The organism is Flavobacterium jejuense (assembly GCF_006491595.2).
Lineage (GTDB): Bacteria > Bacteroidota > Bacteroidia > Flavobacteriales > Flavobacteriaceae > Flavobacterium > Flavobacterium jejuense.
The window spans coordinates 115,344-230,686 of sequence record NZ_VEVQ02000006.1 but is presented as its reverse complement, the minus strand read 5'-3'; the positions used below and the strand labels follow the sequence as shown (position 1 = coordinate 230,686).

Below are 115,343 nucleotides of genomic sequence, written 5' to 3'. Positions count from 1 at the left end.
TTGATACATCATTCCTGCTACATCAGAGATAATCAAACCAGGTAACTTCTTTAAGCCCTCCATTACAGAACCCGAATTCAAATGCGCTTGTGATTCAAAATCAAAAATAGTTCTATCTGGTTTTTGTTCAATAGCTTTTTTTTGTTTGGTTAGCACTACCTCTTTCAATTCAACCTCTTTTTCTTTTGCTTTTGAATCCTTTTCTTGTCCAAAAACATTAGATAATACTATATTAAAAAAGAAGACTACCAAAACAGTTTTATTTCTCATTATGAATTTAGCTTTAATTAATTAGACTAATAACAACAGTAATAGTTACAAATAAAAACGATAAATGTTTATATTTGAAAAACAATTAAAACATAATGGAAAAAAGCATAGCATTCATCTTATTAGCAATTTTCGTAATTCCGTCTACTATTTTTAGTCAGGAAACAAAAAAAGAGTTTTCAATAGGAGAAACAGTTACAATCACATCAAAAATTCTTTCTCAAGATCGCATTTTAAACATTTATTTACCAGAAGGTTATAAAAAAAACGATTCTATTCCTTATCCTGTAATATATTTATTAGATGGCTCAAGCAATGAAGATTTTTTACACGTAACGGGTTTAGTACAATTTTTCAATCTTCAATTAGGTATGCCAAAAACTATAATTGTAGGAATTGCAAATAAAGACAGAAAACACGACTTTACATATCCAACTGAAATTCCAGACTTAAAAAAAGACTTTCCTACAACTGGTGGTTCAGAAAAATTTATTAATTTCATTGCTGAAGAACTTCAACCATTTATAACAAAGAATTATAAAGTCTCAGATAAAAAATACATACTAGGACAATCTTTAGGAGGTTTATTAGCTGCTGAGATTTTATTTAAAAAACCAGAACTCTTTACACATTACTTTATCATTAGTCCAAGTTTATGGTGGGATGATGAATCTTTACTACACAATGCCTCTAACTATTTATCAAAAATAAAAAAGCCTATTTATGTCTATGTTGCAGTAGGTGAAGAACACAAAGTAATGATAAAAGATGCTAAGACTTTAGCTTCAGAATTAAAAAAATATCCAAATACGATAAAAACAAATTTTCATTTTTTTTCAAAAGAAAATCATGCAACTATTTTACACAACAGTTTGTATCAAGCTTTTTTACTAGAATTCCCATATAAAGAACCAAAATAAACAGTTATGAATAAAAGTTTAATTTTCATTATTTTCTGTAATTTTTCAATACTTGTTGCGCAAAAAGAGAATATAGAACCTGCCTTTGATTTTTTAGCACAATATTCAAATTGTAGAGACTTAGCCATCTCAAAAAATCAAGATGAAGTATATTTTACACTTCAGAGTTCCAACGAAGAAGTCTCAAGAATTTTATACACAAAAAAAGTAAAAAACAAATGGACCAAACCACAATTAGCTATTTTTTCAAGTAATCATAGAGACATTGAACCTTTTTTAAGTCATGATGATCTCCGATTATATTTTGCATCCAACAGACCATTGAGTGATACGGTTACAAAAAGTAAAGATTATGACATTTGGTATGTAGAACGAAAAACTATAACTGAAAATTGGTCTAAACCCATTAATTTAGGTATGCCGATAAACACCGATAAAGATGAGTTTTATCCTTCGGTTGCTCTAAATGGCAATATTTATTATACTTCAGAGAACGAAAATTCTTTTGGTAAAGATGATATTTTTGTAAGTCATTGGAAAAACGATAAATATACTAAGCCAGAAAATTTAGGAACAGCTATTAACAGTAATGGCTATGAGTTTAATGCATTTATTGCTCCAGATGAAAGCTTTTTAATGTTCACAGCTTACAACAGAAAAGATGGTTTAGGAAGCGGTGACCTTTACATTAGTTATAAAAGCAAAGATGGAAATTGGGAAATAGCCAAAAATTTAGGAAATCAAATAAACTCTACAGCAATGGATTATTGTCCTTTTTATGATACTAATACTGGCATATTATATTTCACAAGTAGGAGGAATTTGGTTACTAATAAACCTTTTAAAACCACTGACGAATTTGAAAAAGAAATTAATCAATATAAAAATGGTTTTAGTAGAATTTATAAAACTAATTTAAAATTATAATGAATTTACAGCCCAATCTTGCAAATAAGTTAGTCAGGTTAAAACCATTGGAAAAAGATGATTTTGAAAACTTATTCATAGTAGCATCTGATCCATTAATTTGGGAACAACATCCTAATAATGACAGATATAAAAGAGACGTTTTCGAATCTTTTTTTGAAAAAGCAATGGATACTAAAGGTGCTTTTCTTATTATTGATAAGTGTACTGACAAAACAATTGGTTCTTCTCGTTTTTATGATTTAGACAGTACAAAAAGTACGATTGTAATAGGTTTTACGTTTATAGCAAGATCTTATTGGGGAACAAACTACAATCGTTCAATAAAAAAATTAATGTTAGATTATGCCTTTCAGTATGTAAATAAGGTTCATTTTCATGTCGCCAAAAATAACTTTCGCTCTCAAAAAGCTATGTCAAAACTAGGAGGAACTGTAATTGATTATTCAACATCAAATTTAGGTATTGAAGGAAATCCTATTTACGAAATTAAAAAGAGTGATTGGTCTCTTTAAAAAGGTTATACATATTAAAAAAGGTTTAATCTAATAAATAGACATTAAGACTTTACGTTATAAAAAAAATCACAACATTAATTCTTTTATTTTAGGAATTAGTACTGTTTCTTTACAAGAAAATGATCCTGAATTTACTGAAGATAATTTTAGCTTAGAAGGTGCATTGACACTTTTTAAAAAAGCTAATAATCTTGAAGAATTTGAAAAATCAATTAATGAAGAAAATAATGATTTCATAAAAATCGCTAGTTATTTATAATTTAATTAGCTATTTTTTTTTGTTTGCCAAATTTTTATCGACCTTTGGTTGTCCTTGAAATTATTTTCTTATGAATTTATCTATTGAAACTCCTGCTCTTTTATTTTCTGCAACTTCTTTAATTCTTTTGGCATATACGAATCGCTTTTTAACCATCGCACAAATTATTAGGAGTTTAAAAAAGACTTACGATGAAGAAGAAAACAAACTTATATTACTTGAAATTAAGAATTTAAATTTAAGATTAACACTTATAAGATACATGCAATTATTTGGAGTAATGTGCTTATTTTTATCAGTCTTTGCTATGTTACTTTTATTTATAGGACATCAACTAACAGGAATTTACCTTTTTGGATTATCTTTATTGTGTCTACTTATTTCCTTAGGTCTTTCTTTTTGGGAAATTAGTATTTCTGTAAAAGCTTTGCGATTGCATTTAAGTGATTTAAACGATAAATAATTTAAAAAACTCTCTCCAAAACTTCTTTCAGTCTATCAATTTCAAAAGGTTTCCATAAAAAACCACTAAAATGATTAGTTTCATAGTTTTTTGAAGTCACCATGGTATCTGCAGTTAATGCTATAACTGGTGTTTTTGTATTTAAATTAGTAGTAGTTTTTATAATTTTAGTTACCTCTAATCCATTCATATTTGGCATATGAATATCCATTAAAATAAAATCATAAAAGTTTTCTTTAACCTTTTCTAAAGCAAGCATTCCATTTTCAACATGTTCCGATTCTATTTCCCATTTTGAGAGTAATTTACTAAGTAACACTGCATTTATAACAGTATCTTCTACTATTAGTACTTTCTTACCTTTTAAATTAATATTTTTTACAACTATTTTTTTTTCGATTAAATCATTTTCGACCAATTGCTTTTTAGGAACTTTTAATTTAAAATAGAAAGTCGTTCCCTTACCAACTACGCTTCTAACTTTAATTTTACTATTATATAGTTCTATTATTTTTTTAACAATGGCAAGACCTAAACCAGTTCCACCTTGTTTACGTGTCAAAATAGGCTTTACTTGTGAAAAACTTTCAAAAATTTCATCTAAGTTTTCTTTTAAAATACCTTCACCAGAATCAATTACTTCAAATAAAATAGTATCCTTTTTTGAAGTAGATTTAACCTCATTAATTTTTAATTCTACATTACCCTTTTCAGTAAATTTGATAGCGTTACTAATTAAGTTATTCAAAACTTGAGTTAATTTAGTTTCATCTAAGTTATATGAATTTTTATCTGGAATTGAACAACTTAACTTTAAAACCAAACCTTTCTCCATAGCTTGTTTATCATATACACTAACAATATTTTTTACCAACCTAGCTAATTGTACTTGAGTAATTTCTAATTTTGATTTATTTGAATCAAGCTTTGTAAAATCTAATACATCATTAACAATATTAATAAGGTTTGATGAAGCAAATTTCAGACTACTTAGTAACTCTCTACCTTCATTACTTATTTCATCATTTAGTAATTCGACAATTGAAGTTATTGCATTTAAAGGTGTTCTAATTTCATGGCTCATTATAGATAAGAAGTCTTGTCTCATTTTTATTGCTTTGGCTTCATCTTGATTTTTCTTTTCAAGTAATAATTGTTTCTCTTTATGAAGTTTTGTCTCATTTTTTAAAACTTCCATTTTAGAAATCAATTCATAGTTTTCAATTACTTTTAAAGTTTGAGAATTTATTACACTCTCCTTTTCCTTCTGATATCGTTCAAAATAATCTAAGGCTAATGCAGGTTCATTCTTAGCCTTATAAATGATATAGATTAACTTTTTTAGTTTAATTGTTGACATTGCTAATTTAAGAGATGTCGCTATTTCAAGACCAATAAATGCCGTCTTTAAAGCTAAATCTAAATTGTTTTTAGCGTAATACAGTTCGCCCAACTTTGTATAAGTCATAGCACGACCTGTATTCTCTCCCATTTCATCATGAATTTTTAAAGCTTTAAAATAAAAATCTTCTGCTTTTTCATATTCTTTCAAACAAAAGTAAACTTTTCCTTTACCATACAAGGCATAAGCCATCCCTCTTATATCATTAGTAAATTCTTTCTGTTCAATTGATCGATTGATGAAAGCCATAGCAAATTTCAGCTTGCCATTTTTTGCGAGAATGCCCGATAAGTTATTGTAAACATTAGACTCTAAATTAAAATCATTTATTTTCCTTGCATTTTTAATAGCGCAATTATATGATTTTAAAGCATTACTTTGATCTCCAATATAGCCATATATAGTACCTAATGACTTTTCTGTTCTAGATTGATTGTAATAATCACCTTCTTTTTGATATATTTTTAAGGCATCTATAAAAGATATCAGCCCCAAATGATACAAATTCGTTTTATAGTAAACTCCAGCTAAACTATATTTAGCATCAGCTATTCCTTTTTCATCTTTTAGTATTGTAAAAATAGCTAAAGCTTCCTTAGAATAAGTTTCAGATTTATCCATTTCACCAATAACCATGTAATATAACCCCAACTGGCTATAACTTTTAGCCAATAAAGGTTTGCTACCTATTTGAGAACTTAAATCTAACGCAGTATGAGCTAGAGTAATACTCTTTGGCAGATTATTGATTCTAATTTGATTAGCTTCATCAAGTAATAAAAGTATACCTTTTTCACTTTTATTTACTTTCAATCGATTTAACATTTAAGCAACATTAGGTCAATAAATGTATGAAAAAAATAATATAAAAAAACATTTTTTACATTATCCATAATAAAACAGGTTTTTCAACTTGTTTTAACTGATTATCAATCTTTTTCATAAATTCATTAGAAACCGCAGGACAGCCCCAACTTAATGGACTATACTTGGGATAAATCTCTTCATTTTTAACAGCATCCCATGAATGCAAAACCACTACTCTTTTAACAGCTGTACTATTAGTCTCTTCCAAACCATGTATCCAATATTTAACATTTATTCCCCACGAACTATAATCTCTTTTACCTATTTTGTACTTTCCTTTCATTGAACAATGACTATCACTTCTTACGTCAAACTTTACTTTTTGCCATTTTTCAGGATTTTCTTCAAATTGATCACAACTACCATGTGTTACTAAATTTTTATCAATAATTGAATTCGTTTTAAAATCATATATAAAAAATCGATTCTTACCAGAATGCTCATTCAAATCAATCAGGTAATAGAAATCCTTATTAAAATTATTTTGTTTAATATAAGCTTTAGCTTCATTATGAAAAGTAGAATAATCTTTAAAACTCTCCTCTTTAATAACAGAAACTGATTTGTTTTCAGAAATTTTATTATTATTACAACATAATAAACCAATAAAACTTATAAATAGAATTTTTTTCATAGTACATATTAATATAGCATCTTGTAATATTAAATTTTATTTTAAACCTTTTGTGTTAATTTTTATCTAAAATTTATAAAAGTTGGTAATTATGAATGCAAATACACTTTGGTCTTTACGATTAGGATTTTCAAATAAACAAAGTAATGTTATTGAAAAACTAGGGATTACTGGTTTTCTAGAACAATCTTTCCAATCAAAAGTAACCACAACAACACCTGCTTTTCTAAAGGATAGTCCAAAAACACTAGCAGAATTAAAAGCTATTCGTCAAGAAATAAAAAAAGCAGATTCACTCCAACAAAAAAAACTTATAAAAAAACAAGTTAATGAGGCTAATGAATTAAGAAAATGGTGGTTAGAAAAAATGCAAAATGAAGAATTACCACTTCGTGAAAAAATGACTTGTTTTTGGCACAATCACTTCGTTTCAACGATTCAAAAAGTAAAAGTTAATTATTGGGTTTATCAACACAATATGATTTTGAGAGAAAATGCTTTTGGCAATTTCAGAGAACTCACAAAGAAAATCATTCAATCCAACGCTATGGTTCGCTATCTTGATAATGTAGATAATCGAAAAGGAAAATTAAATGAGAATCTTAGTAGAGAATTACTAGAACTTTTTACACTTGGAATTGGTCATTATACTGAAGAAGATGTAAAAAATGGAGCTAAAGCTCTAGCGGGTTTAAATTTAGGAAATGAAAAAGCCACTTATAGAAAATCAATAGAAGACAATGACACCATTACATATTTAGGAGAAACTGGACAATTTAAAGTAGAAGGAATAATTGATATCATTTTTAAGCAAAAAAATACAACCTATTTTTTAACTGAGAAACTCTTGAAATGGTTCATTTATGACAATCCTACTAATGAATTAATAACCTATTATGGAAATTACTTTAAATCAGTAGATTATGAAATTCAACCATTATTAACTAAAATTTTTACTGAAGAATTTGAAAAAAACACAGCTGGCAGCAAAATTAAAGACCCTTTAGTCTATGCATTACAACTCATTGACGAACTTCAAATTAAGGAGACAAATTCTATGGTTGTTATTCAATTTTTAAAACAACAAGGCATGGAATTATTCAACCAACCTAATGTAAAAGGCTGGTTAGGAGGCAACAATTGGATGACTTCTCAAATTTATTTACAACGCAACAATGCAACTGATTTTTTTGTTAACGGCCAAAATTTAATCGCTAGAAGAATGAAAGAAATGGATGAAGAGGATATGAAGCAAAGAAAAGTTCAAAAAGGAAAAATTGATTTCGATTCCAATGGTACCAATAAAACCATTATAAAAGAACTAACAGATCGATTACTGTTTACCCTTAATGAAACTACTCAAAAAGACATGGAAAGCATACTCAAATATGATTTTAATCCAAAGAGTGAAAGTGCAGCTGCAGCTGTTTTACGTTTGTTCACCTATATTACAAAGTTACCAGAGTTTCAAATTATCTAATTTTAAAATTATGAATCGCAGAAAATTTTTCAAACTAACAGGAACTTATACAGGTGGATCATTAATTATACCTAGTTTTCTTCATGCTTTTTCCTCGCAAAACTCATTTTCTTTACATGAAAAAAGTGTAATTTTCATTCAATTAAATGGTGGAAATGATGGTTTAAATACTTTTATTCCATTTGACAATCCATTGTATTATGACTTACGTCCAAATATTAGCATTTCTAAAGAAGAAATTGTTGGTAAAACCAAAGGAATGGGTTTTCATCCTGCTTTAAAAGGATTTGCTACTATACAAGAAGCTGGACATTTGACTGTAGTACAAAATGTAGGTTATCCTGAACCCAATCGCTCTCATTTTAGGAGTCAAGAAATTTGGCAAACAGCCTCAGGAGCAAACGAATATAATAATGAAGGTTGGTTAGGAAAATATTTAGATGCACATTACTTAGAACATCATCCTACTGGAGGAATTAATTTAGATGTTATCGATAATTTAGCTTTAAAAGGATTAGAACCCAATAGCATTACTGTTAAAGATCCAAATCGTTTTAAAAAAAGAAATACCTCAGATGATAACATGCAATTATCAGACAATCCACAATTGGACTTTGTTAGAAAAATTGCAAATTCAGTCATGGAAGGTTCTAATGAAATACAAAAAGCTTTGGCTAAAGTTACAACAGAAATTAACTATCCAAAAACAGGATTAGGTAGAAATTTAGAATGGATTGGTAAACTAATTAAAGGCAATTTAAATTCAAAAGTATATTACACTTCTTTAGGAAGCTTTGACACACATGACAACCAATTAGGCATACATAACAACAAATTATCAGAGTTGAATGATGCCATATATACTTTATATTCCGATTTAAAACAAGCACAATTATTACCTTATGTAACGATTGTTGTTTTTTCAGAATTTGGCCGAAGAGTAAAAGATAATGGAAAAGGAACCGATCATGGAACGGCTGCTCCTATGTTTATAATTGGTGGAAATAATAAAGGGAATATAATTGGCAACAATCCAAATTTAATGGATTTAGATAAAGGTGATTTAAAATATGAAATTGACTTTAGAAGTGTTTATGCTACTATTTTAGAAAAACAATTAGACTTTAATCCTACAAAAATTGGCATCAAAAATCAATCTCTAAAAGGATTATTCTAAAAAAACACACAGATAGTAATTCTTTGCTTATATTTGCGCCCCTTAAAAATGGAGTATATGTCGAAGAATGAATTAATAAAAGGTGTGTTTTTAGTTGGCTTAGGCGCAACAAGTTATGGAATGCTAGCTACAATAGTAAAACTAGCTTATCAAGATACTGAAAAATTTACTACAGCGGAAGTTATTACTGCACAATTTGTGTATGGAATACTAGGGATGCTTTTGATTAATCTATATCAAAAAACGGCTACTAAAACTCCAATTGTTAAGGCAACTTCTAAAAATATAATTAATTTAATGTTAGCTGGAACTTCATTAGGAGCTACTAGTATATTTTATTATTTATGTGTAAAATATATTGATGTATCTATTGCTATAGTTTTACTAATGCAAACCGTTTGGATGGGAGTTATTATTGAATGGATTTTGGACAAAAAAGCGCCTTCTAAACAAAAGGTGATAGCTGTTTTAGTTGTTTTATTAGGCACTATTTTAGCCACTAATTTATTATTTAGTAAAGTCGGTTTTAACTGGACAGGTTTTATGTGGGGAATGCTAGCAGCAACTTCTTTTACCACTACTATGTATACAGCAAACAAAGTAGGATTAGGATTGTCATCAGCACAAAGAAGTTTGTATATGCTTTTAGGAGGTGCCATAATAGTTATATTTTTCGGAATTTACACTCAAACCGATACCTTCAATTTAACTATTTTTGGAAAATATGGAATTTTATTAGCTCTTTTTGGCACCATAATTCCTCCTATTTTAATGAATAGTGGTTTTCCAAAAACAGGCCTTGGATTAGGTAGTATTGTTTCTTCATTAGAATTACCAGTATCTGTTTCAATGGCCTATTTTTTATTGCATGAAAAAGTCGTTTTTTCTCAATGGATAGGAATTATTTTAATCATCGGAGCGATTGTTATTATGAACATCAATTTAAAGAAAAAATAGTTCATTTCTATTATTTTTGTTACTTTCTAATGAAATACATTTCCTATGAATTTACCTTGGCATCAATATGTGATGGGAATAGTCTATGTTTTAGCTGGTCTGAATCATTTTAGACAACCTAGATTGTATCTTAAAATTATTCCTCCTATTTTTAAAAATCCAAAATTGTTAAATCAATTAAGTGGTTTAGCAGAAATAGTTTTAGGAATAACAATATGCATTGTGTACACAAGTTCTTTTGCAGCATGGGGAATTATTCTATTACTAATTGCTATTTTTCCAGCTAACTATTATATGTATAAAAACGATAGTGTTGCGTTAGGCTTGCCTAAATGGCTTAGATTACTTCGATTACCATTGCAATTATTCTTAATTTATTGGGCCTATCTATATACATAAAAAAGACTTTTTATTTTTAGAGAATACATAATTTAACTATTTTTAAAGTATGTTAGACTTATTTCCAAATGAAAAAATAATTTTAGATTTGCCTGATGCCTTATTTGAGTATTATCCTAACTTTTTATCAGAAGAGAAGGCCAATCTCCTATTAAAAAAACTACTGACTGATACTCCTTGGAAACAAGACGACATTACAGTATATGGCAAAACACATTTACAACCAAGATTAACAGCTTTGTATGGAAATGAAGGAAAACCCTACTCCTATTCCAATATTATAATGCATCCTCATCCTTGGAATTCAACTTTAATGTTTATAAAAAATGAAATTGAAGATATAACCCAATTAAACTTCACTACAGTACTATTGAATTTATATCGAAACGAAAATGACAGTAATGGTTGGCACTCAGATAACGAAAAAGAATTAGGAAGAAACCCTGTTATAGCATCATTAAGTTTAGGTCAAAATCGGTTATTTCAATTGAAACATATTGAAAAAAAAGAAGCCAAACAAAATATAATTCTCAATAACGGAAGCCTATTAGTAATGAAAGAAGGTAGCCAAATTCATTATAAACACCAACTCCCAAAATCAACTTCTCCCAAAAAGAGCAGAATAAATTTAACGTTTAGAACGATTATCTAAATATTATTAAAAAAAATGAAATAAAGCAGCTTCAATATTAAGAAATTTTTAAAAATGCAATAATTTACGTTTTTTATCGTTTTTTTTAGTAATATTGAACTATATAATACTAACAATAAATTTATAGATTAATTTTTCATCTAATGAAAAAAAGAAAGATTTCAGAATTAGACAACGAAACAATAACAAAAGTTGTGGTTATGGCTCAAGAGGAAAAAAAACCTTTTGAAGTATTGAAGGAAAAGTTTGGTTTACCTGAACATGAGATTATAGATGTAATGAAATCGAAACTATCTGATGACAATTTCGAAATTTGGAAGAAAAAAGCCATGGCTAGTAAACCCAAACCCAAACCTTTAAAATTTGATCCACTTCAAGATGATGATTTAGATAGTAAATATTACTTTAAAAATAAATTTGATTAAAACCGAAGCTCTTCTCCTTAGAAGAGTTTTTTTTATAATAAGATGTAACAAAATCATCTAAAAAACGTCAAATCATTATATCAATAAAGATTTAAATGAAAAAAATAATTTTAACACTTGCTGTCGCAAGTTTTGTTTGGAGCTGTAAAACAACTCCATCTACTACAAAAAAAGACGAAGTTAATGTAGCAATTGATTTAGTAAACGTTAAAGATGACAAAGTTATGGTGACTATTGACGCACCAACTTTTACAACTGAAACTACTACTTTTTTCATACCAAAAACAGTTCCTGGAACTTATTCTGAAGATGATTATGGTAGATTCATTGAAGATTTTAAAGCACTTGATGCCTCTGGTAATGGTTTAAGAGTTACTAAAGTAGATGTTAATTCCTATAAAATTGAAGAAGCAAAGAAATTAGCAAAAGTAACTTACTTAGTAAACGACTCTTTCGATACAGAAGGTGGTGGTGGATTTGGAAAAAGTGATGATATCTTTTCTCCTGCTGGAACAAATATTAAAGCTGGTGAAAATTTTATGTTAAACACACATGGTTTTGTAGGCTATTTCGAAGGAAAAACTGAAACTCCTTATATCTTAACTATTACGCATCCTGAAAACTTATTAGGAGTTTCTGCTATGGTAGACTTAGATAAATCAAATAGTACTGACATTTTTCAGAGTTCAAAATATGCTACTTTAGTAGAAATGCCTTTAATGTATTCTAAACCAGACATCACTACTTTCATGGTAGATGATATGGAAATTATCATTAGTGTTTATTCACCTACAGGAAAATATACTGCAAAAGACATTACTCCAAACATGGAGGCTATGATGAAAGCCCAAAAGAAATTCTTAGGAGCTTTCAACGCTACAAAAAAATATGCTATTTTACTTTATCTATCTAATTTAGACGAAAAAGATGCCAAAGGCTTTGGTGCATTAGAACACCCTACTTCTACTACTGTGGTAATGCCAGAAAGAATGGAATTAGAGCAATTAAAAGAGCAATTAAAAGATATTGTTTCTCATGAATTTTTTCATATTGTAACACCATTAACAGTACATTCAAACGAAATTCAATACTTTGATTTTAATAACCCACAAATGTCGGAGCATTTATGGATGTATGAAGGAGTAACTGAATATTTTGCAAATTTATTCCAAGTAAATCAAGGTTTAATTGATGAAACAGAATTCTATGAAAGAATGTCTGACAAAATTCAACAATCTAAGCGTCTAAATGATAAAATGAGTTTTACTAAAATGAGTAAAAACGTTTTAAAAGAACCTTACAAAGATCAATATATTAATGTGTACCAAAAAGGAGCTTTAATTGCAATGTGTGTTGACATTTTAATTAGAGAAAACAGTAATGGTCAAAAGGGAATTCTAAACTTAATGCAGGATTTATCAAAAGAATTTGGTACAAAAAAAGCATTTAAGGATGAAGAATTATTTGCAACAATTACCAAATTTACTTATCCAGCAGTTGGAGAATTCTTAAACAAATATGTTGCTGGTGAAACTCCAATTCCTTATGACGAATATTTCGCTAAAATGGGAGTTACTCCAGCAGAAATTGAAGTAGAAGGAAATCCTTTTTTAAAAGGTGGTCAAATTCCTTACATAACAATCGATCAATCTACAAAAGAAATCATGATTATTCCTAGTATAGAATTAAACGAATTCATGACTACTTTAGATTTAAAAGGTGGTGATAAAATTCTAGCAGTAAATGGTACCAATTATAATTTAGATAACATTTATGATTTAGTTATAGGAAGTATGGGTTGGAAAGATGGTGATGCCATTACCATGAAAATTAAAAGAGATGGTAAAGAGCAAGAGATAAAAGGAACTGTAAAAATGCCAAAAGAAAAGCGCGAAGGCTATCAATCTACAGATAATAGCAAGAAAGCAGTTAGAGAAGCTTGGTTAAAAGGCTAATCCTTTCTTATAATAAAACAGTAATCCTCAAAGTAGTTCTTATTTTGAGGATTTTTTTTATTATTTTGCGTACAAATTAAATAAAATGCACAATCCTCCTTTTTTTACAGATGATACTATTGTTTTTGGCTTATTAATGTTTACCATAGGGACTGTCTTTTTTACCTCTTCAAAAGAAGATGGTTTTTGGAAAAATTTTTATAAAATAGTTCCCGCTCTTTTAATGTGCTATTTACTTCCTGCAATACTAAGCTCATTCAATATTATAGCTCCAGAATGGACAGAAGTTACTACATCTGGTGAAAAAATCGAAAAAAGTTCACAAGTTTATTTTATAGCTAGTCGTTATTTATTACCAGCTGCATTGGTTTTAATGACATTAAGTATCGACATGAAAGCCTTACTTAATTTAGGTTTTAAAGCCATATTTGTCTTTTTAGCAGGAACTTTTGGAATTGTTATTGGTGGACCAATTGCTATTTTAATAGTATCTATCTTCTCCCCTGAAACAGTTGGTGGAAATGATTTTGATGCCGTTTGGAGAGGTTTGTCTACTATAGCAGGAAGTTGGATTGGTGGAGGAGCTAACCAAGCTGCTATGCTTGAAATATTCAAATTCAATCAAGCTAAATATGGAGCAATGGTTTTGGTGGATATTGTGGTAGCTAACATAGGAATGGCATTTCTATTATTTGGTATTGGCAAAAAAGAAACCATCAACAAATGGCTAAAAGCAGATAATTCTTCCATTCAAGAGTTACAAGATAAAGTATCTAATTATCAGGAAAGTGTTAAACGAAATCCTTCATTAACTGACTATATGGTTATTTTAGCTATTGCATTTACTGCTGTTGGATTATCCCATTGGGGTTCACAAGTGCTTTCTAACTTTTGCAAAACAACTTTTGAATCCGTTAATGATCCTAAAAGTTTTGCCTCTACCTTTGGAGGAACCTTTTTCTGGATGATTTCTATTGCAACCTTCTTAGGAATTGCTTTATCTTACACGAAACTAAAAACATATGAAGGAGCTGGAGCAAGTAAAATAGGAAGTGTATTTATTTACATTCTTGTTGCCTCTATTGGAATGAAAATGAACCTAAATTCAATATTTGAAAACCCAGGTTTAATTCTAGTAGGAATTATTTGGATGATAATTCATTTTATTATCATCTTTGCTGTAGCAAAACTAATAAAAGCACCCTATTTTTTTATTGCTGTTGGTAGCCAAGCTAATGTAGGTGGAGCAGCTTCTGCTCCTGTAGTAGCTTCTGCATTTCATCCCTCACTAGCGAGTGTAGGAGTTTTACTGGCTATTTTTGGTTACATAGCAGGAACTTATGGTGCTATTATCTGTACATTCTTAATGGAAAAAGTTGCCCCAAATTAATAAAAACAAATTAATATAATTAAAAAAAATGAAGAAGCTATTACTTTTTGGAGTTGGATTATTTACACTAATTGCTTGTAACGAAACAGAAACTCCTGAAGGAATTTTACACTTAACCGGAAATGTAAAAGGATTAAGTCAAGGAAAATTATACATAAAAAAAATTGAAGATACTACCTTAATAGTTTTAGACAGTATTATAATAAAAGGAGATTCACATTTCGAAACTACATTTCCTCTTAAAAAACCAGAAGTTCTATATTTATTTTTAGACAGAGGACAAACTAATTCAATGGATAATAATCTAAGTTTTTTTGCTGAACCAGGAGAAATGAATATTGAAACTAATTTAAAAGAGTTTTATGCTGCAGCAAAAATTACAGGTTCGAAAAATCAAGATTTATTAGCCGAATACAATAGTTTTAAATCGAAATTTAATGATGAAAATTTAAGTTTAATTGAGAAAAGAATTAAAAACACGAGTAACTTCAATCAACAAACAGCAGATAGTATTGAAGAAGCTTATAATAGATTATTAAAAAGAAAATACCGTTATGCTGCAAATTTTGCTACTACTCATGGAGAATATGAAGTAGCCCCTTACGTCGCATTAACCGAAATTTCAGATATTAATTTGATATATTTAGACACCATAGCCAAACATATGAGCAGACATGTAGAAGCTTCTAAATATGGTAGATTATTGAGAAAGCACATTTATGATAGAAAAAAAGCTGAATTTAATTCCAATGATAAATAAAGGGTTTAAAAACTATAAGAAATCATGAAGCAACACATTCAAACTTTAGCGGTTCATGCAGGTGAAAAAAAAGGAAAAAATACGGATATCATCCAACCCATTCACCTGTCCACTACGTTTGAACGAAATGAAGACGGTGTCACTGGAGAATATATCTACACTCGCGCAGAAAATCCAAATAGAATTGCTGTCGAAAAAAAAATGGCTGCTATTGAAGGAGCTAAATCTGCCATTGCTTTTGCTTCAGGAATGGCAGCCATAAATGCTTTATTTGATACGTTATTAACGCCTAATTCTCATATTATCATTCCTGATGATTGTTATCACGGTACAAGACAATTATTGGATACTTTTTTCAAACGTTGGAATGTAACATCAGAAATGGTAGACATGACTGTTATTTCTAATGTTGAGAAAGCCATTACCTCCAATACAAAATTAATTTGGATAGAAACACCATCAAACCCTCAGTTAAAAATAACCGACATTGAAGCTGTCGTTTCATTAGCAAAAAAGAATGCAATTCTAACAGTTTGTGATAACACTTTTGCCACGCCTATTTTACAAAAAACACTAGAAATGGGCGTTGATTACGTTATGTATTCTTCTACAAAATTTTTTAGTGGTCACTCTGATATTTTAGGAGGTGTGGTTTTAACCAATAAAGAAGACGAAACGAGCCAAAGCATTAGAACGTATCAAAAAATGGCTGGTGCCGTTCCAGCACCATTTGATTGTTGGCTTTTAAATAGAAGTTTAGCTACTTTCCCACTTCGATTCAAAGCACAATGTGATAATGCTAGAAAAATAGCTACTTATTTAACTACACATCCAAAAATAGAAAACGTTTTTTACCCAGGATTAGTAACTCATGAAAATCATGAAACAGCTAAAAAACAGATGAAAAATGGTTTCGGAAGTATTATTTCTATTTTAGTAAAAGGCAATCAAGAAACCGCTTTACAATTCACTTCTAAACTTCAAATTTTTAAACACGCCACTAGTTTAGGTGGTGTGGAAAGTTTAGTGGAACACAGACGAAGTGTGGAAGGAACCAATCCAATAAGTCCAGAAAATTTAATTCGTTTATCTATAGGTATAGAGCATATTAACGATTTAATTGCTGATCTAGAACAAGCTCTAGTATAAATAAACAGTTTTAATACATATTCATATAAGAAAACAAGTAGTAAAATTATTTTTAGAATTAAAAAAAGGATTCTAAAACGATGCTATTTATTCTAAAGAATTAATTTAAGTTGATTATTGTAAAAATGAAATTATTCCCTACAAAACATATAAAATTCAATTTAATTGATAGCAAAGAAACAACTCTTAATAGGCTAATGAGAAGAACTGAATTCTCAGAAAATCTAACCTCAAGCTATACTGAAAAATCATTTCGAGGTAAAGTAAATGGAAATAAATTTAAAATTATCTCTTCTGAAATTGGAAAAGGTGCTTTTTGTGTTCTAGATGGTCAAATTACAGAACATAAAGGAGAAGTAAACATTAAAATCCATATCGTTTTTCGAATATTATTAAGTATCTTTTTTGTTTTTCCAGTAATTGGATTCATTATACAATTTATCATAAAAAAGGAGAATTTTTTCATAATACTTTTATTAGCAACTCTTCAACTACTAATGATTCGTTATTTTTTTATTGAATTAGCTTTCCGCTTTTTATCTAAAAGAAGTCTAAATCGATTAAGAGATGTTTTAGATATAGAGTTTGAAAAATAAAATTAAATATAGCTCATGATATTATAAAATATTATTTTAAATTAAATATTATTTATTTTATGACAAGAATTAAAAACTGGCTACTGTTACATAAAACTACAATAATGTATGGTATTTGTCTCGCTATACTATTATTCCTTCTTAAATGGTTAGAACTTCGCTATATTATATTTGATCATTCCCTTGAAATTTATATCGGTTCAATTGCTCTTATTTTTACTATTTTGGGAATTTGGCTTGCTCTAAAACTGTCCAAACCAAAAACAAAAACAATCATCGTAGAAAAAGAAGTATACCTTCAAAAAAAGGATCCTTTTATTCCAAATGAATCTATGATTTCCCAACTTGAAATAAGTCCACGAGAATTAGAAATATTACATTTAATAGCTTTAGGGAAAAGCAACCAAGAAATTGCGAATACTATTTTCGTTTCTTTAAGTACTGTAAAAACACACAATCAAAATATCTTTGAAAAATTAGAGGTAAAAAGACGCACACAAGCCATTGAAAAAGCAAAACGCCTCCAATTGATTCCTTAAAAAATCCTACTTTAGTATAAAATTGTGTCAAAAATTTAAAAATGGCCGAAAGTATGAGTGAAAAAAGGATAACAATTGTCACTTTTGTACCTAATAAACTGAATAAAAATGAAAAAAAAGACTATCATCTACGGATTCATAGCTGGCCTAATTGTTTCAATTGTCATGCTATTTACTACAAGCAATAGTATTGATTTTGAAAACGGCATGTTTGTTGGATATGCCTCTATGCTTATCGCTTTTTCTTTGGTTTTTGTGGGCATTCGAAACTACAGAGATAAATACAACAATGGTGTTATTAGTTTTGGTAAAGCTTTTAAAATTGGAAGTATAATCGTTTTAATTGCATCCACACTATATGTTGTTTCTTGGTTGATTAATTACTTTTATTTCGTTCCAGACTTTCTAGAAAAATATTCAAACCATATAATTTCAACTTTAGAAGAAAGTGGTGCAAGCTCAGTTGAAATTGAAAATAAAACTAAAGAAATGGCAGAATTTTCAAAAATGTATCAAAATCCTTTTATTAATGCAATGATAACCTATACAGAAATTTTACCTGTTGGATTACTCGTTACATTGATTAGTGCCTTCATTTTAAAAAGAAAAACTATAGCAAACTAAATAATAAAAATAATGGAAAAAGTAACTGGAATTGGTGGTATCTTTTTTAAATGTAAAGAGCCAAAAAAAGTAAGTGAATGGTATAAGAATCATTTGGGTTTAAACACTACACCTTATGGAGCTACTTTTGAATGGACGGATGCATCCGATCCTACTAAAAAAGGATCTACACAATGGAGTCCGTTTGAAGCATCGACTAAATACTTTGAACCTTCGACTAAAGATTTTATGATAAATTACCGAGTAGCCAATATTGAAGCATTGGTAACTGAACTCAAAAAAGAAGGTGTTACAATTTTAGATGAAATTACAAGCTACGATTACGGAAAATTCGTTCACATTCTAGATATTGAAGGCAATAAAATTGAGTTGTGGGAACCTACTGAATAATTTTTTTCATTTTACTTCACAATGTCTAAAATCCTATTAATCAATATTAATAGGATTTTTAGATTAAGACAATCTGAATTAACAATACAATTTTTTTTTTAAATTAGTTTGACATTCTTTTTGTTGCAATCTTTACCTGTACTCTTCTTAACTTCTAAAAAAAGAAATTAATTCTAAGTTGAAAATGATAAAATTAAAAACAACTTTTCAAAACTTTCGTTTAACTTAATTTTAACTGTGTTTTGCAAAATTATATTGTGCAATATATTTATATTTGTATCATCAAAATATCAAATAAAGATGAACGATCTTTTAAAATTAGAAACACAAATTTGTTTCCCTGTTTATGCTCTTTCCAGAGAAATCACAAATTTATACAGACCATTATTGGATAAATTAGACATTACTTACCCTCAATACTTGGTTTTATTAATTTTATGGGAAGAAGAAGAACAAACAGTTAATCAATTAGGGAAAAAACTACAATTAGATAATGGAACACTTACACCATTATTAAAAAGATTAGAAATAAAAGGAATAGTAAATAGAACAAGAAGTACAGTAGATGAACGCATCGTACTAATCTCTTTAACCAATTTAGGTAAGTCCCTAAAAGAAAAAGCAAATTGTATTCCTGAACAATTAATGAAAGCGCTAGGTGTTGAAAAAGAGGATCTAATACAATTAAAAAAAATAGTCAACACAATCTTAAATAAAAATAAATAATTTTTTACAATTTTAAATAATGAAAATAATGTATACAGCAGAAGCAACTGCAACAGGAGGTAGAAACGGTCACGTAAAAAGCAATAATGGAATATTAGATTTACAAGTAAGAATGCCAAAAGCATTAGGAGGAACAAATGATAATTTTACCAATCCCGAAATGCTATTTGCTGCAGGATATTCAGCTTGTTTTGACAGTGCTTTAAATTTGGTTATCAAACAAGAAAAAATCAAAACGGGAGGAACTAGTGTAAATACAAAAATAAGTATAGGACAAATTGAAAATGGTGGATTTGGTTTAGCAGCTGAATTAGCAGTCAATATTACTGAAGTAAGTTTAGATCAAGCTAAAGAGCTAGTAGAAAAAGCACATCAAGTTTGTCCTTATTCTAATGCGACTCGTGGAAATATAGAAGTAAAATTAACCGTTACCAATAATTAAAATAAAATATGGCTTTATTAGAAGACTTGAAATGGCGTTATGCTACAAAAAAATACGATCCTACAAAAAAAGTAAATCAAGAAGATGTAGATAAGATTGTTGAAGCTGCTCGATTAGCTCCAACCTCTTCTGGTTTACAACAATTTAGAGTTTTGGTAGTAAGTAATCAAGAGATTAAAGAAAAATTAAGCTCAAAAGTACTTAATCCTGAAGTAATGTTAGATTGCTCACACGTTTTAGTATTTGCTGCTTGGGACAAATATACCACGGAAAGAATTGATGCAATCTACAATCGTACAACAGATGAAAGAGATTTGCCTCGCGGTAGATTTGATAGTTATACTGATAAAATTAAAGGAATTTATTTAAATCAGACTGCAGAAGAAAACTTCATACACACAGCACGTCAATCGTACATCGGATTTGCAATGGCTATTGCACAAGCGGCTGAACTAAAAGTAGATGCTACACCAGCAGAAGGTTTTGATAATACATTGGTAGATGCAACATTAGACCTTGCTAAAAAAGGCTTAAAAAGTGTAACCTTATTATATCTAGGCTACAGAGATACAGAAGGAGATTGGTTAGCTAACATGAAAAAAGTTCGTAATACAACCGATGAATTTGTAATTGAATACAAATAAGAAAATCAGAATAAGGGCTTTAGCAATCAGTTAAAAACTTTTTGGTAACTAAATACCTTTTCAAAACCCTATTATTTTGAGATAATAGGGTTTTGTTATAATTTAAAAATTATGAAGACCCTTCAAAAAATTTCAACAAACTGATATCAATACTTTAAAATAAAATCCCGAAGACTTGTAAGTTGATATATTGAAAACATATTTTTAAGATTAATAAAAAACACTATCCTATTTCCTCAAAATAAGGGATTCTTTCACATCTACTTATTACTAGATTCAATAACCTAATCCTTCTCCAAAATCATTCCTTCGATAATTTCCTGCATTCATTCTTTTTTTTCCTTAGCTCATTGTTTTCACATTGGTTGCGGCTCTTTCTCTCAGTAGTTTTGGGGTATCAAAATAAATGTATAACCAAAATTATAAAACAATGAAAAGAGAATTAGTATTTTTAAGAACATTTGCCATCGCAACAGCAATAGGAACCGTAGTATTAGTTAACAGTGCTTTCAAAAAAAATGACAACCAAAGATTCAGCGAAATCGATGTGGAACGTATCAATATCATAGAAAATGATGGAACGGTAAAAATGATCATTACCAATGTAGATAAATTCCCAAATGGAACTACTAAAATTAACGGTCGTAACACAAATGAAACTAGAAAAAAACGTTCTGGCATGCTGTTCTTCAACGAAGATGGCATTGAATGTGGTGGATTTATCTACGATGGTGAAAAGAAAGAAAACGGACATAGTTCTGGCTTGTCATTAACTTACGATCAATACAATGGAGATCAAGTCATGCAACTGCTAACCCAAGATTACCAAGAAGGAGACAAAAGACATGTAAGTTCTAGTCTGGTTTTCAATGACAGACCTTCAAAGGAAACTCAAGAACGAAATGCAGAAATATCCAAAGAACTAGCTGCCCTTCGCAAAGAAGACCCTAAATTAATGCAACAAAAATATAAAGAATATGAAGAACAAGGTCTTATAGGTGGTGCACCACGTGTTATGCTTGGAAAAACAAGAAGTCAAAATAACGGACTCTTCTTATTTGACGACAAAGGCATGCCAAAAGCCATGTTTTATGTTGACAAAAACAATACTGCAAAATTAGATTTCTACGACGATAAAGGTGAAGTTATCGCTTCTTTCCCAAATATCAAATAAAAGAATTTTATTTTTTAATAGCGCTATTTCACTTATAGCGCTATTTTTGTAATCCTAGAAAAACAATACAATGTCGCTTATTCTTAAACAAGTTAGAACACACAAATATTTCTTGTTATTCATTTTTTTGTTTGGATATGCGCAATCCATACAGATTCGTTTTCTAATAAGACGAAAAATCAGTTGGTATTTATTCACACCAGAAGCAGCAGTTTCAACATTCATTAGTAGTTGCTTGTTCTTTTCCATTCTCCTATTTTTAATGAAAAAATGGCAAAAAGCACCTACTTTTGATATAAAAGAGGCCTTCAAAATAGTTAGCACTTCTTTAGTTTTATATATTGTAATCCTAAAAGCTTTCGGCTTAAGCATTTCCATTCTCTTTGGCAATTTGGAACGAAATTTCAATTCAGAAACATTGACTCATTCGTTAGTTGGTAATTTTATGGATGCTTTAATTTATGGCAGTTTCTTTTTAGCGTATTACTATTTTCAAAAAAACAAGAACTATCAAAATCAGATTACTATATACAATAATGCGCTCTCAGAAAATAAGATAAACCAACTTAAAGCACAACTCAATCCTCATTTTCTATTTAATAATCTCAATGTTTTAGATCAACTTATAGAAGAAGACAAAAATGTAGCCTCAGATTTTTTAAATGAATTCGCAGAAATGTACCGGTATGTATTAGAAGTAAGCGATAAAAAATTGGTTACACTTAAAGAGGAACTTTCTTTTGCTAAAAATTATTTCTCTTTAATGGAACACAAATACGGAAACGCTTTTCAATTAGAAATCGAACAAAAAAACGACATTCCTGTTTGGATTGCTCCACTCACCTTACAATTACTAATCGAAAACGCGATTAAACATAATTTAGGAACTGAAAACAATCCGGTTACAATAAAAATAAAAATTGAAGACAACATAGTAGTTTCTAATACGCTTATTAAAAAACAAAATTTAAAACTCATTTCAGGTAAAGGCTTACAGAATCTAAAAGAACAATATTATTTATTATCCAATCAGAAAATAGATATCAAACAACAGGAAGCGCTATTTATAGTCACTTTACCCTTAATTTCTTTTCAAAAAAAATGATAAAAGTACTTATAATTGAAGATGAGATTCCAGCAAGAAAAAAATTAAAACGATTCTTAGAACAGCTTAACGAGTCCATTACTATTGTATGCGAAATAGGAACTATTGAAGAAGCTATTTCATTTTTAGGATCTAAACCTATAGTAGATTTAATTCTATCAGATATCGAACTACAAGACGGTAATGCTTTTGAAATTTACACTAAAGTAAAAGTCACTTGTCCTATTATTTTTACTACGGCATACAATCAATTTCTAATGGATGCTTTCGAAAGTAATGGCATTGAATATTTACTAAAACCGTTTTCATTTGAACGATTTAAAAAAGCTTGGAACAAATTTATAGTATTACGCAAGTCAAATGGTTCAGAAAATGATTTAGTAACCAAATTGAATCAAATTATAAATCAACCTTCCGAAGTAAAGACTACAAAAAAACGATTTACCATAAATACCAGCAAAGAAATGTACTTCTTAGAAACAGAAGCTATTTTATTTTTCACTACTGAAGAAGGAGTTGTATTTGCTATAGACAAGCACTCTAAAAAACATTTACTTACACAAACCACCTTAAAAGAAATTGAAGAAGTACTTGATAGTTCAAAATTCTTTAGAATTAACAGAAGTGATTTGGTGAATAAAAATCACATCGTTAAAATTGAAAAATATTCCAAAAACAGTTTAGCAGTAAAACTTTCTGGATATGAAAAACATCTTGTAACGAGTCAAAGTAATACAAAAGCTTTTAGAGACTGGATTGAAGAATAAATTACAATTTAATTACCCAACAAAATGAATGAATTAGCTTTTTAATAGTCTTAGTTACTATTTATGAAATGAAAATAATATTCCTCTTAATCACTCTTTTATCAAACAATATCTTTTGTCTGAAAAAAAGTTTCCAATTTGTTACGTATATCATTTAATAAGAAACTATTCAACGAAAAAGAGTTTTTGAAAAAAGAAGAAACGAAATAGATATGGAACTCATTAGTATCATAAAAAAAGTAGAACGTCAAAAATGATTATAACTAATATAAATAAATTCCAAAAAAACATTAAAACAAGATTATGATGAAAAAGACAAACTATTTGTAAGCAATCTAGCCTATTTTCTAATAACAGACCTGTAAATTAAACTAAAAAACAGAGTGATTTTAAGTGTTACTTCCCAAGTAATATTAGTAAATATTAAAAATTGAAATAACAAGCTATTTTTTATTTGATGAAAAAGCAACAACTAAAGATAGGTTTCATTTAGGCAATAATACTAAACTGTACTTCTATAAGAATAAAGGTGAATTTATAGTTTATTTCCAAAAAAATAAGAGATTTTTTCTTAAATTTGATTCTATTCTTAAAAAGAAAGAGTTAAAAATAAATTTTATTACTATTTTAATTTTAAACATCATGTTTATAAAGTTATTATCGTTTATAATGAAATGACTTTCAACATAAAGAAATATTTAATAATCTAAAGATGACTAAAATGAAAAATAAATTTATATTTCTGTTTTTTATTTCTTATTTATCCTTTTCACAAACTGGAATAAACACCACTGACCCTAGAACTACACTAGACATCAATGGAGCAATCACACATAGAGAAGTAAACTTCACCGTGGCTTCTAATGCGGCTAATATTAATATAGAAACTTCACTCGCCAATATTACTGGTACGGCTACGGCTACAGTTACAGTAACAGCATATACACCTACTATTAATGGTCACATGTTAATCATTTCTAATAACACCACAGGCGGTTTTGGAGCTACATTTTCGGGAACAATCATTCCCAACGCCCAAGCTATAACTTTTGTTTACACCAATGGTGCATGGAAAACTACGATGGGGTCTTCGACAATATCAACATCCAATTTGTACAACAGTGATGGAACTCTGACAAGCAATCGGACAGTAACCTTAGGATCTAACACTCTTACTTTCACAGGTACAGGAAGAACTGAATTTCAAAATTGGTTCGGATATGCCAAAGATCAACGAAAGGGGATTGCGGCAATTTATAATGAAGGTGCAGGTGATGTGTATGGCATGGAGCAGGTTTCAAGTTCCCAAAGTGGTACATCACCAGCATTGCGCTTGTTTACATCAAATGCAGCATCAGCACATCTAGCTTTTGGTAAATATACGAATGCAACCGCTTATACCGAATATGCAAGGTTTACTAATACAGGTGATTTTGGCATTGGTATTACTGCACCAACCTCTACTTTTCATGTAAATGGCAGTATAGCTAATAGCATCACCGTTATTTCAGCTGACCTAACATTAAACCAAACCCATAAAACGGTAATCATTCCACTTGCATCTGCATTTACTGTTACCTTGCCTGCTGCTACAGGAATATCAGGCAGGGTTTATACAATTGTCAATAATACAGCTGGTTCAAAATCTCTAACAGTAAATTATATTGATTTAACAGGAAGTACAGTAAACACAATCAATGCAGCAAGCAGTATAGAAGTACAGAGTGATGGTACTAATTGGTATCAAATACAATAATGGACAAAGATAATTAAAATGAAAACTACATTTCTATTACTGATTTTAATACCCTATTTATCCTTTACTCAAATTGGAATAAATACCACCGATCCTAGAACTATGTTAGATGTCAATGGAGCCGTTACATATAGAGAAGTAAGCTTTACTGTGTCTTCTAATACAGCCAATATTAATATAGAGACCTCTCTTGCCAATATTACGGGTACTGCAACTGGCACTGTTGCCATAACGGCTTATGTTCCGACTATCAATGGTCATATATTAACCATTTCCAATAATACCACAGGTGGTTTTGACACAACATTTTCAGGCACAACTATTCTCAAAGGTCAAACTGTAGCTTTTGTTTATACTAATGGAGCATGGAAAACAACATTAGGATCATCAGTAACCGCAACCGATATTTACAACAGTAATGGTAACCTAACAGGTAATCGTACGGTAACTATGGGAGCCAATAATCTTACTTTTTCGGGAGGAAGGACTGACTTTCAGGCACCAGTTGGGTTAGGATTTGCCAAAGATACACGTATGGGAATAGCTACAATATATAATACTTCTAATGGTGATGCGTATGGTATGGAGAAAGTTTCAGCTGCCCAGACGGGTACAACTGATGCGTTGCGTCTGCTTACATCGAATTTTACAGGATCTCCTCCACATCTCGCCTTTGGTAAATATACAAATGCAACTGCTTTTACTACCTTTGCTAGGTTTATCAACTCTGGTGATTTTGGCATAGCAATTACACCTACCTCTACCTTTCATGTAAATGGAAGTATAGCCAATAGCATTACCGTTATTTCCGCTGACCTAACATTAAACCAAAATCATAAAACTGTGATCATTCCACTTGGCTCTGCATTTACCGTTACGCTTCCTGCTGCATCTGGAATATCAGGCAGAATTTATACAATCATCAATAATTCTGTTGCTTCAAAATCTGTGACAGTAAATTATATAAATCTAGCAGGTAGTTCCATAAATACAATTAATGCTGGAAGTAGTATTGAAGTTCAAAGTGATGGTATCAATTGGTATCAGATACGATAAATTAACTCTCTTGATGATTATTTACCAATCTCATCAAATTAGATTGAAATTAAAAATGTCAATTATAGCCCCAATAGGAACGGCATCCTTTTCTTTTTTCTTAAAAAAAAAGGAAAGATATAGTGGATAGTGGGTGTGATTTTCTACCGAAGAACTATTTATGTGCTCCTAAAAAAGAAAATATAACTTATGACTTATAGGAATAAAAAAAGGAAAGCTTTCACTTTCCTTTTTTGAGCCGATGGAGGGACTCGAACCCACGACCTGCTGATTACAAATCAGCTGCTCTAGCCAGCTGAGCTACACCGGCAACTCTAAAAGATAACTTTTTGTCTTATTTCATACAATGTGTTACCTTTATTGCGGTGCAAATATAATTTTGATTTTTCTATTTGCAAAAGAATTTCCGCTTTTTTTTACTATTTTTTTTAATTTAATTTGTTGATTTTTTCAACTATTTGATTTGCAGTAGCTTCGTATTCTTTACGAATTTGTTTAAAATGAACTTTTTTGTTTTCAACGTCTTTTTGATTCATTTTTGTAACTAAAGCATCATAATTATCATAGATTTCATCAATAATTGCATCCGTAGTTTCTGTTGGTTTTCCACCATTAGTCATTTCCCACACATAAACAATATTTACTAAATCTCCTAAAACATAGTTGATTTCTTTTTTCAAGTTTTTAACGCTTGCCATTTTTTATTTATTTAAAATTTGATGCAAAATTAAACAATATATTCTAATGATTATGAATTAAATAGAAATTTCTAATAGAGTTGCGCTTCCTTTTATTTCAATTCCGTCTATACTAGCGGGTAATAAAATAGTATTTCCAGTTTTTATTATGAAATTTTGTCCTTCATAAACAAACTCAAATTGACCTTCCGTACACATTAAAACCGTAAAAGCTTCTTGTCTCTTGGTCCATGAATAATTTCCTTGTAAAGGAATTACATTTGTTTTAAAATAAGGACAATCTACAACTTCATTCGATTTATTTTCCAAAGTAGGATATTCAATTTTTGAATTGGTTTTAGAATAGTTAATAGCGTCAAGTGCTAATTCCGTATGTAATTCTCTACCTTTTCCATTTGCATCCACTCTATCCCAATCATAAATTCGATAAGTGATATCACTCGTTTGCTGGATTTCTGCTATAACAACTCCTGCTCCAATGGCATGAATGGTACCTGTTTCTAAGAAAAAAACATCTCCTTTTTTTACAGGCATTTCATTCAAAAGAGATACTATTGATTTATTTTCTAAATGATTTAGATATTCTTCTTTATTAGAGTCTTTTTTAAAACCTACAACTAAACGAGAATTCTCATCGGCTTGCATAACATACCACATTTCTGTTTTACCAAAAGAATTGTGTCTTTTCTTAGCTAATTCATCATTAGGATGCAATTGAATAGACAAATCCTCTTTGGCATCTATAAACTTGAAAAGTAAAGGAAATTGCTTCCCAAAACGTTCCACAACAGAAGTCCCTAAAAATTCATTTGGTGCAAGAGCAATAATTTCATTAATATTTTTACCTTTTAATGTACCATTATTTACTACACTAACATCATTTGGCACTGTAGAAATTTCCCAACTTTCACCTGTAATTTCAGAAGAAATGGTTTTATTTAAATAGGTTTTTAATTTAGTTCCTCCCCAAATACGTTCTTTGAGTATAGGGTCGAATAATAGTGGATATAATTTCATTTTTAATCTATTTACAATACAAATATGCGGAAATTATAAAAGCCATCCAGCTTATTTCGTTGTATCGCTCTTTTTGTATGTTAGTTTGATAAAATAATATAGATGAATTGAAAACGATTCAAAATAAAGAATAATCTATAATTTAATTATTACAGTCTTTACTTAAGTTTAGAAAACATCCAAAGAAAAAGTAAAATTGTTATAACAATGTATCCTGAATAAAACTTTACTGGTGTTTTAGTTTCTTCGTCAATTTTAAAAAGTTTATTTTTAGCTGTACTAGATAATTCATAAGATTTAAGATTCGCTTTCTTACATTTTGCGCAACTAACAGAAGTTCTTTTTTCCAATGGAAAGACAAAAATCCTTATTGCTAATATTTTTATGTAGACATCAACTAATAGATCTGCATTTTCATTACATACTTTACACTTTTCATCTTTAATAACTCCATGAGAAATCTTTCTCTCTACTGTTCCAATCATAAATTAACAATTATAATAAAATCTAATAAAGGCTATTTTTTTTAATCACTTATTAAGAGAAACTTAAAGTTCTTTAATTTTTGCTTTAGCAACACTAATATGATTTTTAGCAGACATACTATTAAAAACTAATTGAACAACACCTTTACTATCTATAACATAAGTAACCCTTCCAGGAATAAGACCTAGCAAGTTAGTTGGCACATCAAAAAGCTTTCGCAAAGACTTATCCTTATCTGACAATAAGATAAAAGGAAGGTTATATTTTTGAGCAAATTTTACATGTGATTTTTCAGAGTCACCACTGACTCCTATTACTTCTGCACCTAAATCTTTAAAGTCTTGATATTCATCTCTAAAACTACAAGCTTGTGCAGTACAACCTGGTGTATCATCTTTTGGGTAAAAATAAATTACTGTTGGTTTTCCCAAATATTCACTCCATTTAAAAAAAACTCCATGTTGATCTTTAGCTGTAAAATCTGGAACCTTGTCTCCTACTTTTAATCCCATTTTAATTTCCTTTATAAGTTACAAAATTACGAGGTGTTTCATATAAAATCACTTCCATTTCCATATTTGGATCGATAAAAGGTCGTAATTTATTCCAAATAATCACTGCAATATTTTCCGCTGTTGGATTCAAATTAGCAAAATCAGGAACATCTAAATTTAAATTTTTATGATCGAAAGCATCCTCAATATGTTCTTTAATCAAGTCTGACAAGATTTTCACATCAATAACAAAACCAGTTTCTTGATTTATAGCTCCTGTAACACTAACTATTAATTCATAATTATGCCCATGGTAATTAGGATTATTACATTTACCAAAAACCTTGTTATTCATTTCATTTGACCAATCTTCCCTGTACAATCTATGAGCTGCATTAAAATGAGCTTTTCTAGAAACCGTTACTTTCATTTGATTTTAAAATTTATATCTTTGATATTGGATTTATATTTTATGGCTTTCTAAATAGTGATAGAATTCATCAAATATAATTTTAAACCAAACAGTGTAAAGATCAGGGCTTGCAATCATATCATCTTTAATATCTTCTATTTTCATCCATTTCCAATCTTCAACCTCATCTTTGTTAATAGTTGGTTCATCGTTAAACCTACCTATCATTACATGATCTAGTTCATGCTCCGTTAAACCATTATCAAAAGGTGCTTTATAAATAAAATGAAAAAGTTCTTTTAAATCTGTCACAAAACCCATCTCCTCCATCAAGCGTCTTTTGCCTGCTAAAATATTGGATTCTCCTGGTCTTTGATGACTACAACAAGTGTTTGTCCATAATAAAGGAGAATGGTATTTATGAGTAGCCCTTTGTTGTAACATAACCTCATTTTTATCATTTAAAATAAAAACTGAAAAGGCTCTGTGTAATAAGGCTTGCTCATGAGCAGCCATTTTCTCCATTAAACCAATAGCTTCATCATTTGTATCTACTAAAATTACTTTTTCTTCTCTCATACTATTTATTAATGTCTCAAAAATACAAAAAAAGTTTGGGTTATAGTTGCCTTTTCAAGTTTGTGAGAACATTAACAATTGTATAGATAAAATATATTACAAACTATCGTCTCACATATTAGATCAAACAAATTATTGATTATCAATTTTTTAAATAATTAACACAAGCTCAAATTATTATTGTATCTTTGTACTTTAGAAATTTATAAAATTCTTATATTATTTACGCTTTAAATACTTTTAAGTAGTACTACAGACACATAATAATTTGCTTTTTTAAATTTCTATAGTAATCACTTAAAATTATAATTAGTTAATGGCTAGACCTCAAGAAACATTTAACAAAAAAGAGCAAGAAAAACTTCGCGCTAAAAAAAGAAAAGAAAAACAAGAAAAAAAAGAAGCTAGAAAAGCAAACCCGAAATTATCTGGAGAAGACCTTTATGTTTATGTAGATGAAAATGGACATTTGACAAGTACTCCTCCTGATCCTTCTAAGAAAATCATAGTTGATGTTGAAACTATCGAAATTGGGATTCCAAAAAGAGAAGACACAGAAGAAGTTGATACAGAGAGAAAAGGTATTGTAGATTTTTACGATACTTCAAAAGGTTTTGGTTTTATAAAAGAATTAGATTCTGACAATAAATTTTTCTTCCACGTTAAAGGTTTGATAGATGAAGTAAAAGAAGGTAACAAAGTTACTTATGAACTGGAAAAAGGAATGAAAGGAATGAATGCAGTAAGAGTTAAGAAGATATAACTTAAACTCATATACTTATATAAAAATGCCATTAAAACAAATTGTTTTAATGGCATTTTTATTACATAGTAACTATAAAGCAAAATTATTTTCCTAAATAATTTAAAAAATCATGATTTATAGTGATTTCTCACTTTGGTATTATACTGTTATTTGCACTAGAATTTTTATTGATGGAAACATCAAAAAGAATTTAATGATAAACAAACATAATAGTAACAATTAAAAATTAAAAAAATGATTTACGGAATTACATTAATTATTTTAGGATTATTGGCGGCACCATCTCTTTTACTTTCAAGAAAACCAGATGCCAAAGAGCTTTTAGACAAAATAACACCTTATCAAGGTTGGATAGGTTTAGCTTTTTGTTTTTGGGGAATATGGGGAATAATTCAAGCGATTTTAAACATAGGCTTATTAACTACTTTCCCAATTTGGTGGATTACTTGGTTGGCTTCGTCTGCAGTTGAAGCTGTTCTAGGATTCATCCTTGGATATGGAATGATAAATAAACTTGTTTTATCTAAAAACGAAGAAGCCAAACAAAAAGGAGAAAAATTATTAGCAAAACTTGCTCCAATTCAAGGAAAATTAGGTTTAGCAGGCATAGTTGTAGGAATATGGGTAATTGCTGCTAGCATCTTATTTTATGCTTAATAAAATATATTTATACTTTTTATAAACAAACAAAAAAATCATAGTAATTACTATGATTTTTTTGTTTACACCTAATAATTATTTCTAATTAATACTTTCTTTAATTTTTAAAGCACATTTTTCACCATCGATTGCTGCAGATATGATTCCCCCAGCATAACCAGCACCTTCTCCACAAGGATACAGTCCTTTTATTTGAAGATGTTCTAAAGTCATTGGATCGCGAGGAATTCTAACCGGTGATGACGTTCTACTTTCAGGTGCGTGCAAAATGGCTTCATTGGTAAAATACCCTCTCATTGATTTACCAAATTGAGTAAAACCTTCTCGCATCGTATTCGTTAAAAAAGCAGGAAAAACTTCTCCTAATTCTACTGAAGTGGTTCCTGGAACATAAGATGTTTTAGGTACTTCTGAAGAGACTCTCTTTTGGGTAAAATCGACCATTTTTTGAGCTGGCACTTTTTGGGTTGAACCTGCTAATTGCCATGCTTTTTGTTCAATTGCTTTTTGAAACTCCATTCCAGCTAAAGCTCCAAATTTGGCAAAAGGTTGAAAATCTTCCAATTTTAGTTCCACGACAATTCCAGAATTAGCTGTAGCTTGATCTCTTTTTGATGGAGACCAACCATTAGTAACCACTTCTCCCGGACTCGTAGCGCAAGGAGCAATAACACCTCCTGGACACATACAAAAAGAATACATTCCTCTTCCTGATACTTGTTTTACTATTGAATAAGGTGCTGGTGGCAAAAATTCTCCTCTAAAATCACAAGAATATTGAATTTTATCAATTAGTTCTTGAGGATGTTCAGCACGAACACCTAAAGCAAAGGGTTTCGCTTCAATAAGAATTTCTTTTCTATCTAATAATTCAAAAATATCTCTTGCCGAATGTCCTGTAGCTAAAATTAGTTTTTTCGCATTAATTACAGTTCCATCTTGTAAAGTTACACCTCCAATTTCGCTATTCTTTACTAAAATATCAGTTACTTTAGCTCCAAATAAGACTTGACCTCCACAAGCAATAATTTTTTCACGAATATCTTGTATAATTTGTGGTAATTTATTGGTTCCAATATGAGGATGAGCCTCTATTAAAATTTCATCTGAAGCGCCGAAACCCACTAAAAGTTGTAAAATTCGATCTACATCACCTCTTTTTTTAGAACGAGTGTATAATTTTCCATCAGAATAGGTTCCTGCTCCACCTTCTCCAAAACAATAATTAGAGTCTTCATTTACAATATGATCCACATTGATAGCTTTTAAATCGCGACGACGACCTCTTACATCTTTTCCACGTTCTAAAACTACTGGTTTTAAACCTAATTCAATTAATTGTAAAGCTGCAAATAAACCTGCAGGACCTGCACCAACAACTAAAACTTCTTGATTATTAGTTACATTTGGATAATCTGGTAATTCAATTTTAGTTCCAACGTAATGTTCGTCAACTAAAAAAACAGTAGCCTTTATATTAACTTTAATGTTTTTTTGTCTAGCATCAATAGAGCGTTTCACCACCACTACTTTTTGAATCTCTTTTGGAGATATTTGAGCTAATTTAGCAACATGATTAGCTAACAAAATTTCGTTAGCTGCTACTTCTGGTGAAACTTGAAATTGAAATTCGCGAGGCATTCTAAATATATATTTTCTGCAAAAGTAAACAAATGAATTTAGTTTCTCACTTCAAAAGCTCTCAAAGCAAAAGAAGCCAACCAATGTTCTCCTTCATAATTCCCATCCACTACAGCAGGTAGTGAAAATTGCAAATGAGTATCCGCTATTTTCTTTAAATGAGAAAATTTCTTTGGATACTGATTACTCAAAGCATATAAATTCCAAGCTCTGCTAAAATTCAATCCGTCCAAATGTACTAAATGACCGTCTGTTCTATCAGAAACTTTTGAGGTTTCCCACTCAAAATTCTTTTTAAATAGATTGGGTGCAAATTTTTCTAACCAAGTTAAGAACTCTTTTTCAGACAAGACACGTTGCATTAATCCTATTTCTTCCATACAAGGAGATAAAAAATCGGTCCCACTCGGTTCCCAAGTAAAAGGACAACTTTCATCCTTATGATACATACGTAAAGCGTTTTCTTTAATAACAGATTGAAATTCTATATTATTAGAATAAACTGCATAATCCCAAGCATTGGTTAAACCAAAAGCTGTATTGGAATGTGTTCCCACTCGGATGGGATATAATAATTTGGGTAAAAATTCTGTATAACGTTGAATTAACAAATTAGTCAAAGGCTTTAGATTAGCTGCTAACGGTTTTACAAACGATTCTTTACTTTTTTCTAGTTCTAATTGTAGCTTTAACAACCAATTCCACCCATAAGTTCTCTCATAAGATTTTTCATGAGGTTTGCTTAAATAAGCAATTTCTTTTTCGATATTTTCTCTTGACAAATTGACATGAAGTTTACCTATAATTTCTTCTTTGTTTTCCAAATCAGTAAAATTATTCAATAAATAAACTAGACTCCAATGACCATGAACAGAAGAATGCCAGTCGAAACAACCATAAAAAGCAGGATGCAATTCTTTTGGAGACAATAATTCTGTATCATCTTTTAACAATTGATTTAATTTATTAGGATATTCTTGTTGGAGACATTTTATAGGCAAAGTAGCTAAATGATTGGCTTGTTCCAACGTTAATTCTTGTGAAAAAGATACTTGAACAATTAGAAACAATAGTATTACTTTTGTTTTCATTTATAAGGATATTAAATTATTTCAATTATTAATAATTAAAAGTTGAAATAACAAAAATAAGAATTAGAAACCTGAATTTCGACACTTTACCTACTGAAATAGAAAGAAATAAAAAAGAAAGTCCTTATAAATAATAAAATACCTCTTCAATAATTCTTATATTATAATTTTCCTACTATGCTATTTCTCTAGTTAACCAACCACTTTTACCTGCAGTTACAATAGCATAAGGTGTTATCCAGAATAAGCCAAATGTATACAAAATACTATAAGTATAAGCCCAAACTGATTCTGAAAAGCTATACCTTTTTGCATAAAACAAAACTGGAAAACTGGAAATTATTAAAATACTTAATAATGTGGAACTTAAAAACAACAAAGGATGTGTAATTACAAAGAATACCATAAAAAACAACATAGGATATGTCATGACTATATTTAAAAATTGGTTAAAAAACAACAACCTAGCACCAACTTTCGAATCTTTTCTAAAATTTGTAAAAACATACTTAGCCATCATAATATTCTCACGTACATTACTTCTTCCCCAACGAATAAACATCTTATACAAACTTTTGTAAGATTCAGGAACATTAGTAAGTACATGTGCATTTCTTTGAAATAACACTTCACGACCTTGCTTTAATATCATATTTGTCATAGCCCTATCTTCTCCAATATCTGAAGGTTTATTCATGAATGTTTGATTAATCCATTCTGGTAAACAAGCCAAAACAGCATCTCTACGATAAGCTGCTAAAGCTCCTGGTGTACAAAGCACAGAACCCAAAACACTCTCCGCAGAACGAACAAATTCAAAACTCATTACAAAACTTACATTAAGCATTTTTGGTAGCATTGCTTTTTTATTATTTAAAACCCTTACATTACCGGCAACAGCACCACAATTTTCATTAGTAACAAAAGGAGTAACTAAATTTCTTAAAGTATCTTTCTTAACAATTGAATCACTATCAATTGTTACAAAAATTGAACCTATTCCTAAATTAAACCCATGATAAAGGGCATGCCGTTTTCCTTTATTAATAGGTTGTTGAAAAATGGTTAAACGTTCTCCCAAATCTAATTTCGCTTTATTTATCCAAAACCAAGTATCATCTTTACTCCCATCATCTATAGCTACTATTTGTAATTTATTTTTTGGATAATCGCTTTCAGCTATACTATTTAAAGTTTCCCATACTAATTGTCCCTCATTATAAGCAGGAACAATTATTGTACATGTTGGCAATTTCTCATCTGAAACAGAGCGTATAGACTTATATTTAAGATATAAATATACTTTAAACAAAAAGAAACTAGTTTTATAAGCAAAAAGTGACACTGAAAGAATCAAAAATGACACACCCCATACAGAATTCAGTTTTTCTAAATTATATTGTTCGAAACTTGGTTGCAATTCATAAAATAAAAAAGCCGCACTGATCAGCATTAAAAATGTAGTTAATAACACACCTTCATTTAATAAATTAGTGTTAGTATTAAAAAGAGGACTTCTTAAAATCAGTTTCCTTGTGGAATCTCTAAAGTATAAAATTTTTTCAGAAATAAAATTATGTAGTGTTTTATTATGAACGGAGAAAATAAAACTATTCAACTTAGTTTCATTACTCTTTTTTCTATAAAAAAAATTAGATTCTATAGGGTTTAAATTTGCGTTTTTCATTGTTTTCCATTTTTAATTTGACTTTTAGTCAAGTGTAAACTCTTTGCACTTTAAGATTGATATGCTTAACAAACCTAAAACAGAGCAAATCATTATGAATGGTAATAGGCAATTCACATGCCTTATTTATAAAACGCTGTAAAACAAAACACTGTAAAAAATGCTGTTTTAAAAACCGTAAAATATTTATACATTACTTAAAGTATTACACATTTTAAGTATACAAATGGGAACAATTTACAAACTCAAATTTGTTTTCAATTATCTAAAATTATAGCATATTAAAAAATACATTATTGAAAACATTATATTAAAAATTGACTTTGTACCTTTGTATAATTGAATAAGAAAAAAATGCGTAACATAAAATTAATTTGGGATTTTAGAGGTCAGGCTGCAGCCAAAACAGCAGAACATCATGAAATACATTTAAAAGAATACATTCAAATAGAAAAACTACTTTTAAACATAACAGGTTATACTGTTATAAATGACATGTATGCCATTGCCTTTATGGTTGTAGAAGAAAAAGACATGATTACTGTAAGAGATGCCTTAAAACCACATCGAGGTGAAATTTATGTTTCTTGAGAAAAAATTTGTTTTAGAAATTCTTTTGAAGTTATTCCTTCTTGTTTTTTAAATAATTTCACAAAATAATTAGCACTAGAGAAACCCAATTCATCTGCTATTTCAGTCAAACTCAAATTACGTTCTACTAACAAACGCTTACTTTCAAGAATTACCCTTTGCGTAATTAACTCGGTAACCGTTTTATTCAAAATAGTTTTAGTTATTCTGTTTAAATGCTTCAACGTAATAGCCATTTTATCTGCATAAAAAGAAGGTGCTTTCTCTATTTTATAATAGTTTTCTAGAAGTAAATCAAATTGCTTTAATTTATAATTATAAACAGGTTTTTCTTGATTTTTTTCAGAAGAATAAATCCTTGAAATATCAATCAAAATAATATCTAAAAGACTCAATAATTTATCTTTTTTATAGTTTCTTTTAGCACTACTCTCTTCTATCATCATCATAAAATAAGGAGTTACCATTTCCATATCTTTTTCAGATAAAAAAATTTCAGGATTATTTTCAAAGGATTGGAAAAAAGGATATTGTTCTATTTTTTTACTTTCAAAATGAAGGTTAAAAATCTCTTTTGAGCAAAATACTATAAAACCTTCAATATCGGAAGAAAGTTGCCAAGAATGAATTTGTCCTGGTTGCATTAAAAACATACTTCCTTTAGTAATTTCAAAAGTATCAAAATCTATTGTATGCATCCCTGTACCATTTGTAAAAAGTACCAAAAGATAAAAGTTATGTCGGTGTAACTTTTCAATAAAATGATGCTTTTTTAAATGCTCTTTGAAAGAATTGACATACAAATTATTATAAAATATATTCTCTTCAAAATTCTCTATTTCATAAACAGGATATGGCTTCATATACAAAATGTCTTTTTTGTGCACTCATTAGCGAATATACAAAACTTTCCAAAATGAATAATAGTTTAATTTTGCTGAAATTTAATAGAATGAAAAACACCATCCTTAATCTTTTTAGTAACAAATGTCCTAACTGTTCAAAAGGAAAAGTCTTTAAAAATGGATTACTTAATTTCGGATTTGGTTTTCCTAAAATGAATGAAAAGTGTCCTAATTGCAATTTCAAATTTGAAAAAGAACCAGGTTTCTTTTTTGGAGCCATGTTTGTGAATTATGCTGTAGGTTGTGCGGAAGCTCTAATCACTTATTTTATTGCAGCTCCTTTTTTTGATAAAAGTTTTGACTTAAGAATGTTTCCTATTATAGGAGCTACAATTTTAGTTCTTTCTATATTTAATATCAAATTATCACGATTGATTTGGATTTATATCTTTAAAAATTATTCAAAGTAAAAAAAGCCTCAATATTGTAATATTGAGGCTTTAATATTTTATTAATTTCTTTTAATTTGCTACTTCACTTATAAATTTAATACGCATTAATCTTAATTCTTCTGTATCATAATCTCCATCAAATTCCTTTAAAGCATCTTTTATATTATCCGATTCAGATTCCATAAAATAATCATGAATTTCTTCTTGCTGGTCTTCATCAAGAATATCATCTACCCAGTACTTTATATTTAATTTTGTCCCAGAGTAAACAATTTGTTCCATTTCCTTTAACAAACCATCCATATCTAGACCTTTAGCTTTTGCAATATCATCTAATGCTAACTTTCTATCCACATTTTGAATAATATACAATTTTAATCCAGAATTTGCTCCTGTAGACTTTACTACCAAATCATCTGGACGAATAATATCATTATCATCAACATATCTTGCGATTAAATCAACAAAATCTTTACCATATTTTTTAGCCTTACCTTCACCAACTCCATGAATATTACCTAATTCTTCAACTGAAATAGGATATTTTAAAGCCATATCTTCTAGGGAAGGATCTTGAAAAACGACGAAAGGAGGAACACTTAATTTTTTAGCTACTTTCTTACGTAAATCTTTAAGCATACTCATTAATGCTTCATCTGCTGTTCCAGATGATTTTGCAGCTGCAACAATATTTTCATCTTCTGCTTCACTATATTCATGATCTTCAGACATCATAAAACTATGTGGTTTTCTAATAAAATCTTCTCCTTTTTGGGTTAATTTTACAACACCATAGGTTTCAATATCTTTTTGAATCATTCCTGCTACTAGAACTTGTCTTATTAAAGCCATCCAATATCTATCATCAAACTGATTTCCTTTTCCAAACAGAGGTTGAACATCAATTTTATGTGCTTTAATCACCGCATTAAGTTTACCTGTTAAGGCAAAAATTATTTCCTTAGATTTGAATTGTTCTTTAGTATCTTTTATAACCTTTAAAAGTAATTCAACTTGTTCTTGGGCTTCTACTTTATTCTTTGGATTTCTTACATTATCATCCATATCGGCTCCTTCACCTATTTCAGAATCAAATTCTTCTCCAAAATAATGCAACAAATATTTTCTTCTAGACATAGAAGTTTCAGCATAAGCAACTACTTCTTGTAATAAAGCATAACCAATTTCTTGTTCAGCCAATGGCTTTCCTGCCATAAATTTTTCAAGTTTCTCAATATCTTTATAAGAATAGTAAGCCAAACAATGACCTTCTCCTCCATCTCTACCTGCCCTACCTGTTTCTTGATAATAACTCTCCAATGATTTTGGAATATCATGATGAATAACAAATCGAACATCAGGTTTGTCAATTCCCATACCAAATGCAATAGTTGCCACCACAACATCTACATCTTCCATTAAAAACATGTCTTGATGTTTGGCTCTTGTTTTAGCATCTAAACCAGCATGATAAGGAACTGCACTAACTCCATTAACTTGTAGTAATTGTGCAATTTCTTCTACTTTTTTTCTGCTCAAACAATAAATAACACCCGATTTCCCTTTATTCTGTTTTATAAATCGAATAATATCACCTTCAATGTTTTTCGTTTTTGGACGCACTTCATAATATAGATTGGGTCTATTAAAAGAAGCTTTAAAAGCATTAGCTTTAGGCATATCTAAATTTTTCAGAATATCCTCTTGTACTTTTGGAGTTGCTGTAGCGGTTAAACCAATAATAGGAATATCACCTAATTGCTTTATAATTGATCTTAAATTTCTATATTCAGGCCTAAAGTCATGACCCCATTCTGAAATACAATGCGCCTCATCTATGGCTACAAAGGACAACTTAACGCCCTTTAAAAATTGAATGTATTCATCTTTGGTTAATGATTCTGGAGCTACATATAACAATTTTGTCAAACCAGAAGTAATATCACTTTTTACAGTATTTATTTCCGTTTTTGTTAATGAAGAGTTTAATACATGGGCAATTCCCGATTCTGAACTTATACCACGAATGGCATCAACTTGATTCTTCATTAAGGCTATAAGTGGAGATACAACAATAGCTGTACCCTCTAAAACTAGCGCAGGAAGTTGATAGCATAGTGATTTTCCTCCACCCGTAGGCATAATTACAAAAGTATTATTTCCGTAAATAATACTATTAACAACTTGTTCTTGAAGTCCTTTGAATTGGTTAAACCCGAAATATTTTTTTAATTCTTTGTGTAAATCAATTTCGTTTGGTTTCATTCTCTATTAATATGATTTTACCTAAATTTGCAAACATAAAGATACAATTTTCTTTAAAAAAACAAAACATTAATCTATTTAATACTTTGGACACAACAACAACCATTTTAAATTCAGTAAAAAACACTATTTTAACTGAAAGTAAGAGCATTGCTAATTTAATTGAACATATTACTGAAGACTTTGCAAAAGCGACAGAAGCAATTTTAAATTCTAAAGGAAGATTAGTTATTACAGGTATAGGAAAAAGCGCTATTATTGCTCAAAAAATTGTAGCTACTTTAAATTCAACAGGAACACCTTCTGTTTTTCTTCATGCAGCTGAAGCAGTTCATGGAGATTTAGGTATGGTTTTACCTGAAGATGTTATTATTTGCATTTCTAAAAGTGGTAATAGTCCTGAAATAAAAGTTTTAGTCCCTTTATTAAAGCGTTTTGGAAATACTTTAATTGGAATGACAGCAGATATAAATTCGTTTTTAGGAAAAGAATCACATTATATTTTACATGCTTATGTAGAAAGCGAAGCTTGTCCAAATAATTTAGCGCCAACAAATAGTACAACAGCTCAATTAGTATTAGGAGATGCATTAGCTGTAGCTCTAATGGAATTACGCAATTTTAAAAGTGAAGATTTCGCCCTTTACCATCCAGGTGGTGCTTTAGGCAAAAAATTATTACTTCGTGTAAAAGACATGTTAGACACCACACACACACCACAAGTAGCTCCAGATGCTAGCATTAAAAAAGTTATCATGGAAATATCTGAAAAAAGATTAGGTGTAACAGCTGTTATCGATAATGAAAGCATCATAGGAATAATTACTGATGGCGATATTAGAAGAATGTTAAATACAAATGATACTTTTACACATTTACAAGCAAAAGATATTATGACTAAAAACCCAAAAAACATCAATTCTTCCATCTTGGTTTCAGATGCACTGAGCATTTTAGAAAACAATGCTATTACACAATTAGTAGTTTCAGATGAAGGAACATACAAAGGAATATTACATTTACATGATATTTTAAAAGAAGGAATTGTATAATGGCTAAGAAAAATTTAGGAGAAATGTCGTTTTTAGATCATCTTGAAGAGTTAAGATGGTTGTTAATAAGAGGTACAATTGCTATATTAGCTTGTTCTGCAATTGCTTTTTTCTTTAGTGACTTTATTTTTGACCAAATTCTTTTTGGACCTAAAAATCCAAATTTTGTTACCTATCACTTTTTTTGTGAACTTTCACAACAATTTGGTTTAGACAAAAGTCTATGTGTATCAGAAATTAATTTACCCATTCAAAACAGAGAAATGGGCGGACAGTTTTCTATTCATATGTGGACTTCTATTACTGTTGGTTTTATAGTATCATTTCCTTTTCTATTATGGGAAATTTGGAAATTCATTAGTCCAGCTTTGTATGATAATGAAAAGAAATATGCTTCTGCTTTTATCATCATTTCATCGCTTTTATTTTTTACAGGTGTCTTATTTGGCTATTACCTAATAGCTCCTTTATCTGTTCAATTTTTTGCTAGTTATATTGTAAGTTCAGAAATTAATAATTCAATAGATATTTCCTCTTATATTAGTTTAATAAAAACTTCAACTATAGCAAGTGGCTTATTATTTGAACTACCAATTATTATTTATTTTCTAACCAAAATAGGATTGGTAACCCCAGAATTTTTGAGAAAATATAGAAAATACACCTTAGTAATCATCTTAATTTTATCAGCAATTATAACACCTCCAGATGTATTGAGTCAGGTTATTGTTACTATTCCAATTATGTTGTTATATGAAATTAGTATTTTTATAAGTGCTGCTGTTATGAAAAAACAAATTACCACAACCGATTTAACAAAATAATATTTATGTCTAATTTAGTAGAAGAATTCAACGCATATCGTGCCAAAATGAATGAGAAATTATTGGCTGATAACAACAAAGTAATCAAAAGAATTTTCAATGTTGACACCAATGCTTATATGCCAGGTGCTTTAGATGTTAAAACCAAGGAACTTTTAGGCTTAGTAGCCTCAGCGGTTTTACGTTGTGACGATTGCATCAAATACCATTTAGAAACTTCTCACAAAGAAGGCATCACCAAAGAAGAAATGATGGAAGCCATGGGAATTGCCACTTTAGTTGGTGGAACTATAGTAATTCCTCATTTAAGAAGAGCTTATGAGTTTTGGGAGGCTTTAGAAAACAATTAATATAGCAATGTACCAATGTGACAATGTGGTAATATACCGATTAAAAATTGACAATTATTACATTTATACATTACAAAAACTGTTAATCAAATAACAATAAAATTTGAACTCCATTTAAATTTTATATTTTTACAAACCTATTGGTGAATTTAAAGTTTTGTATAATTAACAAATTCACTAATCGACAAATTGGCTAATTGTCTAATTGACACATTATCAAAATGAAATTAAGAGCAGAAAATTTAGTAAAGACCTATAAAAAAAGAAGTGTTGTAAAAGGCATTTCTGTTGAAGTGAACCAAGGAGAAATTGTGGGTTTACTAGGTCCAAATGGTGCTGGAAAAACAACTTCTTTTTACATGATTGTAGGATTGGTAAAACCCAATAGTGGTAATATTTATCTAGACGATATGGATATTACTAATTTTCCAATGTACAAACGAGCACAAAACGGAATTGGCTACCTAGCTCAAGAAGCTTCTGTTTTTAGAAAACTAAGTATTGAAGATAATATTTTAAGTGTATTGCAACTAACCTCTCTTACTAAAGCCGAACAAGAAGCTAAAATGGAGGAACTAATTGCCGAATTTGCTTTGGAACACATTCGCACCAACAGAGGAGATTTACTTTCTGGAGGAGAAAGAAGACGTACCGAAATTGCAAGAGCTTTAGCAACGGATCCAAAGTTTATTTTATTAGACGAACCTTTCGCTGGTGTTGACCCAGTTGCAGTAGAAGACATTCAAAGAATTGTAGCCCAATTAAAAAACAAAAACATTGGTATTTTAATTACCGATCACAACGTACAAGAAACCTTAGCGATTACTGATAAAACCTATTTGATGTTTGAAGGAGGTATTCTAAAAGCGGGAAAACCTGAAGAATTAGCAGAAGACGAAGTGGTAAGACGTGTCTATCTAGGGCAAAACTTCGAATTGAGAAAGAAAAAAATCGATTTTGAAGCTCCAAAAACCACTATCATCCATGGAAAAGGCGAACTTTTAAAAGAAGAACAAAAATAAGGAATAAGAAAAGAGAACTAGTTGAGTTCTCTTTTTTTTTTTTGACTTAAGAAGTTTGCCTGTATTTAAATAATTAGGAGCACCACAACAACTTTTCAGTAGAAAATTCCACCCGCTTTCCGCGTTACAAGGTAACTTGCTACACTCGGGGCTAAAATAGAACTTTAATCTTTATAAACACTAAACAAAGTCCCAAAATAATTAATCTTCAAGGTCAGGAGTCCGAAGCTTCGGACTTTATACGTGGCTGAGACATGGAGTCCATTGTAAAAAGTAATAGCTCAAGTTTTAACTATACAACAAGGAAAATTACATGTTTTTTTAAAAACGCAATTATATGAGTTAAAAATAGCTTTTTTTAAGCTATCTTATTTTTATAAATCATTTTAAAAATCTAGTCTTAAAGAGAGGTTGTACAACAGCTACAATGTTGGCTGTAGTGTTTTTTTTCAATCCCATATTTTTGGTCTATCAATATTCATGGCTCTTAAATACGACAGGAATTGTCCTGCGTGAACAGATTCGTGATATCCAATCCGTAACAAATATTTTGCAAGGATTTTCTTATCACCATTTCCTGGGTGAACAATTTCGGTTTCGTTTAATTCCTTATCCGAAAATTGTCGAATACTTTCTAAAAATGTTTTTCTAAAAGGCTCAGCAAATTCAAGTTCATCTTTTAGATTTATAAATGGTCGGTTTTCCCAAGGTGTTTTATAATTTGTCATATTTCCTTGATTAATAATAATATTCCAACCATAATCAGCCTCCAAAACGTGTCTTATCATTTCTGACGCACTCATTGCTTTTCCATCAGGTTTCCAATTATAATATTTCTCAGGTAGTCCATTCCAAAGTTTTATACTTCTTCTCCTTATTTCTGTAAAATTTAAAATTATGAGTTCAGATTGGTTCATTTTCTTTCTTTTCGAGAATTTAGTTTCACATTACAGTCAACGTTTTGCCTTTAGTTTGTATTATCAAATATTTATTAATTTTCCGAAACGTAAACGTGCAATTTACCACAAAATTCACAATATTGCCAATCAGCTGTGCTTGTTGCATAACTAATAGTTTTATTTAAATACCAATTTATGATTTCAATAAATACATAAATAACTGAATATTAATCACTTTGGTTTTTTAAAATAATTAAAAACTATGAATTACATTCTTTTATTGATTGTGCAACAGTCACTGCTGTTACCTGCTGGTATTCTCTTCGGTCATAGTGATTATTTTCGTTAAACCGTTAGTTGCTATTCTTATTCTTGTAAAATGTTTTTCAGATTTCTGTTCTGTCGGAAACCAGTTTCTGTTTGTTTTTACAATAATAAACAGTCCATTGTCGTCACCAATACTAGCAAAACTTTCACTTTTAGCACCTTTTGAAAAGTAGTTTAGATTATAATCCTCAACTAATTTGTCTGCAAGTTTAATTGGTGCATCCGTTACTATTCCAATTTCACTTATAGATTGAATGGATGAAATATTAAAGGGTTTATCTGTTGAGTTATCAATGTCAAAACGAGCAATGAATTCCAAAATATTTTTGTTATTGTCGTAAAAATAAATTGCTCTTGCATTCCAACTTTCAAAGTTTGCTACTATTTCATTGTCGGCATTTTCTATTAAGTTAAGTTTTGTTCTTGCCCAGATTATTGCTTCGTCAAGTTTGTTGTTTGGAATATTAAATGCAAAATGGTATTTCGGATTTAATTTATTTGATTTTATAAAAGTCAAGGTTGAATGCCCAGCTAAAAATGAAATTGAGTTTTGTCTCTTTCTTACCAACTGCAGTCCCAAAACATCAGAATAAAAGGTTTCTGTTTCTACAAGGTCGTCTGTCTGTATTTCTATTTCTAATATTTCCATTGTCTATTGTTTGTTCAATCGTTCCCTATGCTTTCAGGTAACGGTTAGTATATGAAAAGTAGGTGATTTCGAAGCACTTTTCTGGCCACCAAAACTAAAGCTAGCTACGGAGCAAAAACCTTGCTAGCAGCCGTTCACCCGCCATAAACTATAGGCTGTGTTGGCATTCATATTTTTAATATTCTATTTCTCCATAGTTCAAATATTCTGCTTTATAAGTTGTTTCGAAAGTGTGAATTGAACTTGAAACTCATTCCAACCTTCTTGAAATTCCCTCTTTATCGTCAATACGACCCCGTTTTCAGTTTGCTCAATCATTTTAATCTTGTCATAAGCACCATCATTTGCCATTAACTCGAAATATTTGAAGTCGTCACTCCAAGAAGCTTCTTTTGAAAAATCGTTTTTTATAATCTCAATGAGTTTTGGTTGATTAGATCCGCTTTCATTTAATACAATGGGTTCATAGTACTTACTACAAAATGTCAGTCCATCATCGTCAGCCACACCTATTCCATAGAAAGACGTAGTCATAAAGTCAAATTTTTTATCCTTGTAATTAAATGAAGTGTCTTGTTTAGATTCAGTTAATTGGTAAACATTTCGTCCGTCAATTATTCCATTTTGTGAGTCAGTCTTAATTTTCACATATCGAAATGCATCACAATAATCATCTGTTTTTTGATACTGACTTTCTGAAATACCGACAATTTCTACGATAGAACTTTCATTTAGAGTCGTCTCTTCTTGAAGTTCATTATTCAAAATATCAATTTTGTCTCCAATCAGAACGGCTATACCGTCATGTTCTTTAAATGTGACTGTTCCGTTTTCAAAAGATTTTTCAGATGATTCCACTTGTTTCTTGCTTGCTTCAAAAGTTTGTTCTTGAGCATTGTTACTTGTCTGTCCACAAGAAGCAAATAGAATTGGAATTATGTACTGTAGTCGTCTCATTTTTATGGTTACCTACGTTAATGTGTATGAGTTGTGGCGTGTTTAAGCATCTAATTTAGTAAATGAAAACGTAATAGAAAATCTGCGAGGATTTTCCAAAAAGCACAGACCTAGCCATAACTTATACATGGTGTTACCACCAGTTATTTATACTTATTTTCAAAAAATTCTTTTCCATCCCTTAAAATAGGTCCGTTTATTATCTGCGCAATATTTAATTCAATTTCCATTCCTGTAAATAAGGTGTATTCTAATTTTACAAACCCATAATCATAAGAAAAGTAAGATTTAAGTTTAGATTCTCCTATGTTAGATGTTGCAATAGCGCTAATAACTATACATTCTAATTCCCCAATTTTAGTTTGAATTTTTTCTTTTCCACTAATTTTATATTCGTAATTCAATAGCAATCTATCGCTCCACAATCCCCATTTCTCATCCGCCCAATGATTTCCAATACTCATACTGTCAGTCCATTTGTAACCAATAGGTTCATTTAGTTTGATGTATGGAAAAGGGCAAGTTTCCAATGATTTAAAAAATCCATTTCTTGGTGGATGAACCCATATGTTTTCATCGTTTTCGACAATTCCAGTAGAAGATATTGTTGTAGGGTTGGGTTCATAACTATAATAGACTTCAGTTTGATTTTTGTTCGTTCTTTGAAACATTCTTGGTTTAATTACAGTCAAATGAATTTCAGAGATTTTAAGAGAATCAATTTCATTGGAAAGTTTAAAATTGTCTGAATTATTTTCTTTTATAAAAAAGATAGAATCGTTTTCGGTAATCTTAATGTTAAAAACAAATTCTTTCCCTAGAGTGTAGATGCTATTATTCTTGTCAATCTTACTTTTTTCAATATGTAATCCGTCATACTGCTGTCCCAAAACTAAATTTGAAACTAATAATATTATAATTAAGAATCTGTTTTTCATAATTGGTGGTAACGGTCTTGTATATGAAAAGTAGCGGATTTTACACACTAACTTTTCGGTTTATAATAGACCTTAATTTTATTATTTATCTTTACTTTAAGCACCAAAACCGCTATTATTTTTATATAGGTTAAGTTAGCCTTTTATTTATTCTTCCTTGTCATATCAGTAACTACTTCTCCGTCATATTTCCAAAATCCATTTGTTCCACCAAACCAAATGTTGTCATCTTTATCTCCGACTATAAAGATTATCCGTTCGTAAGTAACATTTTTATTATCAACAAATCGAGTAAATTCTTTTCCGTTATAGACACAAAATCCTTGCATTCCACCAACCCATAAATTACCCTGTATGTCTTCATAAATTGCTCTGACATTTTTGGTGCAAAGGCTGTCTTTCTCTGTAAAGGTTTGAAATGAATTTCCGTTAAAGGAAGTTAAGCCACTTTCTCTATTACCATTGAAACCAAACCAAATAACTCCCTTACTGTCAACAATAATTATCCTTATTTGGTCGTCACTTAGTCCATCTTTCGGCATATATTGAGTGAAAGTTTTCCCGTCAAATTTGTTAGCTCCACCGTGAGACATTGAGGCGAACCATAAGTTTCCGTAATTATCTTCTGTAATGCTTTGAATAACGTTGTGATAAAGTCCATCAGGCATAGTATCGCCAATTTCTGATAAGTGGTTCGTGAATGATTTGCCATCGTAACGATATGCTCCAGCTCCGTTTGTTCCTATCCAATACATTCCATTTTTATCTTGAACAATAGATTGTACTTCATTTGGATTGACCATCGGATATGATTTTTTAAGCCAATCGGTTGAGATTTTATATTCTGGAATTTCTAAATACGTAAACTTTGTTCCATTAAAAATGGAAACTCCGTTTGCTGTTCCAAACCATAAATCGCCATTATCAACTTGATAAATACAAGATATTTTATTGTTAGAAAGCCCGTCTTTTTCTTTAAAATGAACAAAATTTGAACCGTCAAATTTATAAACACCATCGTTGGTAGTTCCAAACCAAAGATTGTCGTCTTTATCTAAAAAACCGCAATAAACATTTCCATTTGGGTTTTCTATTTTTCCTGTCGTTATACTATCTTCAATTTTCTTTTGCTTGACCTGTCCATTACAAGAAGATAAAATAAATATCAAGCCAACAATTGTAAAATATTTTGGTAAGATTAATTTCATAATTTCATATATTTTCCTATTGGTTCTTGGTTTGTTTAGGTTACAGCTAACGTTTATGTGTAAGGAACGTTGCGGTTTTGTATGCGAGGATTTTCCGAAGGAAAATCAGAAGCTAGCAAAAGAGCAACTAACTTTGGTTTAGTATAAAACTAGCAATTTTTTATATACTGTGTTGTGCATAGTTTTTATTTATTAAATTTTGATTTTATTTTTCCCCACAATGAGCTTTTATCAGTGTAAAGTTTATTAATCGATTCTGCTATTTTTTCTGTTTTTCTTGTCTCGTGATTCCAGAAATATAGTTCGTCAGTCAGATTTCCATTTCCATTATGAGTCAAGATTAATTTATTTCCAAATCCGTCAGAACCGATTGCGATTCCATTTTCAGGAAATCCATTCCATTCGCGCGCGTTTTTCGTTTCAAGTCCAATGTGATTACAAGTCCGACTTATTCTTTTTCGGTCAGATTTGTCAAAAAAAGGATGAAGTTCAAATTCAAATTCGTCCGTTACTAATTCCCCACCATTAGATTTTATCATTCGGTTTTTAAATTCAGTTGGAAATTCTACATTCAATTCAGATTCCGTTTCTTTTATATATTTTTCGTCTATTGGAAATGGCATTTTGCGTTTTGGTTAAATTATGCACAACGTCTAGTATATGAAAAGTAGGCGATTCGAAGCACTAAACTATCGGTTAAGAATAAAGCTTGATACGAGCTAAAAACCTTGTTTTGATGACTCTCCCGCCTATTTTATATATATATTGTTGTGTGCTGTTTTTTATTCAATTGGACAATCGTAAAAACCATTTTTTATTTTTAGTTCCATACTTCTTTCAATTTTTCTTTGTTGTCGTTTATATTTTCGTCCGTGTTTTCCGCCCATAAGTGGTTCATACATATTACTGTTTAAATCAACTTTATAACATTCCTTTTTGGTAATTAAAATTTCGACTGTTTTAATACCAAATCCTGAAACAATTAATGTATCACCTTTTTTTGCTTCAATTTCAAATTTACCATCTTGGTCAGTATATGTTTTCCTTTCTGTCGCTTTTACTTCAATCACTGCACCAACAATAGGAACTTTAGTTTTTGTATATTCTGCGTTGTCCAAAATAAATCCTCTAATTTTTTTTGTGCTTTTTTCTGAAATTACATTTTTCACTTCTTTGTAATTCAATGTTATTGGATTTCTAACATCGTGAATACTTCTACTTAAACTATCTATTTTGCAGTCAGTAATGTTTCGCTCAATATAATAGAATTTGTGTTTTTCTGCTTTTATATGTATTCCTTCTCGTTTCTCTATTTCACGAATTTCTTTTATAAATTCCCAATCAGGCGTTATTAAAATGAATTTGTTTTGTTCAGGTAAAAATATTCTGCTATCACAGAATAATTTTGCTGATACATTTCTGTCAGAACTCATTAAAACAACAGGTGTTTTTTTAGTTTCAATAGCGATATCAATAAATAAGGCGTTATCATTTTTTATTATGTTTTCAGTCTTAATTATATAGACTTCATTAAAAAGCGTGTCTTTAATAGTTTGACAATGAACATTAAATAATGTCATTGAAGATGAAATTAATATAAATATATTTTTCATCTTTCTTTAAGTTTTCTGTCGCTCTAAAATAGCACACAACTTGTGTATATGTCTCATAAAATCATACAAAGCCAACCTGTTTTAGGGAGATATGTCTGACAAATACCACATTTATTAATTTTCAAATATATTAAATAATTCATTATAAATCATTAGATATTCTTTCCATCTGAAAACGTTTTATGTCTTAAAAATTAAAAATCCCTTAAACGAAAAAATCATCTTAGGGATTAGAATTTAAATACCATATTGGTATTAGCTCACTTTATGCTACAAAAACTATAATTACAGGTAAACAAAAAAGGTCTTGGAATTATATTGCTTGAATATACATTGGTATAATAATCCGAAGTATTGATCTCTATGAAGTCTTCAGTTTTATCTACTTTTTTGTACTATAATTGAAATTACATTGTTAAGCATTTACGCTTCATTAATGGTGTCTTCCGAAGTTGGAATGGGTCTATACATTTCTTTTAGATGTCTTTTAAGTTGAAAAAAACGAGTAATTCCAATGAAAAGAACAATCATAGAAAGTGTTAGAGAAAAATAGCCTAACCACTTAATTTCTTCTAAATCTTGCATCCCTAAAAAGGCAATTCCACCAAGTATGAGATAAAGAGACGTTCTGATATAAGACAAAAATGTCCTTTCATTAGCTAGTTTTGTACGCTCCATCGACAAATGATCTCGTAGAATGATGTTTTCTTTTTTTTCATAGTCATTTGTAAATTTGATTAATTTTTTAATTCTATTTTTCATTTGTCATTTCAATTTTTAAGTGATTCATTTTATCAAGTTCCTACTTAATAAATTTAAAATAATGAAGCCTATTTTCTAACTCCTTTTACCTTGAATTGAAAAATATTCATTCTTTAGGACATTCAAATATAAAAAAATCCCCGAAAGGATTTTTCAACATACTACTGTATAAAATTCAAAAGATTTACATTGAGAAATATTTAAAAGGGACATATAACATTCCAAAACATTCTCCATGTTCTTTTCCTAAATGTTTGTGGTGTATTTTGTGTGCTTTTCTTAAACCTACTAAATATTTGTTCTTGGTGTTTTTAAACCATTTAAAACGTTGGTGAATTAACACATCATGAATTAAAAAATAGGCCATTCCATAAAACAATATTCCTAAACCTATAAAAAACAGGTAATTTAATTCTGGATTTATTCCAAAATAGAATAGAGCAATACTTGGCACAGCAAAAATGACAAAAAAGGCATCGTTTTTTTCAAAAATCCCTTGATATTTAGGTTGGTGATGATCTTCATGTAAATACCATAAAAATCCATGCATGACAAATTTATGAGTCAACCACGTAACTCCTTCCATAACTAAAAAAGTTCCTATAGTAACTAAAATATATAATAGAATAGACATTATGCGATAATATTTAATTGATAACGAACGTAAGATTTTCCCAAAATTACTAATTTTAAAGGATTTGACACACTAATGCGTTTGCTTAAAAATTCTTCTGGTTGCGTTTTATTAATCTTTTTCATTAAACTTTTATAGTAACGATATGCTGTGTAGACTCCAAATTTAGCTTCAGCTGGTAATCTTAAAACTCCTTTAAAAGCGGCTTCAAAATCAGCGTTAATTTCTGCAACTATTTGTTCTTTATTGGCATTCGTTAACGAAGAAAAATTAATCCCTGGAAAATAAACACGACCTAATGTTTCATAATCGTGTTGCAAGTCTCTTAAAAAATTCACTTTTTGAAAGGCTGAACCTAATTTCATGGCACTTTCCTTTAGTTCATTATATTTTGTATCATCTCCTTTTACAAACACTTTCAAACACATTAGCCCAACTACATCAGCAGAACCATAAATATATGCTTCGTATTCTTCAATGGAATTGTATTCCTTTTTAGTTAAATCCATTCGCATGCTTTTCATAAAGGGAGCTACCAAATCATGTAATCCATATTCATGAACTACACGTTGAAAGGCATTTAAAACTGGATTTAAACTTATTTTTCGTTCTAATGCTTTTTCATATTCAGCTTGAAATTCATCTAACAAAACTTCTTGCTCATAACCATCAAAAGTATCAACTATTTCATCAGCACAACGCACAAAACCATAAATGGCATAAATTTCATCTTGAATTTCTGGAGCTAACATTTTAATGGCCAAGGAAAAAGAAGTACTGTACTTCTTTGTTATTATTTTACTGCATTCAATAGATGCTTGGTCGAATAATGCTTTCATATGGTTAAATTTTGTTTGTTTTAAAATAGAAAACTCCTTATTATTGATTTTGTTTTTAAAAAAAATGTAGCAATTTCATATTGAAAATTCCTTTATAATTTTTTCACTTACAATTTTCCCTGAAATGAGAGAAGGAGGAACACCTGGTCCAGGAACGGTTAACTGTCCTGTAAAAAATAAATTTCGAACTTTTCTACTTTTTATTTTGGGTCTTAAGAATGCCGTTTGTGTTAAAATATTAGCAAGCCCATAAGCATTTCCTTTATAGGAATTATAGTCTTTAACAAAATCATTCACACAATACGATTCCACAAATATAATGTTTTGTTTTAGAGATTGTTGAGTCGATTTTTCCAATCTTTCTATAAGAATATCAAAATATTTTTTTCTAATGATTTCTGTATCTTCTAAACCTGGAGCAATTGGTATTAAAAAAGTAGCCGCTTCTTTCCCTTCAGGAGCAAAAAATGAATCCGTTTTAGAAGGAAAACTAGCATAATACAAAGGTTCTTTAGGCCATTCTTTTGTATCGTATATTTCTCTTGCATGAGGCTCAAATGGTGTGTCAAAAAACAACGTGTGATGGGATACATTTTCTAGTTTTTTATCAAAACCAACATAAAACAGTAAGGAAGAAGGTGCAAATATTTTTTTGTCCCAATATTTTTCCGAATACATTCTATGCTGTTCATCTAATAATTGTTCAGAGTGATGATAATCAGCTCCACTAACTACTATATCTGCATATTCAATTTTACCATTAACCGTAACTCCAACTGTTTTTTTATTTTCAACTAAAATTTTTGAAATTGTAGCATTAGTTATAATTTCTACACCTAGTTCTATTGCTAAGTCTTTCATAGCTTCTACAACTGAAAACATTCCTTTTTTGGGATGCCAAGTTCCCAATCCAAAATCGGCAAAATTCATAAAACTATAAAAAGAAGGAGTATCGGATGGTTTTGCTCCCAAAAACAAAACTGGAAACTCTAAAATCTTAACCAACTTTGGATTTTTAAATCTTTTCCTAACTTCTTGGCTTATAGTAGAAAAAAACTGTCCTACTCTAGCAATTGTTTCTGTTGTTACTAATTCTAATGGAGAATCTCCTGGTTTATAAACCATTTTATCAACAGCAATGGCATAATTATCTTGTGCTTCTTTAATAAAAGAACGTAATTTCTTTTCACTTCCCTTTTCAATTTTCTCAAAAGTAGCTGCTATATCGTCTAAGTTATCAGAAATAGTAACTTTTTCATTCCCTTCAAAATAAACATCATATGCTGGTGATAATTTTTCCAGATCATAATAATCAGCAACTTTTTTACCAAAATCGCCAAAAAACTTTTCAAAAACACCAGGCATCCAATACCATGTTGGTCCAATATCAAAATGGAAGCCCTCTTTCGAAAGCCTTCTTGCCCTACCTCCTACAGATGCATTCTTTTCAAAAACTGTAACTTTATTTCCTGCTTTCGCTAAATAACAAGCGGCTGACAAGGATGCAAATCCAGAACCAATGACAATAATTTTTTTATCCATTATTAATATTTATATAAATATAGTAAATAATTTGTGCTCTATTTTTTATAGACTTAGCACTAAACTTTGAATACCTGAGTAAAAAGTTATCCCTTCATACTTATTAGCCACATGTTCAATTTGTTTTCCTAAAACATAAAACTTATTTGTAGTATTTTCCAAAAGGGTTTCTTGAAATTCATTCAAATAGGCATCAACATCATCTGCTAAAGGCTGAACAGTAAAGTATGATATAAAATGAACTTCATCAAAATAAGTTTTCATATCCTCTAAGTCTTTCATAGGAACACTTTCTCCTAAATATAATGTATTGTATCCTTTATTAAGAAGAAGGTAATTAACAAAAACCAATCCTAATTCATGAATTTCATGCATTGGTAAATACAATACAAAAACTTTTTTCCTACAATAATTATTTTTTTGATGAGTTTGTTCTATAGCAGAATATAATTTTTGTTTAATTAAAGAACTTATAAAGTGTTCATGAATAGGCTTTAAAGTAGAAGTTTGCCAAAGCATTCCTATTTCATCTAGTAATGGAATAAAAACTTCATAAAAAATTTCTTCAAAAGACTTTATTTCTATTAACTTATCATAAGTTTCATGAAATAATTTTGTATCGAAATTGAACATCGCGTATTTAAGCGATGATATTGCTAAAGAAGAACTGTTTTTATCCGAATATATCTGTTTCACTAAACTATTCATATCTTCATCGGACAAAGAGGAAATTTTTGAGATTTTATATCCAAAATTATTCAGAAAAGTGATATTAAGTAGCTTCAATAAATCTTCTGAATCATACGATCTTATATTATTTTCATTCCTATCAGGAGAAAAGATAGAATAGCGTTTTTCCCATATTCTTATAGTATGAGCCTTAATTCCTGAAAGGTTTTCAAGGTCTTTTACACTAAATGAGGTCTTAATATTGTTCATCGTTTTTTAAAATTCGTTAAACAAATATAAAACTATTTTTTGACTTATGGTTTAGTTGTATCTATAAATTTAACAAAATCACCATTAAAAACATTCAAATCAACCATTCCAATAACTCCTTCAACCTTCGCTTTTTCAGTAAATTGCCACAGTAACCATTCTTTTTCTGGCTTTTTTTTCCAAATATTATAATTGGCTATCCAAAAAGGGTAATCTGAAAATTCTCTTTTTAAAAAATCGTTGTAATAACTTTCACCAGAATAGATGATAGGTTTTATTTTGTAGTGTTGTTCAACTCTAGTGAGCCATCTTTTTAGGCCAACTTTCAAACTATCTAAGGATTGCGATTTAGGTAATTTTTCAATATCCAAAACAGGAGGAAAATCACCTTTAGTTAAACGAACTGTTTTTATAAAGTTATCAGCTTGAAGAATAGAGTTTTCATTAGGTCTGTAATAATGATAAGCTCCTCTAATGATGTCGTTTTTTTTAGCTTCTTTCCAGTTGTAATTAAATTTAGAATCTATTTTATCCTTTCCTGCTGTAGCACGAATAAAAACAAATGACAATACAAAAGTGTCTTCTATTTTACCTAATTTATCCCATTCTATTTCACCTTGATATTCCGAAACATCTAACCCAAAAAGACAATCTTTATGTTCACTCAGTACTTCATATATCCTAATATCAGCAATTTTTCGATCTTCTTTTGATAATTCATCAACGTTTTTATTTGTTTTAAAACCAAGATAATACAAAACTCCATCCTTAAATTGATAAACCCCAAAACCAAGAGTAACAAGAATCAAGAAAAAAAAAGAATAAAAAACTATCTTTCCAAAAGATCCTCCTTTTTTCTTTTTGATTCTCTTTTTTTGAGTAACATAATTCTTTTTTGAAGACACTTTGATATTATTTTTTTTGAAATGTATTTAAGACTAAAGAAATGGCTATATAACTAAGTATAATTAAAGGAATAGCAACAAAACTCAGTAAAAGAATTAAAACGATTGCAAAAATTAAAAATAAGATTTGAAGTTTAGCTTCTTTCCACGTGAACTGCTTAAACTTCAATGAAAATAAAGGAATTTCTGCATTTAAGAGATAACAACTCAAAAGTGTAATAACTAATAACAAATAAGGATTATTTAATGCATCTGTTAACCACTGATAATTATCTACATATTGTATCATGGGAATACTCATGATAAATAAAGTATTGGCTGGAGTAGGTAAACCAATAAACGAATTAGTTTGTCTTGTATCAATATTAAAATTAGCCAAACGATAACAAGAAGCTAAAGGTATCAAAAGACCTAAATAGGGTACTATTCCCATATAATAAGTTTCTTCTGTAAGCATGTAGTCAGGTTGATTTTGTTGAATAGTTTCAAATAACTTAAACAACAACATACCAGGTACAACTCCACTGGTAACCATATCTGCTAAAGAATCTAACTGCAACCCTAAATCACTTTGCACATTTAATTTTCTAGCTAAAAACCCATCCCAAAAATCAAAAAAGATACCTAAACATACCAATAAAAAAGCATGATCATAATACCCATTAAAAATGGAAATTAAAGCGATTAAGCCACTTAATAAGTTCAAAAGTGTTAAAGTATTAGGTATTGCTTTTTTAATATTCATAATATAATTCTTAAAATGCCCTTTTATTGTTTTCTAATCCTGATGGTATTAAAAATCCTTTTATTGCCTGAAATACATGGAGTTGATTAGCACTTATTATCTAGCAATAAAAGATTGTAACGAACAGCAGGAATAAGATTTAAAAAGAGCCTATGGTTTGGTTTCAACTAATTTTAGAACAAATGTAATACAATAAGTTAATACATTTAGAGTTTACTAATTAAGAATTTTATCTCATCTTTGTAAAAAATTTAATTAGCCTTGAAAAAGAACTTATTAATTGTTTTGTTTTTTTATATGTTAACCACAAGCAGTCAAACTTTTAGAAAATATTCTAATGAGTTTTTAAGTATTGGGGTTGATGCAGCTGCTCTTGGCATGAGTAATGCTGTTACAGCTCATACTGGTGATGTGAATTCTGGCTATTGGAATCCAGCAGGATTAATAAAACTGGAAGACAAACAGATGGCATTAATGCATGCTAATTACTTTGCAAATATAGCACAATATGACTATGCTGGTTTTGCAATGCCAATAGATGACAGAAGTGCTGTAGGAATTTCACTAATTCGTTTTGGAGTAGATGACATCTTAAATACTACACAACTAATCGATAGTCAAGGAAATATTGATTACAATAGAATTTCTTTATTTTCCACTGCAGATTATGGTTTAACAGTCTCGTATGCTCGAAGTTTACCAATAGATGGCATTAATTATGGAGTGAATGCTAAAGTGATACATAGAATTATTGGAGATTTTGCCAGTTCGTGGGGTTTTGGTTTTGATATAGGTATCCAATATGAAAGTGAGAGTGAATGGTTAATAGGATTAATGTTGAGAGACATTACAACCACTTATAATACTTGGTCAATTAATCAGGAAGAATATGAAAAAATTAAAGATGCAGTACCTGGTGAAAATCAAGAACTCCCAGAAACTAGTGAAGCTACACTTCCTAAAGCACAACTAGGTGTAGCCAAAAAATATATATTTAGATATGATTATAGCTTAACTGCTGCTGCTAATTTAAATATGCAGTTTACAAGAACAAATGATATTGTTTCAAGTGACATAGTAAGTATTGATCCTGCGGTTGGTTTTGAATTTGGCTACATAGACTTGGTTTTCCTTAGAGCTGGTGTGGGTAATTTTCAGAAAATTACTCAAATTGACAATTCAAATAAACTTAGTTTCCAACCTAACATTGGTTTAGGTTTTAAATACAAAGGTATTCAAGTAGATTATGCTTTAACGGATTTGGGTGATCAAAGTGCTGCTTTATATTCTAATATTTTTTCTTTAAAAGTAGATTTTGAGATTTTTAGATAAGCAAGAGAATAAAAGAAATAGATTAAAAAAATGATGCAAAAACTACTTCCCTTTTTTTTTATAGTACTCTCTTTTATTGGTTACAGCCAAAACATTCAATTATCAGAAGAAGCTGAAGTGAGCATTCTAACTTGTGGAACTGGTAATGAATCTTATTCTCTATACGGACATACTGCAATACGAATTAAAGACAATCAAAACAATTTAGATATCGTTTACAATTATGGAACTTTTGACTTTGAAACTCCTAATTTCATTTTAAAATTTGTAAAAGGTGATTTGCAGTACTTCATGTCGGTTAGTAAGTATCCAAACTTTGAATATGGCTACCAATATGAAAATCGTTCTATTTACCAACAAAAACTTTCGCTGTCAAGAGCACAACAACAACAACTCTTTGAGTCCTTAAACAGTGATTTAAATAGTAACAAACGATTTTACACCTACAAATTTATTGATAGGAATTGTACCAATATGGTAGTAGACAAAATCAATACTATTCTAGGAGAAACAATTATAAAAACAGAAGAACCTGTTGAAATTACCTATAGAGAAATATTATTTCCTTATTCTAAACAACACTTTTTTGAACAATTGGGTATCAATATCATTTTTGGAACCAAAGTAGATCAAAAAGCTACACGTTTATTCTTACCTTTTGAATTATTAGAGGTTTTAAAAAGTACGCCACTAAATAAGAAACAACTAGTTTCTGAAACCAAAACCCTTTTCGAAGCGAGACCAGCCGCTTTTGAACCTTCAATTTTTAATAGTATCTATTCAATTATACTTGTTCTTGCATTAATTCTCTTAGCCAATAAAAAGTGGTTAAATATAATTTATTTTATCGGTATAGGCTTTGTAGGTATATTTTTGTGTCTTGTAGGTTTTTATTCCTTTCATGAAGAAATCATGTGGAATTACAATGCCTTATTATTTAACCCACTATATCTAATTTTCCTATTTTATTACTTTAAGAATGATTCAAAAAAAATAATACTATGGAGCAAAATCATTCTTGCAATACTCTTAGGATACTTAGTATATATCCTAAATAAGATTCATTTATATCTTATGCTTCCATTTATTATGGCTCATTTTATTTTCTTAAGTAAACTCATACTACAAAACAAAAAAAATACAACTCAAAACCAATAGTTCACAACCAACTATTGCCCTCTTGCAAATAGTATAGTACTTAAAGTCTTCATGACAATATTTATATCTAAGAAAAAACTTCTATGTTTAATATAGTACAAATCATAGCGTAATTTCATTAAACTGTCTTCAAGAGTTGCTCCATAAGGATAATTAACTTGAGCCCAACCTGTTAAACCTGGTTTAATTACATGTCGGGTTTGATAAAGAGGTATATTCTTAGCTATTTCATCTACAAAAATTGGACGTTCTGGTCTTGGCCCAATAATCCCCATTTCACCTTTTAAAACATTTATGAATTGAGGTACCTCATCTAATCTTACTTTTCGTAAAAATTTACCGAAAATAGTTACTCTTGTATCGTTAACTTTAGCAAAAACAGCTCCTTGTTGTTCTGCATTTACAACCATAGTTCGTAATTTATAAATCTGAAAAGGAATGCCATTTTTACCTACTCTCTCTTGTGTATAGAGCAAAGGCCCTTTATTCCAAAAAATATTCAGTAAATAAACTATTGGTATAATAACCAATAAACCTACTAATCCTAGTACAGATAAGAAAATATCAAAAAAGCGAATATAAAAAACATACAATGCATTTTGATTACTTCTACTAAACGGAAAAAACTTATAAAGCTCTTTATCTTCATAATGAATAGGAAGTCTGTTGGTGCTGTATTCATACACATCTGAATATTGTCTTATAACGACTCCTCTTTCTAGAAGTCGTAAAAGTTGAGCGTATAAATCAACCGATATCGCTTTACTATTACCATTAGTCACAACAATTTCAGAGATATAATCTTTTAAAAAAACAGATTCTAAATCTTTAACTATAATTTGTTTTAAATTTGTTTCAATTTTTTTTTCGTCTGTTGGTATATAACCTATTACTTGATAATGCGGATTAACTTTTGTTAATTCTTCAACTAAAGATTCTATTTTCTTACTACTTCCTACAAATACTACTTTCTTAACAAATCGATTGGCTGCTAAAAAATAGATATAAAAATTCCTCCATAACAATAAAGCTACTAAAACGGCAAAGAAAAACAATAGAATTTGCAATCTATTTGAAGGTAATACTGGTGTATAAAAGGGTGTTAAAAGGTACAAAAGTGTAGTGACCGAAGCTGTTAAAATAGTACTTCTTAAAATTAAGAATCTATTATTAGCAACTTGTAAATTATACATTTCAAAAATAGTTCCTACACTATTTATATATAAAGCTAAAACTATAGTCCAGTAATAATTAGTAGTTGTAATTTGAAAATAAGTAAAATCAAAATACTTCCCTATAAAAAAAAGAAGTAACAGCACGGAAAAAACGTCAAAAACTCTGAGTAAAATTTTCCGTTCTGATATTTCAAAATGTATCTTCTTTGAGCTCGTCATAATTTGGGAAATTATTCAGTTGCAAATTAAACAATTTTCTATTGCAATAAAGAATTCCATTGCCTTTTTATTACTTTCCAATCCATTTTTTCAACCAATTCTCTGGCATGCTGAGTCATTAAAATAGTTTCAGAGGTATTTAAAATAATTTTCTTAATAGCAACACACATTTCTTCTACATTAGCATCGTTTACTAACAAAGCGTTTTTGGAATCAGTTAGTAAATAAGGTAAGCCACCTACATTGGTAGAAACGACTGGCAATCCCAGAGCCATAGCTTCCATAACACTTATTGGAGTATTATCAAAATGAGTTGTATTAATAAAAACATCATGTTCTGATGCCAATTGCCACCATGTTTCTTTAGAAAGTTGTCCCGTAAAAGTAACTTTCACTCCTAAATCATCCGCTTTTTTTTGAGTTTCAAATAAGCTACCATCTTTATCAGGTCCAACCATAGTTAAAGAAGCGTTGGGATATTCTTTTTGCAATTCAAACAGAACTTGAACAGCCATCTCTGGATTATAAATACTAGCAAAAGCCCTTACCCAGAGTAATTTCGGCTGGAAGTCTTTTCTTACTTTAAGTGTATATTTTTCAATTTCAATAGTATTTGGAATATAAATCACATTAGTAAAACTCTCTTTTTCAAACTCACTTTTTAAGTAATTTGAAGGAGCTACATTTTTATAAGCATTTTTAAAAACAAGTTGACTTAAAAAAGGATTCTTTTGTAACCGATTGGGTAAATTTCCGCCATGAAGTATAGGTATATATTTAATTGCAAACATTCTTGCTAATTGGCTTGTAAAAAAAGCATACCAAAAAGCTTTTGTACTATAAGTATCAATAAGAACATAATCAATTTTTCTTGATAATTTGATAAGTGTAAAAATCATATCAAGAATCCTAAAGAAAAAAGATTTCTTATCAGAAACTGAATAAACCTTATAACCTTCTTCTTCAAAAGAGGTTTCTAGAGTCTCTACCGTGGTTTTATTAAAACCATGTTTAGAAAGTTTATTTCCTATGTACAATAGGCTCTTCATCAAAAGAAAAATTTAACAACGTTAAAGCATAAATAAAGGCAGGAGCAGCAATTCGCATAGCTGCGTGATTAATGGTTAAAAACCAAAAAATGAAAAATGAAAATAAAAAAATGTATTTCTTATTAGATATATAATTAACAAATGGGACAATTAAAAGTATCATTAAGTTTATAATTCCTAAAAAACCATGCTCAGCTAACATTCTTGTAATTTCATTATGAGATGCTCCAACAATACCTAATAGATCTTTCCTATATTCTTTGTTCATACCTACTCCAACTCCCATTATAGGATTATCATAAAACAACTGCAATTCAGTCACTGCTAATTCTTCTCTCCCAGAGAACTTAGATACTTTCTCTCTACCAAGTGAATCTTCCCCTTTATATCGATTTAAAATTAAACCTCCTGTTTGAGAAATACTATAAATAAAAACACCTATACCTAATACTATCATAATAGATGCAATAGCACCTATTTTAAATTTAGCTTTAATATTAGCAAATAGGTATATAAAAAAAACTAAGATGAGTATCATTGCAATACCCGTGTAAACACCACCTCTAGAAAATGTAATAATTCCGCGATAAGAAAAAATAAATAATAAAAAAATATGCAGAATGATTAGTGAAATTTTTTTTGAAAAAAATAACAATCGTACAAATATAATAAACATTCCTAATCCTAAAACCGTTGACACTTGATTGGGGCCAAAACCTCCTGAAGTTGCCGAATTAGAATCAGTACCAGTAACTACTTCTCGAACTGTTGGATTATATAAAAAAATATATACAACCATTGCTAAGAGAGGATACAACATCCATCTGGTTAATTTTTCTATGTCTGAAAAAGTAATTTTTTTATCCATTAAATATAAGCAAGAAATACCTAAACAAATTGGTCCCAATAAATTGAAAACCAATGCTTTTCTAATACTTGTATCAAAACTTAATTGTATAATTCCATAAAAAGCGCTAGGGAGCAAGAAAACTAAAAAAAACATATAGGGAGCCGCCTTTTTTGAAATTCCTTTATAATAAATTCCTAAAAGCATAAAAAGAATTACTCCATATTTTCCATATTCACTTCCTATATTCCCTTTAGTCATTCGCAAGAAAACCTCAGCACCAACAATATAGGCTGCCCAAAATAAAGCTTCATTGTTATTATTCTTATTTTTAACTATAAAAAAACAGCCCAAAAGAATAATCAGAGCAGCATAACCAACAGATAAAAATCGGAATGAATAAAAAAAAACTCCTATAAATAAATGAAGAAGAAAAAATAAGATATAATATGTTCCTTTAGTTTTTTTTGTTTCCAAAATAAAATACTTCTATTTTTTTAAAGAATCAAAGATTCCAATATTCAACTTATGAAGATAATTTGTAAAAGTAAACTTTTTTGCAAGAGGAAAAAGTCTTGTAGCTTTTTCTTTTAACATATCAGGTGATATTTCCAAAACACTTTTAATTATTTCAGAATAGCTTTCGCGATTCAAATCACATAAGAAACCATTTGTTTCATCTATATAATGCGATATACTTCCCACATCTGAAACGATAGGTATTACTCCATAACATGCTGCTTCTGCAATCACTTTTGGGAAACCTTCGGAAGCAGATGGTAGTAAAAAAAAATCTGCTTTTTGTAAAATAGCATGAACCTCTATTTTACTTAAAAACCCATGAAAAAATATTTTATCTTTTAAAAACGCAAGTTCTTTTTTATACTTTATATTTTCAATACCATCCCCAACCAAATGCACTTTTTCAATTTTATGAATGGGAATTTGTCTTAATGCATTTACAATATGATGCATTCCTTTAGATTCATCTAAGCGGCCCACAAAACAAAACACAAAAGGTCTATTATAGTTTTTGTTTTCCGTATATATTTTACTTTTTTCAATATCCTCATCAGTTAAACAAGGATTTTCAAAAGAATAACAATGAGATGGTTGATCAGGCCAAAATCCATTTATAGTCACTTTACATTTCGTATAATTCTTAACAAGAAACCATTTTTGAAGCCTATAGCTTAAAGGTCCTTTTTTTTGGTTCCAATTACCTGCATATTTAACCCAAAAAACAAACTTTCTAGACCAAACAAAGGCAAACAAAGGCAACAAGAACAATCCCATACTAGTAGGCAAACGTAGTTGAACTTCTGTAGCTCCTTGTATCGCTTTATGTACTTGTTTTATTATTAAAGGTATTTTAGTAAGTATTAAAAACTTACTTTTTATAGTTTTACCTCCATAAGGAGGAATAGGAACAAAATTTATATTTGATTTAGTATAAGGCAAAGAATTTTTTGGAGCAAAGCTTTCATAAAAACAAGCAACATGAACTACTTCTACCCAATAGTCAGCTAAAAAATTAATTTCACTTACTGTTGAACCCAATCCTATTACAAGACCTTCAACTGACTTATAATGTTCCGTATGTGAAATAACAACTAATTTCTTCTTTTTCATTTAATCAATAATTTCAAAATACTTTTTGATAATAATATCCCATGTAAACTCTTTTGACCATTTTGTAGCATTTAAAGAGTAATCTCCATAATTTTCTACAATATCTTTCAAAGATGCTACTATTTCAACTTGACTTTTAGGATTTACTAATTTACCTGAATAATTATTTTTTATAGCATCTGCTATTCCACTATGCATTGATCCAATTGCTGGAACTCCACAAGCATTAGCTTCTAGAACTGCTATTCCAAATCCTTCTACATCTCCATTGTTTAAAACATTACTAAGCATAAAAAAAACATCTGATTGAATAAGCAATTCATTTAATTCTTCATTATTAATCGTTCCATAAAAAGTAACATTATCTCTTACATTTAATTGTGTTGCTAGTTTTTCAAATTTATCTTTTTCTGTTGGGATTCCTACAATGTGATAATGAATGTTAGGAAAAATCATTTTTATTTGAGGTAATGCAGCAATTACATTATTTTGACCTTTTCTAAATGTAACATTCCCTACGGTTATAATATTTAAGTAACCTAATTCCATTAAACTTTTCTTAACTATTTTTTTAGCTACTATTGGTAAAAAACCATTATTAATGACTTTTACTTCAATTGACTTTTTCTCTAAAATTAATTCTTTTGTAAAGTTAGAAACTGCAATTACATGGGTAAAACGAGACAAGCACCATGACGTATATTTTTTGGCAATAGTTCCTCCAGCATTAATTTCTGAACCATGAACTATAGCAATATATTTATGCTTTGAGCTAATCATTTTCATTATACCTCCAATCCAAAGCGAAAATTTACCCGACAAAATAAAAGTTTTTGTTTCTAACGAACACAACTCAATAAAAGCATAATAAATTCTAGTAAAATAAATAAACAATCTTAGTTTATATTTTAATATTCTTTTTACCTCAAAAGTTAATTTACTATCAAAATCCAATTCATATTTAGCATTATCACCTCTTATATCAGTAATTACTTTTACATCTCTATTATTTTTATTCATTTCTAATGCTAAAGAAAAAGCATGATTACCAATGCCCCCAGGAAAAGGAGGGAATTCAGATGAAATAATTACATTTTTCCTCTTTTTCATAACAACTCTGAAGGTACTACAAATGAAATATTCTGATTAGAGTCTGTTAGTTGATTTATAAAATTTAAAAAATTACTTTTTGACTCTTTTTTGTTTTCTAAACTAAACATAAAGGGATGAGCACTTACTGTATAAGTTTCATAATTAGTTGACAAAATATGTGATATAACTGACTCATCAAAACCAGTATAATGATTCTCTAAAATTAAAAAGCCATTTTGCTTAAAAACTCTCCCAGTCCTATTTTTTTTTATTAATCCAAATTTCATGAAAATATTTTTATAAGAAACCCTTATCCATTTATATCCATTACTTTTTAAGAGGTGTATTAATTTTTGATTATCGCCCATCTTGAAAAAAGGCCAAATCCCTATATCTCCTAAACTAAAAGCACCTCGTCTTATCCAAGTCATAGGCCTGTTATGGGGAGGAACAAAACCTACAACTTCCTGCTTATTAGAGATTGCTTTTTCAAGTGCTTGTTTACTTCTCTTTAGACTTTTATTAATTTGATTCTCTTTAAATAGTGGTATCCATTCGTGTTTCCAGCTATGAGAAGCAATTTCATGACCCTTTTCAGCAATTTTATTTATAAAATCTGGAAAATTAAAAGGATACATTCCTATCTCAGCAGAAAACCCTGTAATAGCAAAACAACATTTTATATTTTTTTGCTCTAAATAGTCAATAAGCCATTTAACATTTTGAATTTCTTTCTCTATATTTTCAAAATTAAAATTATAAGGATAGCTTGAATTTATTTGACCAATTGGCCCATCAAAATCCCAAATTAAAATTATTTTTTTCATCTTTCTTAAATATTTTCATCTGAATCATGCAAGGTGTAATAAAACTTTTTATCCTTTACAAACTCTTTAATTCCATCTACTTTAGTATAAAGTATAATTTTAGTTGTGGTACTGAAACGAATAAAACCTAAAAAAGGGAGCAAAGAATTTATGGTAGGATTCATACATACAAATTTAATTCTTTGAATATGCAATCCCTTGTATTTTGAATATAAAAAAGAAATCATTTTTAAAAAATCTTTTACATTAGTGACTTTAAAATCTGTTAAATAATAAACTTTATTAACAAAATATCCAGAAAAAAAATTAAAATCATTTTTCTTGTAACAATCAATACCTTGATAATAGGTTTTAAATTCATTAAAACGCCAATCATAAAAAGAGGTATCGTATACGCAATATAGTTCATTAGTACTAGATATATCATTTATCCTAGCATACTCAATAGTATTTATCACTTTATAATCTGACTTCTTAAACAGATAAAATAAAAGCAAAAATGGATTTGGAATTATATTTAAAAAACGATTATTAATCCCTTTTAATTTAAAAGCTTCTCCTACTAAAAAAGGAAACACAAACTTTCTAGGTCCGAATAAGGAAAGATATCCTTTCTTAATCATAGATTTTTCAGCTGCAGGACTTGGATCACTACCTAACGTAACAACCTTATTTTTATGTGCAAATTCATATAATTTTTCAGCAACACCTTTTCCTCTATAATTTTCATCAACCATTAGATCACAAGCCCATTGAGAATCATATATTTTCCCTGCAATATTCACTTGACATGGAATTAATCCAAATTGCCCTACCACTTTTTCACCATCAAAAGCTAAAATAAAAGAAGACAATATTTTATCAGGAACTCCTCTAAACTTCCAATAAATATATTCTGGTTCGAACCTCCTTCTTTTTGTCCAATATCTTTTAGCAAACACTACTTGAGCCGCTTCAAATTCTTTTGAATAATATTTAATTTCAATCATTACAACTTTTGTTAAGCATTGCACTAGCTAAATTCCAAGATTTTATAATCTGCCATCCTACTAAAGGAATAAAAAAAGGTAACAATAAAAAAGAAATAAGTTTTAAAATTTTACTCTTTTTTAATTGGTAAGGAACTAAAGAAGGTAATATCGAATGTAAAACATATAAAACACTTAATTTAGCACCAAAATACTTTCTTGAAAGGTACAAAACACTAGGAACTGGTCGAGGTCCAAAAAGTTTTTTAGGTCGCCATCCATCCCAACTTCCCATTTGTCGTAAACCTCCTTGACTTACTTTTAAATGAATCCGTTTGGCTTTATAATTCGATATGTTTTTATAGCCTTTTAAATAACATCTTAAACCATATTCTCCGTCACCCATGCGTTGTTTTTCAAATTGTAAATCAAATAGGCCTATTGTATTAAAAATTTCTTTTTTCAACAATACATTTCCTGTATCTAATTGATCGCTCCATCTAAAATAACTATAATGCTTAGGTACTTCTGCTCCAACTGTACTGATAGACACTCCAGAAGATAAGTCAGCTTTATAGAAATCCAAACATTTTAAATGTTCATAAATCCAATCTTTCTCTACTAATGAATCATCATCATATAATAAAATATAATCTCCTTTTGCCGCTTGAATCGCTTCATTTCTAGCCTTCCAAAGGGCTTTCTCTTCTTGAAACCAATACTTTAAATTTAAATTCCAGTTATCATAAAATTCTGGTTTATAATTATCGGTTTGATCTACAACAAGTACTTCAAAATTTTTGTAAGTCTGTTTTTCTAAATCTTTTAAAACATCTTTTAGATATTTATATCTGTTTAAGGTGGGAATTACAACAGAAATAAAAGGCTCTGAAGCCACTAAAGAACTTTCAAAACCTTCGTATGCTGAATTGTTTAAAATGTTTTTGGAATAATCCACTCGTTTTACAGTACTAGTTTTTAAAAAGCCCATGATTTCTTTAAAGGGATTATGAAAGGAAAACAATCGAATAAGCAAAACATATAGTACCCAAGCTTTGTGAAAATTCTTTCTTAAAAATCGAAATTCATCTTCTGTTGGGAATTTATTTTTTTTCCAAATAGCTACACCATTCTTATCTACATCCGAAATAAAACCCGATTGAAAAGCTTCCCAACTTAAATCATGAACTTGGGCAATTTCACTTTTATATGCCTTGTCTTTTTCAAGATAAAGTCCAGTCTGTTTTAGTTGGTCTTCCGTTGGAAAATAACAAAAATCTTTTTGGGACTTTAAGTTAAAATACCAAATTGGTTTTAAATATTTTAAATAGTTAAAGATCATTTGAAATCATTTCTAATATTCCTTCTACAGAAAGCGTTTCTTTCCATAATTCTCTATTACTTATTTGCAAATGTACAAATTCATTAGTGGATAAAGCAGCATGAAAATCAGCTACTCTTTGAGCAATATTTTTCCTGTCTTTCCATTCTACCCAAACGACATGATTCTTCCAATTAATTTTATCCTCAAAAGGCAACAAACAGTCAGTATTCACAAAAATAGGAATTTTACCCAACATTAATGTTTCATAAAAACGAACAGAAAAATTTCCAGCTCCTCTCAAACATAAAACATAGTCAGATTCTAAAATATTGTTATAATACTCTAATGTCGTTGCTGTTCTTTGTTTTTCTGTAAAGGCTCCTCCTCTATAGTTCTCTCTGTAAATAAAATTGGTTTTCACCTTAACTGACTTTTCAAAATAAGTAAGTAACTTAGCCCTTTCATAAGCTGAGGCAAAAATTGGTTCATAAACTTTATTCAACGGATTTTTCTTAAAACGCTTTCCGTTTTCCAATAAACATTTTACAATTTCTTTAGCTCTTTTTGATAAAGAAAATGTAGCATGGCCACAAAATCCAATTGTAGGCATCTGTTTTTTTTCTGATGGTGTTATGGTTTCTTTTAAAAATAAACGTTGAAAATGATCCGATAAACCTACTATAAACCCTTTGTTTTTCTCTGATAATTGAGACTTAAAACCTCCTTGTCTGTAATAAATAATATTTGAAAAGTCGGGCAGTTCAATTCCAAAATCACCACCAATAAAACCATAGGCTTTAATTCCTCTTTCTTTGCATACTCTATTAATGTCTTCTAATAAATATCTTTTATTGGAAGTAAAATAAAAAGGAATAGAAAAAGGAATTAAAACAATATCTGCACTATTGATATCTAATTCATATTGAAAATTTTTAGGCAATAAATTTTGCTTTTCAAATTCATCAGAATCTAAGCACCAGTTACTTTCTTTGTAAAAAGGTCTTGTCAACATAAAAAGACTTTTTTTATGTTGAATTGGAATATTTTTATGGGCAATATATATATTCAATTGTATTACTTAGTATAAAAATCCATAAATTGATTTATTTGCTTTTCAAATGTAAAATTAGATTTTATTCTTTCTACTGCTTTTTCTATTAAAAATTCTTTTACATCTCTATTTAAATTAAAAACAGCTTCTATTTTATTGGCTAAAGCTTCTGGATTTCTTTTAGGAACAACAAAACCTGTTTTTTTATCTAAAACATTTTCAATCAAACCATCAGCATCACTTACTATACAAACTTTACCCATAGCTTGTGCTTCTAAAACAGCATTACAAAACCCTTCTTGATGACTATATTGAATATAATAAGATGTTTTTAACAATTCCTGCTTTACCTCATCCTGTTCTAATTTACCTAAAAAATGAACCTTATTATTTAATTCCAATTGATGCACTAAAAATTGTAATCTTTCTTTTTCCGCACCATCACCAATAATTTTATATTGAAAATCAAACCCTCTTTTATTCAGAATTGAAAATGCTTCAAGTATGTAATCCAAGCCTTTGATCCAATGCAACCGAGCTACAGTTAAAAAAGTAGGCATATTCTCAAAACTATTTTCATTAAAGAACAGATTGGTATCAATAGCAGGTGTAATTTTAATTATATTTTCTTCAGGAATTAATTGATTCATTAAATCACTTTTCATTCCCTCAGAAAGAACATGATACTTTACTTTTTTTGAAAACAATATTTTATAACAACCCACATTCTTTAAGGGATAGACATAATGATCAAAACCTCTAAAACTAACACCCATTTTTGCTCCTATAGCTTCAGCCACATTCTCTCTATTAATAGCCATTGTACCAAATCCAAAGTGCAACCAATCTAGCTTTTGGGTTAAAATATGACTATTTATAACTATACTCTTAATTCTTTTAGCAAAAGACAAATTATCTTTTTTATCTAATAAATAAAGTTTTCTAGTACTAGCATAACCCAAAAAAAGGGCTTTTAAAAAACAGTGTAAGCTGATAAAACTATTTTTCAGTTTATTCTTTGAAAACTTAGGAGATGAAACGACATTACAGTGCAATGAAGTTTTACTAGAAAAATGGTTTACAAACAGCACTACCTCAAGGCCATTAGCTTGCAGACCTTTAATTTTACTAGTAAAAAAAGTTTCTGAATATGCCGGAACAGAAGGAAGCACTAAACCTATTTTCATGATAGTTCCTTGTTTAAAACGATATCATAAAACGAATTAAAATCGCTAATCATTTTTTTATTAGAATGTTGTTTCTCTACAGTTAGTCTTGCTTTTTTAGTCATTTCATTATAATCAGCTAAAGTTAATTTCCTAACTTCTAAAATAGTATCTGCTATTGCTCTAGCACTTCTTACAGGAACAACATATCCATTTTCTCCATCTTTTACTACCTCTTGCATTCCACCACAATCTGTAGAAATTACTAAAGTTCCAAGGGCCATTGCTTCTAAAACTACATTAGCAATTCCCTCTTCTAAACTAGGCAATAATAAAATATCTGCATTCTGAATTTTATCTACTATTTGATTAAAAGGGATACTTTTACAAAAAGTAACAACTGTTTCTAAATCCAATTGATTTCTTTGAAAAAGCAACTCTTCATCATTTCCTAATCCAACAATAGTATAATGAAAATCAACCCCTTCTTGTTTTAAATAAGAAAAAGCATCTAAAGCATAAGCATACCCTTTTACCCAATGGGAACGTCCAATGGACAGTATTTTAAGTTCCGAATTAATCTTTGTTTTGGGTTTAAAAATCAACTTTTCTACATCTAATCCACTATAAATTACAGTAGCATTTTTTAGATTAGCCTCATAAATGCTTGCTTCATCAATAATGGCTTTAGAAACACCATGAAAACCATCCACTTTAAGAAAATTAGCTTGATATTTTTGTTTTAAGGCCGCATCACCAATTGGACTAATAGATATATGAGTTCCTCTTAAACTTAAAACAAACTTAATTCCGAACTCTTTAACCCAAAGCCAGTCTTCAACTCCCTTTGCCCATTGCAAATGAAAAATATCTGGTTTATGATACAAAACTGGATAATATTTTAACTTTTTTATTTGCTTATCTCCTTTTTGCGAAGTAATAATCTGATCTAATTTATGCTTTTCTTTTGGCTTAAAAAAGGAAAGTAAAACTGCATATTTAAGTAAAACGACCACCTTACTAAACCTATTAGAATAAGTAACTAATTGAACATTTTTTGCATAGCTAATTTTCTTTTTTTGCTTTCCGAAAAGATAAATTGTACTACCTGTTGAACACAAACCAACTATCAAGCGCTCAATAAAAGTAGTCGATGGTATTTCACCTGAATAAATAGCTATCGTTTTACTTTTCATAGTCATTTTGCTTCGTGAATAAGGATAGTGTTAACAACATACTAACAGCATGAGAATAATAAACTGCCTCTTTTTGATTGAAATCTAAATAAAAACCTTTCAATAACTCTTCATTAATTAATTCTTTGAAACAATCATTTTCAAACAACCATTTCTCTAGTTCTTTCTCATTTTCTTTACCTAAAAACTGAAGTTCCCAGTTCCTTTGAATGAATTTTTTATTTGAAACAACACGTTTTAATTTATCAAATACGCGATATGGAAAATTATAGGGAAATTTATTATATTTATAATGATACAAATTAAATGGTCTATGATCTTGCCAAGTTATTTTAGCCAAAGCTGGCATTCTTAATTTTAAATATTCAATTTGAATTTGTCTACCTGCTAAATATTTTTCAGGAATAGTACAAATAAATTCGCACATTCTATTATCATAATAAGGCAGGGAAATAGGTTTAACAGATTCAAAGACGGATAAATTAGTACTGGTCCATCTCGGTGCCCAATATAAACTTTTAAAAGCCCTTATTTGTGCATTAGCGTTAGAAGTAATATTAATTTCTCCGAGTAAAACTCTTATTCTATTCTTTAAATAATCCTCAAATTCCCCTTCTAAACTCCATGATTTCCACAGATTATTTGCTAATTCTAAACCTCCTTTTTTAACTACTTTTTTAAGTAGAATTGTAACTTGTTCTTCATTGGATAAATCATCAGCCACTTGCATATCATCAAACAAAACATCACCCCAATGGCCTAAACTAAAAACATCGCCCATAGTAGCATATTTGTCAATAAAAGCCATTTGTCTAGGATGAGTAAATTCAGAATAACATTGATTAATTTTAGCTAAATCTTCAATTGCATCCCATAAATAACCTGCTGTAACTTGCCATTTTTGAAAGGAAAAATTACAAGCTTTAGCGATTTTTTCACTATAATGTGTTTCGTTGTGTCCGTTTTGAAACTCATAGCTATAAGAATTTACTTTATTGCCTAAATGATATAATGCAGCTGCTTGTGTTCGACTATCCAAACCTCCAGAAAGTGGCAAAATGACTGTTTTATCTAGAACTTGTTCTTTGATTATAGTTTCAAAAAGTGTAGCGAATTCTTGGACTATTTGTTCGAGTGGTCTTTCTACGGGAGAATAATGCCATTTGAAATAAGCATCTTCGGTAACTATTCTATTTTCTTCAATGGAATAAGAAGTAGCTGGTTTTAAAACTTTTTGCTCTTTATAATAAGTATCATCTTCTAAAAAAAAACCAGTAGCCGCAAAAACACAAATAGCTTCATAGTGAAGTTTTTTTCTCTCTCCAAGAAAGAGTAACTTATTTGGAATAATTGGTGTTTTCAAATTCATTTTACTTCTTTTTTAAATAGGTGTCCCTCCAAAATAAAAACTTTTTTTCTATTAAATAATAAGAAACAACAGAAGAAACTAATATCCCTGTAAATTTAAAACACAAAGGAATATCCCAAGAATATAACCACATTTGTTGCCAAAGGTATATAGAATAACTCCATAGACCAATTGTTTTCATTATAGGAGTGTTCAAAAGGAGGAAAACTTTACTTGTTTTATCTTTATTAATTAATATAAAAATTAATAATACAATTAGACAATTTATTATTGTTAATCCTATAAAATTATAAAAATACCGTATACTAAGTCCAAAAATTTTTACTAATACTGAAGAATTGAACATTTGAAAAAACAACAACATCAGAACTAAAATAAATATTTTATCCTTCAGATAAATAAATACCTTCATTTTAACTACCTTTTCTTTGGTAATTAATGCAAGAATTCCTCCCATTGCCAATGAATCTGCCACAGTTTCAAATGAACGATGCAAAGAACCTCTAAACACATCAGGAATTATTTTAAAATACAAATAACTCACTCTAATCAAAGGTATTATTATTATAATCGCTAAGAATATTTTTAATAATTGACTGTAATTTATTACTTTTTTATTGTAGAACATAAACATTAAAGCGATGAGAATATAAAATTGCTCTTCAACAGCTAAAGACCAAGTATGACCTACAAACCATTGATTACTATTCCAAAGTGATCGAGGATGATAATTCTCTAAATAAACGGGTGCTCTCCAAAACTGTTCCCATTGAAACATTTTAAAATACATGAGCACAATAACAACAACAATAAGATAAACATAAAAAGCAGGAAAAGTTCTTATTACTCTTTTAAAATAAAATGTCTTAATAGAAAATTTGTTTGCATTTACATCTCTATACAAAATACTTACAATCAAATAAGCAGATATTATAAAAAATATTCTTACACCTAAATTAGCAATATCTATTAGTTTAAAATAGCCTTTAAAAGCATGACCAAAAACAACCATTAAAATGGAAATTGCTCTCAATCCATCTAAGGAAGGAATTCTGTTATTTAATATTTTCCCCAATTAGACTAATGATTTATAGAATTTTTCATGACTTTCAACCTCAACTTTAATGGAATAATTTTCATTTACTAATTTAAAAAACTGTAACCCAATTTTAGTCAAATCATCTATTCCCATATTCATAAAATGATTCAATTTTTCAGCCAATTCAACACTGTCTTTTGGAGTAAATAAATGTGAAGAATAATTTTCTAATTGATCACTAATTCCTGAAACTTTTGAACCAATAACTACTTTGCCATTTGCCATGGCTTCTAATAAAGCTACGGGTGAACCTTCTCCTTTTGCTAATGTAGGTAAAACAAATAATTCAGCATGATTAAGATATGATTTAACATCCAATTGTTTTCCAGAAAAAATAATTTTATCTGATAGGCCTAAGTTGTTAACTTTTTCTCTTAACAATTTACCATAATCATTTTTATCATCTCCCACTAACCACAACACCCAATCTGGAAAATTAATATTTATTTTATCAAAAGCATCAATTAAAATTTCTATACCTTTTACGGGAACAAAATTAGCAACACAAATTAAAACTCTTTGATTTTCATTAGTATTCATTTGCTCTTTAATTTTAAAATCAGGCAGTGAGCTTTTAAATTTTTCAGTTGAAACTCCTCTAGGAATTAATTCTGTTTTAGTAGAATTAGGATAAAATTGCTTTATCATATCCTTGTTTTGAACAATTATTTTTTGGGCTAAAAAAGAACGTAACTTCCAGCTATTTTTTGAACTTCCGCCCCAACTCATATTCTTTTTTGTAAAAGTCCATGCTATTCCAGCAAACTTTGCAGCTAAAGCTTCTGTATAATTAGAACTATAATTAAAACTATGAATAATATCTGGATCTATTTCTTTTAGCTTTCTTGAAATTTTCCAAGTCTCAAATACCATATTAGAAAGCGGACGCTCTTTGGCTAAATAATTAAAAACATGGACAGGAATACCACTTTGTTGTACCACTTTAAAAAAATCACCTTTAGTATTTAAACATAAAATATGAGGCTCAAAAAGCGCTTGATTTAAACGCAATGCTATATTTAGTAATGCTTTTCCACTACCTGCAGTATCAAAATTAGGAATTGTATATAGAACTCTTATTTTTCTCATTTAGCCAAAGCATATAAAGTGAATAAAGGCCATTTTAGATCTTGTTCTCCATTAATATGTGTACTTAATAGTTTTTCAATTTGTTTTTTATCAAAGCCAAATGTACTAAAATCTGTATCTAATAGTTTACTTGAAAACTCTTCTTTTAAGTCTTCTTTTATCCATTTTGATAAAGGAACTGAAAATCCTTTTTTAACTTGTTCTTCTGGAACAGCTGGCACTCTCTTATTTAAAATACTTTTAAGCAGTTGTTTTTGTTTACCATTTCCATAACTTAACATAGGATCAATTTGCAAACTTGCTTCAATCATTTTTTTCTGAAGAAAAGGCACTCTCACTTCTAAACTATTTTCCATACTTGCCAAATCTACTTTTCGGAGCGTTTTTTGCATCATTCCATAAAATTCTGCTTTTCTTAATTTACCTAGCAATCCTCTTTCATCATATTCATTGGAATAGTTATAAACACTCCATTCATGAGGTAAATTGGTATCTATTAATTCTGGAGCAATTGCATTTAGCCAATTGGGTCTAAATCTAGAATGTAAATTTTCATGAGCAAGAGATTGTTTCGAACTTAAAACCACATCGTTAATTCTTTTATTCCCTGTTGTATACTTATCAAAGCCGTAAACTGCTTTTCGAATTAAGGGTGGATAATTTTGATATTTTATATTTTTACCAATACTCCAAAAACGTTCATAACCAAAGAATAACTCATCTCCTCCATCACCACTCAAGGCTACAGTAACATTTTTTTTTGCTAATTTAGATACTAAATAAGTGGGTAAAATACTAAAATCTGCCAAAGGCTCATGCAAAGCTGAAGTAGCTTCATTCCAATACTGCAATGTCTCTTTTGCTGTTAAGTTCCAAATTTCTTGCTCAAGTTCTAATGCTTCTGCAAATTGCCTTGCTCGCTCTGATTCATCATGAATTTTACTATCTGACCCAATAGAAAAAACACTTAAATCATTCTTGTATTTTTTTGCAAAAGAACAAATTAAAGGAGAATCTACACCTCCTGATAAAAAAGCACCTAAAGAAACATCCGCTAGCAATTGATCTTGTACACAAGAATTCAAAGTTTCTTCCACTAGAAATTGTGCTTCTTTTTCCGACGTAATAGAACACTCTGATTTTGAAGGCATCTCCCAATATCTATGATGTGTTTTTTTACCTTCTAAATTAAAAGTTATCATTTCTCCTGGCAAAACTTGAAAAGTGTCCTCATATAATCCAAATGGAGCAGGCATGAAATGTTGTTGGAGATAAAGTTTTAAAACTTGAGGGTTTATGGATTTGTTTTTAAATTCTTTATGCTGTATTATTTGATCATATTGGCTAGCTGCAATTAATTTACCATTGGAATATCCATAAAACAAGGGTTTAATTCCTGCAAAATCCCTAACTAAAGTCAATTCTTTTGTTAAATGATCATATATAGATAGCGCAAACATTCCATCTAGTTCCTTTACGGTTTTTAAAACACCCCATTCTTCTAAACAAGCTGTAATAGTTTCGGTATCGCTGTTTCCTCTAAAATTTATATACTCTAATTTATTTCTTAGCTCTTTATGATTGTAAATTTCACCATTAAAAACTACTGTAAAACGGCCATTAAAACTATGCATTGGTTGATTACCTGCTTCTGATAAATCAACAATTGCGAGTCGATTAAAACCAAATTGAACCGTACTATTATTTGACCAATAGCCCTGATAGTCTGGCCCTCTTTTTTTTGAAATTTCTAATAAAGTAAGAAAATCCTTTTTTTCAAGTAATGGTCTCGGACTATATTCAATTAAAAATCCACACATTATAGTAAAGATTTATATAATTCTGTTAACTTTTCCTCTTCATGCCTTAACGTAAAATTAGTATTTACATATTCAATTGCATTTGTAGAATATAAAAAATAGCGCTCTCTATCATTCCAAACTTCTAGGCATTTATCAATCATTTTATTAATTTCATTATAGTCGTAAACTATAGCTGTCTTGTCTTTTATTACAGCTTCTGGTAAACCTCCTGCATTAGAAATAATACATGGTAACCCAACTGCTTGCGCTTCTAAAACACTAACTGACAATGCTTCTGAAACACTTAATTGCACAAAGAAATCATACCTTACTAGTTCTTTTTTTAACAAATCATTGTCTATTTTGCCTTTTATAGAAATAACATCTGTTAAATCATATTTATCTACTAAATAATATAATTGTCCTAAATCATTACCATTACCATATATGTCATATTGAAAATCAATACCTCTGTCTTTTAATAATTTTGCAAATTTTATACTACCTTCAATATTTTTTTCCCATGTCATTCTAAATGCTGATACTAAATGTAATTTATTAGGGTTTGGATATTTTGGTTTTGCCTTTGATTCCAAACCAAATGAAACAGGAATAACATGTATCTTATTTTCAGAAATACCCCACTTTAGCAAATACTCTTTTTGATTTTGACTTACAGTAATATAAGCATCTACTAAATTACCATATTTACTGTAAAAGTCTTTCCATCTTTTATCTATCCAAGGTTTTATGTAGGTATCTCCTCCTCTTAGTGTAATAACTATTTTACTAGTTTTTGGGTGCTGTAGTAAAGGTATTATTTTATTAAACAAGAAGCTATGTTGTAAATGTATAATGTCAAATTTATCAAATACTATAGCATCTAAGGCTTTATATTTTGACACTTTTAATTGGAACAGAATTCTTTGAATATAATCTTTAAATCCATAGGTTTTGATTATGTAATCTGCGCTACTATCTTCTTCATAAGCCAAAGTCTTTATAGCTAATGATGATTTTACAATTTGTAATAAATTTAAAAGATACTGTTGATAAGTACTCGGCATTTTCTCATATACATACAATATTTTCATACGACAAACAGCTTATTAAATAATTTCTATTTTCTTCTTATCCAAAGATTTCCTCCTTCATTTTTATAACAAAGTGGCATTTGTGTAAAAACGTCTTTATGATGTGTATGTAGATAGTGAGAAAACAATTCTATTTCAAACTCATTGTTATACATCAAAAAAGCTTTTAAAAAATAATCTTCATTCCAGTTTTTACCTTCATACACCCATTTTTTAGGATATTCAAATGGATAAAATATATCATGAAAATGAACATAAACTCCTTTTTTAAGTTTAGGCAAAATCTCAAATAAAACGAAATGCACATCACTTCCTGTTTTAACAACATGGGAACTATCTATAAATAATATATCTCCTTCATTTAACTGTTCAAAAACTGAAACATCAATGTTTTGTACAAAATCAACAATTATTTTTGTTGTTTTTTTATCTTCTTCTTTAAGTAATTTGTATAATCTTTCAGGATAAGGCTCTATAAATGTAAGGTTAATTTCATTATTAAAAAATAACTGATTGGTATCTAACATTACTGAGGAAGAAAAACCAGAACCAACTTCTATAATTTGTTTAGGTTTTAAATACCTAATCATTGAATATAAGGTTATGGCATCTGTATAAGAATACAATCCATTTTCAAAATAATACCTTTTGTCTTCCTTTTTATGTGTATCAAATGGAATCTCATTATAAAATTGAATAAAATTTGAAACCAAGTCTTTTTGACTATTTAATCTTAAATCAATACCATTAATTCCGTCTGTACTCACTCCTTTCCAGATTTTATTTTCTCTTTCTTTAATTTCATCAATTGAAATTATTGGCGAGAAATAATGACCAGATTCATAACGTGAATTCTTTTTTAATTTTACATTTTCAAGATATAACCCTTTTATATAGGGAAGTTTATTTAATATTGATTTTATTTTATTTTTCATATCGTCTATTTGATAAATAGTCATTAATTAAAGACTATTTTTTTTATAATTCTTCTAGATAAACCTTTAGATGTATTACTTTTAAAATGATATAATTTAGAAGCAACAATATACCAATTATATTGAAAACTAGTAATAAAGTCCTGTTTTTTACATTTTAAGATAAATGAATTCAATTCCTTTTTATAATTAAATTCTAGTAAATTGAATATATTCTTATGCATAAAATAAGTGAGCACCTTTTTTAGTCTTTCTTTTTCTCTTTTAGACAAATCATTTTCATTTAAATAATCCAAAACAAAGTCAAAACACATTAATCTTTCTTTATAAATGAGTCCGTTTTTAATGTTTTTCTTAGTTATGTTATGGGTATGTTCTCTATAATGATTTAAAGGTAATGGAATATAGCAAATATTTCCTTGCAATATCATCGAGATATAAGTGAATAAATCACCTGCATTTTTAAAGCCTTCTAATTTTTGAAAATCAATGTTTTGAAAAAAATGTTTTTTAAACAATACAGCACTAATATTATTAATAGTGACTTTATATAACAAAAAATCTAAAGTTTCATCTAAACCATTATTTAAATAGGAATGACTCCATTTCTCTGTTTTAAAAGCTTCATTTTTACGACTACTAAATGCTCCTAAATAGTTCCCTTTTTCATCAATTATTTTAGAGTCCGTATAAGTTAAAACTACATTCTTTGTTTTTTCAATTGCAGCAACTGTTTTTTCTAAAAACAAATCATCAGCAAAATCATCAGTTTCAGCAATCCAAATATATTTTCCTTTAGCTAGTTTTAATCCTTTATTCCATTGTTTAAAAGGTGATCCACTATTGGTTTCATTAATAATAAAATGACTTATTTTAGTACTATCCTTATAACTATTTAAAATAGCTAGACTAGCATCAGTAGAGGCATCGTCAAAAATTATAATTTCAAAATCCTGAAAAGTTTGACTTAAAACACTATCAATCCTTTCTTTAAGAAATTTTTCGTGATTGTAATTAGGGATAATAACTGAGACTGCTATCATTTTTATTTAATTACTTTTAGTCTCTACTTTTGCTTGAAACTCCTCAAAAGACATTAAATTCAAAGATTCTTTTCTAGTATCGTTAAAAATCTGATATTCAAAATAAGGATTGTGTATTTTTGAGGATACTCCTAAATTTATTTTTTTAGAAATTATACCAATTCCCCAATCGGAATCAATACAACAAGAATAATATTCTTTTACTAATCTGAACTTAAAAAAGGCTTTCCAAGTTGTTCCATTCCATGCACCTTTTGCAGGTGATAAAAAATAATTATATGATTCTCTTGCATGAAACTCCGTTGGAGGATTACAATCATGTAATATGACAAAGCCATCATCATTTAAAAATTCTAAAGAATTTATAATATCTTTTTCTACTTGATCTGCTAGATGAAGTCCATCAATAAAAATAATATCAAATTTAATAGTACTATTTAAAATTTGACCTTCTCTTATGCTTTTAAAAAACGCATCACTCGTTAATTTAAATTCCACAGGATTTTCTTGATTCTCTACACCTGGGTCAACACTATATTTATATGTAGCATTTATTTTATTAAAATTGTGTTCAGGATACCTTACACCTATTTCCAAATAATGTATATCTCTATCAAACTGTTTGACTAAATAATTAATTACATCTGTACGTATAGGTCCTTTTTTCTTTTCTAAAATATTTTTATTTAGAGCATCAATATGAAAAGAATTACTCATTGTATCTTTTCCTAATTGATAAATAGCCTTTATTTTTTTTAATTTATATTTCATTTTCAGTAATTGTAAGCAATTGATCAATATTTCCAGAACAAAGAATTTCTAAATTAGTATTAATTTTTTGGGTATCCCAATTCCACCATGCTATTGCTAGTAATTTATCAATGACTTCCTTTTCAAATCTAAACCTAATTATTTTAGCAGGATTTCCTCCTACAATAGCATAATCAGGAACATCTTTCGTTACAACACTTCCAGCTCCTATTATAGCACCATTACCAACTGTAACTCCAGAAAGAATTGTCGCGTTTGTCCCAATCCAAACATCATTCCCTATACTTACATTCCCTTTAGATTTGTGTTCTTTATAATCAATGCTAATATCAAAACTAGAAATGGTTTTAAAAGGATAAGTAGTTATCCATTCGCTTTGATGTTCCCCACCTAAAAGAATGGTTACGTTAGAAGCAATGGAACAATAATTCCCAATTATAAGATTAGTATTATCTTTCCAATCTAAAACTTTTGGTACTCCATATGTTCCTACTCCAATTGAATATTTTTCAAATTCTTTTCTTTCTGAAAGAAAAAAGGGAATTTTATTCTTTTCTTCCTTTTTAATTCCTAATAGTAGTTTTAGTATCTTTTTAAGTTTTTTCATATTTCTTTTGTGACTTCCCATTTTAAGAGTGGCCTAATTATTCCTGGCCAATTGCCTCCAATATTTTTCTTAACAGTAACAACACCCTCCAAAAAATTGTCTCTAATAGAAAAAGTAAGTGCATTTTCAATTTTCAAATGAATTCTATTAGGATTATAATTACCAACTGCTACTAGCACTGTATATTTACCCTCAGCCAAAAAGTTTGATGGAATTTTACATACCGTATTTATTATAGATTCTTTACCATCATGAAATCTTTCCCATTCGGGAGCATTAAATTCATTAGATGAAAACAACAAGACGTCGTAATCATTAAAAATCTGAATGATGGCTGTATTTTTATTTTCAGCATTAAAATCCCAATAATCAATAGCTATTGAGATTTCTTCAGAAACATCAAAATCATAATTTGCTTTACCCTTAGAGTTTAGAACTTGTATGTTTTTTAACTTTGCATATTGATTTCCAGGTGCACTATCAATTGTTTCCCAAGACTGTATTGTTTTAATGGCATTTTTTGAAGTAATATATTTCCTTACTGCTTCATCACTATTACCTTTAAAAACTACACTTCCATTCTCTAAGACAATAGCTTTCTTAGTTAATTTTAAAATGGCATCCATATCATGACTCACAAACAAAACAGTTCTTCCCTCTTCTCGTGAAATATCTTGCATTTTACCAATTGCCTTTTTTTGGAATTCAGCATCACCGACCGCTAAAACCTCATCCACTACTAATATTTCAGGTTCTAAAAAAGCCGCAACTGCAAAAGCCAACCGAACTGTCATTCCGCTACTATAACGCTTTGTTGGAGTATCAATATAACGTTGGCAACCACTAAATTCTATTATTTCATCTAATTTAGATGTTATTTCTTTTTTAGTCATTCCTAGAATGGCACCATTCAAATAAATATTTTCTCTTCCTGTTAATTCAGGGTTAAAACCAGTACCTACTTCTAGTAAAGAAGCAATCCTACCTCTAGATTTGATAACTCCAGTAGTTGGTGCAGTAACTTTAGATAAGATTTTAAGTAATGTAGATTTTCCTGCACCATTTTTACCTATAATTCCTAAAACTTCTCCTGCTTCCACTTCAAAATTAATATCTTGTAAAGCCCAAACATACTCACTTGTACCTTTAGTACTTCTATCATTGGATTCGCCCACTTTTAAATAAGGATCTTCTTTTCCTCTTATTCTATACCAAAAACGATTCAAGTCATGGCTAATTGTACCAGTACCAACAGTACCTAAACGATACTGCTTAGATATATTTTCAGCCTTTAATATGATTCTTTTTTTACTCATTCCTTTTAATTAGTATTGAAACAAGATTAATTATATTTTCATTAGTCTATTTCCTATTTCTCCTTTTCTCTAAACCGTATCAATAAACTTTTTCTCTGTTTGATTAAAGATAACCAATCCAAAAAGAAAAACGACTATAGTAAACACTAAAGTATATAGTAATCCTTTAACAGATAATTCCCCAACATTTAATAAAATGCATCGAGACGTTTCAATTACATAAGCCAAAGGATTATATTCTATCAACCAACCAAATTGGGGTAACTTTTCTTTTATTAAATCCATAGGATACATAACAGCAGACACATACATTAATAATTGCACTCCAAATGTTACTAGAAAAGTTAAATCACGATATTTAGTAACCAATGAAGAAATAATCATTCCTAATCCTAATCCTAGAAACCCCATAATAACTATTAAGAAAGGAAATAAAATTATTTTATTGTCGAGTTGAAATGCAAATTTATCAATTGCAACATAGTAAATATAGAAGCCTATAAAAATCAATAATTGAATACCTAATTTAACTAAATTGGTAATCACTATCGACATGGGCATAATAACTCTTGGAAAATACACTTTCCCAAAAATGGATGCATTCTTTTTAAAAGTATCAGAAGTTTCATTTAAACAAGTTGCAAAATAATTCCAAATGATTACACCTGCAAGATTAAATAATAAAGAAGGGACACCTCCTGTCTTAATTCCTGCAACATTATTAAAAATAATAGTAAAAATAATAGCTGTAAAAAGTGGTTGCAACAAATACCAAAGCGGGCCTAAAATGGTTTGTTTATAAACGGTAACGATATCGCGTTTCACAAACAATAGCAATAAATCTCTATACCGCCAAACTTCTTTTAAGTTAAGCGAGAAGAAGTTATTTTTAGGTTTTATTTCAAACAACCATTCTTCATTAATAGGCTCAGAGTTATTCATAGCAGAGGGAGTTCATTGGAATAAGCCCAAAAATAAACTATTTTAAGCAAGGAACAAATAATTTTAATTAAAAGTAAATTTTATGAAATTTTACAATTGAAGTTATTTCAAGAAGACTCTAAACAAACTATTCCTATATTTGCAAAGAAAATTGCTATTATGTTCTCTTTATTTAAATCAAAACCAAAGTTACACGAACTTATACCTGATACTTATGTAGATATTCATTCTCATATTTTACCAGGAATCGATGATGGAGCAAAAACTATAAATGATTCAGAATACTTAATGAATCAAATGCTAGATTTCGGATTTAAAAAAGCAATTGCTACTCCACATACTATGAACACGGTTTGGGATAACTCTAAAGACAGTATTCAAGTTACAAAAGTAAAAGTAGAGAAAGAACTACCTGCTGAAAGCAATAGACTTAAATTAAATTGTGCTTCTGAGTACTTTATGGATGATCATTTCCTAAAACGTTTTCAAAATGAAGAGCTATTAACACTAAAAGAAAATTACGTATTAGTTGAAATGTCCTATTTAAATGCACCTATTCAGCTTTATGACATACTTTTTGAATTGCAGTTAAAAGGCTATCAACCTGTTTTAGCACATCCAGAACGATATACTTTTTTTCATAACAATTCCAAAGAATATGAAAAACTCAAAAAAGTAGGCTGTCTTTTTCAAATGAATTTATTGTCCAGTGTAGGATATTACGGAAAAGAGGTTTGTAACGCTGCTGAAAAGCTTTTATCTAAAGACATGATGGATTTTGTAGGCTCAGATATTCATCATAAAAATCATATTTTATCCTTTAAAGACAAAACAATAATCAAATCATTAGACAAATTGGAAATAGCCATTCAAAATAATAACTTCTTCCTATAAACTTACTTTTGGTATATACTATCTTTTAAAAACGTTTAAAAAAGAATACCAAGGCTTTTTTTCAACCGTTTGTCCATAACCATAGCCGTATCCATATCCATAACCTGTTTTAATTTCTGTATCATTAATAAGGATAGACATGTTTGGGAGTTTCTTCTCATTATATAATCGCTCAGGCAATTCTAGCATTCTCTTATCTAGGAAATTAGCTCTTGTTACATATATAAAGGCATCAGCATATTTAGCAATTAACAAAGTATCTGTAACCAAACTTACTGGAGCAGTGTCAACAATAATATAGTCGAACTCCTTTTTTAGTTCGGCAAACATATCTCCTACTTTTTTACTCATCAATAACTCTGCTGGATTAGGTGGAATAATTCCAGCTGGAAGTACATTTAGATTAGAAAACCCTTCAACCTTGGTTATATATTTTTGTAAACCATTAGACTCTTTTGATGACAAATAATTTGTAACTCCTCTAGATTCTAACTTTAAATATTCATCTAATCTTGGATTACGTATATCCAGACCTACTAATAAAACTCTCTTTTCTGACAAAGCAATAGTAGATGCCAAATTTACAGAAATAAAAGTCTTCCCTTCTTTAGGATAAGTAGATGTTAAAAAGATCACTTTTGCTTCTTCTTCTGGCACATTTGTCAATAAAAATTCTAGGTTTGTTCTTACTATTCTAATAGCTTCAGCTGTACTAGTACGACTTGTGCTATCAATTATCAGTTGACCTGTCTCTAATTTTGGGATTTCACCTAAAAATGGAATTGTAGTATTTCTTTCTAAATCTACTCTCGATTTTATTTTAGTATCAAATAAGTCTATCAAATATAAAATTCCAAAAGGAATCAAAACTCCTAATAACAAAGCCCCTAAATAAATCATTCTTCGATTTGGAGAAACAGGACTTTTAGCCGCTTTTGCAGCATCTATTACTTTAGCATTTGGTGCAGTAACTGCTAAGGAAATAGCAGTTTCTTCCCTTTTTTGTAAAAGATATAAATATAAAGATTCTTTAATATTTTGTTTCCTATCAATATCTCTAGAACTTCTTTCTTGAGAAGGAATTTGAGAAATTTTACCACTCAAAATAGCATTTTGTCTTGCTAAATCATTCTTCTTAATTAATAATGATGACTTTACTTGATTCAAACTAGAACTCACACTACTTTTTAATGCATTTATTTTATTGTCTAAATTTTGTACCAATGTATTTTTCGAGCCTGCTGTTTTTAATAATTTATTTTTTTGTAAAACCAATTGGTTATATTCCGAAATTAAACCACTAGCTCCTTGATCCTGTGTAATAATATTTACAGGTATTAATTCTTCAGTATCAGAAGAGTTAACATAATTAATCATCGTTTCTACAACTCTAAGTTGAGTTGAATTTTCCACTTGCATTCTTTCAAAATCACTTGCATTTTCTAAATACAAACTCGCTTCGGAAACAACATCTGTAATTTTATTAGTTTTTTTGAAGACTTCTTTATTTTTCTCTACATCTTGAAGCTCATCTGATATAATACTTAATCGCTGTTCAATAAATTTTGAAGTGTTCTCAGAAATATATTTTTTATCTTCAATAGCGTCTTTATTATAATTTTCAACTAATGCATTTAAAAAATCTTCCGCTTTTTCTTTAACTGGATCAATGATACTTAATTCAATAACACTTGTATTTTTACTTATTGTAGCAACACTTAACCTGTTTTTAAAACTCTCAGTAATTTGGCCTATTGGGTTAACCTGAATACCAATGTTATAATTTATTTTTACATATTCTGGCTTATTAACCAAAATCATAAACTTTTCTTTGCCTATTTTAAAATATTCACCATATTTAAAAACTCCTAACTTAAGGTCCGATTCATCATAGATAGTAAAAGTAGAATTAGTAGCTTTCTCAACTCGGTAAAAATGATTTTGAGAAAGATATTTAGCTGAACTTTCAGAAAGAATTATTTTAACTGGTGATTTTTTATACAATTCTTCCCATTTTACTCTACCTTGAGTAAGATAAGAAATATTTAGTTCTAATTCTTTTATAGTTGACTCTACTAAAGTTCTAGATTTTACTACTTCGATCTCATTATCTACGTTACTTTTTATATTAGACATTAAGCCTAAATCAGAAAATGCTGAAAGCTCAGAAGCCATATTCCCTTTTCTATCGTCTTTAACTAATATTGTAGCAACAGCTTTATAGCTTGCAATAGTATATCTTAAATATAAAAAAGCACTCAATATAGCCAAAAACAAACCAAGTAGAAACCACTTCCAATGCTTTAGGTATTTTTCAATTTCTTCCTTAATATTAAAATTAATCTGATTCTGACTTTCAGTTGTATGTAAGTTTTGCATTTTATCTAGTTGTTAAAACGATAATGGTTACTATTAAAGATAAAGCAGAAATACCTACAGTCAAATTAGGGCCAATTATAGAAGAGTTTACTCTTGTTTTATTTGGCTCCACATAAATAACATCATTTTGAGATAAATAGTAAAAAGGTGAATTTATAAAATCTGACTTTGTGATATCTATGCGTTCCATTATCTTATTTCCATTTTGCTCTCTAATCAATAAAATGTTATTTCTTTTACCATAAATAGTTAAGTCTCCTGCTAAACTCAATCCTTCAAGTATTGTCATTCTTTCACTTTTAACACTATAGCTACCTGGTTTTGAAACCTCACCAAGTACTGAGATTTTAAAATTTAATATTCTTAAATTAACAACAGCATCTTTTACATGTTCTTTCAATACGTCTTTAATTTTTAAAACTGCTTCTGTTTTGGTTAAACCTGCTAAATGAATGGACCCTAAAATTGGAAATTCAATATTTCCATTAATGTCTATAATATAGGTTTGCATTTTTGTATTCCCTTTAGACTCATCAAGATTATCATCTAATGATATTGATTTTAGATTATAAGGAGCTGCTATTTCTGGATTTTCAGAAGAAACAATTATTAAAAGTACATCATCTGGTTGCAAATGAGGTTCGTATGAATTTATTGTTTCAGAATTTTGTGAATTTTGTATATAAACAATATTCTTTTTAGAAGCACATGAAAAAAAGCAAAGTATAGTTATTAAAAAGAAAAGTTTCTTAAATTCTTTCATTAGTTTTTATTTTTTACAAATATAAATCAGTTAAATTAAAAATTAATTATCTAAACGCTCATAAATAGAGTTCATACTTTTAAATTCAGGAATTATTTTTTTCATTTCAATTACAATTTCCAAATCATTTGAACATTTTGTTATCTTTATTAAGTTTGCAATTTTTATCAAATTCTCATCATAATCCTCTTCAAATTCTTGTGAAATCATAATTTTTTCATGATACGTTGGTAATGTTTTTGAAGTATCATTTAGCAACTCTTCATATAATTTTTCTCCTGGTCGCAAACCAACTACCTCTATATCAATATCCTTATAAGGCTCATATCCTGCTAACTTAATCATCTTCTTAGCCAAATCAATTATCTTAACTGGTTTTCCCATGTCAAAAATAAAAATCTCACCTCCTTTACCCATAGAACCCGCTTCAAGAACAAGTTGACAAGCTTCAGGAATAGTCATAAAATACCGAATAATTTTTGGATGAGTTATTGTTACAGGTCCTCCTTTTTGAATTTGTTCAGAAAAAAGCGGTACAACAGAACCATTAGATCCTAAAACATTTCCGAAACGTGTGGTAATAAATTTAGTTATTTTATTTTCGTCATTTTTATATTTAAAATAAAGAGACTGAACATATTTTTCAGCAATTCGCTTACTAGCCCCCATAACATTACTTGGATTAACTGCTTTATCTGTTGAAACCATTACAAACTTCCTTACATTGTTTTCTAAAGATAAATCTGCCAAATTTTTTGTTCCCAAAACATTGGTAAAAATGGCCTCAGAAGGATTTTCTTCCATTAATGGCACATGTTTATATGCCGCTGCATGATAAACCATACTAGGCTTATATTTTACAAATACTTTATTTAAAGCTACTTTGTTTCTAATATCTCCGATTAATGGAATAATTTCAATATTTTTTTCAAACTTTAAAATATCAATCGATAATTTATGCAATGGTGATTCTGCTTGATCAAAAATAAGTATTCTCTTCGGTTTGAATTCCAAAACCTGCCAAACTATTTCGCTACCTATTGAGCCAGCTGCTCCAGTTATTAAAACTGTTTTACTTGAAATCTGTTTTGAAATTATTTTATTATCTAATATGATAGGCTTTCTTTCTAATAAATCTTGAATCTCAAAATTCTTAATTTTTTTAGAGATCTCCTTTTCGTTTTCCCAATCTGTTATAATTGGTACTACATACACTTTAATATTGTTTTCTAAACAATCATCTACTATTTTTATTTTTTCTTCTTTAGTAAGTGATTTTTCTGCTAATATTAATGTCTTAGCACTTAATGAACGTAATAAAACAGATGCCTTTTTATTTTTATACAAAATAGGTAGTCCCAAAATACTTTTAGACTTATTATGCCTAGATTTATCTAAAAAGGCGACAATTTTAAACCTTGATGGAATTTCAGTTTTAACAGCATTTGCTACTGCAATAGCATTTGCATCTGAACCATAAACAACTGTTCTAATTAACTTTTTAGAATCTGTTGCATTAATTTCAAAAGCAAACTTTACTATAATCCTAAAAAAAAACAAAAAAGTAAAAGAGAGAATAAAACTTATGATTAGGCCTGGAAAAAGAAATATTTTCTTTTGAAGAATAAAAAAGCAACCATAATTTATGATACTTAACACAAAAAAAGAACAAAAACTTGCAAAAAATATTTTTACTGCATCTATAAATGTTGAATGCCTAATGATACCAGAAAAGGTTTTAAAGACTCCAAAAAACAAAATATTAACAAGGAGGACTAATATGTATTGATATAAAACTGAAATTGTTTGATAAAGACCTAGTGTTAAACTAATTAAAATAAGGTGTGTTAATAAATTAGCAACAAGTAAAATAAATACATCTATACAAAAAATAATCCATCTAGGTAGATAACCTATAGAAAACAACTTTTCATTTAATTTTATCATTTATTGATATTAACAATTATTGCAAAAGTACTAAAAAAAATCCCTAATAACGGTGGCTATTCTTTCTTTATCACTAGTTGTTAAATTTGATCCAGAAGGTAAACAAAGTCCTTTTTCAAATAGTGATTCAGCTATATTATTTCCATAATACAAACAATCTTTAAAAACAGGTTGTAAATGCATTGGTTTCCACAAAGGTCTCGTCTCAATATTTACTTTTTCAAAAGCTAATCTTAAAGCTTCTCTAGTCTCGTAATTTAACAATAAAATGGCACTTAACCAATGATTTGAATAATATTCATTATTGGGTTCATTAAAAACGGAAACTGAATCAATAGTTGAAAAGATTGATTGATAAAATTGATTCATTTCTCTCCTTTTTCCTATGTGATTATCAAGAATCTCCATTTGCCCTCTTCCTATACCTGCACAAATATTACTCATTCTGTAATTGTAACCTATATGTGAATGTTGGTAATGAGGAGCATTATCTCTGGCTTGCGTCGCTAAAAAAATGGTTTTTTCTTTTACTTTTTGAGAATTAGTCACTAAAGCTCCTCCTCCAGAAGTAGTTATTATTTTATTCCCATTAAATGATAATATTGATATTCTTCCAAAAGTACCACATTTTTTCCCTTTATAGGTACTTCCTAAAGATTCTGCACTATCTTCTAAAACTGGAATTTCATATTTATTAGCAACTGCTAAAACTTCATTTACCTTAAATGGCATTCCATACAAGTGCACTGCTATAATTGCTTTAGGCTTTTTCCCTTTTTGAATTCTATCAAGAATAGCTTCTTCCAAAGCTATTGGACATATGTTCCAAGTTTCTTCTTCGCTATCAACAAAAATAGGAATAGCACCTTGATAAACAATTGGATTAGCTGAAGCTGAAAAGGTAAACGTTTGACAGATGACCTCATCACCTGAAACCACACCTAATTGGATTAGACCCAAATGCAAAGCAGCTGTTCCCGAACTTAATGCTGAAACATACGAGTTCTCTCCTAAATAGTTTTGTAAATCCTCTTCAAAACCAGTAACATTTGGACCTAAAGGAGCAATCCAATTCTCTTTGAAAGCTTGTTCAATATATTTTTGTTCATTGCCTCCCATATGAGGAGATGACAACCATATTTTTTCTTGATTCATGCTCTAAAAATTGTTTTAACAATTAGCTGCAAATCTACTAAAATACTTTGTTTGTAGTAGTATTCTAAATTCATTTTTACTTTATCAGGAAAAATTACTGCATCGTTATACTCTAAAGGATTTTCATATTGATTTAGTAATTCTTCTTCATTAGCATATTTTATTGAGGCTTCAGACGTTAAACCTGGTTTTAATTCTAAAATTTTTCTATTTTCCCCTTCTAATAGGTCATAATAACCTGGAATGTCTGGTCTAGGTCCTACAAAGCTCATTTGTCCTAATAAAATATTAAGTAATTGTGGTAGTTCGTCTATTTTAGATTTTCTTAAAAAACGTCCAAAAGAAGATATTTTTTTTGTACTATCACACATCGTTTTTATTTTAAAAATTTTAAAAGGCTTACCAAATTGACCAATACGCTCTTGAACAAACCATCCAAAAGATTTTGTATCTATGAAAGCTATTAGTATGCAAATCACGAGAATCCAAGATAACAATACTAAACTTAGCACAGCTAAAATTAAATCGAAGATTCTTTTATAATAAGACTGCATTAATGATACTTTATGGGTTTAGCAGGAATTCCAACAGCTGTACAGTTTTCTGGCAAAGAACGTGAAACTACAGCACCTGCACCAACTACCGTATTAACACCTATACTTAATTGATTTATAATTTTAGCTCCTGTACCTACATAAACACGTTCTCCAATTAAAACTTCTCCTGATATGTTCACAGAAGGCATAAATGAAGAATAATTACCAATCTCTGTGTCATGACCCACAGTACAATATAAGTTTAAAGTCACAAAACTGCCAATTTTTATATTGCAAGTCAGTATAGAACCTGCACAAATGATTGTTCCCTTTCCTATTTCAATATAATCATCCCCTAAAAGTGCAGTTGGATGAATTAATGTAGGAAAATTTAAATTTTCATTAGTTAATTTTGAAATAATTTTTTCTTTTATCTTTGGATCTCCAATGCCTATAGCAACCGAAGTTTTTTCTGAAACATTATTTAACATTTCAATTTTTCCTAAATACTTTAAACCATTACACGTTTCTTTCATGGTTGCAGCATCATCATAAAACCCTAGAATAATATATTTATTTTCAACTTGATTAATTTGATCAATTAGAACTTTAACTTCTCTGCCAAATCCTCCAACGCCAATTATTACTATATTTTCCATATTAATAGTTATTTAAACCCTTAAAAACTTCCATCGTAGCTTCTCCTTCTTGTGAAATACCTTCTCTTACAAAAACTTTCTTAATTGTTAAAAATAGTATTTTTATATCCAAGACAAAACTACAATTCTTCACATACCACACATCATATTCAAACTTTTGATTCCAACTAATTGCATTTCTACCATTTATTTGTGCCCAACCTGTTATTCCAGGTTTTACTTGATGTCTTTGTTTTTGAAAATCATTATATAAAGGCAAATATTGAGTTAGCAAAGGTCTTGGTCCAATTAAACTCATATCTCCTTTAATTACGTTTAATAATTGTGGAATTTCATCTAAAGAAATTTTCCTGACAAATGTTCCTATTTTTGTTACTCTTTCTTTATCCGATAATAATTGTCCTTCGCTATCTTTTTTATCATTCATGGTTTTAAACTTAATGATTTTAAAAAGTTTTTCATTTTTTCCTGGACGTATTTGAAAGAAAAAAGGCTTTCCTTGGTTAGCAAAAAACAATCCAGTTGTCACAAAAATAAAAATTGGACTTAAAAGGAGAAAACCAATTAAGGAAGCGACAAAATCTATTATTCTTTTAATAAAACTTTTATACATTACTTTCTATACTTTTATATTCTTCCAAAATAGCACTCCAAACTTTTTTTTGTTCATAATTACTCACGATTCTTTCTCTAGCATTTTGTAGTAATTCATTGTAAAAAGAAGTATTTTCTAACAAAGATTTCATCGCTTCAAAGATAGCAATTGTATTTTTGACAGGTATTATAACTCCATTGTGATTAGGAATAATTATTTCATTACACCCATTTATATCTGAAACGATACTAGGAAGTTCCATGGCACCAGCTTGCATGACAACATTAGGAAATCCTTCTCTGTAGCTTGGAAAAACTAAAGCATTGGACATTGCAAAAAATGGACGGACATCGTTTTGATATCCTACACTAATAATGCTAGTATTCTTTTCAATTTCTTTTAGAATCTTTTCTTTTAAAGGATCTAATTCGCTTTCTAATGGACCAACGAGTAATAATTTAGCTTTAGAGAAAATAGCATTTAATTTTGTAAAAGCTTCAATTAATTCATTAATTCCTTTATCAGAAACTAGTCTACCTACAAATACAAATACAAAATCGTCTGAAAATATATTTAGTCTTTCTCTTAGTGCTTTTTTCTCTTCAATATTAAATATATCTGGGTTAAAAAATGAAGTATCAATTCCATTTGAACTACCATTTCCAATGACTTTTAATTTTTTAGGATGACAAAATTTTTCTTTCAAAATAAAATCATACAATCCATACGAATTTGGGTATACTTTTGTTGCGCAAGCATAAATTAGTTTCTCAACTACATTAAGTACTTTTCTTTTAACCCCTTTTGCTTCCATTAATGGCAAACCTGCGACTGTATGTAAACGAATTGGAACACCTGCTAAATTTGAAGCTATCATAGCAACTAATCCTGCTTTTGGTGTATGAGAGTGAACTATTTGTGGTTGTTCTTTTTTTAAATAACGGTATAATTTTAAAATGGCAAGAAAATCTTTAAATGGTGTAATTTTTCTAGTCATTTCTAAATGAAAAATTGCCGTATTTTCTTTCTTACTAATTTGCTCTAAATAAGGTTTATCTGATGAAACCCCAATTACTTCATAAAACTGATTCATATAATTTAATTGACCAGATAATAACTTATCTAGTGAAATAGGAACTGTTGTTATACGAATGAGTTTTTGTTTCATATTAAAGCTTTATAAATATCCTCGTAAGAATCTATCATTTTTTTTATATTATATTCTTCTGCTCTTTCCTCACATTTCTTTGAAATTAAGGCATAAAAATCTGTTAATTCAAGTTTTAAAATGAGTTCTTTTAATTGGTTTACATTTCCTTTTTCAAATAACAAGCCTGCATCTTTTACCACATCTGCCAAACCTGATACATTGGTTGCTATTACAGGTTTTCCTAAAGCCATACCTTCAATAGCAGCTCGACCAAAACCTTCCCAATGACTGGACATTACAACTACATCCGCTAAATTTAAGATTGCACCTATATTGTTTTGTAACCCAAGAAATTCTATTCTATCTGATACATTTAGTTTTTCTACTAATGCTTTACAAATTTCAATTCTTTCACCATCTCCAACAAATAAAACAACATATTTATTTGGTAATAAAGCTAAACAATTAATTACTGTATCTTGATCTTTTGATATTCTAAATCCGGCTACTTGAACAATAATCTTTTTTCCAATGTATTTTTTAGACAAATCATTCAATACAATTTTTGATTCTTCTTTTACTTTAGAAAGATCAACTCCATTTGGAATTGTAATAATATCAGTTCTCATGATATGTTTAGAAAGTGCTTTAGTTGCTTCTTTAGAAATAGCAATTATTTTATCATATTTATTATAAATAAATTGATCAATCCATTTTAAAAAAAAGTAATCTCTTCTTTTATTGTAAGTACTATGCTCTGTATAAATTAATTTAACTTTTGATCTAGTAACAATTTTTGCTAATGCAACCCAATATAATGAAGGAAATAAATGTGCGTGAACTACATCATAGTTGTTTATTATTTTGGAAATTTTAAAAACAAAAAATGGATTATATATAAAATTATTTACTCCAAACCAAGTCACTTTAATTCCATTTTTTTTTAATTCTTCAACAAAAAAAGTTTGATTACCATCTAACAATAACACATCCATTTCAAAACCATTCATAACATGAAGTGGAACATTTCCTGCTATAGAACGTTCTGCACCACCTATATTAAGTGAATTTATTACACGAAGTATTTTCATTTTAATTATTTTTTTGCTGATCTAACCAAGATTGAAAAACGATAACGTCCCATAATTGATTTTCCCAATTTCTTTTACCAGATAAATGTTCTTGCCATTTTTCTCTAACAATTGTAGTATTAAAAAAACCTTCTTCATTAAGTCTTTTTGGATTAATTAAATTTTCACACCACTCTTTTAATGGTCCTCTAAGCCATGAAGCCAAAGGTACTCCAAAACCCATTTTTGGTCGTTCAATCAAAGATTTTGGCACATACTTATAAAGTACTTCTCGCAAAACCCATTTATCAACTCCGTTCCTTAATTTATACTCCATAGGCAAAGACAAAGCAAAATCAACTACTCTATGATCTAATAGTGGCACTCTAGTTTCAAGCGAATTTGCCATAGCTGCTCTATCTACTTTTGCTAAGTTATTATTAGGCAAATAGGTTATTAAATCTGTTGCCATCATTTCTGCAAAATAATTATCAATAACTAAAGAATTTGATTCAAAAAGAGTTTTCGTTTTTTCTGAATGTAAAACCCAATTTGTTGCCTGTAAATTATGAGTCATAAATCCTTTATGATAAAATTCTTTTCTGTCTTTAAACTTCAATAATTCAGATGCTTTTAACAACTTATCTACTACATTAATTTGTATTCCTTTATCATTTTTTTTGCCCTTTAATGGAAGCAAAATAGTTTGTAAAAAGCCATAAGGCATCATTTGAATACTATTTCCTACACCAACTCTAACAAAGTGTGGGATTCTAGAAATTTTATTCCAAGATTTGTTGGCTAATTGATAACGACTATAACCACAAAATAGTTCATCACCAGCATCTCCAGATAAACTTACAGTAACCTTTTGCTTTGCAATTTTAGAAACTAGATAAGTAGGAATTTGAGATGATTCTGAAAATGGTTCAGTATATATTTTAGGAATTTCGGGAACAATATCTAGGACTTCCTTTGCAGAAATATAAGCTTCATGGTGATCTGTCCCAATATGATTAGCTACTTTTTTTGCATGTTCGGCTTCGTTATATTCTTTTTGGTCAAAACCAATTGAAAACGTATTAACCTTACTATCTGATTGTAAATGCATTAAAGCAACAATTGTACTAGAATCAACACCCCCTGATAAAAAAGCACCTAATGGCACATCTGCATTCATTTGAATTCCTACTGCATTTATCAATAACTGTTCAAGTTGCTTAACGGCATTTTCAGGAGTGTCTTTAAAAATAGGATTATTATTTTGATTGGCTTTATTTTGGGTGGACCAATATTGTTTTTTTGTTATTGTTTTATCTTTTATATCCATTGTAAGAAAACAACCTGATTCTAACTTATAAATATTTTCATAAATAGAATAGGGTTCAGGAATAGAAGCATGTTTCATGTATAACACCAAAGCATTTCTATTTATTGGATTATTGAATAATGGAAAAGTTTTTATTGGATTCAATTCAGATGCAAAAACAAAATTATCGTTTACCCATCCGTAATACAATGGTTTTTCTCCCATTCTATCTCTAATAAGAGTTAGTGTCTCGTTTTTTGCATCAAAAAGAGCAATCGCAAACATGCCTATGCAATTTTCTATTGTTTTTTCAATACCCCAATTTTCTATTGCAGTTAAAATAGTTTCTGTATCAGATGTTCCTCTCCAATTTATTTTTAAATATTTATCTAATTGTTTTCTGATATCCAAATGATTGTAAATCTCTCCATTAAAAACCAAATGATACCTTCCAGAATTTGATAGCATAGGTTGATGACCTGTCTCAGACAAATCTACTATAGAAAGCCTTGCATGCCCTAATCCTATATTTAGATTTTCATTAAACCAAGTTCCGTTACTATCCGGACCTCTATGATTCATCTTAAAAATCATATTTTCTAATATCTTTTTATGATCTAAAGTTCTTGTTGCAATAAATCCAGTAATTCCACACATTTTTTTAGATTCTTAAGTTAGTTTTTATTACGATATTGAATATAGAAGTTTAACAAAATTCCAAAAGGAATTGCGAAAAATGTAAGTATAAAGAAAGAGTTATTCTTAAAAAAATTATATTCTTTAAGTTGAATGCAACCTGAAACATAATGAATTGCAGCTTTAAATCTTATCTTAAAATAGTTAGAAAATTGCATTTCTATTTTTCTAGCAAAACGAAATCCTTTTGGGTTACGAATGTATTGTCTAAAAATATTCCTAGAAGAGCCATCTTCTAAGTATTCTACGACACAAAGTAATTCGTTGAGGCAAAGTAATTCGTGTTTTTTATCAATTTGAAGATACAAAGTGCCAAGTGGCACAAAACTTTCATTCTCAAAAATAGGATATTTTGGAAAAGCTTTTACAATTTCTGTTCTGTAAACTAATTTTTTATCACCCTTTATTTTATATTTATAATACAAATCTTCTAAAGTTGCACTTTTAAGGTTTGAAGGCATTTCTTTACCTAAAACTTTACCATCTTTAGTAGCATCCAAACCTACGATTCCTGCATATTTTTCATTTCCATTTTTATTCCAAAATGAAATAATTTTTTCCACACAATCATCAGTCAAATAATCATCTGAATCTATACAAACATTAAGTTCTGTATTTATATTTTTATAGGCAGTGTTATAACCACCATGCATGCCTAAATTATTTTGAAAAATATAATTTATTTCAACTTTCTTTTCTTTTTTCCAAGATGAAACTAGTTCTTTAGTGTTATCTGATGAACCATCATCAATTATTAACCAAATAAAATCGTTAGAAGTTTGTCTTACTAAACTATCATAGACCTGATGCAAACAATAAGCTCTATTATAAGTTGGAGTAAATACTGTTAATTTTTTTTTAAAATTCATAAAATTAGGCTAGGATAACATTTAAAATAAAGGTAAACATAAAATAAAAAAATAAAACCAAAGCCGTTTTTTTAGTTTGATTAGGGATCATTTGCTGTTTTAAAAATGGATAAATAATAATTACACCCATCATAAACCAAGATAAATAAGCAAATCTATTACTAAAATTAGCACGAATAATCAGTATCCAGAAAGCATTCGAAAATAAATACACATTAAATAACCGATGATATAATTTATCTTCAAAATTCTTTTTAACAATAAAATACCATCCAGTATATACTGCAGATGCACTGTAGAGTAAAAAATCCCATCTAAAGCCTGTGTAAGCAAACTGATCTCCATTTACATTCCCATCAGTTAAATAGCTAATCCTTTCATCACCAAATCCTAATGAAGCAAATATAAGTTCAAAAGAGCCTCCAGCAATTAAGGATAACGGTATACATAGCAACCACAATCTTAAATAACTTATCCTATTATTGTAAAAAAAAGTCAATATATAAGCCATAACAGGTAGTAGCATTGATTTATGAAACAATGTTCCTATTAAGGCAATAGCTATAGCCCAAGTTTTTTTATTTTCGAATGTAAAAGCGTATAAAACTATGGCGGCTCCAAGTCCGTTACGTATTCCATTTGTACCATATGCCCAAAAAGAAAAAGAACTTACTAAAAATATGAAGCCAAAATACCAATAGTCTTTAAATATTTTTTTAGAAACTAAATAGTGTAAATAAACATAAATAGAAGCACAAATTAAAAAAAAGAATTCTGCATTAAGATAAAGTGCACTGTACTTTATAAGCAACATAAATCCATATTCTTTATCATAAAAAGAAGATAGAGAACCGTCTGCCAACTTATTAAAAACACGTAAATAAGCTCCTGTATCTCCCATATACCCCTTATCTAGAGGTCTTAGCCCTATATAGACAAGAATAATAAAGACTATAAAAACGCCCATTTTTGAGGAAACTTGTAGCTGCCTTTTAGAAAAATTTTTCAAATACAGAAGCATTACTAAAATAAAATTAAAGTAATAAAAAAGAGGTGTATAGAATTCTATTGGGATAAAATCAATCAAGTGCTATGAATTAGTTATTTCAACAAATTTAATTTTTTAAAAAGGATTAAACATTATGGTTTTATTCAAAATAATTTACTTCATAAAAATCATCTTAGATTTACTTTTTCGGCTTTAAATTTATTAGCAAATCTTTCCAGATTTTCATTACATTTTCATTAGAAAATCGTTTAACATTCTTTTTCGCATTCTTACCCATTTCTGATTTTAAAATTGGGTTTTCAATTAATGCAAATATACTTATAGCAAATTCATCTTTATTGTTATTTTCAACAAGAAAACCATCTTCTTTATTTTTAATTATATTCTTCGGACCTGTTGGACAATCATAAGAAACTATTGGCAAACCAATGGATAAAGATTCTAATAGTATCATTGGAAAACATTCCGTTAATGAAGTCATTACATAAAAAGAATACTCTAACATTCTTTCTTGTAAATCACTTACGGCATCATGAATAAAAACATGATTTACTAAGTCATTTGATTGAATTAAGTTATTTAATTCATTAATATACTTTTCTTCTCCTTGTCCAAAAATATCTAATTGCCATTTTGGATACTTTTCTATCACAATTTTCCAAATAGCGATTACACTTTCAAACCCTTTTACAGGAGCAATTCTTCCTGCTGCTATTGCTTTTTTTGAAGATAATGCAATTTGTTTTTCATCTCTTATGTTTATTGGATTTGGAATTACTTCTAGATTATTACTTCTGTAAAATTTCCTTTCATCTTCATTTAATAAAACTATTTTATCATACCTAGACTCAATAAAATCATTAACCTTATAACCAAACTTCTTTAATCCAGTAACTCTACTTCTATTTTGCTCCATGAAAAATCTAGAAGCATGGAACTCCTTAATTTTTTTTATTCTCTTTACAAAAAAAGGAGCCCAATAAAAGTCAAAAGCAATATTACAAACAATTATAAAATCTGGATTTATTTTTTTTAAAGTTTTATACCATTTAAAAAAATGAGAAGGTACTTTTTTTAAGTTTTTAAAACTAAAATAACTTTTTGTTCTTAAATAATTTACATTTAAATCAATGAACTTTATTTTTAATGAAAAGTGATAACAAGGTTCATTGTTTTTTTGTTCTGTAGTGACTATAAAAACCTCATAGCCTAAAACATCTGCAAAATAATTTGCTTTAGTTGCCATGACTTTTTCAATACCTCCATGCAAATAAATTTGATCCATTGTAAATACTATTTTCATTTTAGCACACTTTTAAAAAGTTGGTCCCATTGCTTCATTATATTTTCTGGTAAATATCGTTTTACATTCTCTTTTGCCTTTTCACCCATTTTTTTTCTTGTCGCCTCATTTTCTATTAAAAAAAATATTTTTTCTATCAATTCAGTTTCGTTTTGAGGAGCAACTAAAAAACCATCTTCATTTGAATTAATAATATCTCGAGGTCCACTAGGACAATCAAAAGAAATACAAGGCAAACCGCAAGCCATTGCTTCTATTAATACCATTCCAAATCCCTCGGTTCTTGAAGTCAACAATAACATAGAAGCATCGAGATAAGCTCTTTCAATGGTTGGTCTAGGTGGATAAAAACAAACTGAATCACTAATATTTAATTGCTTTGATAAATTTACAAAAGTTTTTTGAGCATCTATTTTCCCATATATATCTAAACTCCAAGTAGGGTGTTTTCCAACGACAACCTTCCAAGCGTTTAATAATAAATCATAGCCCTTATTATAAGAATGCGTTCCTACAACAATAACTTTTTTATTATTTAACGAACTAGATTCTTTAGGATAAAAGCTCAATGAATTTGGAATAACTTCACAGTTTGAAATAGGCCATTCATCTTTATTAGAATTAGTAAGCACTATAAATTTTGAAAATTTTTTAGCCAAAATTCGCATCATCCTCTTTATAATCTTCCCTTGAAAACCCATTGAAGTATTATGCCTTATAGAAGCATGTCTTTCATAAATAATAGGTTGCCTTTTTGATAAAATCATTGGGACAAAAAACCCTTTTAAACCATCATCACAAACAGAGATTAGATCTGGTTTTAAATCTTTAACTACATTCTTAACACCGTTCACATAGCTTTTATAAAAACTTATTATATTTCCAGTTGCTTTAATATCATGAATTATAATTTTTTCACTAAAGTCATAAAAAAAAGAATCGTTATCATTATTTAATACTAAAATATGTACCTCGTATCCAAAATTATTAGCTAAAGCACTTGCTTTAATAGATAAAACTCTCTCGAGACCTCCAGCACCTTTAATACCATTTGTAATGTATAAAAGTTTTTTCATAAGACTATTTAACTAGTGCATTTTCTAAAAATTCTTTAGATTTTTTAATGGCTAATTCTCTTAATTCGTTTGCCTCTTCAAAATGAATCATTTCGATTTTACGACTATCAAAATCATTAGAAACTAGAAGATGTGATAAATTAAATAGTTCAAGTAAATCACGCATTCTTGTATTGATTGCGTCATTTCTATTCACTACAATAAATTGCTTATTAAAAATTAAAGAAAATGCTACAGAGTGGAAAGAATTGGTTATAACAAACTGAGCATTATACATTAATGACAAGAAAGTCTTAGGTCCTTGCAAGTAGAAATTTTTATCTGCATAACTAATATTTTCATTTATTGCATAAATTTTGAAGTCCTTTTGCTCTGCAATTTGCTTTGCTAGTTTTTCAATCAATGGATTGTTATCAAAATCATAAATAAAAATATATTTGTCCTCCTCATGAACTGTAACAAACTTTTTCTTCCAATAGTTTTCATCAACTAAAAAAACTGGATCTAATACCTGAGTAACATTTGTAATACCTAAATCTGCTAAAATTGTTTTACCTGATGTTTCTCTTACAGAAATAGCATTAATCCGTTCGACTTTTTCTTTTACAAAGGGTTTTAAATCATCGGCTAAAGTTTCAATAGCAAAACTAGCAGCGTAAGAAATTTTCTTTTTTGAATCTGGTACAAAATCTAAATAAAAAGCTGGATCTTTACCATTCTGAAAAAAAGAATTCCATATTTGATCACTTCCGCAAATATAAGCATCTGCTTCTGGCAAATTACTTTTTAGCTGTTTATTATCTTTATAGAGTTGCTTGCCAACTTTTAGATATTTTTCAGAAAAAAAATCAAAACGTTTTTTCTTTTGTAGTTTATATAATCGAAAAGGGAGTTTTAATACTAAATAAATAATTTTAAGAATTATATTTTTGTTAAATTTGGAACTCGTAACTGTCCAAAGTTTAAAATGACCACTTAAATATTCTGGCTTGTAATGAATCGCCTCAACGTCATGCCCTTTTGATTCCAAATAATTTAGCAACGCATACTCTTGAAGAATAGCTCCATAATTATAAACTTCATGACAAGTAATGGTTTTTATTTTTAAAGACATAAAAAAATTAATTATGGTATGTTAAAATTTGATTCAAATCTCTTCTATTAGAAATTGCAACTTTAAACTCTTCTTTAAGGTTTCCAATAGCAATCATCATAATAACTCGTTCGTTTTCATTTATTCCAACTTTCTTCTTTAATTTTATTTCATCAATATAGGGCATGCACGTATTTAGTGGACAGCTTCCTATGTTTTGAAAATGTAAAGCATACATCATACTCATTGCAAATAAACCTCCATCAATAAATATTTGATTGGTTTCAAGTTTAGTAAACATGGCAACATTTGTCGTTATTACTATAACTCCTTTGATAGATTCTTTAAAACCTCCATGTCCATTTTGAAACTCTAAAACTTCCAAAACTTTTTTATTATTAGTATACAAATGAGCTCCCCATGATTGCCTATTACAAACTGAAGGGGTATATCTAGCTAAATCTATTGCTTTTTCAATTAATGTAATATCTAAATCAGAAATATCGAAATCTCTAATACTAGAACGAGTTTTAACAAAAGTTTCAAAATCAAAATTAGTTGCAGTTTCGATTTCTTTTTTTGTTATTATTTTAGTTCCACCAATTCCTTTATTACTTTCATCTGAAATAAAACTTGATATAGATTTAAAATACTCATTATTCAAATCTATATTATTCATTTTATTAAATTCATAATATTCCGAAAGACAGCTCTTTATATCTAAAATTATTTCATCTTTCCCATATTCATTAAAATACAATTTTGCATCTTTAATTAATTTGATAATTTTTTGCTTTCCAAATTCATTTCTAGTGTAAGGTAAAGCTAATCCTTTTTCAACTATGTGATAATCTTTAGTTAAAGATGCTATCTTACTCTGTTTTGAGTTCGTTTTTTTGTTAGTAAAAGAATATTTAAAAAAAACTGACAAGTCATACCTTTTGTTCAAATATTCTCCAAAAGAAGTCTGCCAAAACAAAAAAGCATAAATTTTATTTTTTACTTTATTTCCAAAATTATTCATTTTTATTTTACTTTTTAAGGTTTTTTAATAACCCTTTTACTAAACTTAATTCATATTTGTTCAAACAAAATTTATAAATTACTATTGAATAAACAATTGCATATAGAAATATTTTAATTCCTAAAATGAACCAATTTGTAACTTCAATAAAATTTAAAAAATAAAACACACAAATGATTAGGGGAAATATATAAATCATTTTCTCAAAAGTACTGATAAAAAATCTTTTTATATCTAGTTTAATAACCTTCACATAGTAATAATTGAGAATAATTTGACTGACAACCCAAGAAATGCAAATCCCTAATATCATTCCTACAGCTGTATTAAATCTAGTTAAAAAAACGCCTAACAAAACACCAAAAAACAAAAAAATCAAATTCAATATTGCTTTAAAAGAATATTTTCCTTTGGCTTCAAGAATTGAATTTCCGAAAATCTGAATCAAAGGTGTTGTATACCCTATCATTATTATAAGAGCAATAATCCAAGAGTCATTATATGTTGATCCAACCCATAATTGAATGAAATTCTTTCCAAAAAGAAAAAAACCTCCAAATATTAAAAAAAGAACAAACATACAAAGTCTTCCGACCATAATCATAGTGTCCGTAAGTTCTTTTTCTGAATTGTTATTTGTAATCATTTTAACTGCTTTAGGAATAAAAAGTCCAGAAATAGCTGATGAAAAGGTTGCATAATAAGACCCCAGTAAAACACCTACACTATATATCGCTATCATCTTTGTTCCTGAAATAGCTCCTAAAACAATTTGTCCAGATTGCCATTGAAATTGACTAGCTATAGCATAAACAAAAATCCAAATCGAATACGAAAAAATATCCTGAATGGAATACCAATTAAATTCGTGTAACTTAATTCTAACTTTCAAATACTTAAAAACATAATAAGCATTAATTGAAATAAAAACAATATTAAGAGTTGTGTCCAAAATTACTAATCCTAATGAATCTGCATTGAGCATAAGTATGGAAACAATTAAAAAGGCTCTAATTAAGTATTTTACTAATGTTAATGCCCGTGGAAAAACAAATCTTTCATATGCAGAACTAATTGCACTGAATGAGCCACCAGGTAATGTTATTGTTAAGTTAAAAATTAAAATAGCAAATAATATTTTTGCTTTTTCTAATTCTGCGCTAGTTAGTTTTTTAAAGAAAGTCTCAATATTTAAATAAAAAACAATCCCTACAAGTAAAACAACCAATGATATAAATGAATAAATTATCATAGTTGTAGCTAAAAAATTTTCTTCTTTATTTCGATTATTTTGAGCCCTATATTTTGCAACAAATCTTACTATTGCATTATTAAGTCCAAAATCTAAAACACTTACATATGCAATTAAAGAGCCTACAAGGGTGTATAGACCATATTCTGAATTACCTAGTTTTCGAATAATAAAAGGAGTCAGCAATAGGCCTAATCCATTTGTTAAAAAGATAGTAGTATATGATAAAATTGCACCTTTTTTTAATTGACTCATTATTTACTTTTACTAGCTTATAATCTACTTGAAGCTATTTTTCCTAAAACTCCTTTTACATCATAAATAATTCCATTTTTATTCAATAACTCGTTGAAGTTAATGGATAAAAACTCTTCATGAGAAACTCCTAAAACGATTGCATCAAATTTCTCAGATGGTAATTTATTTATACTTGTTATATTGTATTCATGTTTTACTTCCGAAGGATTTGCCCAAGGATCATAGGTGGTAATACTAATTCCATATTCTTCTAAAGATGAAATTACATCTACAATTTTAGTATTTCTTACATCTGGACAATTTTCTTTAAAAGTAATTCCAAGCATTAAAACTTTAGCAGTATTAACATTGATCCCTTTCTTAATCATCAATTTTACAATTTGAGAGGCAACATATTCTCCCATCGAATCATTCAATCGTCTTCCTGCTAATATAATTTCGGGATGATATCCTTTCTCTTGAGCTTTTTGAGCTAAATAATATGGATCAACACCAATACAATGTCCGCCAACTAATCCTGGTTTAAATGGTAAAAAATTCCATTTTGTTCCAGCAGCTTCAAGAACTGCATGAGTGTCAATTTCTAACAAATTAAAAATTTTAGCTAATTCATTTACAAAGGCAATATTGATATCTCTTTGAGAATTTTCAATTACTTTGGCTGCTTCTGCCACTTTAATTGTTGGAGCCAAATGTGTTCCAGCAATAATAACACTTTTATATAATTGATCTACTTTTTCTCCTATTTCTGGAGTTGAACCAGCTGTTATTTTGAGTATTTTTTCAACAGTATGCTCTTTATCTCCAGGATTAATTCTTTCTGGAGAATATCCTGCAAAGAAATCTTCATTAAATTTTAGTCCTGAAATTTTTTCTAATACAGGTACACATTCCTCTTCTGTAACACCGGGATAAACAGTAGATTCATAAATAACTATATCTCCTTTTTTTAAAACTTTACCAACTGTTTCACTAGCTTTATACAAAGGTGTTAAATCTGGTCGATTATGCTTATCTACAGGTGTAGGAACAGTTACAATAAAATAATTACAACTTTCAATATCTGAAAGCTTATTAGAACAATAAAGACCTATTTCACCAGAATTATTTGGCAATAAAACCTTATTTAAAACTTCATTCTCAACTTCTAAGGTACTATCAATTCCTTTATTTAATTCATTAATTCTATTTTGATTAATATCAAAGCCTATAACTGAAAATTTTGTAGCAAATAATCTAGCCAAAGGTAAACCTACGTAACCAAGTCCTATAATAGCTATTTTGTTTTCCATAATTACGATCCTATTGTTTGATAAATAAATCCGATTTTCTCTAATTCTTTCTTATCTAATAAATTTCTTCCATCAAAAACAAATGCAGGTTTTAACATTGAATCATAGATTTTTTGCCAATCATAAGATTTAAACTCATCCCATTCAGTTAAAACTGCAATCGCATGCGAATCTTTTGCCACTTTATATGGATCTGACTCTATTTGAACATACTTATTATTTTCTTCTCCAGATCTTGTTTCAAGATAATTTAAGTCAAGTAATATTTGTTCTTTTCCTACTTTAGGATCAAATATTGAAATAATAGCTTGCTCACTTATTAAGTCATCAGCAACGTAAATCGCAGCAGATTCTCTAGTATCATTAGTGTCTTTTTTAAATGCCCAACCCAAAAAAGCGATTTTTTTTCCAGAAACAGTATTGTAAAGTGTGCTAATTATATTTTTTGCAAAACGACGTTTTTGGTGATCATTCATAACAATCACTTGTTCCCAATAATCAGCCACTTCATTTAAACCATATGTTTTTGCAATATATACTAAATTTAAAATGTCTTTTTGAAAACAAGAACCTCCAAAACCTACTGAAGCTTTCAAAAATTTCGGTCCAATTCTACTATCCATTCCAATGGCTTTGGCAACTTCATTAACATCTGCTCCTGTCTTCTCACACAATTCACTCATTGCATTTATAGAAGAAACACGTTGTGCTAAAAAAGCATTAGCTGTTAATTTTGATAATTCAGAGGACCAAACATTAGTCGTTAAAATATTATCTTTTGCAACCCAATTAGCATAAACATCAACCAATTGCTGAATTGCTTTTTCTCCTTCAGGAGTTGTATCTCCTCCAATTAAAACTCTATCAGGTTCAAACAAATCTTCAATAGCTGTTCCTTCAGCTAAAAATTCTGGATTGGATAAAATCTGAAAATTAACTCCATTTCCAGTATGGTCTAAAATATTTTTAATCGCTTGAGCTGTTCTAACTGGCAAAGTAGATTTCTCTACTACAATTTTATCTTCTTTCGCCACTCTTGCAATCTGTCTAGCGCACAATTCAATATATTTTAAATCTGCTGCCATACCTTTACCTACACCATATGTCTTTGTAGGAGTATTTACAGAAATAAAAATCATTTCGGCTTCTTCAATAGCCTTATCAACTTCTGTAGAAAAAAACAAATTTCTTCCTCTTGCCTCTTGAACTACTTCATCTAGACCCGGTTCATATATCGGTAATTTCTTTAAATCTTCATTATTCCATGCATCAATCCTATCCTGATTTAAATCAACCACAGTAACTTTTATATGTGGACATTTTTTAGCTATTACAGCCATAGTAGGACCTCCTACATATCCAGCACCTATACAACAAATATTTTTAATCATAACTTATTTTAAATTCTCCCAATACCATTGAACAGACTCTTTCAATCCTTCTTCTAACTGATATTTAGGACTATAACCCAACATCTTTTTAGCTTTTTCGATACTAGCCAAAGAGTGTGGAATATCTCCAACTCTATTAGAGCCATATTTAACCTCTACTTTAGCTATATTTTCATTATACTTAGATAAATATTCCTTCAGATAATACACTAAGTCATTTAAGGTTGTTCTTTGGCCACAAGCTGTATTATAAACTGTATTTAGAGCCTCAGCATTATTTGCTAAAATGGCTAATTCATTCATTTGAATAACATTATCTATGTAAGTAAAATCTCTAGAATAATTACCATCACCATTAATCACTGGACTTTCCAAATTAATTAATTGCTTGACAAATTTAGGAATTACAGCAGCATAAGCACCATTTGGATCTTGATTTCTTCCGAAAACATTAAAATAACGTAATCCAATAGTTTCTAATCCATAAGTTTTGCTAAATACATCTGCATAAAGTTCATTTACATATTTTGTAATTGCATAAGGTGATAATGGCTTTCCTATTTCATCTTCTACTTTTGGTAAAACCACAGAATCTCCATAAGTCGATGAACTAGCTGCAAAAATAAAGCGTTTTACTTCTGCTTCTTTAGAAGCAACCAGCATATTTAAAAATCCAGAGACATTTACTTCATTTGAGGTTATAGGATCTGTTATTGACCTAGGAACACTTCCTAAAGCTGCTTGATGCAAAACATAATCAACATTCCTTGTAGCTTTTCGACAAATCTCTATATCTCTTATATCTCCTTCAATTAATAAAAAGTTGTCATTAGATAAAAAAGGCTCTATATTATGTCTATGTCCTGTGGAAAAATTATCCAAACAGATTACCTTGTTCTCTTTCTTTAAGAAATATTCGCAAAGATTAGAACCAATAAAACCTGCTCCTCCTGTAATTAATATTTTTTTTTTATTTATCAAACTATATCTATTTAAACTAATTTACTTTTTCTTCTTGATTTTATTAAAAACTCTCCTCCAACCTTTTACTTCTCGATTATCATCGTGATATCCTTCTCCATAAACACCATAACCGTATCCATAACCGTATCCATAACCATAACCGTATTTAGCTTTATTTTGATAGCCGTTAAACAGTATACTAATATTTTTTAACTCTCCTCTTTTATGTTTCTCATTAACCACTGATAACATTCCTTTTTTAGTAAATCCTTGTCTTGTTACATATAATGTAGCATCACAATAATGGGCAAGTTCTAGTGCATCCGAAACCAAACCAACAGGAGGTGTATCTAATATAATATAATCATATTTTTGCTTCAATTCCTCTATCATTTCTTTCATACTTTCCCCCATTAATAACTCTGCGGGATTTGGAGGTATAGGACCAGAAGAAATAACATCTAAATAAGGCACATGAGTTGTTTGAATAACCTCATCTATTTTTTTCTGTCCAATTAAATAATTAACAACACCTACTATATTATCTATATTAAAGTCTCCAAAAATCCTAGGTTTTCTTAAATCTAACCCTACAATAACCGTTTTCTTTTCACTTAGAGCAAATACAGTTGCTAAATTTATTGAGCAAAATGTTTTTCCTTCTCCACTTACAGAAGAAGTTAACATTAAAATTTTAGCACCATCATTATTTTGTTTTTTATATAAAAATTGTAAAGAAGAACGAATTGCTCTAAATGACTCTGCTAATGGCGATTTTGGTTTTTCAAAAACAGAAAGATTATTCTCTGTATTTTTTTTACCAATCACACCAATAATAGGAATTTTAGTCATTTTTTGTATATCATCAATAACATTTATATTGGTATCAATCAAGACTAAAACAAAAATGATTAGTAAAGGTAGCAACAAACCTAAAATTACAGCTAAAATATAATTAATACTTGTTTTTGGACCTCTTAAACCTCCTCCAACATCTTTAGCTGGATCAATAAAATCAATATCAGATATATTAGCTGCTTTTACAATTTCTGCTTCACTTCTTTTTTGAAGAAAAGTACTATATATGTTATCTTTTAAATTGTATTTTCGAAAAATCTTAAGATGCTCTTGCTGTTGTTCTGGCAAAACACTTACTTCAGATTCTGCTTTAGAAATATTTCTACTAACTATATTTAAATCAATCATTAAGGCACTTTTAGAGCTTGAAATATTCTCTAGAAGTACTTTTTTAATAGCTTCCATCTCCACATCAAATTCAGTAAACATCCTTCCGCTTTTTACCGCATAATTCAATTCAGCTCTTTGCTTAGATAACTCAATTAACCTTGAAACATTAGTAACAATATTAGGATCTTCTATACTTGCTACTGTTGGAGCTGGTAAATTTGAAAAATCTATACTTTTATCTAAATAAGATTTTAAATTATCTAAATATCTTATTTTTCTTTCTGTTTCATCTTTTTGAATATCGTATTCAGCAATTTTTTGAGTTAGCAATTCCCCACCACCTTCTAGTTCAAATACATTTTTACCTTTTCTAAAATCTTTTAATTCATTTTCAGCTTCTTTGATTTGGCTCTCCATAACTAAAAGCGTACTATCAATAAAACTAATAGTATTAGTTGCAAAAAGATTTTTACTATTCAATTCGTTTTTTCTTAATAAATCAACAGTTGTATTTAAATATTCCACTAACCTTTTTTTGTTAGAACCCACTAATTGTAAACTAATTACAGACTGAGCTTTATTATCAGCAGAAACATCAATATTTTTATATGTTGCAACAGTTGAATTAAAATCTTCAAATTGTATGTAAAACTCATTATTCACATAATCTTTAGCATCTGCATTTAAATGCAATTTAAAGTGTAAAAATGGAAGATTTACTTCATCATCTATTTTAAACTTTTTAGAAAAAGTAGATTCATCTATACTTAGTTCACTTCTAGAGTTATCTACATAATGAATTAAAGTTTTAGATGGAAACTCTTTAAAATCAACACTCAACTCATATTCTGTTGGATTGATAAATTTAATCTTAATAGGCACAAAGGCAAGTTGTCCTTTATTTTTATCAATTTTAATATAAAATGGAACAGCACCGTAAGCGTCTTTATAAAAATATTTCCCTTTTGTTTGATACTGAATATAGTATTCTAATTTATCTACTACTAATTCATTATGCGATCTCGATCTTAAAGTAGTAATTACAGTTTGAACTTTGTCTGAGATTCCTCCCCAGTTAAACACTAAACTTGTATTAGAAGTAAAAAAAGGATTGTTCTCATCTTTTACCACAATAACAGATTCCATTCCATATACTTTTTCTTTTCTTATATTAACATTATAAGCTATTAAAAAAGCTATTATTAGAGATAAAACAAACCATTTCCAATAACTAATCACTTTTAAGAAAAATCCTTTAAAATCAAAGTTAGATTGTGATTCAAAAAAAGTAAAATCTTTTGTGTCTAGCATCTTTTAGTTACAAATTTCTTGTTAATAAAATTGTTGTTGTAATTAACGACAAAGCAGTAATAATAGTAGTAATTGTTTGCACACCTGTTGTACCAGTTCCCCAAGATTTTTGTTTCAATGGTTTAATATAAATATAATCATTAGGCTGCAAATAGAAATAGGGAGACTCAATTGCAGTGTCTTTTGTTAAGTCAATGGTATAGGTTTCATAGCCTTGTGGATATTTTCGAATAACTTGAACTTTTTTACGATTTCCTGTTAAAGTTATATCACCAGAATTAGCGATAGCTTCCATAATGGTTGCTTTATCCTGATATAATACATTTGTTCCTGGTCTAGTAATTTCCCCATTGATAGTATAACGAAGCCCTGCTAATTTAACGGTAACATATAGTCTAGCTTCATAATTAAAATACTCATCTAATAATTTTTTCTCAATCGTTTGTCTAATTTCATCAACAGTGTAACCTAAAACATTTAGATCACCTAAAACAGGAATTCTAATATTTCCATGATCATCTACACTATATCCTGAAAAATATAAATTTTGTTGAGATATTTGATTCTGATTTTGATTTTGAGAAGTAGAAGGATTAAACATATCTACTAATTTTTGATCTAAAGCTTTTATTGAAACTGTCAAAATATCATTAGTTTGAACTCTGTAAGGTTTTGATACAACCTCGTTTACTTCGTTTTCTCTATTTGACTTTTCGGTATGTTGTAAATACACTAAATCTTTATTGGGTATACAAGAGGCAAACACTAATGATATTAAGATAATGTATATACTATTTTTAATTTTCATTTTATCATTTTAAAATAACAAATATAGTTTTTAGGAATTAATCTGTAACAATTATGGTCTAAAAATATATTAAACTTGTTTAATTGACTGTTCAAAAGGAATTCGATGCATTAAACTTCTACCTAAAGTAACTTCGTCAGTATATTCTAATTCATCTCCGATTCCAATTCCCCTTGCAATTGTAGAGGTTGTAATATTAAACTCTTTCAATTGTTTAAAAATATAAAAATTGGTTGTATCTCCTTCCATAGTAGAACTTAACGCAAAAATTATTTCAGTTATATTTCCTTTCTTCACTTTTTCAATTAAAGGCTTTATGTTCAACTGTGAAGGACCAACTCCTTCAATTGGGTTGATTTTACCACCTAACACATGATAAACTCCTTTAAAAAATCCAGTTCCTTCAATAGCCATAACATCTCTTACATCTTCAACTACACAAACGGTTGTTTTATCCCTTTTAGTATTGGAACAAATAAGACAAATAGAAGTGTCAGAAATATTATAACATTCTTCACAGTAATTAATTTCATTTCGCATCTTATCCAAAGATGAAGTAAGCAAATTTGTTTGCTCTAAAGGTTGTCTTAAAAGATGCAAAGCTAAACGAAGTGCAGTTCTTTTACCTATTCCTGGCAATTGAGCAATTTCGTTAACGGCATTTTCTAATAATTTTGAAGGCAATTCCATAAATGCAAAAATACAAATTAACACTTTACAATAATTTATTTATTCTATTATCTTTGTTTCTCAATTTAAGACTATGAAACCTATTACAATTATAACCATAATCCTTGGCTACTTTCTGTTATTAATTCTTTTTTCCTTTTTCATAGGTCGAAAAGAAGAAAAAACAAATGATTCTTTTTTTAAAGGCAATAAACAATCACCATGGTATTTAGTGGCTTTTGGAATGATTGGCGCTTCTCTTTCTGGTGTAACTTTTATTTCTGTACCAGGGTGGATTGAGACTTCGCAATTCAGTTATATGCAAGTTGTTTTAGGATATATTGTGGGTTATTTTGTAATTGCTACTGTGTTACTTCCTTTGTATTACAAATTAAACTTAACTTCTATTTATACCTATTTAGAGAGTAGATTTGGAACTTATTCCTACAAAACTGGTGCTTCCTTATTTTTACTTTCAAGGATTGTTGGAGCTAGTTTCCGACTTTATTTAGTGGCCAATGTTTTACAAATCATACTCTTTGATGAATTAGGTATTCAATTTTGGCAAACCGTAACCATTACTGTTTTATTAATTTGGCTTTATACTTTTAAATCAGGAATAAAAACCATTGTTTGGACAGATACTTTACAAACCCTTTTCATGCTAATTGCACTTGGTGTAACTATATATTTTGTAAGCGACTCTCTAGGTTTAACAAGTTCTACAATCGTTGATTTTATTTCAGACAGTAGTTTATCCAAAACGTTCTTTTTTGACGATGTTTTATCCAAAGATTATTTTTGGAAACAGTTTCTTTCAGGAGCTTTTATTGCCATTGTAATGACCGGTTTAGATCAAGATATGATGCAAAAAAACCTTACCTGCAGAAGTTTAAAAGATGCACAAAAGAACATGTTTTGGTTTACCATTGTATTAACTATAGTCAATTTAATATTCTTATGTTTAGGATTATTACTAACCGTTTACGCACAAAAAAACGGAATTGACGCTCATAAAGATGATTTATTTCCTATTCTAGCCAAAAATCACTTAGGCTCAGGAATATTTATTTTCTTCTTACTTGGACTCATTGCTGCTGCGTACAGTAGTGCAGATAGCGCTTTAACTTCCTTAACCACTTCTTTTAGTATTGATATTTTAAATATTGAAAAAAAATACAATACTGAGGAACAAGTAAAAGTTAGAAAAAAGATTCACGTATTAATATCTCTACTTTTAATTTTTGTAATTATCTCTTTTAAATACCTTATTAGTGATGCCAGTGTTATTTCTAAACTTTTCACTTTTGCAGGATATACATATGGCCCATTATTAGGTTTATATGCTTTTGGTTTGTTTACCAAAATGAAAGTAAAAGACAAATTAGTACCCATTGTAGCTATTCTTTCCCCTATTCTTACCTACATAATTAGCATAGGAACTGCAATATATAGTTTTCTAAATATTGATTTTTCAAATTGCGAAATGCATCAAACAAAATGGAAATGTGCTGTAGAATTCGCTTCCACTCATTATTATCAATTTGGATTTGAACTATTACTAATTAACGGACTACTTACTTTTTTAGGTTTAATATTGATTCGTAGCAAGCAAAACTAAAGTACATGCTACTTCATATTCAATATTATTTTCATCCAACAAAGTATACAATTCTGGATTTTCTGTCCCTGGATTGAAGACTACTCTTCTTGGTTCTAAAGAAATGATATAATCGTAGTATTCTCTTTGAATTTGAGGGTTAATATATAAAGTTACTGTATCTATTCCTTTGAAGGGTATTTTTTCAGTTTCAATTACAACATCTAAAGCCATTCCTTTTTTTGCTCCTATAGCAACTACTTGATGGCTTTTACCAACTAAACTATGTATCGCTTTATAAGCATAACGCTCTTTATTTGTTGTAGCACCAATTACTAACGTCTTCATATTTTATTATATTATTTCATATAAAATTAGTAAAATAAAATATTAATTTTAACTTTGAGATAACTTTATTTTAAAACGCTGTTTCTAAAACTAGCGTTTCTTTGCAAAAAAACTATGGAACTATTTATTTATGTATTTGCCGCTTTATTTTCAGTTTTAAATCCACTCGGTGCTGTACCTGTTTTTGTGGGACTAACTCAAGATGACAGCAAACAAGAGCGGTCAAGAATTTCACTTTGGGCAGCCATTAATGTGTCTATCATATTAATTATTTCTTATTTTATTGGTAAATATGTTTTGCAGTTTTTCGGCATTAGTATTGATGCCCTAAGAATTGCTGGTGGTCTTTTGATTTTAAATTCTGGTTTTAGTTTGCTTTCTGGAAATGGAAGTAAAAAAAGAGGAGTAAACAAAAGAGTAACAGACGACGCAAAAAACAGAAATGATATTGCCTTAACACCACTTGCTATGCCCATGCTTGCAGGACCAGGTTCTATGTCACTATTAATTGCCATGTACCAAGAACAACCTGCTATTTTTCAAAAAATAACTACTTGCCTCGCAATCCTTTGTGTGTCTTTAACTATTTTTTTAATCTTAAGAAGCGCTCATTATTTATCTAGAATACTTGGTGCTTCAGGACTTGTTGCGATATCAAGAATTATTGGCTTCATTGTAATTGCCATTGGAATACAATACATTAGTAGCTCCGTTGTAAATATTTTCAAAACGATTTAACAACTGTTGCATCCTTTTTCTTAGTAACTTTAAGAAAAATTCATTTTCATGAGAATTCTACTTACTGGTGCCAATGGTTATGTAGGAAGACGTTTATTACCCGAACTACTAGAAGAAGGTCACGAAGTGATTTGCTGTGTTCGAGATGTAAATCGTCTAGGAATCGATGCAGAAACTTCCAAACTCATTACCGTTTGGGAAGTCGATTTTTTGAGCGAACCTACTTTTAAAAATATTCCACAAAACATAGATGTTGCCTATTATTTGATTCATTCCATGACCTCATCAACAACTGCTTTTGATGAAATGGAATCCAAAACAGCTGAAAATTTCAATTTATACATGAATAAAATGCAAACCAAACAAGTCATCTACTTGAGTGGTATTGTTAATGATATCTATTTATCTAAGCACTTACAGTCTAGAAAAAATGTAGAAGATATTTTATACAAAGGCAATTATCATATAACGGTATTAAGAGCTGGAATTATTGTGGGTTCAGGAAGTTCTTCATTCGAAATCATAAGAGATCTAAGTGAAAAATTACCAGTTATGATTACTCCAAAATGGGTGTTAACCAAAA

The 115,343-nt window shown here is 29.1% G+C and carries 115 protein-coding genes and 1 tRNA gene (2 of these 116 cut by a window edge); 40 read left to right on the top strand and 76 right to left on the bottom strand.

Translation table 11 applies throughout. From position 1 onward, the window contains the following. Positions 1-270, bottom strand: partial view of an outer membrane beta-barrel family protein gene (locus FIA58_RS11220; RefSeq protein WP_140962571.1) — the beginning only. 1,851 nt of this gene lie to the left of the window's left edge; the window shows 270 of its 2,121 coding nt (coding positions 1-270); the start codon lies at positions 268-270; its stop codon lies beyond the left edge, outside the window. 95 nt (positions 271-365) lie between these two features. Here FIA58_RS11220 and FIA58_RS11215 point away from each other — a divergent pair, with 95 nt between their 5' ends. From FIA58_RS11215 to FIA58_RS11205, 3 genes are read left to right on the top strand one after another with little or no spacing between them, the layout of a single operon-like run. After that, positions 366-1,190, top strand: a complete 825-nt coding sequence (locus tag FIA58_RS11215) for an alpha/beta hydrolase (protein WP_140962570.1) — start codon at positions 366-368, stop codon at positions 1,188-1,190. 6 nt (positions 1,191-1,196) lie between these two features. Continuing rightward, entirely contained in the window at positions 1,197-2,117 is a 921-nt protein-coding gene (locus FIA58_RS11210) for a TolB family protein (protein ID WP_140962569.1), read from the top strand. Beyond that, a complete protein-coding gene (locus tag FIA58_RS11205) occupies positions 2,117-2,632 on the top strand; it encodes a GNAT family N-acetyltransferase (RefSeq protein WP_140962568.1) in 516 nt (171 codons plus the stop codon). Before FIA58_RS11210 ends, FIA58_RS11205 begins: the two co-directional genes overlap by 1 nt. Before the next feature lie 69 nt (positions 2,633-2,701). Here the strand turns inward: FIA58_RS11205 and FIA58_RS11200 are convergent, their stop codons facing one another. Beyond that, on the bottom strand, positions 2,702-2,872 hold the full coding sequence (locus FIA58_RS11200) for a hypothetical protein (protein WP_165928906.1): 171 nt from the start codon (positions 2,870-2,872) through the stop codon (positions 2,702-2,704). Between the two features lie 92 nt (positions 2,873-2,964). On the opposite strand from FIA58_RS11200, the gene FIA58_RS11195 reads away from it, so the two are divergent. After that, a complete protein-coding gene (locus FIA58_RS11195; RefSeq protein ID WP_140962567.1) occupies positions 2,965-3,357 on the top strand; it encodes a DUF2721 domain-containing protein in 393 nt (130 codons plus the stop codon). A gap of 1 nt (position 3,358) precedes the next feature. Here the strand turns inward: FIA58_RS11195 and FIA58_RS11190 are convergent, their stop codons facing one another. Both FIA58_RS11190 and FIA58_RS11185 read right to left on the bottom strand, forming a co-directional pair. Then, a complete protein-coding gene (locus FIA58_RS11190; protein WP_165928905.1) occupies positions 3,359-5,572 on the bottom strand; it encodes an ATP-binding response regulator in 2,214 nt (737 codons plus the stop codon). Positions 5,573-5,639: 67 nt separating this feature from the next. After that, positions 5,640-6,260, bottom strand: a complete 621-nt coding sequence (locus tag FIA58_RS11185; RefSeq protein WP_140962565.1) for a murein L,D-transpeptidase catalytic domain-containing protein — start codon at positions 6,258-6,260, stop codon at positions 5,640-5,642. Between the two features lie 91 nt (positions 6,261-6,351). Between FIA58_RS11185 and FIA58_RS11180 the strand changes: the two genes are divergently transcribed. The 22 genes from FIA58_RS11180 to FIA58_RS11075 all read left to right on the top strand — a co-directional run bounded on the left by FIA58_RS11180 (position 6,352) and on the right by FIA58_RS11075 (position 26,423). Beyond that, positions 6,352-7,740, top strand: a complete 1,389-nt coding sequence (locus FIA58_RS11180) for a DUF1800 domain-containing protein (protein WP_140962564.1) — start codon at positions 6,352-6,354, stop codon at positions 7,738-7,740. A gap of 10 nt (positions 7,741-7,750) precedes the next feature. Then, positions 7,751-8,917: a DUF1501 domain-containing protein gene (locus tag FIA58_RS11175; RefSeq protein ID WP_140962563.1), complete on the top strand. Its 1,167-nt coding sequence runs from the start codon at positions 7,751-7,753 to the stop codon at positions 8,915-8,917. A 57-nt stretch (positions 8,918-8,974) separates the two neighbouring features. After that, the gene (locus FIA58_RS11170; protein WP_140962562.1) at positions 8,975-9,874 is read left to right on the top strand and encodes an EamA family transporter; all 900 of its coding nucleotides are present in this window, start codon (positions 8,975-8,977) and stop codon (positions 9,872-9,874) included. Between the two features lie 45 nt (positions 9,875-9,919). Continuing rightward, a complete protein-coding gene (locus FIA58_RS11165; protein WP_140962561.1) occupies positions 9,920-10,273 on the top strand; it encodes a DoxX family protein in 354 nt (117 codons plus the stop codon). A 49-nt stretch (positions 10,274-10,322) separates the two neighbouring features. After that, positions 10,323-10,925, top strand: a complete 603-nt coding sequence (locus tag FIA58_RS11160) for an alpha-ketoglutarate-dependent dioxygenase AlkB family protein (RefSeq protein WP_140962560.1) — start codon at positions 10,323-10,325, stop codon at positions 10,923-10,925. 143 nt (positions 10,926-11,068) lie between these two features. Further along, positions 11,069-11,350, top strand: coding sequence for a DUF2805 domain-containing protein (locus FIA58_RS11155; RefSeq protein ID WP_140962559.1), 282 nt, complete (start codon positions 11,069-11,071; stop codon positions 11,348-11,350). Between the two features lie 95 nt (positions 11,351-11,445). After that, complete coding sequence (locus FIA58_RS11150; RefSeq protein ID WP_140962558.1) at positions 11,446-13,305, top strand: M61 family metallopeptidase; 1,860 nt, start codon at positions 11,446-11,448, stop codon at positions 13,303-13,305. Between the two features lie 85 nt (positions 13,306-13,390). Then, positions 13,391-14,695 (top strand): DUF819 family protein, encoded by a 1,305-nt coding sequence (locus FIA58_RS11145; RefSeq protein WP_140962557.1) that lies wholly within the window; start codon positions 13,391-13,393, stop codon positions 14,693-14,695. Positions 14,696-14,723: 28 nt separating this feature from the next. After that, positions 14,724-15,455, top strand: a complete 732-nt coding sequence (locus FIA58_RS11140) for a DUF4369 domain-containing protein (RefSeq protein WP_140962556.1) — start codon at positions 14,724-14,726, stop codon at positions 15,453-15,455. Positions 15,456-15,479: 24 nt separating this feature from the next. After that, on the top strand, positions 15,480-16,604 hold the full coding sequence (locus FIA58_RS11135) for a trans-sulfuration enzyme family protein (protein ID WP_140962555.1): 1,125 nt from the start codon (positions 15,480-15,482) through the stop codon (positions 16,602-16,604). A 125-nt stretch (positions 16,605-16,729) separates the two neighbouring features. Then, complete coding sequence (locus FIA58_RS11130) at positions 16,730-17,200, top strand: hypothetical protein (RefSeq protein ID WP_140962554.1); 471 nt, start codon at positions 16,730-16,732, stop codon at positions 17,198-17,200. Between the two features lie 59 nt (positions 17,201-17,259). Further along, entirely contained in the window at positions 17,260-17,739 is a 480-nt protein-coding gene (locus FIA58_RS11125) for a response regulator transcription factor (RefSeq protein ID WP_140962553.1), read from the top strand. Between the two features lie 108 nt (positions 17,740-17,847). Next, positions 17,848-18,363 (top strand): DUF4199 domain-containing protein, encoded by a 516-nt coding sequence (locus tag FIA58_RS11120; RefSeq protein WP_140962552.1) that lies wholly within the window; start codon positions 17,848-17,850, stop codon positions 18,361-18,363. A gap of 12 nt (positions 18,364-18,375) precedes the next feature. After that, positions 18,376-18,753: a VOC family protein gene (locus FIA58_RS11115; protein ID WP_140962551.1), complete on the top strand. Its 378-nt coding sequence runs from the start codon at positions 18,376-18,378 to the stop codon at positions 18,751-18,753. Between the two features lie 300 nt (positions 18,754-19,053). Further along, positions 19,054-19,479 (top strand): MarR family winged helix-turn-helix transcriptional regulator, encoded by a 426-nt coding sequence (locus FIA58_RS11110; RefSeq protein WP_140962550.1) that lies wholly within the window; start codon positions 19,054-19,056, stop codon positions 19,477-19,479. A 19-nt stretch (positions 19,480-19,498) separates the two neighbouring features. Further along, positions 19,499-19,921: an organic hydroperoxide resistance protein gene (locus FIA58_RS11105; protein WP_140962549.1), complete on the top strand. Its 423-nt coding sequence runs from the start codon at positions 19,499-19,501 to the stop codon at positions 19,919-19,921. Positions 19,922-19,929: 8 nt separating this feature from the next. Then, positions 19,930-20,565, top strand: a complete 636-nt coding sequence (locus tag FIA58_RS11100) for a nitroreductase family protein (protein ID WP_140962548.1) — start codon at positions 19,930-19,932, stop codon at positions 20,563-20,565. Between the two features lie 430 nt (positions 20,566-20,995). Then, the gene (locus tag FIA58_RS11095) at positions 20,996-21,739 is read left to right on the top strand and encodes a hypothetical protein (protein ID WP_140962547.1); all 744 of its coding nucleotides are present in this window, start codon (positions 20,996-20,998) and stop codon (positions 21,737-21,739) included. 70 nt (positions 21,740-21,809) lie between these two features. Next, a complete protein-coding gene (locus FIA58_RS11090; protein WP_140962546.1) occupies positions 21,810-22,844 on the top strand; it encodes a sensor histidine kinase in 1,035 nt (344 codons plus the stop codon). Beyond that, positions 22,841-23,611, top strand: coding sequence for a LytR/AlgR family response regulator transcription factor (locus tag FIA58_RS11085; RefSeq protein WP_140962545.1), 771 nt, complete (start codon positions 22,841-22,843; stop codon positions 23,609-23,611). Before FIA58_RS11090 ends, FIA58_RS11085 begins: the two co-directional genes overlap by 4 nt. Positions 23,612-24,332: 721 nt before the next feature. After that, a complete protein-coding gene (locus FIA58_RS11080) occupies positions 24,333-25,367 on the top strand; it encodes a hypothetical protein (protein WP_140962544.1) in 1,035 nt (344 codons plus the stop codon). A gap of 18 nt (positions 25,368-25,385) precedes the next feature. Then, positions 25,386-26,423, top strand: coding sequence for a hypothetical protein (locus FIA58_RS11075; protein WP_140962543.1), 1,038 nt, complete (start codon positions 25,386-25,388; stop codon positions 26,421-26,423). Positions 26,424-26,659: 236 nt separating this feature from the next. Here FIA58_RS11075 and FIA58_RS11070 read toward each other — a convergent pair. The 7 genes from FIA58_RS11070 to idi form a co-directional block, all read right to left on the bottom strand. Continuing rightward, positions 26,660-26,733 (bottom strand) — tRNA-Thr (locus tag FIA58_RS11070). A 118-nt stretch (positions 26,734-26,851) separates the two neighbouring features. Further along, the gene (locus FIA58_RS11065; RefSeq protein WP_140962542.1) at positions 26,852-27,121 is read right to left on the bottom strand and encodes a hypothetical protein; all 270 of its coding nucleotides are present in this window, start codon (positions 27,119-27,121) and stop codon (positions 26,852-26,854) included. Positions 27,122-27,178: 57 nt separating this feature from the next. After that, the gene (locus FIA58_RS11060) at positions 27,179-28,138 is read right to left on the bottom strand and encodes a type I phosphomannose isomerase catalytic subunit (RefSeq protein WP_140962541.1); all 960 of its coding nucleotides are present in this window, start codon (positions 28,136-28,138) and stop codon (positions 27,179-27,181) included. Between the two features lie 158 nt (positions 28,139-28,296). Beyond that, positions 28,297-28,623 carry a hypothetical protein gene (locus FIA58_RS11055; RefSeq protein WP_140962540.1) on the bottom strand — a complete coding sequence of 109 codons (327 nt, stop codon included), beginning with the start codon at positions 28,621-28,623 and terminating at the stop codon, positions 28,297-28,299. Positions 28,624-28,686: 63 nt separating this feature from the next. Next, complete coding sequence (locus FIA58_RS11050) at positions 28,687-29,136, bottom strand: peroxiredoxin (protein WP_140962539.1); 450 nt, start codon at positions 29,134-29,136, stop codon at positions 28,687-28,689. A 1-nt stretch (position 29,137) separates the two neighbouring features. Continuing rightward, complete coding sequence (locus FIA58_RS11045) at positions 29,138-29,548, bottom strand: 6-pyruvoyl trahydropterin synthase family protein (protein ID WP_140962538.1); 411 nt, start codon at positions 29,546-29,548, stop codon at positions 29,138-29,140. 33 nt (positions 29,549-29,581) lie between these two features. Further along, positions 29,582-30,109 (bottom strand): isopentenyl-diphosphate Delta-isomerase, encoded by a 528-nt coding sequence (gene idi / locus FIA58_RS11040; protein WP_140962537.1) that lies wholly within the window; start codon positions 30,107-30,109, stop codon positions 29,582-29,584. Positions 30,110-30,425: 316 nt separating this feature from the next. Between idi and FIA58_RS11035 the strand changes: the two genes are divergently transcribed. After that, positions 30,426-30,872 (top strand): cold-shock protein, encoded by a 447-nt coding sequence (locus tag FIA58_RS11035; RefSeq protein ID WP_140962536.1) that lies wholly within the window; start codon positions 30,426-30,428, stop codon positions 30,870-30,872. Between the two features lie 237 nt (positions 30,873-31,109). After that, positions 31,110-31,532, top strand: a complete 423-nt coding sequence (locus FIA58_RS11030) for a hypothetical protein (protein ID WP_140962535.1) — start codon at positions 31,110-31,112, stop codon at positions 31,530-31,532. Positions 31,533-31,616: 84 nt separating this feature from the next. Here the strand turns inward: FIA58_RS11030 and FIA58_RS11025 are convergent, their stop codons facing one another. From FIA58_RS11025 to FIA58_RS11015, 3 genes are all read right to left on the bottom strand, one after another. Further along, positions 31,617-33,176 (bottom strand): NAD(P)/FAD-dependent oxidoreductase, encoded by a 1,560-nt coding sequence (locus tag FIA58_RS11025; protein ID WP_140962534.1) that lies wholly within the window; start codon positions 33,174-33,176, stop codon positions 31,617-31,619. A gap of 38 nt (positions 33,177-33,214) precedes the next feature. Then, positions 33,215-34,267: a DUF2891 domain-containing protein gene (locus FIA58_RS11020; RefSeq protein WP_140962533.1), complete on the bottom strand. Its 1,053-nt coding sequence runs from the start codon at positions 34,265-34,267 to the stop codon at positions 33,215-33,217. A 175-nt stretch (positions 34,268-34,442) separates the two neighbouring features. Then, on the bottom strand, positions 34,443-35,954 hold the full coding sequence (locus tag FIA58_RS11015) for a glycosyltransferase (protein WP_140962532.1): 1,512 nt from the start codon (positions 35,952-35,954) through the stop codon (positions 34,443-34,445). Between the two features lie 354 nt (positions 35,955-36,308). On the opposite strand from FIA58_RS11015, the gene FIA58_RS11010 reads away from it, so the two are divergent. Further along, positions 36,309-36,545, top strand: coding sequence for a hypothetical protein (locus FIA58_RS11010; RefSeq protein ID WP_140962531.1), 237 nt, complete (start codon positions 36,309-36,311; stop codon positions 36,543-36,545). Here FIA58_RS11010 and FIA58_RS11005 read toward each other — a convergent pair. Further along, entirely contained in the window at positions 36,533-37,408 is an 876-nt protein-coding gene (locus tag FIA58_RS11005) for an AraC family transcriptional regulator (RefSeq protein ID WP_140962530.1), read from the bottom strand. The genes FIA58_RS11010 and FIA58_RS11005 overlap by 13 nt on opposite strands. A 53-nt stretch (positions 37,409-37,461) precedes the next feature. Between FIA58_RS11005 and FIA58_RS11000 the strand changes: the two genes are divergently transcribed. Next, positions 37,462-37,860 (top strand): DUF983 domain-containing protein, encoded by a 399-nt coding sequence (locus FIA58_RS11000; protein WP_243754665.1) that lies wholly within the window; start codon positions 37,462-37,464, stop codon positions 37,858-37,860. 51 nt (positions 37,861-37,911) lie between these two features. Here the strand turns inward: FIA58_RS11000 and recQ are convergent, their stop codons facing one another. Next, positions 37,912-40,107 carry a DNA helicase RecQ gene (gene recQ / locus FIA58_RS10995; protein ID WP_140962528.1) on the bottom strand — a complete coding sequence of 732 codons (2,196 nt, stop codon included), beginning with the start codon at positions 40,105-40,107 and terminating at the stop codon, positions 37,912-37,914. An 86-nt stretch (positions 40,108-40,193) separates the two neighbouring features. On the opposite strand from recQ, the gene FIA58_RS10990 reads away from it, so the two are divergent. From FIA58_RS10990 to lptB, 4 genes are all read left to right on the top strand, one after another. Next, positions 40,194-41,159 (top strand): KpsF/GutQ family sugar-phosphate isomerase, encoded by a 966-nt coding sequence (locus FIA58_RS10990; RefSeq protein ID WP_243754670.1) that lies wholly within the window; start codon positions 40,194-40,196, stop codon positions 41,157-41,159. Beyond that, positions 41,159-41,983, top strand: coding sequence for a twin-arginine translocase subunit TatC (tatC, locus tag FIA58_RS10985; RefSeq protein ID WP_140962526.1), 825 nt, complete (start codon positions 41,159-41,161; stop codon positions 41,981-41,983). Before FIA58_RS10990 ends, tatC begins: the two co-directional genes overlap by 1 nt. Positions 41,984-41,988: 5 nt before the next feature. Continuing rightward, positions 41,989-42,333, top strand: a complete 345-nt coding sequence (locus tag FIA58_RS10980; protein WP_140962525.1) for a carboxymuconolactone decarboxylase family protein — start codon at positions 41,989-41,991, stop codon at positions 42,331-42,333. Positions 42,334-42,554: 221 nt separating this feature from the next. After that, complete coding sequence (lptB, locus tag FIA58_RS10975; RefSeq protein ID WP_140962524.1) at positions 42,555-43,355, top strand: LPS export ABC transporter ATP-binding protein; 801 nt, start codon at positions 42,555-42,557, stop codon at positions 43,353-43,355. A gap of 449 nt (positions 43,356-43,804) precedes the next feature. On the opposite strand, the gene FIA58_RS10970 is transcribed toward lptB, so the two are convergent. The 14 genes from FIA58_RS10970 to FIA58_RS10905 all read right to left on the bottom strand — a co-directional run bounded on the left by FIA58_RS10970 (position 43,805) and on the right by FIA58_RS10905 (position 56,312). Continuing rightward, complete coding sequence (locus FIA58_RS10970; protein ID WP_140962523.1) at positions 43,805-44,272, bottom strand: DinB family protein; 468 nt, start codon at positions 44,270-44,272, stop codon at positions 43,805-43,807. A 286-nt stretch (positions 44,273-44,558) separates the two neighbouring features. Next, a complete protein-coding gene (locus tag FIA58_RS10965) occupies positions 44,559-45,230 on the bottom strand; it encodes a VOC family protein (protein WP_140962522.1) in 672 nt (223 codons plus the stop codon). A gap of 198 nt (positions 45,231-45,428) precedes the next feature. Further along, complete coding sequence (locus FIA58_RS10960) at positions 45,429-46,187, bottom strand: hypothetical protein (protein ID WP_140962521.1); 759 nt, start codon at positions 46,185-46,187, stop codon at positions 45,429-45,431. A 143-nt stretch (positions 46,188-46,330) separates the two neighbouring features. Continuing rightward, entirely contained in the window at positions 46,331-47,125 is a 795-nt protein-coding gene (locus FIA58_RS10955) for a DUF3108 domain-containing protein (RefSeq protein ID WP_140962520.1), read from the bottom strand. A gap of 143 nt (positions 47,126-47,268) precedes the next feature. After that, on the bottom strand, positions 47,269-48,333 hold the full coding sequence (locus tag FIA58_RS10950; RefSeq protein ID WP_140962519.1) for a ligand-binding sensor domain-containing protein: 1,065 nt from the start codon (positions 48,331-48,333) through the stop codon (positions 47,269-47,271). Between the two features lie 185 nt (positions 48,334-48,518). Continuing rightward, positions 48,519-48,956 (bottom strand): SMI1/KNR4 family protein, encoded by a 438-nt coding sequence (locus tag FIA58_RS10945; RefSeq protein WP_140962518.1) that lies wholly within the window; start codon positions 48,954-48,956, stop codon positions 48,519-48,521. A 159-nt stretch (positions 48,957-49,115) separates the two neighbouring features. Further along, positions 49,116-49,946, bottom strand: a complete 831-nt coding sequence (locus FIA58_RS10940; RefSeq protein ID WP_140962517.1) for a carboxypeptidase-like regulatory domain-containing protein — start codon at positions 49,944-49,946, stop codon at positions 49,116-49,118. 423 nt (positions 49,947-50,369) lie between these two features. Then, entirely contained in the window at positions 50,370-50,708 is a 339-nt protein-coding gene (locus FIA58_RS10935) for a DUF202 domain-containing protein (RefSeq protein WP_140962516.1), read from the bottom strand. Between the two features lie 184 nt (positions 50,709-50,892). Next, entirely contained in the window at positions 50,893-51,342 is a 450-nt protein-coding gene (locus tag FIA58_RS10930; protein WP_140962515.1) for a sterol desaturase family protein, read from the bottom strand. Next, on the bottom strand, positions 51,342-52,181 hold the full coding sequence (locus FIA58_RS10925; protein ID WP_140962514.1) for a phytoene/squalene synthase family protein: 840 nt from the start codon (positions 52,179-52,181) through the stop codon (positions 51,342-51,344). Before FIA58_RS10925 ends, FIA58_RS10930 begins: the two co-directional genes overlap by 1 nt. A 75-nt stretch (positions 52,182-52,256) precedes the next feature. Further along, a complete protein-coding gene (locus FIA58_RS10920; RefSeq protein WP_140962513.1) occupies positions 52,257-53,723 on the bottom strand; it encodes a phytoene desaturase family protein in 1,467 nt (488 codons plus the stop codon). Positions 53,724-53,768: 45 nt separating this feature from the next. Next, the gene (locus FIA58_RS10915; protein WP_140962512.1) at positions 53,769-54,662 is read right to left on the bottom strand and encodes a MerR family transcriptional regulator; all 894 of its coding nucleotides are present in this window, start codon (positions 54,660-54,662) and stop codon (positions 53,769-53,771) included. A 44-nt stretch (positions 54,663-54,706) separates the two neighbouring features. Beyond that, positions 54,707-55,567 (bottom strand): glycoside hydrolase family 25 protein, encoded by an 861-nt coding sequence (locus tag FIA58_RS10910; RefSeq protein WP_165928904.1) that lies wholly within the window; start codon positions 55,565-55,567, stop codon positions 54,707-54,709. A gap of 7 nt (positions 55,568-55,574) precedes the next feature. Beyond that, positions 55,575-56,312, bottom strand: coding sequence for a CDP-alcohol phosphatidyltransferase family protein (locus FIA58_RS10905; protein ID WP_208022795.1), 738 nt, complete (start codon positions 56,310-56,312; stop codon positions 55,575-55,577). 261 nt (positions 56,313-56,573) lie between these two features. On the opposite strand from FIA58_RS10905, the gene FIA58_RS10900 reads away from it, so the two are divergent. Both FIA58_RS10900 and FIA58_RS10895 read left to right on the top strand, forming a co-directional pair. Further along, on the top strand, positions 56,574-57,644 hold the full coding sequence (locus tag FIA58_RS10900; protein WP_449404291.1) for a putative type IX sorting system protein PorV2: 1,071 nt from the start codon (positions 56,574-56,576) through the stop codon (positions 57,642-57,644). A 30-nt stretch (positions 57,645-57,674) separates the two neighbouring features. Further along, entirely contained in the window at positions 57,675-58,802 is a 1,128-nt protein-coding gene (locus FIA58_RS10895) for a lipoprotein N-acyltransferase Lnb domain-containing protein (RefSeq protein ID WP_140962511.1), read from the top strand. 11 nt (positions 58,803-58,813) lie between these two features. On the opposite strand, the gene FIA58_RS10890 is transcribed toward FIA58_RS10895, so the two are convergent. From FIA58_RS10890 to FIA58_RS10785, 22 genes are all read right to left on the bottom strand, one after another. Then, on the bottom strand, positions 58,814-60,196 hold the full coding sequence (locus tag FIA58_RS10890; RefSeq protein ID WP_140962510.1) for an exopolysaccharide biosynthesis polyprenyl glycosylphosphotransferase: 1,383 nt from the start codon (positions 60,194-60,196) through the stop codon (positions 58,814-58,816). 38 nt (positions 60,197-60,234) lie between these two features. Beyond that, positions 60,235-61,245, bottom strand: coding sequence for a glycosyltransferase family 4 protein (locus tag FIA58_RS10885; protein ID WP_140962509.1), 1,011 nt, complete (start codon positions 61,243-61,245; stop codon positions 60,235-60,237). After that, positions 61,217-62,569, bottom strand: a complete 1,353-nt coding sequence (locus tag FIA58_RS10880) for an O-antigen ligase family protein (protein WP_140962508.1) — start codon at positions 62,567-62,569, stop codon at positions 61,217-61,219. Before FIA58_RS10880 ends, FIA58_RS10885 begins: the two co-directional genes overlap by 29 nt. A 12-nt stretch (positions 62,570-62,581) precedes the next feature. Then, positions 62,582-63,724, bottom strand: coding sequence for a glycosyltransferase (locus FIA58_RS10875; protein WP_140962507.1), 1,143 nt, complete (start codon positions 63,722-63,724; stop codon positions 62,582-62,584). Then, the gene (locus FIA58_RS10870; RefSeq protein ID WP_140962506.1) at positions 63,725-64,834 is read right to left on the bottom strand and encodes a glycosyltransferase family 4 protein; all 1,110 of its coding nucleotides are present in this window, start codon (positions 64,832-64,834) and stop codon (positions 63,725-63,727) included. Next, positions 64,831-65,643 (bottom strand): polysaccharide deacetylase family protein, encoded by an 813-nt coding sequence (locus FIA58_RS10865; RefSeq protein WP_140962505.1) that lies wholly within the window; start codon positions 65,641-65,643, stop codon positions 64,831-64,833. Before FIA58_RS10865 ends, FIA58_RS10870 begins: the two co-directional genes overlap by 4 nt. 5 nt (positions 65,644-65,648) lie before the next feature. After that, on the bottom strand, positions 65,649-66,632 hold the full coding sequence (locus FIA58_RS10860; protein ID WP_140962504.1) for a GNAT family N-acetyltransferase: 984 nt from the start codon (positions 66,630-66,632) through the stop codon (positions 65,649-65,651). Then, the gene (locus FIA58_RS10855) at positions 66,625-67,953 is read right to left on the bottom strand and encodes a glycosyltransferase family 2 protein (protein WP_140962503.1); all 1,329 of its coding nucleotides are present in this window, start codon (positions 67,951-67,953) and stop codon (positions 66,625-66,627) included. Before FIA58_RS10855 ends, FIA58_RS10860 begins: the two co-directional genes overlap by 8 nt. Beyond that, positions 67,943-68,947: an exostosin domain-containing protein gene (locus FIA58_RS10850; protein ID WP_140962502.1), complete on the bottom strand. Its 1,005-nt coding sequence runs from the start codon at positions 68,945-68,947 to the stop codon at positions 67,943-67,945. Before FIA58_RS10850 ends, FIA58_RS10855 begins: the two co-directional genes overlap by 11 nt. A gap of 62 nt (positions 68,948-69,009) precedes the next feature. Further along, entirely contained in the window at positions 69,010-70,173 is a 1,164-nt protein-coding gene (locus FIA58_RS10845; RefSeq protein WP_140962501.1) for a glycosyltransferase, read from the bottom strand. Continuing rightward, on the bottom strand, positions 70,170-71,348 hold the full coding sequence (locus FIA58_RS10840; RefSeq protein ID WP_165928903.1) for a glycosyltransferase family 4 protein: 1,179 nt from the start codon (positions 71,346-71,348) through the stop codon (positions 70,170-70,172). The genes FIA58_RS10845 and FIA58_RS10840 overlap by 4 nt, the downstream gene beginning before the upstream one ends. Then, positions 71,338-72,717, bottom strand: a complete 1,380-nt coding sequence (locus tag FIA58_RS10835; protein ID WP_140962499.1) for an asparagine synthase-related protein — start codon at positions 72,715-72,717, stop codon at positions 71,338-71,340. Before FIA58_RS10835 ends, FIA58_RS10840 begins: the two co-directional genes overlap by 11 nt. Before the next feature lies 1 nt (position 72,718). Then, positions 72,719-73,792, bottom strand: a complete 1,074-nt coding sequence (locus tag FIA58_RS10830) for an acyltransferase family protein (protein WP_140962498.1) — start codon at positions 73,790-73,792, stop codon at positions 72,719-72,721. After that, entirely contained in the window at positions 73,793-74,905 is a 1,113-nt protein-coding gene (locus FIA58_RS10825) for a glycosyltransferase (protein ID WP_140962497.1), read from the bottom strand. Then, positions 74,902-76,725, bottom strand: a complete 1,824-nt coding sequence (gene asnB / locus FIA58_RS10820; protein WP_140962496.1) for an asparagine synthase (glutamine-hydrolyzing) — start codon at positions 76,723-76,725, stop codon at positions 74,902-74,904. The genes FIA58_RS10825 and asnB (FIA58_RS10820) overlap by 4 nt, the downstream gene beginning before the upstream one ends. Next, complete coding sequence (locus FIA58_RS10815; RefSeq protein ID WP_140962495.1) at positions 76,725-77,801, bottom strand: glycosyltransferase family 4 protein; 1,077 nt, start codon at positions 77,799-77,801, stop codon at positions 76,725-76,727. The genes asnB (FIA58_RS10820) and FIA58_RS10815 overlap by 1 nt, the downstream gene beginning before the upstream one ends. A gap of 26 nt (positions 77,802-77,827) precedes the next feature. Next, on the bottom strand, positions 77,828-78,736 hold the full coding sequence (locus FIA58_RS10810; RefSeq protein ID WP_140962494.1) for a class I SAM-dependent methyltransferase: 909 nt from the start codon (positions 78,734-78,736) through the stop codon (positions 77,828-77,830). Positions 78,737-78,759: 23 nt separating this feature from the next. Continuing rightward, positions 78,760-79,779: a glycosyltransferase family 2 protein gene (locus tag FIA58_RS10805; protein ID WP_140962493.1), complete on the bottom strand. Its 1,020-nt coding sequence runs from the start codon at positions 79,777-79,779 to the stop codon at positions 78,760-78,762. A 6-nt stretch (positions 79,780-79,785) separates the two neighbouring features. Next, a complete protein-coding gene (locus tag FIA58_RS10800; RefSeq protein WP_140962492.1) occupies positions 79,786-80,550 on the bottom strand; it encodes a class I SAM-dependent methyltransferase in 765 nt (254 codons plus the stop codon). Beyond that, positions 80,540-81,157: a CatB-related O-acetyltransferase gene (locus FIA58_RS21735; RefSeq protein WP_140962491.1), complete on the bottom strand. Its 618-nt coding sequence runs from the start codon at positions 81,155-81,157 to the stop codon at positions 80,540-80,542. The genes FIA58_RS10800 and FIA58_RS21735 overlap by 11 nt, the downstream gene beginning before the upstream one ends. Further along, positions 81,154-82,473, bottom strand: a complete 1,320-nt coding sequence (locus FIA58_RS10790; protein ID WP_140962490.1) for an ABC transporter ATP-binding protein — start codon at positions 82,471-82,473, stop codon at positions 81,154-81,156. The genes FIA58_RS21735 and FIA58_RS10790 overlap by 4 nt, the downstream gene beginning before the upstream one ends. A gap of 69 nt (positions 82,474-82,542) precedes the next feature. Then, positions 82,543-83,415 carry an ABC transporter permease gene (locus tag FIA58_RS10785; RefSeq protein ID WP_140962489.1) on the bottom strand — a complete coding sequence of 291 codons (873 nt, stop codon included), beginning with the start codon at positions 83,413-83,415 and terminating at the stop codon, positions 82,543-82,545. A 159-nt stretch (positions 83,416-83,574) separates the two neighbouring features. Between FIA58_RS10785 and FIA58_RS10780 the strand changes: the two genes are divergently transcribed. Further along, a complete protein-coding gene (locus FIA58_RS10780) occupies positions 83,575-84,309 on the top strand; it encodes a tyrosine-protein phosphatase (protein ID WP_140962623.1) in 735 nt (244 codons plus the stop codon). Positions 84,310-84,327: 18 nt separating this feature from the next. On the opposite strand, the gene FIA58_RS10775 is transcribed toward FIA58_RS10780, so the two are convergent. The 23 genes from FIA58_RS10775 to recR form a co-directional block, all read right to left on the bottom strand. Next, a complete protein-coding gene (locus FIA58_RS10775; protein ID WP_140962488.1) occupies positions 84,328-86,688 on the bottom strand; it encodes a GumC family protein in 2,361 nt (786 codons plus the stop codon). A gap of 1 nt (position 86,689) precedes the next feature. Beyond that, entirely contained in the window at positions 86,690-87,451 is a 762-nt protein-coding gene (locus FIA58_RS10770; protein WP_140962487.1) for a polysaccharide biosynthesis/export family protein, read from the bottom strand. A gap of 42 nt (positions 87,452-87,493) precedes the next feature. Then, positions 87,494-89,398 carry a polysaccharide biosynthesis protein gene (locus FIA58_RS10765; protein WP_140962486.1) on the bottom strand — a complete coding sequence of 635 codons (1,905 nt, stop codon included), beginning with the start codon at positions 89,396-89,398 and terminating at the stop codon, positions 87,494-87,496. A gap of 30 nt (positions 89,399-89,428) precedes the next feature. Then, positions 89,429-90,553 (bottom strand): DegT/DnrJ/EryC1/StrS family aminotransferase, encoded by a 1,125-nt coding sequence (locus FIA58_RS10760; RefSeq protein WP_140962485.1) that lies wholly within the window; start codon positions 90,551-90,553, stop codon positions 89,429-89,431. Next, positions 90,550-91,107: a sugar transferase gene (locus FIA58_RS10755; RefSeq protein WP_140962484.1), complete on the bottom strand. Its 558-nt coding sequence runs from the start codon at positions 91,105-91,107 to the stop codon at positions 90,550-90,552. The genes FIA58_RS10760 and FIA58_RS10755 overlap by 4 nt, the downstream gene beginning before the upstream one ends. Then, positions 91,107-91,748, bottom strand: a complete 642-nt coding sequence (locus FIA58_RS10750; protein ID WP_140962483.1) for an acetyltransferase — start codon at positions 91,746-91,748, stop codon at positions 91,107-91,109. The genes FIA58_RS10755 and FIA58_RS10750 overlap by 1 nt, the downstream gene beginning before the upstream one ends. A 1-nt stretch (position 91,749) precedes the next feature. After that, the gene (locus tag FIA58_RS10745) at positions 91,750-92,361 is read right to left on the bottom strand and encodes a sugar transferase (RefSeq protein WP_140962482.1); all 612 of its coding nucleotides are present in this window, start codon (positions 92,359-92,361) and stop codon (positions 91,750-91,752) included. After that, positions 92,354-93,511 carry a glycosyltransferase family 4 protein gene (locus tag FIA58_RS10740; RefSeq protein WP_140962481.1) on the bottom strand — a complete coding sequence of 386 codons (1,158 nt, stop codon included), beginning with the start codon at positions 93,509-93,511 and terminating at the stop codon, positions 92,354-92,356. The genes FIA58_RS10745 and FIA58_RS10740 overlap by 8 nt, the downstream gene beginning before the upstream one ends. Next, on the bottom strand, positions 93,508-94,584 hold the full coding sequence (locus FIA58_RS10735) for a glycosyltransferase (RefSeq protein ID WP_140962480.1): 1,077 nt from the start codon (positions 94,582-94,584) through the stop codon (positions 93,508-93,510). Before FIA58_RS10735 ends, FIA58_RS10740 begins: the two co-directional genes overlap by 4 nt. Position 94,585: 1 nt before the next feature. Next, positions 94,586-96,529 carry an asparagine synthase (glutamine-hydrolyzing) gene (gene asnB, locus FIA58_RS10730; RefSeq protein ID WP_140962479.1) on the bottom strand — a complete coding sequence of 648 codons (1,944 nt, stop codon included), beginning with the start codon at positions 96,527-96,529 and terminating at the stop codon, positions 94,586-94,588. Between the two features lie 17 nt (positions 96,530-96,546). Next, positions 96,547-97,437, bottom strand: coding sequence for a glycosyltransferase family 2 protein (locus FIA58_RS10725; RefSeq protein ID WP_140962478.1), 891 nt, complete (start codon positions 97,435-97,437; stop codon positions 96,547-96,549). A 4-nt stretch (positions 97,438-97,441) separates the two neighbouring features. Continuing rightward, entirely contained in the window at positions 97,442-98,404 is a 963-nt protein-coding gene (locus tag FIA58_RS10720; RefSeq protein ID WP_165928901.1) for an EpsG family protein, read from the bottom strand. Between the two features lie 220 nt (positions 98,405-98,624). Next, the gene (locus tag FIA58_RS10715) at positions 98,625-99,749 is read right to left on the bottom strand and encodes a glycosyltransferase family 4 protein (protein WP_140962476.1); all 1,125 of its coding nucleotides are present in this window, start codon (positions 99,747-99,749) and stop codon (positions 98,625-98,627) included. After that, positions 99,746-100,825 carry a glycosyltransferase family 4 protein gene (locus tag FIA58_RS10710; protein WP_140962475.1) on the bottom strand — a complete coding sequence of 360 codons (1,080 nt, stop codon included), beginning with the start codon at positions 100,823-100,825 and terminating at the stop codon, positions 99,746-99,748. Before FIA58_RS10710 ends, FIA58_RS10715 begins: the two co-directional genes overlap by 4 nt. Before the next feature lie 4 nt (positions 100,826-100,829). After that, positions 100,830-101,939: a polysaccharide pyruvyl transferase family protein gene (locus FIA58_RS10705; protein ID WP_140962474.1), complete on the bottom strand. Its 1,110-nt coding sequence runs from the start codon at positions 101,937-101,939 to the stop codon at positions 100,830-100,832. 7 nt (positions 101,940-101,946) lie between these two features. Next, on the bottom strand, positions 101,947-102,942 hold the full coding sequence (locus tag FIA58_RS10700; protein ID WP_140962473.1) for a nitroreductase family protein: 996 nt from the start codon (positions 102,940-102,942) through the stop codon (positions 101,947-101,949). Positions 102,943-102,949: 7 nt separating this feature from the next. Next, a complete protein-coding gene (locus tag FIA58_RS10695; protein ID WP_140962472.1) occupies positions 102,950-104,449 on the bottom strand; it encodes a lipopolysaccharide biosynthesis protein in 1,500 nt (499 codons plus the stop codon). Positions 104,450-104,466: 17 nt separating this feature from the next. Then, complete coding sequence (locus FIA58_RS10690; protein WP_140962471.1) at positions 104,467-105,744, bottom strand: nucleotide sugar dehydrogenase; 1,278 nt, start codon at positions 105,742-105,744, stop codon at positions 104,467-104,469. Positions 105,745-105,746: 2 nt separating this feature from the next. Then, positions 105,747-107,135: a UDP-glucose 6-dehydrogenase gene (locus FIA58_RS10685; protein WP_140962470.1), complete on the bottom strand. Its 1,389-nt coding sequence runs from the start codon at positions 107,133-107,135 to the stop codon at positions 105,747-105,749. 3 nt (positions 107,136-107,138) lie between these two features. After that, positions 107,139-108,116 carry an SDR family oxidoreductase gene (locus FIA58_RS10680; RefSeq protein ID WP_140962469.1) on the bottom strand — a complete coding sequence of 326 codons (978 nt, stop codon included), beginning with the start codon at positions 108,114-108,116 and terminating at the stop codon, positions 107,139-107,141. A 21-nt stretch (positions 108,117-108,137) separates the two neighbouring features. Next, entirely contained in the window at positions 108,138-110,597 is a 2,460-nt protein-coding gene (locus FIA58_RS10675; protein ID WP_140962468.1) for an exopolysaccharide transport family protein, read from the bottom strand. Positions 110,598-110,604: 7 nt separating this feature from the next. Continuing rightward, on the bottom strand, positions 110,605-111,405 hold the full coding sequence (locus FIA58_RS10670; RefSeq protein WP_140962467.1) for a polysaccharide biosynthesis/export family protein: 801 nt from the start codon (positions 111,403-111,405) through the stop codon (positions 110,605-110,607). Between the two features lie 69 nt (positions 111,406-111,474). After that, positions 111,475-112,095 carry a recombination mediator RecR gene (gene recR / locus FIA58_RS10665; protein WP_140962622.1) on the bottom strand — a complete coding sequence of 207 codons (621 nt, stop codon included), beginning with the start codon at positions 112,093-112,095 and terminating at the stop codon, positions 111,475-111,477. A 73-nt stretch (positions 112,096-112,168) separates the two neighbouring features. Here recR and FIA58_RS10660 point away from each other — a divergent pair, with 73 nt between their 5' ends. After that, on the top strand, positions 112,169-113,695 hold the full coding sequence (locus FIA58_RS10660; RefSeq protein ID WP_140962466.1) for a sodium:solute symporter: 1,527 nt from the start codon (positions 112,169-112,171) through the stop codon (positions 113,693-113,695). Here FIA58_RS10660 and FIA58_RS10655 read toward each other — a convergent pair. Next, positions 113,666-114,022, bottom strand: coding sequence for a CoA-binding protein (locus tag FIA58_RS10655; protein WP_140962465.1), 357 nt, complete (start codon positions 114,020-114,022; stop codon positions 113,666-113,668). The two genes, FIA58_RS10660 and FIA58_RS10655, sit on opposite strands and share 30 nt — an antisense overlap. A gap of 114 nt (positions 114,023-114,136) precedes the next feature. On the opposite strand from FIA58_RS10655, the gene FIA58_RS10650 reads away from it, so the two are divergent. Both FIA58_RS10650 and FIA58_RS10645 read left to right on the top strand, forming a co-directional pair. Continuing rightward, entirely contained in the window at positions 114,137-114,760 is a 624-nt protein-coding gene (locus FIA58_RS10650; RefSeq protein ID WP_140962464.1) for a MarC family NAAT transporter, read from the top strand. A gap of 48 nt (positions 114,761-114,808) precedes the next feature. After that, a protein-coding gene (locus FIA58_RS10645) for an SDR family oxidoreductase (protein WP_140962463.1) crosses the window boundary here: on the top strand, positions 114,809-115,343 show its 5' portion. The gene runs 893 nt beyond the window's last position; 535 of the gene's 1,428 nt are visible here — the first part of the coding sequence; its start codon is at positions 114,809-114,811; the stop codon falls past the right edge of the window.

Coding starts and splice junctions, on each gene's coding strand:
- FIA58_RS11215 (WP_140962570.1), top strand. CDS start 366: ATGGAAAAAAGCATAGCATTCATCTTATTAGCAATTTTCGTAATTCCG.
- FIA58_RS11210 (WP_140962569.1), top strand. CDS start 1,197: ATGAATAAAAGTTTAATTTTCATTATTTTCTGTAATTTTTCAATACTT.
- FIA58_RS11205 (WP_140962568.1), top strand. CDS start 2,117: ATGAATTTACAGCCCAATCTTGCAAATAAGTTAGTCAGGTTAAAACCA.
- FIA58_RS11200 (WP_165928906.1), bottom strand. CDS start 2,872: ATGAAATCATTATTTTCTTCATTAATTGATTTTTCAAATTCTTCAAGA.
- FIA58_RS11195 (WP_140962567.1), top strand. CDS start 2,965: ATGAATTTATCTATTGAAACTCCTGCTCTTTTATTTTCTGCAACTTCT.
- FIA58_RS11185 (WP_140962565.1), bottom strand. CDS start 6,260: ATGAAAAAAATTCTATTTATAAGTTTTATTGGTTTATTATGTTGTAAT.
- FIA58_RS11180 (WP_140962564.1), top strand. CDS start 6,352: ATGAATGCAAATACACTTTGGTCTTTACGATTAGGATTTTCAAATAAA.
- FIA58_RS11175 (WP_140962563.1), top strand. CDS start 7,751: ATGAATCGCAGAAAATTTTTCAAACTAACAGGAACTTATACAGGTGGA.
- FIA58_RS11170 (WP_140962562.1), top strand. CDS start 8,975: ATGTCGAAGAATGAATTAATAAAAGGTGTGTTTTTAGTTGGCTTAGGC.
- FIA58_RS11165 (WP_140962561.1), top strand. CDS start 9,920: ATGAATTTACCTTGGCATCAATATGTGATGGGAATAGTCTATGTTTTA.
- FIA58_RS11160 (WP_140962560.1), top strand. CDS start 10,323: ATGTTAGACTTATTTCCAAATGAAAAAATAATTTTAGATTTGCCTGAT.
- FIA58_RS11155 (WP_140962559.1), top strand. CDS start 11,069: ATGAAAAAAAGAAAGATTTCAGAATTAGACAACGAAACAATAACAAAA.
- FIA58_RS11150 (WP_140962558.1), top strand. CDS start 11,446: ATGAAAAAAATAATTTTAACACTTGCTGTCGCAAGTTTTGTTTGGAGC.
- FIA58_RS11145 (WP_140962557.1), top strand. CDS start 13,391: ATGCACAATCCTCCTTTTTTTACAGATGATACTATTGTTTTTGGCTTA.
- FIA58_RS11140 (WP_140962556.1), top strand. CDS start 14,724: ATGAAGAAGCTATTACTTTTTGGAGTTGGATTATTTACACTAATTGCT.
- FIA58_RS11135 (WP_140962555.1), top strand. CDS start 15,480: ATGAAGCAACACATTCAAACTTTAGCGGTTCATGCAGGTGAAAAAAAA.
- FIA58_RS11130 (WP_140962554.1), top strand. CDS start 16,730: ATGAAATTATTCCCTACAAAACATATAAAATTCAATTTAATTGATAGC.
- FIA58_RS11125 (WP_140962553.1), top strand. CDS start 17,260: ATGACAAGAATTAAAAACTGGCTACTGTTACATAAAACTACAATAATG.
- FIA58_RS11120 (WP_140962552.1), top strand. CDS start 17,848: ATGAAAAAAAAGACTATCATCTACGGATTCATAGCTGGCCTAATTGTT.
- FIA58_RS11115 (WP_140962551.1), top strand. CDS start 18,376: ATGGAAAAAGTAACTGGAATTGGTGGTATCTTTTTTAAATGTAAAGAG.
- FIA58_RS11110 (WP_140962550.1), top strand. CDS start 19,054: ATGAACGATCTTTTAAAATTAGAAACACAAATTTGTTTCCCTGTTTAT.
- FIA58_RS11105 (WP_140962549.1), top strand. CDS start 19,499: ATGAAAATAATGTATACAGCAGAAGCAACTGCAACAGGAGGTAGAAAC.
- FIA58_RS11100 (WP_140962548.1), top strand. CDS start 19,930: ATGGCTTTATTAGAAGACTTGAAATGGCGTTATGCTACAAAAAAATAC.
- FIA58_RS11095 (WP_140962547.1), top strand. CDS start 20,996: ATGAAAAGAGAATTAGTATTTTTAAGAACATTTGCCATCGCAACAGCA.
- FIA58_RS11090 (WP_140962546.1), top strand. CDS start 21,810: ATGTCGCTTATTCTTAAACAAGTTAGAACACACAAATATTTCTTGTTA.
- FIA58_RS11085 (WP_140962545.1), top strand. CDS start 22,841: ATGATAAAAGTACTTATAATTGAAGATGAGATTCCAGCAAGAAAAAAA.
- FIA58_RS11080 (WP_140962544.1), top strand. CDS start 24,333: ATGAAAAATAAATTTATATTTCTGTTTTTTATTTCTTATTTATCCTTT.
- FIA58_RS11075 (WP_140962543.1), top strand. CDS start 25,386: ATGAAAACTACATTTCTATTACTGATTTTAATACCCTATTTATCCTTT.
- FIA58_RS11065 (WP_140962542.1), bottom strand. CDS start 27,121: ATGGCAAGCGTTAAAAACTTGAAAAAAGAAATCAACTATGTTTTAGGA.
- FIA58_RS11060 (WP_140962541.1), bottom strand. CDS start 28,138: ATGAAATTATATCCACTATTATTCGACCCTATACTCAAAGAACGTATT.
- FIA58_RS11055 (WP_140962540.1), bottom strand. CDS start 28,623: ATGATTGGAACAGTAGAGAGAAAGATTTCTCATGGAGTTATTAAAGAT.
- FIA58_RS11050 (WP_140962539.1), bottom strand. CDS start 29,136: ATGGGATTAAAAGTAGGAGACAAGGTTCCAGATTTTACAGCTAAAGAT.
- FIA58_RS11045 (WP_140962538.1), bottom strand. CDS start 29,548: ATGAAAGTAACGGTTTCTAGAAAAGCTCATTTTAATGCAGCTCATAGA.
- idi (WP_140962537.1), bottom strand. CDS start 30,109: ATGAGAGAAGAAAAAGTAATTTTAGTAGATACAAATGATGAAGCTATT.
- FIA58_RS11035 (WP_140962536.1), top strand. CDS start 30,426: ATGGCTAGACCTCAAGAAACATTTAACAAAAAAGAGCAAGAAAAACTT.
- FIA58_RS11030 (WP_140962535.1), top strand. CDS start 31,110: ATGATTTACGGAATTACATTAATTATTTTAGGATTATTGGCGGCACCA.
- FIA58_RS11025 (WP_140962534.1), bottom strand. CDS start 33,176: ATGCCTCGCGAATTTCAATTTCAAGTTTCACCAGAAGTAGCAGCTAAC.
- FIA58_RS11020 (WP_140962533.1), bottom strand. CDS start 34,267: ATGAAAACAAAAGTAATACTATTGTTTCTAATTGTTCAAGTATCTTTT.
- FIA58_RS11015 (WP_140962532.1), bottom strand. CDS start 35,954: ATGAAAAACGCAAATTTAAACCCTATAGAATCTAATTTTTTTTATAGA.
- FIA58_RS11010 (WP_140962531.1), top strand. CDS start 36,309: ATGCGTAACATAAAATTAATTTGGGATTTTAGAGGTCAGGCTGCAGCC.
- FIA58_RS11005 (WP_140962530.1), bottom strand. CDS start 37,408: ATGAAGCCATATCCTGTTTATGAAATAGAGAATTTTGAAGAGAATATA.
- FIA58_RS11000 (WP_243754665.1), top strand. CDS start 37,462: ATGAATAATAGTTTAATTTTGCTGAAATTTAATAGAATGAAAAACACC.
- recQ (WP_140962528.1), bottom strand. CDS start 40,107: ATGAAACCAAACGAAATTGATTTACACAAAGAATTAAAAAAATATTTC.
- tatC (WP_140962526.1), top strand. CDS start 41,159: ATGGCTAAGAAAAATTTAGGAGAAATGTCGTTTTTAGATCATCTTGAA.
- FIA58_RS10980 (WP_140962525.1), top strand. CDS start 41,989: ATGTCTAATTTAGTAGAAGAATTCAACGCATATCGTGCCAAAATGAAT.
- lptB (WP_140962524.1), top strand. CDS start 42,555: ATGAAATTAAGAGCAGAAAATTTAGTAAAGACCTATAAAAAAAGAAGT.
- FIA58_RS10970 (WP_140962523.1), bottom strand. CDS start 44,272: ATGAACCAATCTGAACTCATAATTTTAAATTTTACAGAAATAAGGAGA.
- FIA58_RS10965 (WP_140962522.1), bottom strand. CDS start 45,230: ATGGAAATATTAGAAATAGAAATACAGACAGACGACCTTGTAGAAACA.
- FIA58_RS10960 (WP_140962521.1), bottom strand. CDS start 46,187: ATGAGACGACTACAGTACATAATTCCAATTCTATTTGCTTCTTGTGGA.
- FIA58_RS10955 (WP_140962520.1), bottom strand. CDS start 47,125: ATGAAAAACAGATTCTTAATTATAATATTATTAGTTTCAAATTTAGTT.
- FIA58_RS10950 (WP_140962519.1), bottom strand. CDS start 48,333: ATGAAATTAATCTTACCAAAATATTTTACAATTGTTGGCTTGATATTT.
- FIA58_RS10945 (WP_140962518.1), bottom strand. CDS start 48,956: ATGCCATTTCCAATAGACGAAAAATATATAAAAGAAACGGAATCTGAA.
- FIA58_RS10940 (WP_140962517.1), bottom strand. CDS start 49,946: ATGAAAAATATATTTATATTAATTTCATCTTCAATGACATTATTTAAT.
- FIA58_RS10935 (WP_140962516.1), bottom strand. CDS start 50,708: ATGAAAAATAGAATTAAAAAATTAATCAAATTTACAAATGACTATGAA.
- FIA58_RS10930 (WP_140962515.1), bottom strand. CDS start 51,342: ATGTCTATTCTATTATATATTTTAGTTACTATAGGAACTTTTTTAGTT.
- FIA58_RS10925 (WP_140962514.1), bottom strand. CDS start 52,181: ATGAAAGCATTATTCGACCAAGCATCTATTGAATGCAGTAAAATAATA.
- FIA58_RS10920 (WP_140962513.1), bottom strand. CDS start 53,723: ATGGATAAAAAAATTATTGTCATTGGTTCTGGATTTGCATCCTTGTCA.
- FIA58_RS10915 (WP_140962512.1), bottom strand. CDS start 54,662: ATGAACAATATTAAGACCTCATTTAGTGTAAAAGACCTTGAAAACCTT.
- FIA58_RS10905 (WP_208022795.1), bottom strand. CDS start 56,312: ATGAATATTAAAAAAGCAATACCTAATACTTTAACACTTTTGAACTTA.
- FIA58_RS10895 (WP_140962511.1), top strand. CDS start 57,675: ATGATGCAAAAACTACTTCCCTTTTTTTTTATAGTACTCTCTTTTATT.
- FIA58_RS10890 (WP_140962510.1), bottom strand. CDS start 60,196: ATGACGAGCTCAAAGAAGATACATTTTGAAATATCAGAACGGAAAATT.
- FIA58_RS10885 (WP_140962509.1), bottom strand. CDS start 61,245: ATGAAGAGCCTATTGTACATAGGAAATAAACTTTCTAAACATGGTTTT.
- FIA58_RS10875 (WP_140962507.1), bottom strand. CDS start 63,724: ATGAAAAAGAAGAAATTAGTTGTTATTTCACATACGGAACATTATAAG.
- FIA58_RS10870 (WP_140962506.1), bottom strand. CDS start 64,834: ATGAAAAAGAGGAAAAATGTAATTATTTCATCTGAATTCCCTCCTTTT.
- FIA58_RS10865 (WP_140962505.1), bottom strand. CDS start 65,643: ATGAAAAAAATAATTTTAATTTGGGATTTTGATGGGCCAATTGGTCAA.
- FIA58_RS10860 (WP_140962504.1), bottom strand. CDS start 66,632: ATGATTGAAATTAAATATTATTCAAAAGAATTTGAAGCGGCTCAAGTA.
- FIA58_RS10855 (WP_140962503.1), bottom strand. CDS start 67,953: ATGATCTTTAACTATTTAAAATATTTAAAACCAATTTGGTATTTTAAC.
- FIA58_RS10850 (WP_140962502.1), bottom strand. CDS start 68,947: ATGTTGACAAGACCTTTTTACAAAGAAAGTAACTGGTGCTTAGATTCT.
- FIA58_RS10845 (WP_140962501.1), bottom strand. CDS start 70,173: ATGAAAATAGGTTTAGTGCTTCCTTCTGTTCCGGCATATTCAGAAACT.
- FIA58_RS10840 (WP_165928903.1), bottom strand. CDS start 71,348: ATGAAAAGTAAAACGATAGCTATTTATTCAGGTGAAATACCATCGACT.
- FIA58_RS10835 (WP_140962499.1), bottom strand. CDS start 72,717: ATGAATTTGAAAACACCAATTATTCCAAATAAGTTACTCTTTCTTGGA.
- FIA58_RS10825 (WP_140962497.1), bottom strand. CDS start 74,905: ATGAGAAAAATAAGAGTTCTATATACAATTCCTAATTTTGATACTGCA.
- asnB (WP_140962496.1), bottom strand. CDS start 76,725: ATGTGTGGATTTTTAATTGAATATAGTCCGAGACCATTACTTGAAAAA.
- FIA58_RS10815 (WP_140962495.1), bottom strand. CDS start 77,801: ATGAAAATATTGTATGTATATGAGAAAATGCCGAGTACTTATCAACAG.
- FIA58_RS10810 (WP_140962494.1), bottom strand. CDS start 78,736: ATGAAAAATAAAATAAAATCAATATTAAATAAACTTCCCTATATAAAA.
- FIA58_RS10805 (WP_140962493.1), bottom strand. CDS start 79,779: ATGATAGCAGTCTCAGTTATTATCCCTAATTACAATCACGAAAAATTT.
- FIA58_RS10800 (WP_140962492.1), bottom strand. CDS start 80,550: ATGAAATATAAATTAAAAAAAATAAAGGCTATTTATCAATTAGGAAAA.
- FIA58_RS21735 (WP_140962491.1), bottom strand. CDS start 81,157: ATGAAAAAACTTAAAAAGATACTAAAACTACTATTAGGAATTAAAAAG.
- FIA58_RS10790 (WP_140962490.1), bottom strand. CDS start 82,473: ATGAGTAAAAAAAGAATCATATTAAAGGCTGAAAATATATCTAAGCAG.
- FIA58_RS10785 (WP_140962489.1), bottom strand. CDS start 83,415: ATGAATAACTCTGAGCCTATTAATGAAGAATGGTTGTTTGAAATAAAA.
- FIA58_RS10780 (WP_140962623.1), top strand. CDS start 83,575: ATGTTCTCTTTATTTAAATCAAAACCAAAGTTACACGAACTTATACCT.
- FIA58_RS10775 (WP_140962488.1), bottom strand. CDS start 86,688: ATGCAAAACTTACATACAACTGAAAGTCAGAATCAGATTAATTTTAAT.
- FIA58_RS10770 (WP_140962487.1), bottom strand. CDS start 87,451: ATGAAAGAATTTAAGAAACTTTTCTTTTTAATAACTATACTTTGCTTT.
- FIA58_RS10765 (WP_140962486.1), bottom strand. CDS start 89,398: ATGATAAAATTAAATGAAAAGTTGTTTTCTATAGGTTATCTACCTAGA.
- FIA58_RS10760 (WP_140962485.1), bottom strand. CDS start 90,553: ATGAATCAAGAAAAAATATGGTTGTCATCTCCTCATATGGGAGGCAAT.
- FIA58_RS10755 (WP_140962484.1), bottom strand. CDS start 91,107: ATGCAGTCTTATTATAAAAGAATCTTCGATTTAATTTTAGCTGTGCTA.
- FIA58_RS10750 (WP_140962483.1), bottom strand. CDS start 91,748: ATGGAAAATATAGTAATAATTGGCGTTGGAGGATTTGGCAGAGAAGTT.
- FIA58_RS10745 (WP_140962482.1), bottom strand. CDS start 92,361: ATGTATAAAAGTTTTATTAAAAGAATAATAGATTTTGTCGCTTCCTTA.
- FIA58_RS10740 (WP_140962481.1), bottom strand. CDS start 93,511: ATGAAACAAAAACTCATTCGTATAACAACAGTTCCTATTTCACTAGAT.
- FIA58_RS10735 (WP_140962480.1), bottom strand. CDS start 94,584: ATGAAAATACTTCGTGTAATAAATTCACTTAATATAGGTGGTGCAGAA.
- asnB (WP_140962479.1), bottom strand. CDS start 96,529: ATGTGTGGAATTACTGGATTTATTGCAACAAGAACTTTAGATCATAAA.
- FIA58_RS10725 (WP_140962478.1), bottom strand. CDS start 97,437: ATGAATTTTAAAAAAAAATTAACAGTATTTACTCCAACTTATAATAGA.
- FIA58_RS10720 (WP_165928901.1), bottom strand. CDS start 98,404: ATGGGCGTTTTTATAGTCTTTATTATTCTTGTCTATATAGGGCTAAGA.
- FIA58_RS10715 (WP_140962476.1), bottom strand. CDS start 99,749: ATGAAAATAGTATTTACAATGGATCAAATTTATTTGCATGGAGGTATT.
- FIA58_RS10710 (WP_140962475.1), bottom strand. CDS start 100,825: ATGAAAAAACTTTTATACATTACAAATGGTATTAAAGGTGCTGGAGGT.
- FIA58_RS10705 (WP_140962474.1), bottom strand. CDS start 101,939: ATGTCTTTAAAAATAAAAACCATTACTTGTCATGAAGTTTATAATTAT.
- FIA58_RS10700 (WP_140962473.1), bottom strand. CDS start 102,942: ATGAATAATTTTGGAAATAAAGTAAAAAATAAAATTTATGCTTTTTTG.
- FIA58_RS10695 (WP_140962472.1), bottom strand. CDS start 104,449: ATGAGTCAATTAAAAAAAGGTGCAATTTTATCATATACTACTATCTTT.
- FIA58_RS10690 (WP_140962471.1), bottom strand. CDS start 105,744: ATGGAAAACAAAATAGCTATTATAGGACTTGGTTACGTAGGTTTACCT.
- FIA58_RS10685 (WP_140962470.1), bottom strand. CDS start 107,135: ATGATTAAAAATATTTGTTGTATAGGTGCTGGATATGTAGGAGGTCCT.
- FIA58_RS10675 (WP_140962468.1), bottom strand. CDS start 110,597: ATGCTAGACACAAAAGATTTTACTTTTTTTGAATCACAATCTAACTTT.
- FIA58_RS10670 (WP_140962467.1), bottom strand. CDS start 111,405: ATGAAAATTAAAAATAGTATATACATTATCTTAATATCATTAGTGTTT.
- recR (WP_140962622.1), bottom strand. CDS start 112,095: ATGGAATTGCCTTCAAAATTATTAGAAAATGCCGTTAACGAAATTGCT.
- FIA58_RS10660 (WP_140962466.1), top strand. CDS start 112,169: ATGAAACCTATTACAATTATAACCATAATCCTTGGCTACTTTCTGTTA.
- FIA58_RS10655 (WP_140962465.1), bottom strand. CDS start 114,022: ATGAAGACGTTAGTAATTGGTGCTACAACAAATAAAGAGCGTTATGCT.
- FIA58_RS10650 (WP_140962464.1), top strand. CDS start 114,137: ATGGAACTATTTATTTATGTATTTGCCGCTTTATTTTCAGTTTTAAAT.